This window comes from Methylosinus sp. (genome assembly GCF_036560965.1).
Classification (GTDB): Bacteria; Pseudomonadota; Alphaproteobacteria; order Rhizobiales; family Beijerinckiaceae; genus Methylosinus.
Genome location: NZ_DATBQF010000056.1, coordinates 1 through 115343, shown reverse-complemented (window position 1 = coordinate 115343; position 115343 = coordinate 1). Strand labels below are relative to the sequence as shown.

Sequence of the window (115343 nt, the reverse complement as noted above, 5' to 3'; positions counted from 1 at the left end):
GCCAATGGAACGAGCGAGGCCGCCATTATGCCGAAACCCTTGCGCGCCGCATGGTCGATCGCCGCCGGCGTCGAAGTGGCGATCCAAATGGGGATGGGCTTTTGCAGCGGCTTGGGCGCAAGCGCGAGATCATCGACCTGAAAATGCGCGCCGGAGAAGGTGACGCGATCCTCATAGAGCAGCCGCTCGATCAGCTCGAGCGCCTCCAGCGTGATGTCGCGCGTCGCGTCCTTGGCGGCGTGAAAATGCTTGTTCTGCGCCGGAAACGGCCCGCCCTTGGCGACGCCGAAATCGAAACGGCCATTGGAGAGAACATCGATCGTCGCAATGTCCTCCGCCACCTGGATCGGATTGCGGAAGGCGAGCAGCACCGCCGCCGAGCCGAGCCGCACGCGCGAGGTGACGCCGGCGAGATAAGAAAGCAACGTAAGGATCGACGGGCTGACCGCGTCATCGTCGAAATGATGCTCGGCGACCCAGGCCTCCTCGAAGCCGACCTCCTCCGCGCGGCGCACGAGGCGCGTCTGCGCGTCGAAGCAGGCTTTGTAATCGCCGAGGGGGTTTTCGTAGGTGCAAAACACGCCGATGCGCATGCCGATCGGACTCCTCGCCACGTCGTATAATGCGGCTACATAGCTTAGGCCGCGGCTCCGCCTGCCGCAAGCGGCCGACTGCGCAAATTTAGAGCGGCGCAAAGCGGCGTCACGATTGTGTCATAGAACAAGGCTGTGTGTGCGGGGCTCCTCATCTCCAGCGCTAGCGCCACAGGCCGATTCGAATGGACTTCTCCCGTCGCTTCACATTCCTCTTCTCCGCGCCGAATTTCGAGGCCGACGATCTCGAGGGGCTGCGCGTCAATCAGATCATCACGGCGATCGAGAGCATGGGCTTCCAGGTCGTGCGCGCGCGCCGCGTGGAGGACGCCGAGATCGTCGTGCAGACCGACGCCGCCATCGGCTGCCTCGTCGTCGATTGGGGCAAGAAAGGGCTCGAGGGCAAGACCGCCTCGCTCATCGATCTCATGCGCAAGCGCGGGCTCGAAATGCCGATCATGCTGCTCATTCGGCGCAAGCGTTTCGAGGATATTCCAGTCGAGGTGCTGGATTTCATCGACGGCTATGTCTTCCTCGCCGAGGAGACGCCGGAATTCATCGCCAAAAATCTCGTCTCGCGCCTCAAGCAATATGCGGAGACGTTGAAGACGCCCTTCTTCGGCGCGCTGGTCGACTACGCCGAGGAGGGCAATCAGCTCTGGACCTGCCCCGGCCACAATGGCGGCATTTTCTACAGCCGCAGCCCGATCGGCCGCATCTTCATGGAGCATTTGGGCGAGGCCGTGTTTCGCGACGATCTCGATAATTCGGTCGTGGAGCTCGGCGATCTGCTGACGCATGAGGGCCCGGCGCTCGCGGCGCAAAAGGCGGCGGCCGAAATCTTCGGCGCGGAGAAGACCTACTTCGTGCTCAACGGCACCTCGTCCTCCAACAAGGTCGTGCTCACCAATCTCGTCGCCGAGGGCGATCTCGTGCTGTTCGACCGCAACAATCACAAGGCGGCGCATCATGGCGCGCTGCTGCTCGGCGGCGGCGTGCCGGTCTATCTGCCGACGACGCGCAACGCCCATGGCCTCATCGGCCCCATCGATCACGAGGCGTTCGACGAAGAAAAATTGCGCGAGCGCATTCGCGCCAATCCGCTGGTGAAGGACAAGGACGCCTGGCGCAAGCAGCGGCCCTTCCGCGCCGCCGTCATCGAGCAATGCACCTATGACGGCACGATTCACAACGCCGAATGGATAATCGACAAGATCGGGCATCTTTGCGATTACATTCTCTTCGACGAGGCCTGGGCCGGCTTCATGAAGTTTCATCCGCTCTATGAGCGGCGCTTCGCCATGGGGCTCAAAAATCTGACCGAGGATTCGCCTGGAATCGTCGCGACGCAATCGACGCATAAGCAGCTCGCCAGCTTCTCGCAGGCGTCGCAAATCCATGTGCGCGACCGCCACATCAAGGGCCAGCGGCGGCGCGTGGAGCATCGCCGCTTCAACGAAGGCTTCATGCAGCACGCCTCCACCTCGCCCTTCTATCCGCTGTTCGCCTCGCTCGATGTCGGCGCGCAAATGATGAAGGGCCGCTCCGGCGAGCTGTTGTGGGACGACACGATCCGGCTCGGCATAGAGCTGCGCAAGAAGCTGCGCGCGGTGCGGCGCGAGTTCGAGGCCAAGGAGCAGGACCCGGCGCGACGCTGGTTCTTCGATCCTTTCGCGCCCGACTGGGTCTCCATTCCCGACGCCGCGCGCGAGACTGGCGCGCATCGCGTTCCCTGGGAGAGCGTCTCCACCGATCAGCTCGCGCGCAATCCAGAACTCTGGGCGCTCGCGCCGGATGCGCGCTGGCACGGATTTTCTAATATGGCGCCGGGCTTCGCCATCACCGATCCGGCCAAGCTCACCCTGCTGACGCCGGGCTTCGACCGCGAGACCGGCGCCTATGCCGATCACGGAATCCCGGCGCCGATCGTCGCGCAATATTTGCGCGAGAACCGCATCGTGCCGGAGAAGAACGACCTCAACTCTTTGCTGTTTCTGCTGACGCCGGGCGTCGAATCGAGCAAGGCGGGCACGCTCGTCTCGTCGCTCGTCGCCTTCAAGCGCCTGCATGACGACAATGCGCTGCTGCAAGACGTGATCCCGGAATTCGTCGCGCGGCGCTCGACGCGCTACAAGGGCGTGCGGCTGCGCGATCTCTGCGGCGACATGCATCGCTTCTTCAAGGAGGCGGACGCCAGCGCCTTGCAGCGCGCGCAATTCCGGCAGGAGCATCTCCCCGAGATGGCGATGACGCCGCGCGAGGCCTATCTGCGCCTCGTGCGCAATGATGTGGATTTTCTGCCGATCGACGAGATCGACGGCCGCATCGCCACGACGCTGTTCGTCATCTATCCGCCGGGCATCGCGACGATCGTTCCGGGCGAGCGGCTCGACGAGAAAGCGCGGCCCATGCTCGACTATCTGCGCATGTTCGAGCGCAGCGCCAATCTCTTCCCTGGCTTCGACTATGAGATTCAGGGCCTCTACAAGCAGTGGAACGGCGACGCGAAGATGCGGCTCTACACTTATGTGGTGCAGGAATGAGCATGATCGACGCGAGCGCCGAACGCGCGACGATAATCGTCCGCGCCTCGCGCGACGAGGACGTCGACGCCATGCTGGCGATCTATCTGCAGCATGTGCGCAAGGGGCTCGACCCTTCCGAGGCGCCGCTCTACGAGCCGCCGCAGAAGGAGGATTTGAAGCGCCGGCGCAAGAATATGGGCAATCATCGGCTGCCGCATCTCGTCGCCGAGCATGAGCGCGCCGTCCTCGGCTACGCCTATGTCGTGCCCTTTCGCAAGCGGCCGGCCTATCGCTATGTGGTCAAGCATTCGATCTATGTCGATCCGCTGCATCTGCATCGCGGCGTCGGCCGGCTGCTGCTGCAGGCGCTCGTCGATTCCTGCGCGGCGGCGGGGTTTCGGCAGATGATCGGCTATGTCGACGCCTCCAACGAAGCGTCGCTGAAGCTGCATGAGGCGATTGGATTCCGGCAGGCGGGCACACTCTCCGGCGTCGGATATAAATTCGGCCAATGGACCGATTCCGTCATATTGCAGCGCTCGCTCGGGCCCGGCGCCGCGACGCCGCCCGATGCGCGCAGCTGACGCCGGCCGCGAGCGAATCGCCGCGTCATGCTATGATCGCCGCATGATTCCGCTTCGCCGCCTCCTTCGCCTCGCCGTCTTCCTGCTCCTCGCCACGCCCGCGGCCGCGGCGTCGCGCAATCCTTGTCAGGATGTGGAGGAGCAAGGCGCGAGCTACACCATCTGCGTCTTCGACACGCGCAGCGATTCCATCCGCCTTTTCCTCGGCGACGACAAAGGCGAGGTCTATGGCTCCTTCTCGGCGCTCGACGCCGCGCTCGCGCAAAGAAGCGAAAAGCTGCTCTTCGCGATGAACGCCGGAATGTATGACGAGCGCCGCTGGCCTGTCGGGCTCTATGTCGAAGGCGGCCATATGGAGAAGAGCGCCAACACCCATTCGGGCGCCGGCAATTTCCACATGAAGCCCAATGGAATCTTCTGGGTGGAGGGCGCGCGCGCCGGCGTCGTCGAGACGCAACGCTTCCTCGAGAAGCGGCTGCATCCCGCCTATGCGACGCAATCGGGCCCGATGCTCGTCATCGGCGGACGCATCAATCCGCGCATTCACGACACCGGCACATCGCAGAAGATCAGGAATGGCGTCGGCGTGCGCGACGGCCATATCGTCGCTTTCGCCATCTCCAACCAGCCGGTGACCTTCCACGCCTTCGCGAGCCTGTTTCGCGAGCGGCTGAAATGTCCGGACGCGCTTTTCCTCGACGGCTCGATCTCGGCGCTCTATGCGCCGTCGATCTCGCGGCACGATCGTTTCCGCCCCATGGGGCCGATGGTCGGCGTCGTCGAGCGGGCGCGGTGACTTTACGCCGCTTCGTTGACGGTGAAGGCGCCGACGAAATCCGGATCGGCGAGAATCTCGCCCGTCTCCCAGAGCAGATAGTCGCCGGGGCCGGCGATGCGGAAGCGACCGAGGTCCGGCGGCAGGCGCACCTTGCGGCCGGCGTCCTTGCCTTCCAGCTCTATATCGACGCCCGCGCTATCGATGGCGGCGATCGTGCCGAACATCTGGCGCAGCACCTTGCCGTGCGGCGTCACGCGGGTGAGGCCGATGAGCGCGCGCTTGCCGATCATTTGCGCGCGGGCTTGGATCCATTCATTCCTGCCGAGGTCCATTGTTCTCTCCCTTCACAGTTTTTGCGCACGGCGTCTTCCTGGCCGTGATGCCATGATCGAGATCGTCATTGATGTGCGCCCGCGCACGCGCCAGGCGGAAGACGCCTCACGCCCCCATCAGCGCGCCGACATGAGCGGCGACGCAGGCGGCGAGATCGTCCGGCCGATAGCCGCCCTCGAGCATTGAGACGATGCGCCCGCTACAGCGGCGCGCGGCGATCTCTGCGAGGCGCAGCGTGAGCTCGGCGAAGTCCTGACGTTGCAGGCGCAACCCGCCGAGCGGATCGTGCAAATGCCCGTCGAAACCGGCGCAAATGAGGAGGATGTCCGGCGCAAAATCGTCGAGGCGCGGGAGAATCGCCTGCGTCCAAGCCTGCGCGAAATGCTCGCCGCCGGAGCCTTTGGCGAGCGGGACGTTGACGATGTTGTCATGCTCGCCGCGCTCGCTCGCGGCGCCGGTGAAGGGATAATGCGGCGATTGATGCGAGGAGCAATAGAGGACGTTCTTCTGCGACCAGAAGATCTCCTGCAATCCATTGCCGTGATGCACGTCGAAGTCGACGATGGCGACGCGCTCGGCGCCATGCGCGGCGATGGCGTGGCGCGCGGCGATGGCGGCGTTGTTGAAGAAGCAGAAGCCCATGGCGCTCTCGCGCGTCGCATGATGGCCGGGCGGGCGCATGGCGACGAAAGCATTGCGGGCGGCGCCGCGCATCACCGCGTCGACGGCGAAGATCGCGCCGCCGGCGGCGCGCAGCGCGGCCTCGAGCGAGCGGGGACTCATGACGATGTCCGGGCCGAGCGTCGCGAGCCCGCTTTGCGGCGCGGCTTTCTCGAGACGCTCGAGCAGAGAGGGCGCGTGAACGGCGAGGATCGCCTCGCGCGAAGACGGCGGGGCTTCCGCGCGGCGCAGCGCGGCGAAATGATCCGCATCCAAGGCGGCGGCTATGGCGCGCAGCCGCTCGGGCTGGTCGGGCCGCCCCGCGCCCACCTCATGCGCGAACCCGGATGCGTGGGTGACGAGGAGGGTCGTCGGCTCGGCGCCGCCAGCCGCAACGAAATCGGGCGAAAGCGCCAACCCCGCCGTTAACGCAAACGCCTGCCTGCGAGTGAAGGTGGATGACGCCGGCGCTCGTCCGACCATCGGCTACCCGCCCAACTGCCCCCTATGCCGCAGGAAATGATCCGCCAGCACAATGGCCATCATCGCCTCGCCCACCGGCACGGCGCGTATGCCGACGCAAGGGTCGTGGCGGCCCTTGGTGACGATCTCCGTGTCCTGGCCGTTGCGATCGATGGTGCGGCGCGGCGTCAGAATGGATGAGGTCGGCTTGACCGCGAAACGCGCGACGATCGGCTGGCCCGTGGAAATTCCGCCCAGCACGCCCCCGGCCTGATTGGAGAGAAACTCGGGCTTGCCGTCCGGCCCGGCGCGCATCTCATCGGCGTTGGCCTCGCCCGAGAGCTCGGCCGCGGCGAAGCCGGCGCCGATCTCGACGCCCTTGACCGCGTTGATCGACATGAAGGCCGAAGCGAGATCGGAGTCGAGCTTGCCATAGATGGGCGCGCCCCAGCCGGCGGGAACGCCCTCGGCCACCACTTCGATCACCGCGCCGATGGAGGAGCCCGATTTGCGCACGCCGTCGAGATAATCGGCCCAGAGCGTCGCGGTCTCGGCGTCCGGGCAGAACAGCGGGTTGTTCTCCACCTCCGCCCAGTCGAAGCGGGCGCGGTCGATTTTATGCGCGCCGATCTGCACCAGAGCGCCACGGATGGTGACGCCGGCGAGCACCTTGCGCGCCACAGCGCCGGCGGCGACGCGGGCCGCCGTCTCGCGCGCCGAGGAGCGGCCGCCGCCGCGATAGTCGCGAATTCCATATTTCGCGTCATAGACGTAGTCGGCGTGGCCGGGGCGGTATTTCTCGGCGATATCGCCGTAATCCTTGGAGCGCTGGTCGGTGTTCTCGATCAGCAGCGCGATCGGCGTCCCGGTCGTCACCTGCCGGCCGGCGGAATCGGCGAAGACGCCGGAGAGAATCTTCACCGCATCGGCCTCCTGCCGTTGCGTGGTGAAGCGCGACTGGCCGGGCTTGCGCTTGTCCAGAAAGACCTGAATCTCGGCCTCGGTCAGCTCCAGCCCCGGCGGGCAGCCGTCGACGACGACGCCGAGCGCCGGCCCATGGCTCTCGCCGAAAGTGGTGATGCGGAAGAGATGGCCAAAGCTGTTGTGGGACATGGAGGGAGCCGGTCACTTGTGCGTCGAAGCCGGTTGTAGGCGCCGGCCGCCGCCGGGTCAAACGCCAATGGCGGAGCCGTCTCGTCATGCCCTAAGCTGCAGTCGACGTCAGCGACGAAAAGGACCCCGCACATGATCGCCCCCGCCTTCGCGCAGAAAATGGCGCGCTACAACGCCTGGCAGAATGAGAGCCTCTATGCGGCGGCCGATACGCTCTCCGACCAAGCGCGGCGCGCCGATCGCGGAGCCTTCTTCAAATCGATCCACGGCACGCTGAACCATCTGCTCTGGGCCGATACGATGTGGATGAGCCGCATCGCCAGCGGGCCGAATCCGAATATTCCTTTGGCGGATTCGGTGTCTTTCCGCGCCGACTGGACGGCGTTGAAGGAGGAGCGCGCGGCGATGGACGTGCAGCTGATCGCCTGGGCGGACGCGCTCGACGAGGCGGCGCTCGACGGCGATTTCTCCTGGTATTCGGGCGCCAAGCAGACCGACATCGTCAAGCCGCGCAGGCTCGTCGTCGTCCATATCTTCAACCACCAGACCCATCATCGCGGACAGGCTCATGCGTTGCTGACGGCGGCTGGCGCGCGGCCGCAGGACACCGATCTGATCTTCATGTGAGCAAAGACGAATGCGAGCCCGAAGGCTCGCTTCGTCAGCGGCCTCACGCCGCCTTGCTGGCCACGCGCGCCGGAGCCGCGACCGTCGGCGCCGCCGCGGCCGGCTCGGCCGGCGCGCCGATCCATTCGGAATGCGCCGGAATCGTCTCGCCCTTCATCACCACGGTGAGCGGGCCGAGCCGCGCGAACTCGCCGACATGCGTGTCATAGAGCACGGTGGAGCCGGCGCCGACGGTGACGCCGCGGCCGATCTCGACGCGGCCGACCTTCATCACCCGATCCTCATAGAGATGCGTCTGCAGCGCCGCCACCTGATTGAGCGCGGCATAGTCGCCGACGCTCACGCAGTCGAACTCGGTGATGTCGGTCATGTCCATGAACACGCCCTTGCCGAATTTCGAGCCGAACAGGCGCAGCATCCAGGGCAGGAAGGGCGTGCCGCGCAAATGCTCGAGCAATATTTTGCCGGCGAGTCCCCAATAGAGCACGGCGCAAGCCTCCGTGCGCATGGCCCAGAAGGACCACATGGGCTTCACCTGCGGCTCGTAGCGGCCCATGGTCAGCCATTTCACCGCCACGACGACCAGCGTCATGCCGAGCGAGATGAGCGTCGAGGAGAGCACGAATAGCCAGAACACCGACCAATAATCGCCGTCGATGAGCTTCTGGCCGAAGCTTTCCACCGCCCATGTGCCGAAAGTGATGAACAGCATGGTCGGCAGCGAGACGTTGACCGCCTCATAGACGGCGCGCGCGGCTTTCTTCCAGAAGGGCGGCTGATAGGTCCAGGCGGCGCCGCCGCCGTCGAAGGTCTGGCGCACCGGCAGCTTCATCGGCGGCGAGCCGAACCAGGTGTCGCCCTCGGAGAGCTCGCTATTGGCCGGCGGCTTGGATTTGATGCCGATCAGCGCGCCATTAGGGATTTCGGAGCCCGGCGGCACGACGGCGTCATTGCCGACGAAGACGCGCGCACCGGTCTTCACCTTCTTCAGATACATCCAGCCGCGGCGCATATCCTCGTCGCCGAGCACGACCTCGTCGGCGATGAAGCATTTCTCGCCGATCTCGACGAGATCGTAGCGGCCGGAGAGATTGGTCGAAATCTCGGAATCCTTGCCGATCTTCGCGCCCATCAGCCGGTACCAGGTGCGCATGTAGAGCGTGGCGAAGAGCGAGGAGAGCGTCTCCAGCGTCACCTCGGTGGCGAGAGCCACCGCCCATTTGCGCAGATAAAAGCCCGACCACACCGAGTAGGTCCCCTCCGAAACGCGCGGCAGCACGGTCCAGCGGAAGACCACGATGAAGGCCACGGTGACGAGCACCAGCACGAAAGCCGTCGGCCAGGCGAAGACAGGGATGGCGGCGAGGTAGAAGGCGTGGTCGACATCCGTTAGGCCGAGCCAATTGTCGAAACGGTCGAACACCCAGAAGGCCGGGAAGATCGGCAACAGGCCGAGCGGCGGCAGAGCCAGCACGAGGAGCGTGAACAGGAACCCCATCGCGAGGCGTCGCGGCGTCGAGGCCGTCGACTGCGGATCGAGCGCGCGCGCGTCGACGTCGCCCTTATAGCGCGCCGGCGAGCCGTCCCAGATCTCATAGGCGCCGATCTGCGAGCCGGCGGGAACCGAGGTCAGATCCTCGAGCGCCCCGCCCTCGCCGATGACGACATTCTCCTCGATGACGCAGGAGGTCCCGACATAGGCGTCGGCGCCGATGTCGATCGTCCCGATGATCAGCTCGTTTCCGACGACGCGGGCGTTGGCGAGCTTCAGCTTGGAGCCGAGGCTCGCGCCATCGCCGATGCTGACGAGATCGATCGCGCCGACATCCAATTCGCCGATGATGGCGTCCTCGCCGATCTTGGCGCCGAGCGCCGCGAGATAGAGCCGCATCAAGGGCGAGCACTGGAACCATTTGGCGTGGGTGAGGCCCATGAGCCGCTGCGCCAGCCACCAGCGGTAGTAATAGACGCCCCACAGCGGATAGCGCCCCGGCTTGGTGCGGCCGATGACCAGCCATTTGCCGATGATCGACACCGCCACTGTGGCGATGTTGACGCACATATAGACGCCGAGCAGCGCCGCCACTTCCTCGAGGATGCTGGCGTCCGGCGAGGTGAGCAGCTGATAGGACACGAACACGCCGAGCCACTGCGAGGTGACGAAGGCCAGAATGAAGGGCAGCGCCGCGGCCTGGGCGAGGCCGCAGAGGAAGCGCCGCAGCAACGGCGGCGGCGTGAAGGAGAGGTCGCGCTGCGGCGCGGCGGCCGAGGCCTTGCCGTCGAGATGGGCGGCGAGGGCGCGCAGATTGCGCTGGGCGTAGAGGTCCTGCAGCGTGATCGAGGCGAGATGCGCGGTCTCGCGCACCACCGAGACGAAACGCGCGGCGAGCAGCGAATGGCCGCCGAGATCGGTGAAGAAATCGGCGTCGAAGGGGATCGCGCCGGGCGGCAGCACGCGCTTGGCCGCGTCGAGCAGCACCGCCTCGGTCGCGGTGCGCGGGTCCTCCTGCGCCTCCGTGTCGATGAGCGGGGCGGTGAGCGCCACGCGCTTCAGCGCCTTGCGGTCGACCTTGCCGGAGGAGAGGCGCGGCAGGGCGGCGACCACCTCGAAACGCGCCGGAATCATGTAGGAGGGCAGGAACTCACGCAATTTCGCCCGCAATTCGCGCGGGTCCGGCACGACCGCCGTCGCGCCCACGAGAAAGGCGACGAGCTCGTCCAGACCATTCTCGTTGCGCAGAACGACGGCCGACTGGCGGATATGGTCGAGGCGCGAGAGCGCCGATTCGATCTCGCCGAGCTCGACGCGGAAGCCGCGGATCTTCACCTGATCGTCGATGCGGCCACGGAAATGGAGGTCGCCGTTCTCGTCCAGCGCCACGGCGTCGCCGGAGCGATAGAGGATCGGGTCGGAGCCGTCCGAGGGATAGGGGTTGACGATGAATTTCTCGGCCGTCAGCTCGTCGCGGCGCAGATACCCTTTGGCGACGCCCGGCCCGCCGATGAGCAGCTCGCCCTCGACGCCCGGCGGCAGCAGCGCCAGATTTTCATCGACGACATAGCAGCTGTAATTGGGGATCGGCTTGCCGATCGTCACTTTCTCATTCGGCCAGACCTCCGAGACGGTGGCGACGACGGTCGCCTCCGTAGGGCCGTAGCTGTTGAAAATGGTGCGGCCGATGCGGGTCCAGCGCTCCGCCACCGAGGGCGGGCAGGCCTCGCCGCCGAGCACGATGGTCTTCAGCGTCGCGACGTCGCGCGGCATGGCGGAGAGCAGCGTCGGCACCGTGTCGAGCACAGTGACGCCGGCCTCCTCCAGAATATCGGGAAGCGCCTCGGTCTCGCCGATGATCTGCGGCGTGGCGACGAAGAGCGACGCGCCGGCGAGATAGGGAATCCAGATCTCCTCCATGGAGAGGTCGAAGGCGACGGAAGCGCCCTGGAACACCACATCGGAGGCGGAAATCCGATAGATCTCATTGGCCGAGCGCAGATAATGGCAAATATTGCGCGCGGTGACGACGATGCCCTTGGGCGTGCCCGTCGAGCCGGAGGTGTAGATCAGATAGGCCGGATGGTCGCCCGTTGCGCCGAGCGCGCGCGGATCGGGGCAGGAGCCGCCGACGACCGCGATCTCCGCGTCGACCAGCGTCTCGACCGAGACCGAGGAGGCCGCCTTGCCGGCGAAGGCGGCGGAGGCCAGCAGCGCCTTGGCGCCCGCATCGGCGAGGCAGACGGCGATGCGGTCCACCGGCGCGTCGGCGTCGAAAGGCAGCCAGGCGGCGCCGGTCTTGGCGATGGCGATCTGGGCGATCAGCAGCTCCGGCCCACGCGCACCCCACAGGCCGACCACGTCGCCGGGCCCTATGTCCCGCGCCGAAAGGCCGCAGGCGATGGCGGAAGCCTCGGCGTCGACCTCGCGATAGGTGAAGCGCCGCTCCAAGGTCGCCATGGCGAGCGCATGGGGGCTCGCCGCGACGCGCGCCGCGAAAATCTCGCAGAGCAATTCGTCGCGCAGCAGATGGGGCATGGCCGCGCCGCGCAGCACGGAGCGCGGCCCCGCCGCCTCGGCCCGAGCTCCGTCGGCGACAGGCGCGCTCAGGGTCGGCGCGCTCTGCTCGTTCGGCGCGCCCTGCTCGATCGGCGAGCTGTATGCGAAACTGGGGTTCAACTCGTTCATCGCGTGACATATCCGCGGGAAATCCGCGCTCATCTAGCATGAGAGCGAAGGCCGATCCTATCCCGCATTCAGGCTGAACGCGGGATGAACCCCACTATGGGAGGGAATTTGGCGCCGAAAAGACCGGCGCAAATAACGCCTGCCCTTTTTGCGTCATATTCATGACGAACTGGTTACAAACGAAGATCGCCTCCGCGATCCGCCGTTTACGATCGCGGGCCGGAAAAACGGCCCGGCGCCGCTCCGTCGCGGTGCGGCTGCGGGCGCCGCAGGCGAAGCCTCCGATTTTCGTAAATTTCGCACATTTCGTAAATTTCGCATGCAGACGGCTCTCGCAGACGGCTCTCGAACGCCGATGACGGCCTGGTCCCGGGCGAATGCGGCGGCAGGGCCGGAGCGCCCGTCCCGCAATCCTCATTCGAAAGGCGAAATAGGGGCGCCCGGCGATTCGGCCATCCGGGCGCGGCCCAGGACAGGGCCAAAACGGGCCGAGAACGGGCCGAGCCCCGATCAGGGGGCGTGGAGCCGCTCGACATGGAACAGCACCGGCCGCGACCCCGCGCGCTCGAACCGCAGCGTCCCGCGCACGGTCGCGCCCTCGGCGAGCGGCTCCCGCAGATCGACCAGCATGAGGTGATAGCCCTTCTCGCGGAAGTCGACGACCGACTCGGCCGGGAGCGCGACGCCCTCCGCGAGCGGCCGCATCCGTCCGATGCCGTCGGCGACTTTCGTCACATGCATCTCCACGCGCTGGGCCGCATCCGCCTCCACGCCGAGAAGCCGGTCCTCCGTCTTGCCGTCATTGCGCAGCGCGAGATAGCAGGCGCCGGTGGTCACGCCCTTGGGCGGCGTCGCGCACCAGGCGCGCTCCACCTCGATCGCGGCGGGCGCCGCGAGCGTGGCTGTAGCGAAAAGAAGCAATAGGACGCAGAGCGCCCGCCGCATGCAAAAAATCCCGATTCTCGTATGGAATGAAAGGTCGCGCCGCCGCGGCGAGCCTGTGATCATGTCTCGAGCCGATCGTTGAACATGCCCCTCTGCGCCCGGTCCGCAACTTCGGCGCCAGCGTGCAGAGACACATACATAGCGTAAAAACGTCGCGCGCGGCGAATTTCGGAATGAAATCTAGTCAGACGTATCGATATCGCGCGAGACGCGACGATCACGATCGAACGCATGGTCGTTCACTTTCTGCACGCGACGTCCGGTCGCATGCGCATCATGCGCCGTCGCATTGACCTATATGCGCAATTGCTGTCTTCGATAAGACATCCTTCGACAAGACATCGCAGCGCGGCGCGAGCCGCGCGATAGGGAGTTCTGCGTGCCGAAAGCGCCGATGAAGCCGCATCCCTCCGCAGAAGACTCTCACGCCCCGAAGCCCGTCGATGCGCGCGGAGCCCGGCCTTCGCTCGCGTCGCTCGTCATGCGCGCCGCGACGAATGCGGCGAATGGGCTCGCCTCCTTCTGCCGCCGCGTCGCCGGAAACGCGCCGGCGCAGCGCGGCGACATCGTCGAGCGCGTGACGGTCGAGAACGGCGTCGTCTGCGTCGCGCATTACATTCACGGCCGGCTCGTCGACCAGCGGCGCGTCAAAGCCTCGGATCTGGTCATCGAGCGGCGCCTCGATCGCGCGCGCCGATACATGCGCGTCGACCTCACGACCGCCGGGCGCACGCTCGAGATCGCGCGTCACGCGACGCCGGCCGAGAGGGAAAGCGCCGTCGAGCGCCTCGCCGCGGGCCTGCGCGGAATCGAGGTGGAGCCGCGCATTCACACGACTGTCGTCGACGCTTTGCGCCGCGCGCCACGCACCGGCGCGCGGCTCGCGGCGCGCTTTCGCCGCCTTCTTCGCCGACGCGGCCTTCATCGTTCGAGCGGAGCCTCGGTCTCCATCCCGCGCGAGAGCTCCGCTCGCTCGAGCCGCCCGGCGGGCGTTCGCGTCGCGCCGGGCGGCCAATGCCGCCTCGCCGCCGCGCTGCGCTCGCGTCGATGGTGGATCGCCGCCGCCGCCGTGATCGTTCTGTCGAGCGCCGCGTCGCCCCGCCTCGAGCCCCCGCATTCGAGCGAGACGCCGCGCGCCTTTCGCCCCTCCTTCCGCCTCACCGCGACGAATGGCGACATCATCGACGAAAAATCGATGCTCGGCCGGCCCTACGCCCTGTTCTTCGGCTTCACGCACTGTCCGGAAGTCTGCCCGACCACATTGCTCGAGGTGGCGCGCGCCTCCAATGAAGCGGACGCCTCCGGCTCGGCCTTCGACATTCTCTTCGTCACGCTCGATCCGGAACGCGACACGGCCGAGACGCTGGCCGAGTTCGTCTCCTCCTTCGGGCGCCGCATCACCGCCTTGCGCGGCGCGCCGGAGGAGATCGATCGCGCCGCGCAGGCGTTTCGCGTCTATCGACGCAAGGTCCCGCTGGAGGGCGGCGACTATACGATCGATCACACCACGCTCGTCTATCTCGTCGATCGCGAGGGCGTGATGTCCGGCGTCGCCTCCTTCGCCGACCACGGCGCCGAAGCAGCGAAAGCACTGAAGGATTTCATTCACCGCCAGAGCGCGGCGCAGCGCCGCGGCGGCGCGCGGCGCATCACAGCGCGCCGTCGAAGGCGTGAGCGCACGCTCGCGACAACATGCCGCATGTCCATGAGGGAGCGTCGCTTGACGCTTCCAGACGCCGCTCGTACGGTCGATGCCTGAAAGCGTCAGAGCACTCGACCTTGAGAATCCTGGGCCAGACACATTCGAGCGTCGAGCGAGCGGCCCTGAGCATGGTCGCGGCGCTGCTGTTCCTGGTGCAGACCGTCGTCGTCGGCGTCGCCACCGGAGCGACCGCGAATAGCGCGCAATCCTCCGGCGTCGTCTGCGCCACCTTCAAGGCCGCCCCCTCGAGCGGCGACTCCTCTCCGGTCCAGAGCCAGCATATCGGCCCCTGCTGCATTCTCCATTGCAGCTCGGCGATAGACGTCGAGGAAGACCGCGTCCTCGTCGCGATCCTTCCGCTCGAGATGTTCTCCGACACGCCGACGCCGATCTACGTGATCGACGCCGCGATCGCCGCGCCGGAGCTGCGGCCTCTATTTCCACGCGCGCCTCCAGCGCGTCTCGCCTGAACTCCCAGACTCTCATTTTTGAAGATCGACGGTAGCAAATCCGCCGTCGAGGGATTCACGCGACCTGCGCCGATCATCGATCGCGCGCATCACTGGAGGCTATTGTCATGAGCATCACATCCTTTAAGGCCGTGAGCGTCGCCGCTCTCGGCGGTCTCGCCGCATTTCTGGCGCTCGGCCCCGCGGCTCCCTATGGCGCGCAGCTCTTCGCCGCGCTCATCGGCTGGGCGGGCTATCAGCATTTCGGCGGCAAGCTCGACGGGCTGAAGAAGTCGATCGTCCATTATCTGTTCGGCGTCCTTCTCGCCGCACTGGCCCTCGTCGTCTCCACACGCCTTCCCTATGGCGAGACGATCGGCGCCCCCGCATGGACGGCGATCGCCGTGGCGATCACGCTCGGCCTCCTCGTGCTCGCCGCCAAGCTGCCGGCGCTGAGCGAATGGCCGGTCGCCCTCGCCGCCTATGCGACGCTGCTCGCGACGACGCGCGCCGACGACATCGTCGCGCTCGCGCCCACCAATCCCGCGCTGCTGGCGACGCTGTCGCTGATCGTCGGCGCGATATTCGCGCTCGCGGCGGAGCAGCTCGCGGAAGCGCTGCAGAAGCTGCCCCTGCCCGGCCAGAAAGCGCCCTCCGCAGCGCGCAGCTGAGCGCCGCCCGGAACGGACGCCACAAATCGACCGCGTCGCCCGCCGTCCTCGCGACGGCGGGCGACAGCCATCGCATGAGCCGCCCCGCGGAGGGCGCCCGCCATGCGCGACGACCCGCAACATGCGCAACGACACAACACGCCAATTCGGGAGGATCGCTCTTGAGCGATATGGCAATCAGATCCCCTATGCTCGATCGCGCCGCCGCCTCCGTCGCCGCGCTCTGCGGCGCGGAGGAGACGGGCTTCTACGGCGTCGACCGACCGGGCGTCGCCTGGGACTGGATGAAGCAGACAGGCCAAGCGCCCGCCGGCGCCGATTGGGTGCGGCCGCAGGTCGCCGAGGCCTGGGCGCGCTGCGTCGACGACCACGCCCTGCCCCCCGGCGCGGAATTCGCGCCACGCCAGCGCCGCGGCGAGAATGGCGCATTGGAGCTCGACGCCTGGCGCCGCAATTCGCTCGGCGGCGTCGCCGGCCATCTCTCGGCGCTCGTCTATGATCTGCGCGCCCTGCTCGACGAGACCAATGTCGCGCTGCTGCTCGCCGATCCGGCCGGCGCCGTCGTCCAGCTGCTCGACTCCGGCTCGCGCATAACCGCGGGCGGCGCGCAAATGGGCCGCATCGGCGCCGATTGGAGCGAGCCGAGCCTCGGCAACAATGGCGTCGGCACGGCGAGCCTGCTGCGCGAGCCGATCGCCTTCGACGGCAAGGAGCATTTCAACGGCGCGCTGCATCGCTTCGCCACCGCCGGCTGCCCCGTCTCGGCGCCCGACGGCAGCGTCTGCGCGATCCTCGGCATGGTCTCCGATCGCCGCGACGCCGCCAAGCTGGCGCTCGGCTTTCTGAAGATCGCCCGCCGGCTGCTCGAGGCGAGCCTGTTCGACCGCTTGGCCGCGGACGGCTATCTGCTGCGTCTGCGCACGCGCGGGGCCGCCGGCGAGGCGGACGCCCGCTTCGCCGACGAGGGCCGCGTCTTCGTCGCCGCCGATGGAATCATCCGCGGCGTCGACCATGCGGCCGTCGAGGCGCTGGGCTCGACCTATTCCGCGCTCGTCGGCCAGCGCGCGGCGACGGCGCTCGGCGTCGACATGCCCGCGCTGATCTCGGCGCATGAGAGCGCGCGCTTCATCGTGCTCTCCGATCCGCCCGATGCGCGTCCCATCTTCGCCGAAGCGCATCGCTGTCCCAAGCGCGAGAGCCAGCCCTCGCCGACGCGCCGAGCGCCCGGCCTCGCCGACACCGCGCTCTGCGGGCTCGATGTCGATCACGATTGGAGCGACAGCGTGCTGGAGGCGGCGCTGCGCAAGGCCGCCGGTCTGCAGGAGCGCAATATTCCGATCCTCATCACCGGCGAATCCGGCGTCGGCAAGGATTATCTGGTGCGCCGCCTCCACGCCGGCGGCCCGCGCAAGGATCGCCCGCTCGTCGCCATCAATTGCGCCGCCATTCCACGCGAGCTCATCGAGAGCGAGCTGTTCGGCTATGAGGGCGGCAGCTTCACCGGCGCGCGCGCCAAGGGCAAGGCCGGAAAATTCGTCGAGGCCGACAAGGGCATTTTGTTCCTCGACGAGATCGGCGACATGGCCGCCGATCTCCAGGCGACGCTGTTGCGCGTGCTCGATTCGAACGAGGTCGTTCCCATCGGCTCCAGCAAGCCGATCCATGTCGATGTGCGCGTCGTCGCCGCCACCAATCGCAGCCTGCAGGAGATGGTGCAGAAGGGAACCTTCCGTCGCGATCTCTACTATCGCCTCAATGGCGTGCAGCTGTGGCTGCCGCCGCTGCGCGAGCGCCCCGATCGCCTCGGCCTGCTGACGCAGCTGTTCCGTCTCGAGCGTGAAGCGCTGGGATCGACGGAGGATCTGCGCTTTTCCGATGACGTCTGGCGCATTTTCTTCAAGCATCCCTGGCCCGGCAACATACGCGAAGCGCGCAATGTGCTGCGCTCCTGCATCGCCGTCGCCAAAGGACCGGTGATAGAGGTCGACGATCTTCCGATCGACCTCATGCAAGAGCTCGACTTCGACCAGCGCGCGACAGGCCGCGAGGCGCTCGACGTCTCGATCGTCGAAGGAGCGATCGAGAGCGAAACCGGCTTCGATCTCTCCGACTGGGAAGCGCGCGCGGTCCGTCATGCGCTCGCCTCGAGCAAGGGAAATATAGCGAAAGCCGCCCGCAGCCTCGGCATCACCAGAGCGACGCTCTATCACAAGATGGCGCGCTACGGCCTGCGAAGCGACAGACGCATCGTCTCGAAGAGGTGACGCGATGGGACCGGAAGATCGCGCTTTTATCGAAGAAGCCGCGCGCGCGCTCGACGCCTCCCTGCGCGAGCTCGAGGAAGAGGCCGCGCGCCTCGAGGAACTGATCGGCGATGAGCGCGTGCAAGAGCTCGGAGCCTATCTGCGCCGTGAATTCGAGCCTGTCGACATAGAGGAAATACGTCGCACGCTCGATTTCGACGATCGCCGATTGATCACCGTGTGGATTCGCCTGGAGCGCAATCGCGCGCGCCGCGTGGCGGCGGGCCGCAGCGCCATGACGCTCAACGCGGGACGCGACGACATCGACATAACGACGTTCGACAAGCCTAAGAAACAATAGAAAACACCGAGGAAACGCGTAACGGGCCGCCGCGGCTCGTCGCATGAGTGGAGGAACAAAGTCGTGGCCAGAAATATTCGCTTCGGCGACCCCGTTCGCATGAAATTGCTCGACGGACTCAATGTTCTCGCGGACGCCGTCGGCGTGACGCTCGGACCTTGCGGCCGCAATGTCGTCATCGAGCATCGCGCTTCCGGCCTGCCGCCGGTCGCGACGAAGGACGGCGCCACCGTAGCGCAGGCCGTCGAAACCTCCGGACGCACGGAGAGCCTCGGCATAAATCTCGTGCGGCAAATGGCGACGACGGTCGCCAAAGAGGCCGGCGATGGAACGACGACCTCCGTCGTGCTGACGCGCCGCGTCGCCGCCGAGACGCGGAAAGCGCTCGCCGCCGGCATGAATCCGCGCGACATTGCCCTCGGCATGGAGCTCGCCGCACGCGCTGTCGAGGCCGATCTCTTGCGTCGCGCGCGCGCTTGCGACGATCCGCGCTCGCTCGCCCATGTCGCGACGCTCGCGGCCGGCGGCGACGACGGAATCGGCGCCCTCGTCGCGGAGGCGCTGACGATCGCGGGCGAAGGCGGCGTCGTCGATGTCGAGCTCGGCAATGGCGTGACGGACGAGATCGTGTCGGTCGAAGGAATGCGTTGGGAGCAGGGCTATCGCTCGCCGTATTTCATGACCGACAGCGCGCGCAAGGTCGCCGAGCTCGAGAACCCCTACATTCTGATCTATGATCGCGTCATCAATGATTTCGCCGAGCTGGTGCCGGCGTTGGAGCTGGTCCGCCGCCGCAATGGCAGCCTGCTCGTCGTCGCCGAGAACGTAGCGGAGGAAGCGCTTCCCGGCCTGCTGCTCAATCATATTCGCAAGAATCTCTGCTCCATCGCCGTGAAGGGGCCGGGCTATGGCGACAGCCGTTATGAATATCTGCACGATCTCGCCGCGCTCACCGGCGGCCGCGCGATCATGGAGGCCTGCGGCGAAGATATTTCCAATGTCACGATCGAGCATCTCGGCCGCGCGCGACGCGTCGTCGCGCGAGAGGACGACACGCTCGTCATCGGCGGCGAAGGCGACGCGGCCGCGATAGCGGAGCGGCTCGGAGCGGCGAAGCGTCAGGTCAATTGGATCATCGAAGGCGATGCGTCGAAAGGCTCGCCGAGCGGCAAGCGCCACGAGCTCGGAAATCTGCAAACGCGCATAAAAGCCTTGTCCGGCAGAATGGCGACGATCCGCGCCGGCGGATTGTCGGACATTCTCATCAAGGAGCGCATGCAGAGAATCGAGAATGCGCTCAACTCCGCGCGCTCGGCGCGCAGCGACGGCGTCGTCGCCGGCGGCGGCGTCGGCCTCTATCGCGCGCGCGCCGCTCTCGCCCAATTGCACGGCGAAAATTTCGACCAGGATCATGGCGTCGCAATCGTGCGCGCGGCGCTCGACGAGCCGATACGGCGCATCGCCGCCAACGCCGGAATCGACGCCGATGAATTCCTGTTCGAATTGCGTCGATCCAATGATGATTTCTGGGGAATGGACATGCGCAGCGGCGCATGCGGCGATCTCTTCGCCGCCGGCGTCATCGATCCCGTGCGCGTGACGCGGCTCGCATTGCGCAACGCGGTCGCGACGGCGTCCTCGCTGATGACGGTGGAATGCGCGGTGACGAATATTCCGCCGCGCGATCCGACCTTCGGGTTCGATGCGCGTCGCGCAGCGGAGACGCGAGAAGACCCGCGCGCCTGAGCGTGAGATCGATCGCCGCGGCCGTGACCGCGGCGATCGAAGCAAGCGATGAATATCGTGCGTATGCTTATTTGACAGCTGTATCGAGCGCTATCCGTGAATATCGCCGCGCTCACGTCGCAAGACAGTCTCGATCCTTGCGAATCCCTTGCAAACTCTACGTTTCAGCGAAACCACGATCAGTGGCACAGAGCTTGCCATAAGAATAAGTGTCGTCGCTTCCGCAATCGATCAATTGCAGACGACCTCGAAAGTTTAAATTTCGAAAGTTTGGAAAGCGGCGCCAACATTCGGATCATGCGGCCACGAACACGGTCGCGAATCCGAAAAACAAAAAGCCTGTGAGGAGGAACAAGCATGGCGATCAGTCTCGCGACAAAAGCGGCGACCGATGCTCTGAAGGTCAACCGCGCTCCGGTCGGCGTGGAGCCGCAGGAGGTCCACAAGTGGCTGCAAAGCTTCAACTGGGACTTCAACGAAAACCGCACGAAATACGCCACCAAATACCACATGGCGAACCAGACCAAGGAGCAATTCAAGGTCATCGCCAAGGAATACGCCCGCATGGAGGCCGCCAAGGACGAGCGCCAGTTCGGCACTCTGCTCGATGGCCTGACCCGTCTCGGCGCCGGCAACAAGGTCCATCCCCGCTGGGGCGAGACCATGAAGGTGATCTCGAACTTCCTCGAGGTCGGCGAGTATAACGCCATCGCCGCTTCGGCCATGCTGTGGGATAGCGCCACCGCCGCCGAGCAGAAGAACGGCTATCTCGCTCAGGTGCTCGACGAAATTCGTCACACGCATCAGTGCGCCTTCATCAATCATTATTTCTCCAAGCATTATCACGACCCGGCCGGCCACAATGACGCCCGTCGCACCCGCGCGATCGGCCCGCTGTGGAAGGGCATGAAGCGCGTCTTCGCCGATGGCTTCATCTCCGGCGACGCCGTGGAGTGCTCGGTCAATCTGCAGCTGGTGGGCGAAGCCTGCTTCACCAACCCGCTGATCGTCGCCGTCACCGAATGGGCTTCGGCCAATGGCGACGAGATCACGCCGACGGTGTTCCTGTCGGTGGAGACCGACGAGCTGCGCCATATGGCCAACGGCTATCAGACGGTGGTGTCGATCGCCAATGATCCGGCGGCGGCGAAGTTCCTCAACACCGATCTGAACAACGCCTTCTGGACGCAGCAGAAATATTTCACGCCTGCGCTCGGCTATCTGTTCGAGTATGGCTCCAAGTTCAAGGTCGAGCCCTGGGTCAAGACCTGGAACCGTTGGGTCTACGAGGATTGGGGTGGAATCTGGATCGGCCGTCTCGGCAAGTATGGCGTGGAGAGCCCCCGCTCGCTGCGCGACGCCAAGGTCGACGCCTATTGGGCCCATCACGATCTGGCGCTCGCCGCCTATGCGATGTGGCCGCTCGGCTTCGCGCGTCTCGCGCTGCCGGACGAAGAGGATCAGGCCTGGTTCGAGGCGAACTATCCTGGCTGGGCCGACCACTACGGCAAAATCTACAATGAGTGGAAGAAGCTCGGCTACGAGGATCCCAAGAGCGGGTTCATTCCCTACCAATGGCTGCTCGCCAATGGTCACGACGTCTATATCGATCGTGTCTCGCAGGTTCCGTTCATCCCGTCGCTCGCCAAGGGCTCCGGCTCGCTGCGCGTGCACGAGTTCAACGGCAAGAAGCATTCGCTCACGGATGATTGGGGCGAGCGTATGTGGCTGTCGGAGCCGGAGCGCTACGAGTGCCACAATCTCTTCGAGCAGTACGAAGGACGCGAATTGTCCGAGGTGATCGCCGAGGGCCATGGCGTTCGCTCCGACGGCAAGACGCTGATCGCCCAGCCGCATGTGCGTGGCGACAATCTGTGGACGCTCGAGGACATCAAGCGCGCGGGCTGCGTGTTCCCCGATCCGCTCGCGAAATTCAACTGATCTCTCGTCGACGGCGCAAGCTGTCGAAGTGAACGGGTTCCCGGCGCGTCGCAAGCGCGCCGGGTTCTCGACGGGCGAGTTGCGTCCGTCGACAAGCACGAAGCACGAAAAAATCCCTTAGTGGAGGACGTCTGAAATGTCACAGCCTCAGAGCTCTCAGGTTACGAAGCGAGGTCTCACCGATCCGGAACGCGCAGCGATCATCGCCGCCGCGATTCCGGATCACGCGCTCGACACGCAGCGCAAGTATCATTATTTCATCCAGCCCCGCTGGAAGCGCCTGTCGGAATATGAGCAGCTGTCCTGCTATGCGCAGCCCAATCCCGATTGGATCGCCGGCGGCCTCGATTGGGGCGACTGGACGCAGAAGTTCCATGGCGGCCGTCCGTCCTGGGGCAATGAGAGCACGGAGCTGCGCACGACCGACTGGTATCGCCATCGCGATCCGGCCCGTCGCTGGCACGCTCCTTATGTGAAGGACAAGTCGGAAGAGGCGCGCTACACGCAGCGCTTCCTCGCCGCCTATGCGTCCGAAGGCTCGATCCGCACCGTCGATCCCTATTGGCGCGACGAGATCCTCAACAAATACTTCGGCGCCCTGCTCTATAGCGAGTACGGCATGTTCAACGCGCATTCGTCGGTCGGCCGCGACTGCCTGTCGGACACCATCCGTCAGTCGGCGATCTTCGCCAGCCTCGACAAGGTCGACAATGCGCAGATGATCCAGATGGAGCGTCTGTTCATCGCCAAGCTGGTTCCCGGCTTCGACGCCTCGACCGACGTGCCGAAGAAGATCTGGACGACCGATCCGGTCTACGCCGGCGCGCGCGTCGCCATCGAGGAGATCTGGCAGGGCATTCAGGATTGGAACGAGATCCTCTGGGCGGGTCACGCCGTCTATGATGCGACCTTCGGTCAGTTCGCCCGTCGCGAGTTCTTCCAGCGTCTGGCGACCGTCTATGGCGACACGCTGACGCCCTTCTTCACGGCGCAATCGCAGACCTATTTCCAGACCACGCGCGGCGCGATCGAAGATCTCTTCGTCTACTGCCTCGCCAATGATCCGGAATTCGGCGCGCATAATCGCACCTTCCTCAATGCCTGGACCGATCATTATCTCGCCAAATCGGTCACGGCGCTGAAGGACTTCGTCGGCATCTACGCCAAGGTCGAGAAGGTCGCGGGCGCGACCGATCGCGCCGGCGTCTCCGAGGCGCTGCAGCGCGTGTTCGGCGACTGGAAGGACGATTACGCCGATAAGATCGGATACAAGATCGACGTGGACCAGAAGGTCGACGCCGTTCTCGCCGGCTTCAAGAACTAAAGGAAACGCTCAAATGTCCAGCGCGCATAACGCTTACAACGCCGGTATCATGCAGAAGACCGGCAAGGCCTTCGCCGACGAGTTCTTCGCCGAGGAGAATCAGGTCTGCCACGAGTCCAACGCCGTGGTTCTGGTCCTGATGAAGAGCGACGAGATCGACGCCATCGTCGAGGACATGGTGCTCAAGGGCGGCAAGGCGAAGAATCCGTCGATCGTCGTCGAGGACAAGGCGGGCTTCTGGTGGATCAAGGCCGACGGCGCGATCGAGATCGACGCGGCGGAAGCCGGCGAGCTGCTCGGCAAGCCGTTCTCGGTCTACGACCTTCTCATCAATGTGTCGTCGACCGTCGGCCGCGCCTACACGCTCGGCTCGACCTTCACCATCACCTCGGAGCTCATGGGCCTCGATCGCGCCCTGACCGACATTTGATCGGTCGACGACAAGGAATGCCACAATGGCCAAGAGAGAACCGATCCACGACAATTCCACTCGCACCGAGTGGGAAGGAAAGATCGCGAAGCTGAACAGCGTGGAGCAGGCGACGAAGTTCATTCAGGACTTCCGCCTCGCCAATTCCTCGCCGTTCCGCAAGAACTACGATCTCGACGTCGATTATCAATATATCGAACGCAAGATCGAGGAGCGGCTGTCGGTCATCAAGACCGAGAAGCTCCCCGTCGCGGAGCTCATCACCAAGGCGACGACCGGCGAGGACGCCGCCGCCGTCGAGGCAGCCTGGGTCGCCAAGATCAAAGCCGCCAAGACCAAATATGAGGCGGAGCGCATCCACATCGAGTTCCGTCAGCTCTACAAGCCGCCGGTGCTGCCGGTGAACGTGTTCCTGCGCGCCGATGCGGCGCTCGGCACCGTTCTGATGGAGCTGCGCAACACCGATTATTACGCCACGCCTCTCGAGGGATTGCGCAAGGAGCGCGGCGTCAAGGTTCTGCATCTGCAGGCCTGATCGCGCTCGAGCATGAATATCCAGCGTTCGGGCGGCTCGCCGCCCGAACGTCGTCTCTTCAATGGAGGGAAGGCCATGGCGCATTCCGCGGAGCAAGCGGCGGAGGAGCAGCGGATTCTGATCCACACGGATTCTCGCTACGCCGCCTATACGATAGACCTCGATTACATGTGGCGCTGGGAAATTCTGCGTGACGGCGAATTCGTCCAGGAAGGATGCTCGCTGTCGCAGAATTCGGCGCGCGAGGCGGTCGCTCACGTGCTGAACTTCTTCAGGCGTCAGGACGAATCCGCCGGAACGCCGGGCGACAATAGCGAAGAGATCAAGCGGCTCCTGCGCGCGCTCGGCACGCCGGAGCCGATCGCCGACAAGAACGACACGACGAAAAACGAACTGGCGCAGCCAGAGTAGCATAGGGCGGAAGACGTATGTACCAGATCGTCATCGAGACAGAGGACGGCGAAACCTGTTCATTCGAATGCGGGCCGAGCGAGGACGTGATTTCTGCAGGGCTTCGTCAGAGCGTGATTCTTCTCGCCTCCTGCCGAGCCGGCGGTTGCGCAACCTGCAAGGGCGATTGCACGGATGGCGACTACGAGCTCATCGACGTCAAGGTCCAGGCGCTGCCGCCGGACGAGGAGGAGGACGGCAAGGTTCTGCTGTGCCGCACCTTTCCGCGCAGCGATCTGCACATTCTCGTGCCCTACACCTATGATCGCATTTCCTTCGAGGCGATCCAGACCAATTGGCTCGCCGAGATCGTCGAATGCGATCGCGTGTCGTCGAATGTCGTGCGGCTCGTTCTGCAGCCGCTGACCGCCGACGGCGCGGCGCCCATCGCGCTGAACTTCGCCCCCGGTCAATTCGTCGACATCGAGATTCCGGGCACGCATACGCGCCGCTCCTATTCCATGGCCTCGGTCGCGGAGGATGGGCGGCTCGAATTCTTCATTCGCCTGCTTCCGGACGGCGCCTTCTCGAAATTCCTGCAGACGCAGGCGAAGGTCGGCCTGCGCGTCGCGCTGCGCGGACCTGCTGGCTCCTTCATGCTGCACAAGAGCGAGCGGCCGCGCTTCTTCGTCGCCGGCGGCACGGGCCTGTCGCCCGTTCTGTCGATGATCCGGCAATTGAAGAAGGAGAGCGATCCGCAACCGGCGACCTTGTTCTTCGGCGTCACCAATTATGAGGAGCTGTTCTATTTCGAGGAGCTGAAATCGCTGCAGACCGCGATGCCGAGCCTCGATGTGCAAGTCGCCGTCGTCAATGCGACCGAGGCGAATGGCGTCGCCAAGGGAACGGTGATCGATCTCATGCGCGCCGAGCTCGAGAAGCTGCGCGGCAAGCCGGACATCTATCTCTGCGGGCCGCCCGGCATGATCGACGCGGCCTTCGACGCCGCGGCGACGGCGGGGGTTCCCAAAGAGCAGGTCTATCTCGAGAAATTTCTGGCGAGCGGCTGAGCCCGCGCGTCGTCCCCGTCTTCGCTCGGCAGCGCTCGCCGGGCGGGGCTCCCGACTTCCCTGCCCGAGGCGACTCGGGCAGTTTTTTTTTGCGCGTCGCCTGGCGGAAACGCGCGCCGTCAGCCGCGAGCCGCCGCTAAAGTTTGAATCCGCTCGGGCGCGGGAGTAGAACAGCCGCGCCGGCCGATCCGCCGGGAACAGCGGAGCCCCTCTTGTCCCATTCCGTCACCGAGGCCATCGAGGCGATCGGACGCGGCGAGATCATCGTCGTCACCGATGACGACGACCGCGAGAACGAGGGCGACCTCATCATCGCCGCCTCGCTCTGCACGCCCGAAAAAATGGCCTTCATCATCCGCCATTGCTGCGGCATCGTCTGCGCGCCGCTGACGCTCGAGGAGGCGCGGCGCCTGCATCTCGCGCCCATGGTCGCCGCCAATGACGCGCCGCTCGGCACCGCCTTCACCGTCACGGTGGATGCGCGCGAGGGGCTCACCACCGGCATTTCCGCCGAGCAGCGCTGCAATACGGTGCGCGCGCTCGCCAATGGCAACCGCGGCCCGCATGATTTCGTGCGGCCGGGCCATGTCTTCCCGCTCATCGCCAAGGACGGCGGGGTGCTGATGCGCTCCGGCCATACGGAGGCCGCCGTCGATCTCTGCCGCCTCGCCGGCCTGCCGCCGGTCGGCGTCATCTGCGAGCTGGCCAATGACGACGGCACGGTGATGGCCGGCCAGCAGATCGTCGATTTCGCCGCCACGCATGGGCTGAAGCTGGTCTCCACCGCCGATCTCATCGCCTATCGGCAGGCGCGCGAGAAGCTGGTGGAGCGCGTCGCCAGCTTTCCGGTGAAGACCTTCGCCGGCGAGGCGACCTGCTACGCCTATGTCAGCGCCTTCGATCCGGTGCAGCATTTCGCCTTTGTCGTCGGCCAGATCGGCGACGGCAAGGGCGTGCCGGCGCGCCTCCACCGCGCCGATATCATCGCCGATGTGTTCGGCGGCGCGGACGCGATCCGGCGCACGCTGGATCGTTTCGCGGCGGAGGGACGCGGGGTGCTGGTCTATCTGCGCGATGGCGCGGCGGGCGTCCCGGTCAATCCGATCGTCTCGGACAGCCGCAATTCGGAGGAGGCGCGCACGGCGCAATGGCTGGACGTCGGCCTCGGAGCGCAGATTTTGAAAGATCTCGGCGTGAGCTCGATCCGCCTGCGCACCTCCAAGCCCAAGCCGCGCACCTATGTCGGGCTCTCGGGCTTCGGCATCGAGATAATCGCGGTGGAGCCGCTGGATTAGCGAGCCGAACGCCCTCTCCCCGCTCGCGGGGAGAGGGAGAGCGCCCCCTCAGATCACCACGACATTCGCGCCGACCTTGACGCGGGTATAGAGGTCGATCGCGTCTATATCGCGCATGCGGATGCAGCCGGAGGAGACGCTCTGGCCGATCTTCTCCGGCTCATTGGTGCCGTGAATGCGATACAGCGTGTCCTTGCCATTCTCGAAGAGATAGAGAGCGCGGGCGCCGAGCGGATTGTCCGGGCCGCCGGGCAGGCCGCCGGCGTCGGCGGTCGGCTGCAGATGCGGCCAGCGCTCCAGCATATCCTTGGGCGGAATCCAGCGCGGCCATTCCTGCATGCCGCCGATGACGGCGCGCCCGGTCCAGCCATAGGCCTCCTGGCCTGTGGCCACGCCATAGCGGATCGCCTTGCCGCCCGGCTCCACGAAATAGAGGAATTTGTTCTTCGTATCGACGATGACGGTGCCCGGCGGCTCGCTCGTCTTGAAGTCGACGAGATAGCGCTCATAGGCCGCCCCGACATCCGCCGTCGGCACCAGGGCCATGAATTGCGCATCGCGTCCGCTGAGGAGCGGATCGGCCAAGCGGGGGCCGCCGGCGGCGTTGCAGCCGGCGAGTGACACAGCGAGAACGACCGCGACGATACCAAGCCTCGAATCCATGAACGCGCCCTTTCTCGTCGTCCGAAGCAGCTATTTAGGAATTTGCTTACCATAATCTTACTGAACGGAAACATCGCTTCCAGAATAATTCCCGAGCTGTGTCCGCGACGCAACGGCGGCGGAGGACGTAAGGGGCGTTTTGAGAATTTTTCCGGCGCCCTCCCGGCGCCGCGCCGTGCTACAAGGGCCCCAATGTCTTTGTCAGGGCAACGTCTTCAGCAAGGGTTGTGAGCGTCTGGCCATGACGAGGACCCTGTTCATCACCCATGAGAGCGGCCTCGCCCATAATATGGGCGCAGGCCATCCCGAGCAGCCCGATCGGCTGCGCGCGATCGAGCGCGCGCTCGAGGCCGAGCAATTCCAGCATCTCATCCGCCTCGCCGCCCCTTCGGTTTCCCGCGAGGCGCTGCTGCGCGTCCATCCGGAGACTCATTTGCGCGCGATAGAAGCCGTCGCGCCGCGCGAGGGCCTCGTCGCGCTCGACCCCGACACGCTGATGTGCCCCGATTCGCTGGTGGCGGCGCTTCATGCCGCCGGCGGCGCGACCGCGGCGGTGGAAGAGGTGATGACGCGGGCGGCGAGCACGGCCTTCGTCTGCGTGCGCCCGCCCGGCCATCACGCCGGGCCGACGACGCCCATGGGCTTCTGCATCTTCAACAATGTCGCCATCGCCGCGCGCCACGCGATCGCCGTCCACAGCGCCGAGCGGGTCGCCATCGTCGATTTCGACGTGCATCACGGCAATGGGACGCAGGAGGTCTTCTGGGCGGATCGGCGGGTGCTGTTCTGCTCCACCCATCAGGCGCCCTATTATCCGGGCACGGGGGCGAGCGGCGAGAGCGGCGAATTCGACCAGATCGTCAACGCCCCGCTCTTCGCGGGCGCGACGGGCGACGATTTCCTCGAGGCGCTGGCCAGCCGCATCCTGCCGCGGCTAAAGGATTTCGCCCCGGACCTCGTGCTGATCTCGGCCGGCTTCGACGGCCATCGCGACGATCCGCTGGGCGGGCTGCGCTTCACCGAGCACGATTATAGCGAGGCGACGAAGCGCATCATCGACGCCTCGCTGCGCAGCGCCGACGGGCGCGTCGTCTCGCTGCTCGAGGGCGGCTATGATCTCACGGCGCTCGGCCGTTCGGCGGCGGCGCATGTGCTGGCGCTGATGGGCGTCTGACGCTCCCGGCGCTTCCCGGACGCAGAGCCGCCCTCACGAACAAAAACGCGCCGCTGCGAGGCGGCGCGCGATCATGACGAGAGGCGAAGGCTCAGCCCTGGCGGGCTTTGAAGCGCTTCTGCACTTTATTGATGACGTAGACGCGGCCCTTGCGGCGCACGATCTGGTTGTCGCGATGGCGCGAACGCAGCGACTTCAGCGAATTGCGGACTTTCATCGGTCGATCCCCGGTCAAAAGCTCAAACGGCCGGGGTGAACGCCCAGCGCCTCATGGCCGCAGCCTATGCCCGATTTCGCGTCCGCGATCAAGCCCTCCGCCTCTGCTCCTCCCGCGCCGCGCGGCGGCCGCCGCCTCGCGGAAGATTGACAGCGGCCAAGCCTCCGGCGCATACCGGCGTTATGTTATAACATCTGCTCTCGGGGCGAGATCCATGAAAAGCTCTTCTTTCCGCTTGGCGCTTTCGGGCGGAATCCTCTCTGCCGCGCTCGGCCCCGGCCCGGCGCTGGCGCAAGAAACGCTGCCCGACATCGAAATCGCGGCGCCGAGCCCGATCCAGCGGCGCGCGCCGGCGACGGCGCAGACAGCGACGCCCGAGACGCGCGGCGCCCTGCCTATCGTCGCGGATCAATTCGCCACTGTGACGGTCGTCGATTCCGATGAGATTCGCCGTTCCGCCGGCGCGACGCTCGGCGATCTCCTCTTCTCCAAGCCCGGCGTCACCGGCTCGAGCTTCGTTCCCGGCGCCGCCAGCCGGCCGATCGTGCGCGGCCTCGACGCCCATCGCGTGCGCATACAGGAGAATGGCGTCGGCTCCAGCGGCGTCTCCGAGCTCGGCGAGGATCATGGCGTTCCGCTGGACCCTCTCGGCGTCGGCCGCATCGAGGTGGTGCGCGGCCCGGCCACGCTGCGCTGGGGCTCACAGGCGATCGGCGGCGTCGTCAACGCCACCAATAATCGCATTCCCGAGGCGCTGCCCTGCCGCGGCGACGAGCAGCTCCCCGGCCCCTGCACGCGGCTGGAGACGCGCAGCGCCGTCTCCACCGTGAACGCGGGGCTCGAGCAGGCCGCGCTGGTCGACGTCGGCCAGGGCAATTTCGCGCTTCACGCCGATGCGCATGGCCGCCGCACGAGCGATTACGCCATCCCCTCCTACCCCTATCTCGCGCCGACCGATCCGGCGCCGCTGGTCTTCGGACGCCAGCCCAATTCCTATATGCGGTCCGGCGGCTGGTCCGCCGGCGGCTCCTACATCTTCGATCGCGGCTTCTTCGGCGCCTCGGTCACGCAATTCGAGAGCACCTATCGCATCCCCGGCATGGATTCGACGGAGAGCCGCACGCGCATCGATCTGCGCCAGACGAAAGTGACCGCCAAGGGCGAGTATCGGCCGCCCGCCTCCTTCATCGACGCGATTCGCGTCTGGGCCGGCGCGAGCGATTACAAGCACCATGAGGTCGGCTTCGAGGGCGGCTTCGACGGCATACAGCAGACATTCACCAATCAGGAGCAGGAGGGCCGGCTCGAGGTCCAGCTCGCGCCTTTCGATCTGCGCTTCGCCTCGCTGACCACGGCGCTCGGCGTGCAGGGCTCGCATCAGCGCCTCACGGCGCCGGGCGCCGGCGGCAATCTGTTCGATCCCAATGAATCGCGCGCGATCGCCTTCTATCTGTTCAATGAATTCAAGCTCACCGATTCGCTGCGCCTGCAACTCGCCGGCCGCATAGAGAATGTCGAAACCACGGGGCAGACGCCCGATCTCTTCCTCGATCCGACGGTCTCCTTCAAATACGACCGCCATTTCACGCCGAAGAGCATCGCCGTCGGCCTGTTGCAGGACACGCCCTTCGACACGGTCGCGAGCCTGACGGCGCAGCATGTCGAGCGCGCGCCGCGTGGCCCCGAGCTGTTCTCCCATGGCGTCCATGACGCGACCGGCACCTTCGACGTCGGCAATCCGCTGCTCGGCATCGAGGCGGCGAATACGGTCGAGGTCGGTCTGCGTCGCGCCAAAGGGCCGCTGCGCTTCGAGGCGACGTTTTTCTACACGCATTTCGACGGCTTCATCTATCGCCGCCTCTCGGGCGAGACCTGCGACGAAGATTTCGACAGCTGCTCGCCGGCCGGCGCCGGCGGCGCGCTCAATCAGGCGCTCTATTCGCAGCGCGACGCCACCTTCCGCGGCGGCGAGTTCCAGAGCCAATGGGACGTCGCGCCGCTGGCCGGCGGACTCCTCGGCGTCGAGAATCAGGTCGATGTCGTGCGCGCGACTTTCGCGGATGGCACCAATGTGCCGCGCATTCCGCCGGTGCGCGCCGGCGGCGGCCTCGTCTGGCGCGACGCCCATTGGCTGGCGCGCGTCAATCTGCTGCACGCCTTCCCGCAGAACAATATCGCCTCGATCGCCGAAACGCGGACCAAGGGCTATAATCTGCTGAAAGCCGAGATCAGCTACAGAATCACGCTGCCCAAGGGCGAATTCCCGGCGCGCGAGGTGAGCGTCGGGATCGTCGGCGACAATCTGCTCAACGCCGACATCCGCAACAGCGTCTCCTACAAGAAAGACGAGGTTCCGATGCCGGGCGCCAATGTGCGGCTGTTCGCCAATTTCGTGTTTTGAACGGTCTCCCGTCGATCGCCTCGCACGGCCAGCGCCGCCTTTCCTTCTCCCCTCTCGTCGGGGAGAAGGAGAATGCGCCGAAGCGATCGGCCCGAAGACAGTGGCGCCGGAATCGTCAGGCGACGGGGCTCTGACAAGCGCGCGCGCCGAGGCGCCGCGCCAGGCCGCCGATGAGCGCGCGCGCTTCGGCGAGATCGAAGGCCAGAGCGATGGGCGCATAGGCGGCGACTCCGGCGCCGACCAATAGCGCCAGCGCCAGCGCCGGCGGCAATGCCTCGACCATCGCCGACAGAGCATGGACCGCGGCCGCCATCGTCGCCGTCGCCGCGCCGACGAGCGCGAGCCGGCCGACCGGCAGCGGCATGGCGAAAGCGACGCGGCTCAGCGCATAGGCCTGGGCGCAGCCGAAGACCTCCGCCGCCAGACGCCCCCATACCGCGCCGGCGAGGCCGAAGCGGTAGATCAGCAGAGCCGAGACGACGAGATTGAAGACGAGGACCGAGCCCGTGTTCACCAGATAGAAACGATTGCGGTTGGACAGCAGAAAGCTCGTGTGCAGATATTGCTGGGTCAGAATTTGGAACACCACCGCCATCGCCAGAATGGGCATGGCCCAGCGCCCCGTCTCGCGAAACGCCGGGCCGAGCACGAGATCGGCGATCTGCGGCGAGACCAGCGCGAAGCCGACGCAGGCCGGCAGCACGACGGCGAGCAGCAGCTCCATCGATTTCGCGAGATGCCGTCGCGCCTCGTCCTCGCCGCGCTCGGCGAGCAGCCGCACCGCCATCGGCACGAAGGCGGTGGAGACGCTGATCGCCGGAATGATGAGCGCCTGCCGCACGAGATCGAGGCTCGCGCCATAGCGGCCGGCGTCGGCGACGCCCGCGAGCTCGGCGAGCAGAAAGCGATCGGCGACCGTCGCCAGCGCCATCAGCGACATCGAGAAGGTGAAGGGCAGCCCGGCCTTGGCGATGTCGAGGAGGCGCGCGCGGTCGAGCCGCGGCCGCGCCTCGCCCCAGGCGGCGCGCCAGAACAGCGCCGTCGCCGCGACCAGCGCCAGCGACGATGAGACGAGCAGCGCCGCGCCGCTGGCCGAAGCGAGAGCGACGGCGACGCCCAGCGCCGAGACCAGCAGCGCGCGATAGACCGTGCCGCGCAGATAATCGTGAGGTCTCTGCGCCGCGCGCAACGATTCCTGGCTCGTCTCATAGAGGGTGACGGCGAAGGCCAGCAGCACGGCGGCCGCGGAAACCGACGCGGCGAGGCCGGTCAGCCGCGCGACCACGAAGAACAATGGCGCCGCCGGCGCGAGCAGCGCCATTGCGGCGAGGATCGCGCCGCGAATATCGGCGCCGTCGCCCTTCGCCTGCTCGCGCAATATGGCGAGCTTCAACGCGCTGGCGAGGAATGTGGCGAGAAGCGTGGCGAAAGCGAAGCCGAGCAGATAATCGCCATAGGCCGCGACCGCGAAGACGCGCGTGAACACAATGGTGTTGAGGAGACCGAAGAGTGCGGAGAACACATTGGCCGCGAAATAGACGACGGTCTGCCTGGCGAGCATGGGCGCTGCTGTCCTTGTCGAAAGCTGAAGAGCCGCTGTGCCAATAGGGGACGCACGCGCGGCCGGCGCCGAAAAATCTCGAAGAATCGTGCCAGCCGTCCGAGGGCGCGCTCTGGCACGGTTTCTTCTTCGTTTGGACAGAAGGCCGTTTTTTGCTCCGATTTGAACCGAATGGAAAGCCTGAGCCGAGGAATAGATCGCAGCTCCCGGAAGAAAACCTTAAACCGAGCATGGTGTGATTATGCGTGAGCCTGAGCGAGTTGACGAAATGAATTCCACCCCGGTCGCGATCGGCGAGAGCTTCGGCTGGCTGCATCATGCCGACGGCGACCGTGGCGTCGTGATGTGCGCCTCCATCGGCTATGAAGGACTTTGCGCGCATCAGTCCTGGCGCGTGCTGGCCGATCGTCTGGCCGCCGCCGGCCTGCCCACGCTGCGTTTCGACTATCCGGGCGAGGGCGATTCGCTCGGCGACCCCGCCGATCCGGCGCTCGTCGACTCCTGGCGCGAGCAGATTCACATGGCCGTGCGCTGGATGCGCGAGGCGATCGGCGTGCGCGAGGTGACGCTCGTCGGCCTGCGTCTCGGCGCGGCGCTGGCGGCCGAGGTCGGCGGCGTCGAGCGTCTCGTCCAGATCGCGCCCGTGGTGAAGGGCTCGAGCTATTTGCGCGAGCTCAAGATGATGGCGCGCGTGCTGGCGGCCAGCGGAGCGACGCCGGAGGCGAGCATCGCCGCGGCGACCTCCGGCGACGATATTCATCTCGAAGGATTTGCGATCACGCAATCCATGGCCGCGGCGATCAAGCGCATCGATCTGACGCGCCTCGAGGCCGCGCCGGCCGAGCGCGTGCTGCTGCTGCACGATCCCGCCGCGCGGCCCGCGCCGGAATTCCTCCAGCGGCTCGAATCGCTCGGCGCGATCGTCGAGACGCTTGAGCTGCTCGATTATCGCGCGCTGACGCCGGCGCCGGTGCCGCCGCCGCCGCCGCTCGCCGATCTCGACGCAATCGTCGCCTTCGCCAGCGAGGGCGCGGGGCGCGCGCTGACGTCGCGGCCGCCGGAAGGCGCGCTCGCCACCGAGCATTTCATCGAGCGCGCGGCTCTGTTCGGCGAGCGTCGACAGCTCGCCGGCGTGCTGTGCCTGCCGCGCGGCAAGCCGAAGATGACGGTGCTGATGCTCGACACCGGCGCCAATCACCACATCGGCTGCGGCCGCTCCACGGTCTATTTCGCCCGCTCGCTGGCGCGTCACGGCTTCGCCTCGCTGCGCATGGACACGCTCGGCATAGGCGATTCCGCGGCGCTCGCGGAGGGACCGCGCGCAGCGCTCTACCAGATGGAGCGCGCCGCGGATGTCTCGGCGGCGCTCGATTTCCTGGAGATGCGCGGCCTCGAGGAGGTGACGCTGTACGGCGTGTGCAGCGGCGCGGCGCTCGCGCTCTACGCAGCCCTGGCCGACGATCGCGTGAAGGCTCTGGCGCTCGCCAACCTCCAGGTTTTCGGCCGCATCGACGGCGAGGACCGCGACAAGCTGCTGGAAATGGGCTTTGCGGCGACCCACACTTATGTCGCCAAGGCGATGAGCGCCCGCGCCTGGGGGCGCGTGGTCAATGGCGAAGTGTCGCTCGGCAAGCTCGTCGACATCGCTTCGTCGCTCGCCCGCCGCAAGGCCTCGGCTTTCGCCGGCGCTCTCGCGCAGCGTCTCGGCGTCACCCATGGCAAGGCGCGCGAGGCGCGGGCCAATTTCGCCGAGCTGTCGGCGCGCGGCGTCCGCATCCTCATGCTGCACGGCGATCATGACGTCGGCAGAGAGGAAATGGACGTCTGCTTCGGGCCCGACGCGCGATTCCTGAGGACCCTGCCCAATGTCGTGATCGACGTCGTCGACGGCGCCGATCACGCGCTCTCCTCGGCGCTCTCACGCGAGGCGCTGCTGGAGAAGATGAGTTTTTTTCTCCTGGCGGCCGACCGCTCTGCGGACCCCGGCCGCGGCAATCGCAAAACGACGGCGGGCGCTCTGACCCTGGCGACGCTCTACCCCCCCTCACTCTGACGACGAAAATGGAATGACCCAAGCTTCGCGACGTCTCCCCGAACCCGCAGCGGCGCCCATCGCCAGCGCCTCTCGCATCGACGCGTCTCGCGTCGAAGCGGTCGTCTGCATTCCGACCTTCCGTCGTCCCGACATGCTGGCGACGACCTTGGCCTCGCTCGAGGCGCAGGCGACGAAAGTCGCCTTCGCCGTCGTCGTCGTGGACAATGACGCCGCCGCGCCGGTCGGCCTCGAGGTGGCGCAATCCTTCTTCCGCGAGCGCCGTCTTTCCGGCGTGGCGACGGTGGAGACGCGCCAGGGCAATGTCCATGCGATCAACGCGGCCTTTCGGCTGGCGCGAGAGAGCTATCCGTCGGCCGATTATTTCCTGATGATCGACGATGACGAGCGCGCCGAGCCGCAATGGCTCGACGAGATGGTCGCCTGCGCGCGCCAGGGCGCGGATATCGTCGGCGGCCCGGTGACGCCGATCTTCCCGGAGGAGGCGCGCGCCGCCTATCGCGACCATCCGGTGTTCTGGCCCGCCTTCGGCGAGACCGGCCCGGTGCCGATCATCTACGGCACCGGCAATTGCCTGCTGAGGCGCGAGGTGTTCGACGGGCTGGCCGTGCCTTCGCTCGATCCGAGCTTCAATTTTCTCGGCGGCGGCGACACCGAATTCTTCACGCGCTGCCGCCGCGCCGGCTTCACCTTCTACTGGCGCCAGGAAGCGCAGATCTACGAGCAGGTGACGCCGGGCCGGCTGGCGCTCGGCTGGGTGCTGCGCCGCAGCCTCGCCACAGGCGCGATCAATTACAGCATCGATCGCCTGGCCGCGCGCAGCCTGCGCGATCGCCTGCTGCTCTTCGCCAAGAATATCGCTCTGGGGCCGATCTCGCTGCATCGCGCATGGCGCATGCTGCGGGCGTCCAAGCATCCGCTCGCCGCCACGCATCCGATCGGCATAGCCATCGGCCGTCTGCTCGCTTCGGTGGGCGCGATGCCGCAGCCCTATCGCTATTCCTCATGAGCGATGCGAGAATGTCGTCCGCTGGCGGGCTGGACGAGCTCGATGGTCGCGGGCTCGTGTTCTGCGCCATCTTGTTCGTCGGCTGGATCACCTTCTCGCCCTTCGCCGATCTCGCCTCGCCGGAGACGCTGGAGCTCGCGGAGGGCCGTGATTTTCAGGTCTACGCCGCCTTCGGCCTGATGGCTGCGGCGTCCTTCTTCTATGTCTGGCGCACCGACCGGCAGGCGCTCTCCGCGCTCGCGACGCCCACCAATATCGCGCTGGCCGCCTGGATCGGCGTGACGCTGGTCACCTCGCAGGAAATCTCCAACTCGCTGAAGCGCGTGGCGATGCTCGGCTGCGTCGGGACCTGCTGCCTGTCGCTCTTCCTGTTGCCGCGCGGCCGCGACGATCTCGCCAGGCTGTTGAGCATCGTCGCGCTCGTCATCGTCGGCCTCTCCTATTTCGGCCTGATCTTCTTGCCGCATTACACGATCCATCAGGCGACCGACATCGGCGAGCCGCAGCTCGCCGGCGATTGGCGCGGCGTGTTCGGCCATAAGAATGTCGCCAGCGCGGTCTTCTCCATGCTGACCTTCATCGGCATTTTCGTGCTGCGCGCCGGCCGCACGATCGAGGGCTGGACGATCTTCGTCCTCTCTCTGCTCTTCGTGCTCTGCTCGGGCGGCAAGAGCTCGACCGCCATTTGCCTCACGACGATCATCCTCTCCTTTCTCGCCGCGCGCACCCGCAATGTCGCGCTGTGGTCGATCATCGTCTTCTCGCCGCTCGTGCTGCTCAATTTTTTCGGCATAGGCTCGATCCTGTTTCCGCAGCTCGGGGCCATCGCCTCGGCGCTGCCGCTCGACGCCTCCTTCACCGGCCGCACCGATATTTGGACCTTCGCCATTCCCAAGGCCGGCGAGACGCCGATCTTCGGCCATGGCCTCGGCGCATTCTGGAACACGGCGGCGCTACGCTTCGGCGGCGAGGACACGACCATCTGGGCCGGCAACGCCGCCCATGCGCATAACGGCTATCTCGACACTGTGCTGGCCATGGGCCTGCCGGGGCTGGCTGTCACCTTCGCGGCGCTGATCGTGCAGCCGGCGCGCGATGTGCGACGCGTCTGCGCGCGCGGCGACGAGCCGGCGGTGTCGCTGCTTTTCCTACAGATTTGGATGTTCAGCCTCTATCTCAACTCGCTCGAGAGCTTTTTCTTCGATCGCGCCCATCCGGGCTGGATCGGATTGCTCTTCGCCCTCTTCGGCATGCGCTTTCTCGCCGAATTCAAGATTCGCGGCTGACCGGCCTCGGCCTTGCGACAGGAAACGAGAGACCGGGAACCTGTCCTATTCTGGCACGACGGCGGCCAGCTCCAACGTCATCGGGGAACGCCTATGGAACGACCGATCGCGCTCATCACGCCCACACATCGCGCCGACCGCGAGCGCTTCGCTCTGCTCTGCGAGAGCATCGATCGCCGCCTCTCGGGCCATGAGAGGCACTATGTCATCGTCAATGACGACGATATGGAGCTGTTCGCGCAATTCGCCGGCCCGCGCCGCGTGATCCTGCCCTGCTCGCGCTTTCTGCCGCGCTGGCTGCGGCTGGTCCCGCCTTTCCTGCAACGCAATGGACGGCGCGTCTGGTGGTCGTTCCGCTCACGGCCGGTGCATGGCTGGCACATTCAGCAAATGCTGAAGATCGCCGCCGTGCTGCAATTGCCGGAGCAACGCTTCTGCATCGTCGATTCCGACAATGTGATCATCCGTCGCTTCGACATCGGCGCCTATGCCGGCGGCGCGCGCTCGCCGCTCTATGTCGCGCGCGGAGCGATCTCCGCCGATGCGCCGCTGCACGCCAAATGGATCGCCAATGGCGACCGCCTGCTGGGCCTGCCGCCCAGCACTTTCCCGGCCAACGACTACATCGGCAATCTCATCGTCTGGGACAAGGACGCCGTGCGCGCCATGGCCAGGGCGATCGAGGACGCCACCGGAACCGACTGGTTCCTGGCGCTGTGCCGCACGCGCGCCTTCTCGGAATATCTGCTCTACGGCCAATTCGTGCGCCATTCGCCGCGCCATATGGCGGCGCATGAGGTCGTTCCGCAGAGCCTCGCCGTCGCCTATTGGGACGAGGCCCCGCTCGATCGCGCCGGCCTCGCCACTCTGCTCGCCGGCGCCCCGACCGCCAAGATCGCGCTCTGCGTCGAATCCTTCTCACACACGCCCGTGCAAGCGATTCGCGAAGCGGCGGGCCTCGCCGCCCCCGCGGCCTCGTCGCCCTTCGCGCCCCGCCTCGCCGACGGCGCCGCCGCCTGATAGGCGTCCGGCGGGGCGATGCGCGATGCGAGCCTTCAGGCTCGCTCTCCATCCGCGTCTATGCGCGAGGCGGAGCGCGTCTCCGGCATCAGCGCATAAACGATGAGCGAGCAGAAGATCGCCGCGCTGACATAATAATAGAACCAGCTCTCATGCCCCTCGCGCTTGAACCACAGCGCGACATATTCCGCCGTGCCGCCGAACAGCGAGACGGCGACCGCATAAGGCACGGCGACGCCCGTCACCCGCACCGAAGCGGGAAACAGCTCCGCCTTCACCAGCGCATTGATCGACGTATAGGCGCCGACGATGAGCCAGCCCGCCAGCACCAGCGCGAAGGCGGTCCAGGGATCGCGCGCGGTCTGGATCGCCGTCATCAGCGGAACGGTGAACAGAGTTCCGAGCACGCCGAAGGCGATGAGCAGCGGACGCCGGCCGATGCGATCCGACAGCGCGCCATAGACCGGTTGCAACGCCATCGCGAAAGTGAGCGAGCCGGCGCTGATCCATGTCGTCTGCGCGTCGCTGAGCCCGGCGGAGAGCTTCAGGAATTTCTGAATGTAGGTCGTATAGACATAGAAGGCGAGCGTGCCGCCCATGGTCAGACCGACGACCGTCGCCGCCTCGCGCGGATAGGATAGCAGCGCGCGCAAGGAGCTGCGCCGCCGCTTCGAAGCCTCGGCCGCAAAGGCCTGCGTCTCCTCGAGATCGCGCCGCATGATCAGCGCGAACAGCGCCAGCCCGGCGCCGATGGCGAAAGGAATGCGCCAGCCATAGGCGCGCAATTCCTCCGGCGTGAAGACGAGATTTTGCAGCACGAGCAGCACCAGCAGCGCCGTCAGCTGGCCGCCGATGAGCGTGACATATTGAAAGCTGGAATAGAATCCGCGCCGGCGCGAGGCCGCCATCTCGCAGAGATAAGTGGCCGAGGAGCCATATTCGCCGCCGAGGCTGAGGCCCTGCAACAGCCGTGCGAAGAGGAGCAGCGCCGGCGCCGCCTTCCCGATGGTCGCATAGCCGGGCGTGGCGGCGACGATGAGCGAGCCGACGCACATCAGCAGCACGGAGAGCGTCAGCGCGCGCCGGCGCCCGAAACGGTCGCCGATCTCGCCGAACAAAGCGCCGCCGATCGGCCGCATGAAGAAGCCGAGCGCGAACACGCCGGCGCTCGACAGCATTTGCGCGACCGGATCGTCGCCGGGGAAGAAGGAATTGGCGAAATAGAGCGAGAAGGCCGAATAGACGTAGAAATCATACCATTCGACCAGATTGCCGAGCGAGCCGACGACGATCGCCTTCAGCCTGCGCGCGGCCTCGGCGAGGCTCTCGTCCTCGTCGCGGATCGGCCCTTCGCTCGCCTCCGGCAAATCCGCCCTCGCCAAACCCGCCCTCGACTCGTCGCCCGCTTTCTGGACGACTATGGGCCGCCGCCGGCTCCGAGGCAAATCGGCGGGCGCCGCGCAGTCCCGCGTTTCGGCCGCTTTTCCCCATCGTCGCGCAAATTGGCGAAGGGAGGGGCCGCGTCCCAAAAATGGCGGAAAAACGCCTTGCTCGCGCCCGCCCCCGTTTCGACTTGGAAACGATCGGGACATATTCTCGGGATAGGTCTTGCTGGACGCGACGGAACGCCGCCGCGCGAAGCCCCGCGGGTGCGCTCGACGTGACGAAGACAGATGCGATCCTCCTGGTCGAGGACGACGCCGAAATCGGCGAGTTGATCTCTCGCTATCTCCTCACCCATCAGATCGACGTCGCCGTCGTCGCCGACGGCGGCGCGATGGACACGGCGCTGGCGCGGCGCGAGTTCGATCTCGTGATCCTCGATCTCAATCTGCCCGGCGAGAACGGGCTCTCCATCTGCCGCCGGCTGCGCGCCGATCGCAATCTGCCGATCGTCATCGTCACCGCGCAGGGCGAGGACGTCGATCGCATTCTCGGGCTCGAGATGGGCGCCGACGATTATCTGGTGAAGCCCTTCAATCCGCGCGAGCTGCTGGCGCGCATCCGCTCCGTGCTGCGCCGCGCGCGCGCCGCCTTCACCAGCAAGGACGAAGCCAGCTCGCGCTATTATCTCTTCGAAGGGTGGCGCGTCGACATAATGGCGCATCAGGTCACGACGCCCGGCGGCACCAAAGTGGCGCTGACCAGCGCCGAATTCGATCTTCTCTATGCGCTGTGCGAGCGGCCCAATCGCGTGCTGACGCGCGACCAGCTCATCGATCTCACGCATGGACCGACGGCCGGCCCCTTTCAGCGCAGCATAGACGTGCTCATCAGCCGGCTGCGCCAGAAGATGGAGAGCGATCCGAAAAACCCGCGCTACATTCAGACGATCCGCTCGGAGGGCTATTTGTTCACGCCGCAGGTGATGCGCGCGTGAACCGCTTCTGGCGCGGGCTGCGGCCCGATCATCTGGCCGGGCAGATCGCCATTCTGGTGCTCGCCTCCATCGTGCTGTTCCACGCCTGCGTGACGATCGCGATACAGGTCTTCCACCAGGAGCGGGCGTTTCGCGCGGAACGCGCGTTTCGGCAAGAATGGATGGTTCGCAAAGAGCGGATGGCTCGCGAAGAGTGGATGGGTCGGGAGGAACGCGCGCCGCGCGCTCGCGGATCGCTGACCGAGACGGCGGCGGCGCTCGCCTGGGCCTTCGATCTCGCGCCTCCGGGCGAGCGCGAGCAGCTTCTCGCCGCGCTCGGCGATCCGTCGCGCGGAACCCGGCCGGAGCTCGCCGCGACGCGTCCGACCGCCGCGCAGACCGCCCGCGGCGAGCCCGCGCCGGGCGCGTTGCGCGCTTATTTATGGCCGGGCGCCGAGGTCTTCGCGACCAAGCCCGATGGCCATTCCGTCACCGTCGCGCTGCGCAAGGGCGGCTATCTGACGCTCACCTCGCCGCCGCGCGAGGCGCGACACGAGGGTTTTGGCGACGGCGGCCCGCGCGGACCGCCGGGCGGCGATTTCCCCGGCGCGCAGCCTCCGCCGACAAACGCCCTGTCTCCGCTGGACGGCCCGCCGCCCCTCGATCTGCCGTCTGCGACGGGCATATGGCTGTCGTCGGCGCTGTTCTTCCTGATCTGCGCCGCCATACTGACCTTCTGGACGTCCAGCGCCGTCGTCGCGCCGCTGGTCGGGCTCGCGCGCCAGGCCGAGAAATTCCCCAGCGAATCGGGCGAATGCGAGCTGCTGGCCGAGAAAGGGCCGCAGGAGGTCCGCGACCTCACGCGCGCGCTCAACCGCATGCAGGCGCGGATCTATTCGATGATCGCGGCGCGCTCGCGCGTCTTGGCCGCGATCAGCCATGATCTGCGCACCATCATCACGCGCATGCGGCTGCGCGCCGAATTCATCGACGACGAGCCCTTGCGCGCCAAAATGCTGCTCGACGTCGAGCTCATGGATTCGATGCTCTACAAGAATCTTCTCTTCCTGCGCGAGGAGCGCTTCCGGCACACGCAGGAGATCGTCGATCTCGACAGCGTGCTGCAGACAGTGGCCGATCAATTCGCCGATCTCGGCCATGACGTGGCCTATGAGGGCGACGGACGGCGCATGGTGATCGGCTCGCTCACCGATCTGCAGCGCGTCTTCGCCAATCTCGTCGAGAACGCCGTCGCCCATGGGAGCCGCGTCGTCATCACCGTCGCGCGGGCCGCCGACGACGGCGTCCAGATCGATGTCGCCGACGATGGTCCGGGCATACCGGATGCGGAGAAAGCGCAGGTCGTCGAGCCCTTCGTGCGCGGCCGGCCGGGACGCAATCTCAACGAGCATGGCGGCTTCGGCCTCGGCCTCTCGATCGTGCGCGCCCTCGTCGAGGAGGCGGGCGGCGCGCTGCGGCTGCTCGACCGCGAGCCGCACGGACTCGTCGCCCAGGTGACGCTGCGCCCGGCCGAAAAGGCGGCGACGGAGCCCAAGGCGGCCTGAGCGCCGCCCGCGCCTGCGCTGTCTGGTCGCGGTCCCTCGGCGCGACCCCCGATTCTCGGCGGAGCGGATTCATGGTCTCATGTCGTTTCCGCGAGTCGGGGGGCGCGCCGCGCCGCTGCGCTCGCGAGACGCCGACGAGGAGCCCCGCATGAACGATCCGCGCCGCCTCTTTCAGTCGCTGGCCCTTCTCGCCGGCTTTTGCGCGCCGGCCGTCGCCGCCGACGCCGCCCATGGCAAGCGCATCGCCGAGCGCTGGTGCGCGTCCTGCCATGTGATGACGAGCGCCCAGAAGACCGCCAACGCCGACGCGCCCTCCTTCGCCGACGTCGCCCAGCGCCGCGCCGACGCCAAGGCGCTGGCCAATTTCCTGGTCGATCCGCATCCGAAAATGCCGGACATGCATCTGTCGCGGCGCGAGATCGAGGATATTGTCGCCTATATCCGCAGCCTCGACCCGCGCCCGCGGGAGCCCGAGCCGGGCACCGACCGCTACGATCGGCCGAAGAACGGGTGAGCAGCCCCGCTGGACCGCCATCGCGTGAGGCACTAATCAGTCCCGATCGCTCCACGGGACCAGAACCATGGCCTATGCGGTCAAGGAAGCCTTCAAGACGCTGCAAGGGGAGGGTCGCCATTCCGGGCGGGCCGCCGTCTTCTGCCGTTTTGCCGGCTGCAATCTGTGGAGCGGCCGCGAGGCCGACCGCGAGGCGGCGACCTGCCGCTTCTGCGACACGGATTTCATCGGCGTCGATGGCGAGAATGGCGGCAAATTCTCGGGCGCCCAGGCTCTCGCCGCGCATCTGGCCGGGCTCTGGGGTGAAAACCGCGAGCGGCGTTTCGCCGTCTTGACCGGCGGCGAGCCCATGTTGCAAATCGACGCCGCGCTGCTCGACGCGCTCCACGCCGAGGGCTTCGAGATCGCGGTGGAGACCAATGGGACGCTTCCCGTCCCGCCTGCGGTCGACTGGATCTGCGTCAGCCCCAAGGCGGGCGCGCCGCTGGTCCAGACCGCGGGCGACGAGCTCAAGCTCGTCTATCCGCAGAAAGGGGCCGAGCCGGAGCTGTTCGAGGGGCTCGCCTTCGACCATTTCCTGCTGCAGCCCATGGACGGGCCGGACGTATTGCGCAATACGAGGGCGGCGATCGACTATTGCCTGGCGCATCCGCTGTGGCGGTTCTCGCACCAGACGCACAAGGCCATCGGGGTGAAATGACGGTTCTGTTCGAAGTCTATCGGGAGTTCTGCTTCGAGGCGGCGCACGCCCTCTACGATCCAGACCACCCGACCGGCGGGAAATACCGCAATCTGCACGGGCATTCCTTCCGCGTGCGGGTGACGCTGCGCGGCCCGCGTCAGGACGGCGAGGACTGGGTCATGGACCTCGGCAAGCTCGGCGCGCGGCTGCAGGCGCTGCGCGAGCGGCTGGACCATTCCTTCCTCAACGAGCTGGAAGGCCTCGGCAAGCCGACGCTCGAAAATCTCTGCGTCTATATCTGGCGGGATCTCGAGCCGTCGCTGCCGGCGATCCACGAGGTCGGCATTTTCCGCGACACCTGCAATGAAGGCTGCGTGCTGAAGAAGCAGTGACGGCGCGATCCGCAGCGCCCCTCCGCGCGCGTTTGCAAAGTCGCGCGAAAAATTGCAGTTTCGCGCGAGATTCGGACGGCCTGCCCTCCCCGGCCGCTTCGCTGAGCCCAGAACCCCATCCGTTCCATCATCCGACCGACGCTCGCGCGTGAGCGTGCGCTCGTCGGAGCAGCGGCGCGCTTTTCGCTCTGCGAACGTGTGCAATGGACAAGAAGGAGACAATCGCGTGAGCCTCGCTTGCGGGATCGATTTCGGAACCTCCAACTCCTCCGTCGGCTTCATGGCCGGCGGCGAGCCGACGCTCGTCCCGCTCGAGGGCGCGAGCGTCACCATTCCGAGCGCGATCTTCTACCCGGCCTACAACGGCTCGCTGAGCTTCGGCCGCGCCGCCATCGGACTCTATATCGACCGCGAGAACGGTCGGCTGTTCCGCGCGATCAAGAGCATTCTGGGCGGCTCGCTGATCCATGAGACTACCGCCGCCGGCGGCAGGCGCGTCGCCTTCACCGCCATATTGGGACGCTTTCTGCATCATCTGAAGGACAAGACCGAGCTGTGCGCCGGCCGCTCCGTCGAAAGCGCCGTGCTCGGCCGCCCGGTGTTCTTCGTCGACGATAATGAGACGGCCGATCGCGTCGCGCAGGATCAGCTCGCCGCCGCCGCCCATGCGCAGGGCTTCAAAAATGTCCTCTTCCAATATGAGCCGATCGCCGCCGCGCTGGACTATGAGCGGCGCATCGAACGCGAGGAGATCGCGCTGATCGCCGACATCGGCGGCGGCACCTCGGATTTCTCCATTGTGAAGGTCTCGCCGAGGAATCGGCGCAAGATCGAGCGCAAGGACGATATTCTCGCCAATGCCGGCGTCCATGTCGGCGGCACCGATCTCGACTATCGGCTGAGCCTCAAGCAGGTGATGCCCTTGTTCGGCTATCAGACGCGGCAGAGGAAGCGCCCCGAGCTCGATCTGCCCAATGGCTATTTCCACGATCTCGCGCAATGGCATCGCATCGCCTTCCTCTACAACAACAAGACGCTCGAGGAGCTGAAGCAGCTGCGCGCGATCGCCGACGAGCCGGAGAAGGTCGATCGCTTCGTGCGAGCGATCGACGATCGCGCCGGCCATCGCGTGGCGGGCGATGTCGAATCCGCCAAGATCATCCTCTCCGACGCCGCGACCGCGATGATCGACCTCGCCTATATCGACGAGACATTGCGCATAGAGACGTCCCGCCGCCTCTTCGAGGAGACGATCGCCAATGAATGCCGCAAGCTCTCCGATTGCGTCGCCCACTGCCTGAAAACGGCCGGCGTCGCGGCGGGGGACGTCGACACGGTGTTCTTCACCGGCGGCAGCACCTCCATTCCGGCGATCGAGCGCGCCTGCCTCGCCCATACGCCGCGGGCGAAGATCGTGCGCGGCGATAAATTCGCCAGCGTCGGCGTCGGGCTGACGATCGACTCGGGGCTGAAATTCGGGCCCGGCGTCTGAACCGCGGTCAGGCCGTCGTCTGCGGCCCGGTCGCGCCCGAGAGATCGACCTCCACGCGCAGCCCGCCGAGGTCGGAGCGGGAAAAGCGCATGTCCGCTCCATAGGCGTCGAGCACGTCCTGCACGATGGCGAGGCCGAGGCCGGCGCCGCCGGTCTCGTCGAGACGGCCGCCGCGGCGGCGAATGAGCGCCTCGCTGCCTTCGGGCAGGCCGGGCCCGTCATCCTCGACGACGAAGCATCCCGCCACGGCGGAGACGCGAATGCGAGAGCGCGCGTGGCGCGAGGCGTTCTCCATGAGATTGCCGAGAATCTCCATCAGATCGACGCGGTCGACGGCGACGCGGGCGTCGCGCGCGATGCGCATCTCGAAGGTGGCCGTCGTCCCGGCCGAGGCGAGCGTGCGCGCCAGCGCGTCCACCACCTCGGCGACCGGCGTCTGCTCGCCGCCGCGCGCGAGGCCGCGGCTGCGCGCCCGCGCCAGCTCGCGCGCCACATGACGATGCATGGCGTCGCCGATGCGATCGAGCGAGCGCGCGATCTCGGTCTCGCCCTTCTCGCGCAAGAGGCGGGCGTCGGCGGCCAGCGCGGTGAGCGGCGTCTTCAACCCATGGGCGAGATCGGCGGCGCGATTGCGCGCGCGCGCGATCTCCTTGTCGCGCTCGTCGAGCAGGCCGTTGACCTCGTCGATCAGCGGCTGCACCTCCGGCAGCGCCGGCGAGTCGAGCCGGCGGCGGCGGCCCTTGGCGATCTCGCCCACCGCCACGCCGAGGCCGGCCAGCGGCGCGAGGCCGAGCCCGACCTGAATCCAAGTGGCGAAGGTCAGCCCGACCGCGATGAGAAACAGCGCCGCGACCAGCTCCGCGGCAAAGGCGTCGCGCGCGCGGGCGACGCCGGCGAGATCGAGCGCCACCAGCACGCGGACGCGCAGCGGCGCGGCGCCGCCGAGCGCGACGCAGCGCTGCCCGCCGAGCAGCGCATTGTCCCAGGGGCCTCGCAGACGATGATAGAAAATCCGATCGCCGCTCTTGCAGCCGGCGGGGAAATCCAGCGCCTCCTCGCCGAGCGAGGCGGACCGCTCGACGTCGCGGCTGTCGTCGCTCGCCGCCTGCCAATAAAAGCCCGAGCGAAACCGTGCGAAACGCGGGTCCGGCGTCGCGGTGATGATGCGCAGGCGCCCTTCGGCGTCGACGGCGAGATCGGAGACCAGCTGGCGGACATAGGTCTCGATGTCGTCGTCCATCGTGCGTTCGACGTGATGCTCGAACAACAGCACCAGCACGAAGCCCGCCAGCGCGAGCGCCGCGGCGATGGCGGCGACGCCGGCGAGGAACAGCCGCAGGCGCAGCGAGCGCGTCCTCATGCGTCGAGATCGGGGATCAGATAGCCGAAGCCGCGCCGCGTCTCGATCGCCTCGGCGCCGAGCTTTTTGCGCACGCGGCCGATCAGCACCTCGACCGCATTGGAGCTCTGCTGGTCGTGGCCATAGACATGCTCGGCGAGATCGGATTGCGGGACCACCTGCCCGCGCCGATGCAGAAGATAGGCGACCAGCCGATATTCGATCGCGGTGAGCTCGATCGGAACGCCTGCCAGCGTGATCGTCATGCTGCGCTCGTCGAGCGAGAGCGCGCCATTGCGCGTCACCGAGGAGGCGTGGCCGGCCGAGCGGCGAATGATGGAGCGCAGCCGCGCCAAAAGCTCCTCGGGCTGGAACGGCTTGGGCAGATAATCATCGGCGCCGGCGTCTATTCCGGCGACGCGCTCGCTCCAGGAGCCGCGCGCGCTGAGCGCCAGCACGGGCGTGCGGCGGCCCTGCTCGCGCCAGCGCTCCAGCACGGCGAGCCCGTCCAGCCCCGGCAGGCCGAGATCGAGAATGACGGCCGCGAAATTCTCGGTGTCGCCGAGAAACCAGGCGTCCTCGCCATTGGCGACGGTGTCGACGACATAGCCCGCCGCGCGCAGCGCCTTCGCCACGTCGCGGGAAATGCGCTCGTCGTCTTCCACCAGCAAAATTCGCATTGAACGGGGCTGCGGTGCTATGATTCGCTCGGATTTGGTCGCCGCGTCAGCGTCCCGCTCGAGCTCGTCAGCGTTTCGTCAGCTTCGATAAGCGAAATTGCGCCCCGACGCAAAGACCGGTTCCAGGCGGAATGAAAAGAAAACCGTTTCAATATCTTGTCCTCGCCCTCGGGCTCGCCGGCGCGCTTCGCGCCAGCGCGGGCCTCGCCGCCGACGACATCTCCATTCCGCTGCGCGAGCAGGATATTCAAGCGGCGGGAATAGAGACGAAGCCCGTGGAAAAAGGCTCCGGCTCGGACGAGCTCGTCGTTCCGGGAACGGTGACGGTTCCGCCGCAGCAATTGCGCATGGTCGCCGCCCCCGCCGCCGGCCTCGTCGAGACTTTGCTCGTCTCCCCGGACGAGGAGGTGAAGGCGGGCGACCCCATCGCCACGTTGAAATCCTCCGAGCTGATCGAGGCGCAGCGGGCTTTTCTGCAGGCCGCCGCCGACGCCGCTCTGGCCAATGAGAAGCTGCGCCGCGACGAGCAGCTGTACAAAGAGCGGATCATCGCCGAGCGCCGCCTGCTGGTGACGCGCGCCGAGGCCGCCCAGGCGCGCTCGCTGCTCGACGAGCGCGGCCAGCTGCTGGCGCTCGACGGCATGACCGAGCCGGCGATCGAGTCGTTGCGCAAGGAGCGCAAGCTCGCCGCCGCGCTCGTCGTGCGCGCGCCGATGGCAGGCGTCATTCTCGCGCGCCACGCCACGGTCGGCGACCGCGTGATGGCCTCGGCGCCGCTCGTCACCATCGCGCGGCTGAACCCGATCTGGGTCAATCTGCAAATCCCCATCGGCCGCGCCGCCGGGCTCGACCGCGCGGACAAGGTCGTGCTGCCGAGCCTCGGCGTCGAGGGCAGGCTGATCCGCATCGGCCGCACCGCCGATCCGGCGACGCAATCGGTCACCGCGGTCGCGGAATTTGCGCCCGGCAAATCCCCGATTCGACCGGGACAGGCGGTCCAGGCCATTCTGCGCCTCAAAGGCTCGGGGGGCTCGCTCTGGCGCGTGCCGGCCGACGCCGTCGTCCATTTTCGCGAAAAGGACTGGGTGTTTCTGCGTTCCGCCGACGGGTTCCGCGCCATGCCGATCGCCCTCGTCTCGGAGACGCCGCAATATGCGTCGATTCAAGGACCGCTCTCCACCGCCGATCAGGTGGCGACGCGCGGAATGCTGACCTTGCTCGCCGAGCTGGCGGCCAAGGACCCGAGCGCTAAGTGAGCGAAACGCGACATGCTCGATAAACTCATCCAAGCCGCGCTCGGCCAGAGGCTCCTCGTCTTTCTCGCGGCGATCGCTCTCGCCGCATGGGGCGCGCACGCCTATTCCAAGCTGCCGATCGACGCCTTTCCCGATGTCGCGCCGGTCCAGGTTCTGGTCTCCATGCGCGCGCCGGGCCTGACGCCAGAGGAGCTCGAGAACCGCGTCACCGCGCCGATCGAGATCGCCGCGCGCGGCATTCCCAATCTCGTGCGCATGCGCTCGACGACGCGCTATTCGGTGGCGCTGCTCACATTCGAGTTCGCCGAAGGCACGGATATTTTCTGGGCCCGCACGCAGGTGAACGAGCGCCTCGCCTCGGTCGCGGATCAGCTTCCGGCGGGGGCCTCGGGCGGGCTCGCGCCCATCGTCACGCCGCTCGCTGAAATGCTGATGTTCACGCTCGTCGGCGGCGGCCTCACGCCCACCGAGCAGCGCAGCCTCGTCGATTGGACGATTCGCCCCGCCCTGCGCGGCCTGCCCGGCGTCGCCGACCTCAATGTGCTCGGCGGCTTCGTGCGCACTTTCGAGGTCGCGCCCTCGCCGCCGGCCATGGCGGCGCGCGGCATCACGGTGAAAATGCTGAAGGATGCGCTCGAGGAGAACAATCGCAACGACGGCGCCGGCCGCGTGCGCGACGGCGAGGAGGCGCTTCTGGTGCGCGCGGAGGGACGGCTGCGCACGCTCGAGGACATACGCTCCGTCGTCGTCGCCGCGCGGCCGACCGGCGTCGTGCGCATCGCCGATGTGGCCGAGGTGCGCAATGGCGCGCTGGCCCGCAATGGCGTCACCACGCGCAATGGCGAGGACGAGGCCGTCTGGGCCCTGGTGCTCGGCCTGCGCGGCGCCGACGCCAGCACCGTCGTCTCCGGCGTCAAGGCCAAGCTCGAGGAGCTGAAGCCACGCCTGCCGGAGGGCGTCAAAATCGAGATTTTCTACGATCGCAGCGAGCTCATCTCCAAAGCCGTGTGGACGGTGCAGAAAGTCTTGATCGAGGCCATCGTCCTCGTCGTCATTCTGCTGTTCCTCTTCCTCGGCAATCTGCGCGCGGCGCTCGTCGTCTCGCTGATCCTGCCGCTCGCCGCGCTCTCCACCTTCGCCATCATGCGGCTCTACGGACTCTCGGCGAACATCATGTCGCTCGGCGGCCTCGCCATCGCCATCGGCATATTGGTCGATTGCGCCGTCGTCGTCGTCGAGAATGTCGAGCATCGACTCGCCGGCATGGAAAAGGCCGACCTGCAGGACCGCGTTCGCATCACCTATGAGTCGACGCGCGAGGTCGCCGGCCCGCTCGTCTCCGGCGCCGTCATCATCATCACCGTCTTTCTGCCGCTGCTCTCGCTCGAAGGGCTCGAGGGCCGCCTGTTCGCGCCGGTCGCGCTCACCATCGCCTTCGCCATGGGCTCGGCGCTCATTCTCTCGCTCACCGTGGTGCCGGCGCTGGCCGCCACTCTGCTGCGCGCCGGCGGCAGCGACGAGCCCTGGCTGGTGCGTAAAATCTCCGCCTTCTATGATCCGCTGCTCGAGCGCGCATTGCGGCGGCCGATGGTCGTCGGCGCCGCGGTGACGGTCGGCCTCGCTCTGGCGCTGCTCGCCTCCAATCACATCGGCCAGACCTTCATGCCGGTGATGGACGAAGGCACGCCGGTCATCACCGTGCGCAAGCATCCGACGATCAGCGTCGACATGACCGCCGAGACCGACCTGCGCATCGAGCGCGCGCTGATGGCGCGCGTGCCGGAGATCAAGGGCGTGATGGCGCGCGCCGGCGCCGACGAGCTCGGCATCGATCCTGTCGGCCTCAATGAGACCGATATGTTCCTGACGCTCGCGCCGATGGACAAATGGCGCGAGCCGAACATGGCCTGGCTGCTCGGCGAGCTGCGCCAGGTGCTCGACACTTTCCCCGGCATTTCCTACGCCTTCTCGCAGCCGATCGACATGCGCGTGCAGGAGATGATCATCGGCGCGCGCGGCGATGTGGTGGTGAAGGTGTTCGGCGACGATATCGACGAGCTGAACCGCCTCGCCCGCGAGATCGCCGGGACCTTGCGCAAGATCGACGGCTCGCGCGACGTGTTCGCGCTGCAGAATGACGGGATGCGCTATCTGACCGCGCGCATCGACCGGCTCGCCGCCGGGCGCTTCGGCCTCAACGCCAGCGAGATACAGGACGGCTTGCGCATATGGGTGGACGGCACGCAGGTCGGCCTCGTGCTCGAGGGCCCGGTGCGCACGCCGCTGGTCATTCGCGGCGATCCGGTGTCGCGCCGCTCGCCGGTGGATTTCGCGCGCGTGCCGGTGGTCTCCGCCGACGGCAAGGTGGTGGAGCTGTCGCAGCTCGCCGACATACGCACCGAGAACGGCCCGATTCAGGTGATCCGCGAGGAGGCGCGCCGCTACGCCACGGTGCTCTCCAATGTCACCGGCCGCGATCTCGTCGGCTTCGTCGCCGACGCCAAGGCGGCCGTCGCCAAGGAGGTGCATGCGCCGCCGGGCTATGAGCTCGTCTGGGGCGGGCAGTTCGAGAATCAGCAGCGCGCCTCGGCAAGGCTCGCCATCGTCGTGCCGCTGGCGCTGGGGCTCATCTTTTTGCTGCTCTATCTCACCTTCGGCTCGGCGTCGCAGGCCCTGCTCGTCTTCTGCAACGTGCCTTTCGCGGCGATCGGCGGCGTCATCGGCCTGTGGCTCTCCGGCGAGTTCCTCTCGGTGCCGGCCTCGGTCGGCTTCATCGCGCTGATCGGCATCGCCGTGCTCAATGGAGTCGTGCTCATCTCCTACATCAACAAGCTCGTCGCCGACGGCCGCAGCGTGCATGACGCGGTGCGCGAAGGCGCCCGACGCCGCATGCGGCCGGTGCTGCTCACCGCGACCATCGCCGCGCTCGGCCTCGCGCCCTTCCTCTTCGCCAAGGGCCCCGGCGCGGAAATCCAGCGGCCGCTCGCCATTGTCGTCATCGGCGGCCTCGTCACCGCGACGGCGCTCACCCTGCTGCTGTTGCCCATTCTCTACGATCGCTTCGACTTCAAGCGCCTGCTGCGCGTGCGTGCGGCGACGCGAACGCCCACCTCGGCGACGCCGGACTCTCGTTGGCGGATCATGCGCCGATGACACAGCGTCACGGCGGCGCTCGTCCGCTCCTCTCCCTTCTGCTCGTCCTGCTCCACGCCTCGAGCGCGGCCAGCGAGACCAGGCCCAAGCTCTCGATCTCGCCTCTTCCTCCGGAGACGCGAGCGAAGCCGAAAGCGAAGCCGCCGGGAAAACCTTACGGCCTCGTGCTGGCGCGCCATCTCGATCAGGCGATCGGCATCGATGCGCAGAGCGCCTCGCTCGACGCGCAGCGCCGCGCGGTGGCGGCGCGCTATGCGCAAGCCAATTCCTTCACGCCGGGCTCGCCTTTTTTCGGCGGCTCGCGCGAGGAGCGAGTGAAGGGCAATGTGAAGGGCTATCGCGAATCGGAGCTCGAGATCGGCATGCCGATCTGGCTGCCCGGCGAGCGCGACGCCTATGAGAACAATGTCACCGCCGGCGTCGTCGAGCTCGACGAGCGCTTGGCGCTGCGGCGCCTCGACCTCGCCGCGCTGGTCCGCGACGCCTGGTGGACGGCGCAGCGCACGGCCAAGGACGCGGCGGTCGCCCGCGATCGGCTGGCGACGGCGCGCGACATCGGCAACGACATGACGCGGCGCGTCGCGCTCGGCGAGAACGCCGCGCAGGACGAATTGCTCGCCCGCAACGAGACGCTCGCCGCCGAGACCGAGGTGGCGCAGACCGACGCCGCCGCCAAGGCCGCGCGCGCCGCCTATGCGGTGCTGACCGGCGGCGCGACGCCGGACGGAACGCTGGAGGCGCCGCTGCCGGCGCGCCCGCCGGACGATCATCCGGCGCTGCGCACGCCGCTCGCCGCTCTCGCCAAGGCGCAGACGCAGATGCGGCTCATCGAGGCCGGCTTCATCGACAATCCGGAGATCACCGTTTTCGGCCGCAACGAGCAGGGCACCGAGCCCGCCGTCGAGGACCCGATCCGCTCCAACAATAATACGGTGGGCGTGCGCTTCCGCATTCCGCTGCCGACGCCCGGCCGCAATATTCCGCGCGTCGCCGAGGCGCAGGCGGAGGTCGATCGCGCCACGGCCGAATTCGCGCGGGCGCAGCGGCTCGTCGCCGCGGAGATCAACGCCGCCCGCGCCGCCGTCGCCGCGACGCGCCGCGCCGACGGCCTCTCCGCCAAGCGGCTTTCGGTCGCGACCGAGCAGTTCGATCTGGCGCGGCGCTCCTTCCGGCTCGGCGAGATCAACGCCTTCGATCTCTATCGCGTGCGCCAATTGCAGCTCGACGCGCAACGCGCGCGGGCGAGCGCGGCGATCGATCTCGGCGTCGCGCTGTCGCGGCTCAATCAAGCCTTCGGCTACGCGCCGACTCTGTGACGCCTCGCGGCGAGCGTCACGCGAAATGCCGATGAAGCGCGGAGCCTGCTCCCTCTCCCGCAAAGCGGGGGAGGGTCGGAGGGGCGCGAGCGCCTTCCGTTTTCTCGCCGACCGCTATCCTTCGAGCCCCAGCGCCTGACGCACTTTGGCGGAATAGCCATAGAGATCGCCGCGCAATTGCAGCCGTCCATTCTCGTCGACGAAAGCCGTGAAATATTCGATGTGGATCGGCAGCGGCCGCGCGAGATTGATGTAGCGCTCGCTCGCGCCGACGAGCTTGCGCACGCGCTCCTCCGGCCAGCCGCTGCCCGGCCCCAGCACCGCCTCGGCGAGGCGGAAGGGCTGATCGACGCGCACGCAGCCATGGCTCAGCGCGCGATGCGCCGAAGAGAACAGCGCATGATTGGGCGTGTCGTGCAGATAGACCGAGAAATCATTCGGGAACATGAATTTGATGCGCCCGAGCGCATTGGATTCGCCCGGCTTCTGCCGCACGAAGGTCTGTCCCTTGCGGGTGAGCACCTCATAGCCGCTGGCGGCGATCGCGCCGAGATTGCCGCCGTATTTCGGCAGCATCTCCTTCGTCAGGATCGACGGCGGCACATTCCAATAGGGATTGACGATGATGAATTGCATCTTGTCGGAGAACACCGGCGTCGGCGTGCCCTCCTTGCCGACGATGACGCGAGCGCGATGCGTGACGCGGCCCTCGCGCACCACGGCGAGCTCGAAGTCGGGAATGTTCACCTCTATGCGGCTCTCGCCGAGATCGCGCGGCAGCCAGCGCCAGCGCTCCATATTGGCGATGATCTCGGCTTCCACCAGCGCATTGGAGCGGCGCGCCGGCGCGCTCGGCGCCTCCCGGCCCGGCGCCGCGTCATGCGCGACGGAATGCGAGGCCTCGGCGAAGCGCCTGTCGAGCTCCGGCAGGCCGGCGCTGCGCAGCTCCACCAGCTTTGCGCGCAAGGCGCGATAGCCCTCATGCGGCGGATTATAGTCTTGCAGCATATCGCCGGCGCGCGGCCCGGCGGCGGCGATCGCTCCGAGCGCGGCGCCCGGCTCCGGCAGCGCGGGATGCGCGCCGATGAGCCGCGACAGACGCCGCGGATCGAGCCGCCCGCCGGACGCCTGCGTCGCATAGGCGACGACCGCCTCCGACAAAGCCAGCTCATCCGCATCGCCGCCGAGCCTGGTCTCCGAAGGATAGGCGACGCCGCGCAGATCGAGGCCGTCGTCGCGCGCGCGGCTGAGCCGCTCTATCGCGGCGGGCGCCGAGGCGCGCCAAACGCCGCCGTCGCGCCATAGCGGCGCATAGGCGCGCTGCGCGTAAAAGGCGGCGACCGCCTTGCGCCGCGCGCGCTGCTCCACCCCGCGCGCCGCGCCGGTCCATTGGTCGAGCGCCGCGGCGAAAGCGCGCTGCTCCTCGCCGATCAGCGCCTCGGCGATGTCGAAACCGCCGGACGCGGGAGGAACCGCGATCGAAACGGAATTGGCGACGGGAAGCAGAGCCGACACATCCGCCAGCGCGAACAGCTCCGACTGCGGCTCGCCGACATGCAGCCAGGAGACCTCGAGCTGCTGGACCAGCGGCGGCGGCGCGACGGCGAGCGGCGTGCGGATCGGCGCATAGGGCGCCGGCGCCGCGCTGGATGCGGCGACGAAGGACGAACCCAGCCCGACTGCGAGCGCCAAGCCCGACGCACGCGCGAAATGTCCGGACTGACGCGCGAAACTGCCGCGGAATACCATGCTCTCCTGCCTCACGCTACTTCGGCGCCGCCGCACTGGGCGCGCTCGCGTCTCGAAACATGCACGCGCGAAACCCGCCGCCCGACTCGCGCCCTAGGGATATTAACGTAAACGGGTTAATGCTTGGAATAAGCTTCCTTCGCCCGGCCGCCATAAAGATTGCGTTTCCATTAACGGCGCGCGCGCCGCGGAGTCGAGTTGCGGCTATCGCGCGCCCGTCTCGCGATTAGCTGGGCGCGACCTTTTGTAGCGAAGCCGCATCGCCGCGCTTTCCGCCGCAAATTCAACTCGCTCGCGAAATTCCGCGCCATTCTGCCGCAGCGGCGCGCGATTGTCGGCGGCGGCGCGGCGGCGCAGTTTTATCGGCGACGATGCGCTGCGTCGTCATTGCAAAAAAAATTACACGTAAGGGAGAATCGTCATGCACAGCAATGCGGAGCTCGTCAAAGCGGTCGCCGGCATCATCGGCGCGCTCGCCTTCTTCATCATCGTCCTTCACCAGCTCACCCGGCTGATCGGCTGAGAGCCTTCTCCTCGCGCGACTTCCCGGGGCGTCCTCGTGGCGTCTCCGGGATTTTTCTCGAGCGACGACGTATATTTCAGATCACATAGATTCTGTCCGGCAGCTCCTCATGGCCGCCGGGCGGCACATGTTTCGACAAGAGCCGCGCGCATTCGGCGATCGCATCGACGAAACCATCGGCGACGCGCCCCTCCCGCATGCGCGCCAGCAGCAGATCGAGCGCCGCGCGCCAATCCTCCTCCGGAATTTTCCTCGCTATCCCCTCATCCGCGACGATGCGCGCATAGCGCTCGCCCAGCGAGACGAAGATGAGCACGCCGGTGCGCTCTTTCGTCGCCGAGACGCCGCGCGTGAAAAACTGCTCGATCGCGGCGCGATGGGCGCGCTCGCGTTTCACGAAGCGCGGCGTCAACGCCAGCCGCAGCGGCGGCAGCGAGAACAGCAGCGCCGCGCCGATGAAGACGAGAATCTGAATGGCGAGGATGAGCCGGACGCCGAGCTCGGTGAAGAACACCAGCGGCCAGGGCGCGATGAGCGCGACGAGCGCCGCCAGCAGCGGCGGCACATAGGCGTAATCGGAGGAGCGGCGCGCCAGCACGCAGACGATCTCCCCCGCCGTGCGCCGTTCGGCGGCGGCGATCGCCTCCGCTATGCGCGCCTGATCCGCGTCCGAAATGGGCATCACCAATCCCCCGAGGCTCCGCCGCCGCCCGACGAGCCGCCGCCGCCTGAAAATCCGCCGCCGCCATCGCCGCCGAAAGAGCCGCCGCCGCCCCAGGAGGAGCCGCCGGACCAGCTGTCGTTGGACGGCGGAAAATAGATGATCGGCCCGCGGCCGCCGCGATACATGCGCCGCCCGCCGCCGCGAGCGTTGGTCAGCATGGAGAAGAAGACGAACAGAAACAGCGCGAAGACGATGAAGGGCACGATCTGATCGAAGCCCGGCTCCTGATGCTCGGCGCGCACTTTGATGCGCTTTTCCCATTCGGCCGAATCGCCGCTCAGCACTTCGATGATTCCATCGACGCCGCGCTCGACGCCGGCGCCGAAATCGCCGGTCTTGAACTTCGGCGTCACCGCCGTGGCGATGATGATCTTCGAAAGCGCGTCGGTGAGCGTGCCCTCGAGCCCATAGCCGACCTCTATGCGCATCTTGCGCTCATTGGGCGCGATGAGGAACAGAACGCCATTGTTCACCTTCGCCTCGCCGAGCTTCCAGAAGCGGAACAGGCCATTGGCGAAAGTCTCTATGTCGGTTTCCTGCAACGAGGGCACGGTGGCGACGACGAGCTGAATGCCGGATTTCTCCTCCAGCTCCTTGGCTTTCGTCTCGATGTCGAGACGCGCCGCCGGCGGAAGAATATGGGCGTCGTCGACGACGCGGCCGGTGAGCGCCGGAAAATCGAGCGCCGCGAAGGCGAGCGCCGGCAGCAGCACGAAGATCAGCAGAGCGAGGCTTCGTGTCCTTCGTGTCTTCGTGGCCTGTCCACCACGAAGACCCGAAGGCCACGAAGGAAGGAGCTGCATGGGCGTCGGTCTCCGGAGAGGTCAGAATTTGACCGTGGGCGCCTGCTCCGCGCCGGCGCTGGCGGTGAATTCGGCGAGCGGCTTGGTTCCGGCGAAGACGGTCTTGGCCCAGAGCAGCGTCGGGAAGGTGCGCAGCGAGGTGTTGAACTCCCGCGCCGCCTGGATGTAGTCGCGCCGCGCCACAGTGATGCGGTTTTCCGTGCCCTCGAGCTGCGATTGCAAGGCCAGGAAATTGGTGTTGGCTTTCAAATCCGGATAGGCCTCGCTCACGGCGATGAGACGCCCCAGCGCGCCGGAGAGCTGCGCCTGCGCCTCCTGGAACTGCTTCAGCTTCTCTGGATCGGTGAGCTGCGAGACATCGACCTTGGCCTGCGTGGCGTGGGCGCGCGCCTCGGTGACGGCCGTGAGCACGTCCTTCTCATGCTTGGCGTAGCCTTGCACGGTGGCGACGAGATTGGGGATGAGATCGGCGCGGCGCTGATATTGCGCCTCGACCTCCGACCATTTGGCCTTGGCCTCCTCCTCCTGGGTCGGGATGGTGTTGTAGCCACAGCCCGAGAGGGAGAGCGCGAGGAAGAGAGCGGCCAGCAGAGACGGCCGGCGGAGCGAAAAATTCATCCGAAAGTCTCCTCATGACGTCATCCGCCCCACCGAACGGAGCGCGCCCATTACTTAGGCTGCACATGAGGCCTTGGGAAGTGCGGGCGACGCCGGAAAGGGGACGAGTGGTGGGTCGGTTTGGGTTTCTGACCCTTATGGGACCTTCTCTAGCGCTCGAACGGAGCCATGGGAATTCAGGGCCTTCGCTATGAAGCCTTGCATGAAAATTCACATAGTCTATCGTGACCCTCGTCGCTCTGTAGTCCTTTTCGCACGAGCGCATCTGTGTAGATCTTGGGCTGACCGAGACCACCCGGCCCTCAAACCGGGCGCTCGCCGTTGTGCGCTTCCGGAGCATAGTTGAAGCCAATATTGCGGCCGAATAATCCCCTCGGCTGAGGACGGAAGCATGTCATCACCGAACCTCCATTTCCTTGACGCCCGCGGCGCACTTACAAACCTTCGCAGTTGGCTTACGGCTTCTCTAAAAGAGAGCCACGATAGGGCTGCTGCCCTTATGCCGATTGGCCCCATCGATGTTATTGTGCAGACGGGAAAGCAGGTCATTCCCGAGAAAGGAATTCTCGGGTATTCGCCGGGGCCGGGAGTGATCTTCATCACTGTTGATCCTGATAATCCTGCCCTTTCTGCGAACTCAGAAAGATCATTTGAGCGAATGTTCGCCCATGAGCTTCATCATGCGGCTCGCTGGGAGGGACCAGGTTACGGGTCATCATTGGGGGAAGCATTGGTATCAGAGGGTCTGGCGGGCCATTTCGCTCGAGAAGTCTGGTCTGGCGCGCCTGAACCATGGGAACAACTCGATATCCGAGAAATCCGCCGTCATGTTCCCGTTGCGGCGCGAGATTGGGATCGCAAAGATTATAGCCACAGTGGCTGGTTTTTCGGTGTTGGCGAATTGCCTCGGTGGCTTGGATATTCACTGGGCTTTCAACTCGTCTCCCAGTTCATGAGGGAGCGGGCGGACCGCAAAGCTTCAAATTTGGCCAAAGCGGAGGCGCGAGCGTTTTTCGACAGCCTGACGAAAATCTGACAGGAATCGGGAAGCGTCAGAGTCGGGCTCGCATGTCGATCCGACGCAGCGACCGGCTCTTCCCGACGAAAGTCCACACACGGCGCGTCGCGGGAATTTCGATCCGAGCCGTCGCCTTCGAAAGCGATGAATCCAGCCGAACAGCCGCCGCTCTTTTCATGACGCTCCATTCGCACTAGCTTCGAGGCCAGCTTGCAGTTTTCATCGCGACTCGCGTTGCGCAGCGCAGCGCGACCCGTAGCGGAGCCTCTTTCATGTCGACGGAAACCGTTCTTCAATCGCTGGACGCCGATCTGCCCGCGGCCACGGATCGCCTCTTCGATTTTCTGCGCATCAAATCGGTCTCCACCGATCCGGCATTCGCCGGCGAATGCCGCCGCGCCGCCGATTGGCTCGCCGGCCAGCTGCGCGAGCTGGGCTTTACGGCGAGCGTGCGCGACACGCCCGGGCATCCGATCGTCGTCGGCCACGCCAAGGCCAAGCGGCCGGATGCGCCGCATGTGCTGTTCTATGGCCATTATGACGTGCAGCCGCCGGACCCGCTCGATCTGTGGGTCAGCGATCCTTTCGATCCGCGGCTCGTGGCGGGGGAAAAGGGCGAGGAGATCGTCGCCCGCGGCGCCTCGGACGACAAGGGCCAGCTGATGACCTTCCTCGAGGCCTGCCGCGCCTTTCAGCGCAATGGCGGCCTGCCCTGCCACATCACCTTCCTCTTCGAGGGCGAGGAGGAGACCGGCTCCCCCTCGCTGCCGGATTTCTTCGCCGACAATCGCGAGGAGCTGTCCGAGCCGGCGCTGGCGCTCGTCTGCGACACCGGCATGTGGAACGCCAAGACGCCGGCCATCACCACCATGCTGCGCGGCCTCGCGCAGGAGGAGGTGATCCTCACCGCCTCCGACCGCGACCTGCATTCGGGCATTTTCGGCGGGCCGGTGGTCAATCCGATCCATGTGCTGGCCAAGATCATCGGCGACCTCCACGACGCCGAAGGCCGCGTGACCTTGCCCGGCTTCTACGACGGCGTCGCCGAGCTGCCCGAGGAGATCGCGGCGCAATGGCGTGGGCTCGAATTCGACGAGACGGCGTTTCTGAAGAGCGTCGGCGTCTTGCGCCCGGCGGGCGAGCGCGGCCGCAGCGTCATCGAGCAAGTGTGGTCGCGCCCGACCTGCGACGTGAACGGCGTCATCGGCGGCTATGTCGGCCCCGGCGCCAAGACGGTGCTGCCGGCCAAGGCCAGCGCTAAAATCTCCTTCCGCCTCGTCGGCGCTCAGGACCCGGAGAAGGTGCTCGACAGCTTCCGCGCTTTCGTGCGCGAGCGCCTGCCGGTCGATGTGCGCGCCGAATTCGCGCCGCATGGCGCCTCCCGCGCGCTGCAATTGCCCTTCGGCTCGGAGGCGCTGACGCGGGCGCGGCGGGCGTTGCAGGAGGAATGGGACAAGGAGGCGGCCCTCGTCGGCTGCGGCGGCTCCATCCCGATCGTCGGAGCCTTCAAGCGCGATCTCGGCATGGACACGCTGATGATCGGCTTCGCGCTCGAGGACGACCGCATTCATTCTCCGAATGAAAAATACGCCTACAGCTCGTTCAAGAAGGGCTCGCGCTCCTGGGTCCGCGTGCTCGCCGCTCTGGCGGCGTGAGCGGCGTCCTCGCCCTGCCCCGGGGACGGGGCGGGGGAAGGGCCGCAAGCCAGAGGAACATCGAATGGGGCTCCGCGCAAAACGACCCGAGCCCCGGCCGGCCGGCGATTTCGCGCCGCTCGGCGAGCGCGAGGCGGCGGCGCGACTCGCCCGTTTCGGCCCCAATGAGCTGGAGCAGCCGCGGCGCCCCTCCTGGCTGCTGATCGCATTCGCGGCGCTGCGCGAGCCGATGTTCGCGCTGCTCATCGTCGCGGCGCTGCTCTATCTGGCGCTCGGCGATCGTCACGAAGGCCTGCTGCTCACCGCCGGCGCCTTTCTCTCCATCGGCCTCGTCGTGGCGCAGGAGACGCGCAACGAGAATGCGCTCGCCGCTCTGCGCAGCCTCGCCGCGCCCAGCGCCCGCGTGCTGCGCGCCGAGGGCGAGCGGCGCATTCCGGCGCGCGAGATCGTCCCCGGCGACATTGTGCTCGTCGGCGAGGGCGAGCGCACGCCGGCCGATGGCGCGCTGCTGCGCGGCGACGTTCTCTCGGTGGACGAATCGGCGCTGACCGGCGAATCGGCGCCGGTCTGGAAAGCCCCGGCGAACATGGTGGACCCGCTGCTCGATCCCGAGCCCGGCGAGGCGGCGCCGTTTCTCTTCGCCGGCACGCTGGTGACGCTCGGCCAGGGCGCGATGCTGGCGACGCGCACCGGACGCGCGACGCGGCTCGGCCGCATCGGCCGCTCGCTCGAGGAGATCGCGCCGGAGGAGACGCCGCTGCAAAAGAGCACGGGCCGCGTCGTCGCGATATTCGGCGCGCTCGGCATCGGCTTCTGCCTTCTCGTGGCGCTCGCCTACGGCCTCGCCTTCGGCGATTGGATCACGGCGGGGCTGACCGGCATCACCCTCGCGATATCGCTGACGCCGGAAGAATTCCCCATGGTGCTGGCGGTGTTTCTGGCGCTCGGCTCCTATCGCCTCGCGCGGCGCAATGTGCTGGCGCGCCGCTCCGCCGTCATCGAGACTTTGGGCGCGACCGACGTGCTCTGCGTCGACAAGACCGGCACGCTGACGCAAAACCGCATGGAGGCGGCGTTTTTCCTGCGCGGCGCCGACATGTGGCGGCCGGGCGAGGGCGCGATGCCGGAGGCGATCGCGCCTTTGCTGGACGCCGCTCTGCGCGCCAGCGCCGCCGATCCCTCCGATCCGATGGATCGCGCGCTGCACCGCCTGACCCGCGACCCGCCCGCGAGCGCGGCGATCATGCGCAGCTTTCCGCTGCGGCCGGAGACGCTCGCCTTCGTGCAGACATGGCGCGCGGCCAATGAGAGCCTCGCTTCCTTCGCCAAAGGCGCGCCGGAGGCGATCGCCGGCCTCTGCCGTCTGGAGGCGGATGCGCTGCGCCTTCTGACCGCCGAGGTCGCGACCATGGCGGCGCATGGGCTGCGCGTGCTCGCCGTCGCCACGCATGAGGGAGCGCTGCCGCGCGAGGACGATCCCGGCTCCGGCGCCTTTACGCTCGAGGGCCTCGTCGGCTTTCTCGATCCTCTGCGCGAGGATGTTCCAGAAGCGGTCGCGCTGGCGGCGCGCGCCGGCATTCATGTGGTCATGATCACCGGCGATTATCCGGCGACGGCGCTCGCGATCGCGCGCCAGGCCGGCATAGAGGCGCGAGACGGCGCGCTGAGCGGCGCCGAGATCGCCGCTCTGAACGAGGCCGCGCTGGACGAAGCCGTCGAGACCAAGCGCGTTTTCGCGCGCATCCGCCCGGAGCAGAAGCTCGCGCTGGTCGAGGCGTTCAAGCGCAACGGTCATATCGTCGCCATGACCGGCGACGGCGTCAACGACGGGCCGGCGCTGCGCGCCGCGCATGTCGGCGTCGCCATGGGCCAGCGCGGAACCGATGTCGCGCGCGAGGCGGCGTCGATCGTGCTGCTCGACGATCGCTTCGCCTCCATCGTGGCGGGCGTGCGCAGCGGACGGCGCATTTTCGCCAATCTGCGCAAGGCGCTGATCTTCGTGACCGCCATCCATGTGCCGATCGCCGGCCTCGCGCTGACGCCCATTCTCTTCCTGCTGCCGCCGGTGTTCTTTCCCGTGCATGTGGTGGCGCTGGAGCTCGTCATCGATCCGATCTGCGCGCTGGTCTTCGAGGGCGAGCCGGCCGAGCGCCACATGATGGAGGAGCCGCCGCGCTCGCCCGCCGAGCCATTGTTCGGCCTGCGCCAGATCGGCGCCGGCTTTTTCGAAGGCGCAGTGCTGCTCGCGGCTCTGCTCGGCGTCTATTTCGTCGCGCTTCACATCGGCATGGGCGAAGGCGAGACGCGGGCGCTGGTCTTCGTCGGCCTCGTCATCGGCGATCTCGCCATGGCCTTCGCCTCCGCCGCAGAGCCGGGAACCGCCTTCTTCGACAAGCGGCGCGTCGCCTTCTGGATCATAGCCGCCGTCACGACGCTGGCGCTCGCGGTCATCGTCTATGTTCCGGCGGCGGCGGAGCTGTTCCGCTTCACGACGCCGAAACCAGAGGCGCTCGCCTATGTCATTGCGACGGCGCTGGTCGCCGGCGGCTGGTCGGGGGTATACAAGGCCGTTCGCAGACGCCGAGGATGACATCACCGGAATCGCAATGCCCTCACCCGACACGCCGCACGCCGCCGATTTCCGTCCCTCGCCCAATCACGGCGAGCGGCTGCGGCCGATCTCCTCGCTGATCCTGCATTACACCGGCATGCCGACGGCGGCGGCCGCGCTGGCGCTGCTGACGAGCGCCGAATCGCAGGTCTCCTCGCATTATTTCGTCGATGAGGACGGGACCATTCTCCAGCTCGTGCCGGAGGCGCGCCGCGCCTGGCACGCCGGCCGCAGCTTCTGGGCCGACGAGGAGGATATGAACTCCGCCTCCATCGGCATTGAGATCGTCCATCCCGGCCATGACGATCCGCGCCCTTTCCCGGATCGGCAGATCGAGGCCGTCGCCGCGCTCGGCCGGGACATTTGCGCCCGCTGCGCCATCGTCCCGCAACGCGTGCTCGCCCATTCCGACATCGCCATCGGCCGCAAGGTCGATCCTGGCGAGTTCTTCCCCTGGAAGACGCTGGCGGAGCTGGGCGTCGGCCATTATGTCGCCCCTGCGCCGATCGCGGGGAGCGCGGCGCTGGAGCCGGGCGCGAGCGGCGAGCCGGTGAGGGAATTGCAGCGAGCGCTGGCCGATTACGGCTATAGGAGCGACGTCTCCGGCGCATATGACGCGGCCTCGGCCGGCGCGGTGGCGGCCTTCCAGCGGCATTTCCGCCCCGGGCTCATCGACGGCCGCGCCGATTCCTCGACCATCGCGACGCTGCGCGCGCTCGCGGCCGGGATAGGCGCATGACCGACAAGCGATCCGTCGTCGTCACCGGCGTCTCCACCGGCATCGGCTACGCCCTCGTCGAGGGGCTGACCGCTCGCGGCTTCCATGTCTTCGGCAGCGTCCGCACGCCGGCCGACAGCGCGCGGCTGCAAGCGCGCTTCGGCGCGGAGAGCTTCACCCCGCTCCTCTTCGACGTGACCGACGCCGCAGCAGTGGCGGAGGCGGCGCGCGAGACCGAGCGGCGGCTCGACGGCGCGACGCTCGCCGGCCTCGTCAACAACGCCGGCGTGGCTTTTCCGGCGCCGCTGCTCTATCAGCCGCTCGAGGAGGTCCGCCTTCAGCTCGAGGTCAATGTGATCGGCCAGATCGCCGTCACCCAGGCTTTCGCTCCCCTGCTCGGCGCGAGCCCGGCAAAGCGCAACGGGCCGCCCGGCCGCATCGTGAATATGAGCTCGGTGGCGGGCAGCCTCGCGTCGCCCTTTCTCGGCGCCTACGCCGCCTCCAAGCATGCGCTCGAGGGCTTGTCCGACGCGCTGCGGCGCGAGCTGATGGTTTTCGGCGTCGATGTGGTCGTCATAGAGCCCGGCGTGATCGCCACGCCCATATGGGACAAGGCCGAGAACGCCGATTTGGGCCGCTATGACTCCACCGTCTACGGCCCCTCCGCCCGCAGGCTGCAGAAATGGGCGGTGGAGAAGGGCCGCCTGGGCCCGCCGCCGGAGCGCGTCTCGGACGCCGTCCTGCGCGCGCTGACCGAGCCGCGGCCCCCGGCGCGCATTCGCGTCGTGCCGAGCTATCTATTGGACTGGCTGCTGCCGCGGCTCTTGCCGACGCGGCTGCTGGACCGCCTCCTCGCCAAGCGGATGGGCCTGCTGCCGCCGGCTTGACGCGGGGCGCGTTCCGGCCCACCAAGAGCGAAAATCCCATCGAGGGGACAAGACCGACGATGACCGACGAAATCGAGACCCGCCTGCCCGACCCGATCATCGCCGCACCCTCGCCGCGCCATAAAACCTGCGTGGTGACGATCGGCCAGGGTCCCCGCGCGGTGACGGTGGGCGGCGGCGGCGCCATCGTCGTGCAGTCCATGACCAACACCGACACCGCCGACATCGAGTCCACGGTCGCGCAGATCGAAGCGCTGGCCCGCGCCGGCTCCGAGCTGGTGCGCATCACCGTCGATCGCGACGAGGCCGCCGCCGCCGTGCCGCATATTCGCGACCGGCTGGCGCAAAAGGGCGTCGAGGTCCCGCTGATCGGCGATTTCCACTACATCGGCCACAAGCTGCTCGCCGATCATCCGGCCTGCGGCGAGGCGCTCGACAAATATCGCATCAATCCCGGCAATGTCGGCTTCAAGGAGAAGAAGGACCGGCAATTCGGCGCGATCGTCGAGCTCGCCATCAAGCATGGCAAGGCCGTGCGCATCGGCGCCAATTGGGGCTCGCTCGACCAGGAGCTGCTGACCCATCTGATGGACATCAACGCCAATTCCCCTGCGCCGCTCGACATGCGCGCGGTGACGCGCGAGGCGCTGGCCCGCTCGGCGCTGATCTCCGCCGAGCGCGCCGAGGAGATCGGCCTGTCGCGCGATAAAATCATCATCTCGGCCAAGGTCTCCGCGGTGCAGGACCTCATCGCCGTCTATCGGATGCTGGCGCTGCGCAGCGATTATGCGCTGCATCTCGGCCTCACCGAGGCCGGCATGGGGTCGAAGGGCGTCGTCGCCTCGGCGGCCGCGCTCGGCGTGCTGCTGCAGGACGGCATCGGCGACACGATCCGCGTCTCGCTGACGCCGGAGCCCGGCGGCGACCGCGCCAATGAGGTGCGCGTCGCTCAGGAAATTCTCCAGACGATGGGATTTCGCACCTTCGTGCCGCTGGTCGCCGCCTGCCCCGGCTGCGGCCGCACCACCTCCACCGTCTTCCAGGAGCTGGCGCGCGACATCCAATCCCACATTCGCGACCGCATGGCCGTCTGGCGGCAGGATTATCCGGGCGTCGAGACGCTGAATGTCGCGGTGATGGGCTGCATCGTCAACGGCCCGGGCGAGTCCAAGCACGCCGACATCGGCATATCGCTGCCCGGCACGGGCGAGGCGCCGACGGCCCCCGTCTTCATCGACGGCAAGAAGGCGATGACCTTGCGCGGCGAGGGCATAGCGGAAGAATTCACCCGCATCGTCGAGGATTATGTCGCCGGCCGTTTCGGCTCTGCGACGGATGGACGCGCGGCGGAGTGAGACTGCGATCAGGCTCGCTTTCCTCCACTCCGAAAAAGCGCTGTTTTCACTCCGGCCCCGCCACTGTGCGCAGATCGCGCCAGGCGCGGCGCTTCAGGGCCGGCGTCCTGAGCAGGCTGGCGAGCGACGGCGCGAGCAGCGCGCGCACGGTCCCGGCGCCGCAATCATAATCGAACCAGGCCCCGCGACACCGCGCGACATCCGGCGCGCCCAAGGCCGCGCGGGCGGCGAAATCGCCGAGGATCAGCAGCGCGCGCGGCGCGGCGAGCGCCACATGGCGGCGCAGAAACGGCAGCAGCGTCGCGACCTCCGTCGCATTGAGCTCGCGCGCGCCGGGCGGGCGCCAGGGCGTCGCATAGGCGAGATAGGCGCTGGAGCGATCGCGTCGAATCGCGCGCAGCATATTGTCGAGCAGGCGCGCCTCCGGCCCGACGAAGGCCGCGCCGCCGCGCTCCTCCTCCTCGCCCGGCGCGAAATCCAGCGCCATCAGAGGCGCGCCGGGCGCGCCGGCCGAAAACAGAAAATGGCCGGCGGTGGCCTTCAGCGCGCAGCCGTCGAAACTCTCGAGCCGCTCCCGCAATTCGTCGATCGTCGTCGCTCCGGCCGCGGCCTCGCGCGCGGCGCGGGCGGCCTCCTCCGGAAACACCGGAGCGCTGCGGAGCGAACGCGCCACGGGCGGAGCCGCGCGCGGGGCTGGCGCGGGCGGGGCTGGCGCGGGCGGCGGCGCTGCGGCGGCGCGGACGGGCGGCGCCGCGCTCTCGGCGAATCGATCATGCGGGGTCTCATCCACGGCCAGATCGACGCCGATCGACAAATACCAGTCGACGAGCGCGGCGAGGCCCGGCTCCGGAGCGAGATCGGCGTCAGTGGACATGGCGGGAAGATTAGAGCAGCCGTCACAAAAGGTGAAGGCTCCGCAGCGCGATGAGGGCACGGCGAGGCGACGGTCCCTCCCCATGAGCGCGACTGCGTAGATTATCGAACTTCGCAGCGCCCTGCTCCGCCAATAAAGTAACCATTCATTAAACAGCGTCGAGGGTGGAAACAGGCGTAATCAAAATCATCTCTTACAACAGAGAGTTACCTATGATCGACCTGATCGAAAACGTCGCTAGAGCGTTGTTCGGGAGATTCGGGTCCGAGCCGGTGCATTGGGACGCGGCGTCGCTCGCCGAGCGCGAGGCCTATCGCCAGGCGGCGGAAGACGTGATGCACGAATTCGCCTCCCTGGCGCCCTTCGAGACCGAGGACCTCGTCGAAAAGATCCGCGAGACGCGGCAAACGCGCCTCGGTTTTCTCTATATGGCCTATTCGCTGAACACATCGGAAGCCGCCGCGCTGCTCGCCTTTCGGGCGCTCGGCCGGGCCGAGTGCTGAGCGGCCGCTCAACAGCAGCGCATCGCGCGCCGTCCGCCCTCGCCGAAGCGGCTCGCCTGACGCTCGAGGAAGAATGCCTCGCGCGTCATCAGCGGCTCGTCGGGATGGTCGGCGCCGCGATGCGCGACATAGGCGTCGTAATCGCCCTGGCCGATCATCAGCCGCGCGCCCGCGCGCAGCTTCGATCCGAGCTTGGCGAGATCAAGCGCGGGCAATCCGCAGATCGTGCAGCTCATCGCTGGTCTCCCTGGTGGTGACGGTGGTCGCGCGGCGCGCCTCGCCGATCGCCTTCAGGCCGAAGACCAGCATCGACAGCACGAGCGCGAGGAAGACGGCGCAGAGCGTCGTGTTCACATAATCGTTGAAGACGATGCGGCTCATCTCGGCGGCGGTCTTGGCCGGTGCGAGCAGCCTGCCCTCCGCCGCGGCGGCGGAATAGCGCGACGCATGGGCGAGGAAGCCGATCTTGGCGTCGGGATGGAAGATTTTCTCGAGGCCCGCGGTCACCGTGCAGATGTAGAGCCATGCCGCCGGCGCCGCGACGACGAAGGCGTAGCGCTCGCGCTTCATGCGGAACAGCACGACGGTGCAGAGGGTGAGCGCTATCGCCGCCAGCATTTGATTGGCGATGCCGAACAGCGGCCAGAGCGTATTGATGCCGCCAAGGGGATCGATGACGCCCTGATACAGAAACCAGCCCCAGCCGGAGACCGCGAGCGCCGTGGCGGCGAGGTTCGGAGCCCAGGCGCGCGTGTGCTTGAAGCGCGGCCAGAAGGTCCCGACGAGATCCTGGATCATGAAGCGCGCGACGCGCGTGCCGGCGTCGACCGTGGTGAGGATGAACAGCGCCTCGAAGAGAATGGCGAAATGATACCAGAAGGCGGTCATCGAGGCCCCGCCGATCGCCCCCGACAGGATTTTCGCCATGCCGACGGCGAGCGTCGGCGCGCCGCCGGACCGCGAGAGCACGGTCTTCTCGCCGACCTCGGCGGCGGCCTGGGTCAACGCCTCCGGCGTGACGGCGAAGCCCCAGGCGGAAATCGTCTGCGCCGCGCTATCGGCGGTCGCGCCGATGACGGCGGGCGCGCTGTTCATCGCGAAATAGACGCCGGGCTCCAGCACGCTGGCGGCGACCAGCGCCATTATGGCGACGAAGGATTCCATCAGCATCGCGCCATAGCCGATGAAGCGGATCTGCGTCTCGTCGCCGATCATCTTCGGCGTGGTGCCGGAGGAGACCAGCGCGTGAAAGCCGGAGATCGCGCCGCAGGCGAGGGTGATGAACAGGAAGGGAAAGACCGAGCCCGCGAAGACCGGGCCGGTTCCGTCGACGAAACGGCTGATCGCCGGCATTTTGAGCTCCGGCATGACGATGAAAATGCCGAGCGCCAGCGAGGCGATGGTGCCGATCTTCAAGAAGGTGGAAAGATAGTCGCGCGGCGCGAGCAGAAACCACACCGGCAGCACGGAGGCGACGAAGCCATAGCCGATGAGCATGAAGGCGAGCGTCTCGCCCTTGAAGGAAAACAGCGCCGCGAGCGCCGGCGTCTCGGCGACAGTGCGGCCGAGCGCTATGGAGCCGATCAGCAGCACGAAGCCGATCGCCGACATTTCGAAGATGCGGCCTGGACGAACATAGCGGCCATAGACGCCCATCAGCACGGCGATGGGCAGTGTGGCGAAGACGGTGAAGAAGCCCCAGGGGCTGTCGGCCAGCGCCTTGACGACGATGAGCGCCAGAACCGCGAGCAAAATAACCATGATGGTCAGAATGCCGACCATCGCCACGAGGCCGGCGGTCTGGCCGAGCTCGGTCTTGATGAGATCCCCGAGCGAGCGCCCGTCGCGCCGAGTCGAGATGAACAGCACGACGAAATCCTGCACCGCGCCGGCGAAGACGACGCCGGTCAGCAGCCAGAGCGTGCCCGGCAGATAGCCCATCTGCGCCGCGAGCACGGGGCCGATCAGCGGCCCGGCCCCGGCGATGGCCGCGAAATGATGGCCGAACAGCACATATTTGTCGGTCGGGACGTAATCGAGCCCGTCATTGCGGCGATGCGCGGGCGTCTTGCGCTCCGGGTCGAGGCCGAGCGCGCGGTCCGCGATGAACAGCGAGTAGAAGCGATAGGCGAGGAAATAGACGCAGAGCGCCGCAGTCACCAGCCACATGGCGTTGACGCTCTCGCCGCGCGCCGTCGCCAGAGTGAACAGCGCGACGACGCCCAGCGCCGTGACCGCGGTCCAGAGGATGATCGAGCCGAGCTTGCGGCCGGGCGAGGCGAGAGTGAGGGACATTGCGCGAGCCTTGGCGTTTCCGGGATGGGGCCAGAGGACGTCATTCGTCTCCCGGCGTTTTCCCCGAGAAATAGGCCGAAGACGCCCGCCGCGTCCAGCCGCGAGGGCGCATGCCCATGGCGCCGACGCTCGGCGGCGCTGGGGCGGCTAGTTTGGAACCTTTTGAAGGGCCGCAGATTGAACAGCTCGGGCGACGAGTTCTGACAGGAGACGCTCATGCACTGCGGAGATTGTCGTTTTTGGCGCCAGCCGGACAACCAATGCCGCCGAAACGCCCCCCTGCCCATGCGCGGCCAGCAAGGAACCATGGATACGGCCTGGCCTCTCGTGGCCTCCGAAGATTGGTGCGGCGAATATCAGCCGGGCTACATCGACAGGACCAGCCTGCCCGTGGAAGCCCAGGCTCGCGCCCGGGCCGGCCACAAGGAACGCGCCCAGCACTGACGGCGAGCTCGGAACAGCGCGACGACGCCGAGCAGCGAGGAGGCTTCGCCATTGCGGCGCAGTCTCCTCGGCGCGATCTCCCTCGGTTCACTTCACGGAGGTCTGCGCAGGCTCTGTGATCTGCGCAGGCTTTGCGGCGCCGGCGTAGGACACGCGCCAGATCGTCCCATTGCCATCCTCGCTCACCAGCAGCGAGCCGTCGCGCGCCACTGCGACATCGACCGGACGCCCCCAGACGCGCGTGTCGTCGATGACGAAGCCGGTCAGAAAATCCTGATACTCCCCGGTCGGGACCCCGTCCTTGAAGGAAAGGCGCACCACCTTGTAGCCGGTGCGCTTGGCGCGGTTCCAGGAGCCGTGCAACGCGACGAAGGCGTCGCCCTGATATTCCGCCGGGAACTGCCCGCCCTCGTAGAAAGCGACGCCGAGCGGCGCGGAATGGGGCTGGAACAGCACATCCGGCGTCGTGACCCTGCTCGCGAGATCGGGCCGCTCGCCGGCGTGGCGCGGGTCCTCATGCGCGCCGATGTAACGCCAGGGCCAGCCGTAGAAGGCGCCCTCCTTCACATGGGTCGCATAATCCGGCGGCAGATCGTCGCCGAGCATGTCGCGCTCATTGACGACGCACCAGAGCTCGTCGGTCTTCGGCCGCAATTGCAGGCTGGAGCAATTGCGCAGCCCATTGGCGACATTGCGCCGGCTCCCGCCCTCGGGATCGATGGCCAGCACGGTCGCGCGCTCGAATTCGACGCCCGCGCCCGCGCCGCTTCCATGCGCCGCCTCGAGCTGCGCGATCTCCTGCGTCGTGGCGCGCGGATGGCCTTCGGCGACATTGGTCTTGGAGCCGACGGAGACATAGAGCGTCTTGCCGTCGCGCGAGAAAACGAGATCGCGCGTCCAATGGCCGCCGTCGGCGCCGGGCAGAGACGCGATCGTCTCGGCGGGGCCGGAGGCTTTCAGATCGCCATTCCTATAAGGAAAACGCAGCACTTTCGTCGGCGTGCCGATATAGACGAAGCGCGGCTCCGGCCCCGGCGGATAGAAAGCTATCCCATAAGGGCGCTCGAGTTCGGCGGCGAAGACATGCGAAGCCGCGGGGATGATCTTCCCCTCCTCGAGGCGGAAAACGCGCACCCGTCCGCCGACGCTCTCACTGACGAAAATATCGCCATTGGGCGCGAGGCGGATGACGCGCGGCCCCTCCAATCCAGAGGCGAAAACCTCGGCCGAAAAACCGTCCGCCGTCTTTAGCGCGGCGCCGTCCGGCCGCGGGACCACCTGCGAACGCGAGGCCGTCGGCTCGCTGGCGAGCGGCGCGGGCAGGTCCGCCGGAGCGATCTTGCGCCAGGTTCCGGGCGCATCCTGGCGCCAATCGCTGAATGCGGCGGAGCCGACGAGACGGCGCGCCGGCTCCGATTGCGCAAAAGCGAGACTTGCAAAAGCGAGACTCGCGCAAGCGAGACTCGCGAAGGAGCCGGCGAGGAGACGTGTCGATGCGGAAGTCTTCATTGGCGGCCTCTTTCGAAACATGGCCGCACTCTAGCTCGGTCAAATCACATTTAGAAGATAGAATTAACGGCGTTGCCGCGCCGGCGATTCCGCCCTCGCGCCGCGCCTCTTCCTGCGGCCTTCGCCCGGTGCTATTCGACCGCCTCCGACGAATGGAAGGAAAAGCGATATGAGCGAGATCTGGCTGGCGACGGGCGAAGCGACGGTTCTGGCGGCGGATGGGCAATATACCGACGCCATGCCGGAAGTGCTGATCGGCAATGTGAAAGGCCCGGTGGGGACGGCTTTCGCCTCGATGACGGGCCAGGTCGCGGGTCATCCGCGCATGTTCGTCATTCGCGATCTCAATCAGCAGGTGCGCCCCGCCACCATGATGACGACCAAGATGACGGTGCGCTCCAACGATTATGTGGAGCTGCTCGGCGGCGTCGTGCAGGCGGCGACGGGCGACGCCATCGTCGATGCGGTTTCGGAAGGAATCATTCCGAAGGATCAGGTGAACGATCTGGTCATGATCATCATGATCTGGCTCGATCCGCGCTGCGCCACCGATCCGAACCTCGACAGGCGCGACCTCTATCGCACCAATTACGAGGCGACGAAGCTGGCGATTTCCCGCGCTTTGAAGGGCGAGCCGACGATCGACGAGCTCATCGCCAACCGCAAGACGGTGACGCATTATGCGCTGGAAGGCGTGTTCGACGAGTGATTTTGCGCAGCCGGCATTGCAAAAATCGAGCGTTGCGCCGATTGCGAATCACTTCTCGAAGCGTTAGCAAACGAATACTCACGTGGCGCGCCCGATGTGACGCGTCTCTTTATCGATTCGAGGGAGATTTGCGATGGCCAAGGCGAAGAGCGACAAGCCTGCGGCGGTGGCCAAGAAGGCCAAGAAGCCCGAAGCCGCTACGGTTCGTCCGGTGAAGGAAAGCTTGACCAAGGCCGCCCTCATCAATCTTCTCGCCGAGCAGAACGAGCTGCCGCGCAAGACCGCAGCGGCGGTCTACGCCACGCTCGAGGAAGTCTTCCTCGGCTCCGTGCATCCGCGCGGCGTCGGCGAGTTCACGCTTCCCGGCCTGCTGAAAGTGTCGCTGCGCAAGGTTCCGGCGCGCAAGGCCGGCACTCTGGTGCGCAATCCCGCCACCGGCGAGATGGTCAAGGCCGCCGCCAAGCCGGCGAGCGTGCGCGTCAAGATCCGCGCGCTCTCCAAGCTGAAGACGGCCGCCACGCCCTGATTTCCGGCAGGTCGAAAGCGAGCCTGAAGGCTGGCGGCTCGAAGGCTCGCGATTATCGGCGGGCCTTGGACCGCGAGCCTTCGGGCTCGAATCGACTCCGGCGATCAGGGGCTCTCGCGAAACGGTCTCCGATCGCCAAACAGTCTCCGATCGTCACGCGGCTTGCGCCTTTCCGGCCCGGCTCTTGGTGAGCCAAGGGCTCCAGGGTTGCGGCGCGATCAATCCCTCCCCGACCCAGACCGGCGATATGCGTCCGCGCGCGACGCGGCCGACGAAGGCCGGCTTGTGCAAATGCTGGGTCTCCGTGTCCAGCCGCAGCGTAAAGCCGCTCGGCGCGCGGATCATATTCAGGCCGAGCGCGCGGCGCACCGCCGCGACATCGACGCTGCCGGCCGCGGCGACGGCCGCGCGCCAGAGCCCGAAGCCGAGATAGGTCGCCTCCATCGCGTCATTGGTCGTCGCTTCCGGCGAATTCTTGTAGCGGCGCCATTGTTCCACGAAGCTCCAATTCTCCGCGCTATCGATCGCATGGAGATAGTTCCAGGCGACATAGAGGCCGTCGATCGCGCAATGCGCGAGCGCCGGCAGCTCGGCCTCGCCGATCGACAGCGACATGATCGGCGCGTCGCAAGCCAGACCCGCCAGCGCGCCGAAGAAGCGCAGATTGGCGTCGCCGCTCACCGTCGAGACGATCGCAGCGCCGGGGCGCGCGGCGAAACGGCGAATATCCCTGGCGATCGCGCTCCAATCCTCGAGGCCGGGCGGCGCGTAGATTTCGACGATATCCTCCCCGCCGACGCCTTTTGCGGCGAGATAGGCCTTCACGATGGCGTTGGTGACGCGCGGATAGACGTCGTCATTGCCGATCAGCAGAAAACGCCGCGCGCCGAGACCGCCGAGAAAATCGACGGCCGGAATCGCCGTCTGGCTCGGCGTGCCGCCGGAATAGACGATATTGGGCGAGCGCTCCTCGCCCTCATATTGGCTCGGATAGAAGAGAAGGCCCTTCGCGCCCTCGACGACCGGAAGCGCGGCCTTGCGCGAGGCGGAGGTCCAGCAGCCGAAGACCGCCGCGACGCCGCGCTCCTCCAGAAGGAGTCGCGCCTGCTCCGCATAGACTTTCGGATCGGAGCGCGGATCCATGATCACCGCCTCGAGCGGGCGGCCGAGCAGGCCGCCTTGGCGATTGCAGCGCTCGACGAGCATCACCAGCAGCTCCTGCAGCGGTCGCTCGCTGCTCGTCATCGTGCCTGAGAGGGAGTGCAATATTCCGATGCGGATCGCGCCATTCTCGAGATCGGCGAAATAGCGGCCGACCGCGCCGACGAGCGCGCGCGAACGGCCGAGCAGCGCATCGGCGGTCGAGAGCGCGGAGCGGCTGGCCGTCTCCACCTGCACGACGACGCCGCCGACATCGGGCAGCGCCTCGCCGACGCCGCGAGCGACGACCGCCGCACGCGCGCCGATACGGTCGAGCTCGGCCGCCTCCCGGCCCAGAGTGTCGGCGAGATCGCGATTGACGCCGGCGACCGCCTCGACGCTCGACGACACTTCGGCGATCGCGCCGACCGTCTCCTCGACCGCGACGTGAATGGCGTCGATCTGCGTCTCGATTTCGGCCGCCGCGCTCGACGTCCGATTGGCGAGCGTCTTCACCTCGCTCGCCACAATGGCGAAGCCGCGCCCGCTCTCGCCGGCGCGCGCGGCCTCGATCGTCGCATTGAGCGCGAGCAGCGAGGTCTGGCCGGCGATCGCCTGAATGAGCTTGCTCACCGCGTCGATGCGCCCCGCCGCGGCGGCGAGGCCCCGCACGATCTCCTCCGCGCGCGCGAGATCGATCACTGTGCGGTCGGCCGCCCCGCGCGCCGCCGCGACCTGAAGCGAGGAGCGCGCGACGAGATCGGCAATGGCGTTGCGCGCCGCCAGAGCGAGGCCGTCGACATCCTGCGCAGCCGTGGCCGCCGCCGATGTCGCCTCGGACACGCGGCGCAGCATGTCGCCATTGCAGGCGGAAAGATCGCCGGCGGCGGTCCGCGCCTGCGCGCTCGCCGTGTCCAGCGCGCCATCCGCCTCGGCGGCGCAATCGCGCAGCCGCTGCGTGAAAAAGGCGCGGCCGGCCTCGCGTATGGTCAGCTCCGCCTCGCGGCTGCGCTCGGCGACAGAGAGCGCGTCGGCGGCGACGAGCGCGCGGCGCATCTCTTCGGCGACGCGCTCGAGCCGCGCCGAAAGCGAGCCGCCCTTGCGCGGAACGCAGGCATAGCGGTCGCCCGCCGCGATCCTCTCCAGCGCCGCGATCTGCGGCGAAAGCCGGCGCTCGACATGGAAGGCCATGGCGATCGCCGTGATCGCCGCGGCTGCGCAGGCGCCGAGCCGATCGCCGCCCGCCCAGCCGACGATGACAGGCGCGAAAGCCGTCGCGACGCTCGCCGCAAGGAGAGAAAAATCGGGAAGTATCACGGCCGAATTGTCCGCCATGGGTCGCACACCCTGCTATCGGTCTGAATTTACCGGAGTAATTTCCCTATATAACGTTACCAACGCCTTTCGGCGCGACGGCTTCCGCGCCTCGATTGTCGGCAATCGGCGCCGAGATTATCGGCGCCGCCGGACGCCGGATGCGGGAAGCGCGTGACTCGCATCCGCCGGCGGTTTATTCGAGGATCGGGAGCTTTGCCGAATGAGCGATGTGTCGAGGCGATTGCGTCTACCTATTCTCGCCCTGTGCCTCGCCCTCGCGGCGAGCGGCTGCGGCGGGCGTCCGCATGGGGTGCTGACCCCGCAGCCGCGGATGGCCGGGACGCCGAGCGTCGAATTGCTCGTCGCCACGACACGCAGCCCCGAGGGCGCGCAGCCGGGCGATCTCTTCACCGGCGAGCGCGGAAAAGGCCTCGCCTTCGCCGATATCGCGATCTCCATTCCGCCGGATGGCGCGCGCCAGATCGGCGAGGTGCAATGGCCGGCCGCCCTGCCCGGCGATCCCGCCCATGAATTCGTCACGCTGCGCGCCGATCCGCTCGATCAGCAGGAGGCGGTGCGCCGCTTCGACGCGCGCATCGCCAAGACGCCGAAGCGTCAGGCGCTGGTCTTCGTCCATGGCTTCAACACGCTGTTCGCCGAGGCGGTCTTTCGGCTCGCGCAGATCGTCCATGATTCGGGCACGAACGCGCTGCCGGTGCTGTTCACCTGGCCTTCGCGCGGCAAGCTGCTCGACTATGGCTACGACCATGAGAGCGCGAGCTATTCGCGCGACGCGCTGGAGCATTTGCTGCGCACGCTGGCCAAGGACCCTGCGGTCGGCGAGATCTCGATCCTCGCCCATTCCATGGGCAATTGGGTGACGCTGGAAGCGCTGCGCCAGATGGCGATCCGCGACCATGGCCTCGCGCCCAAGATCAAAAATGTGATGCTCGCCGCGCCCGACGTCGATTACGACGTGTTCTCGCGGCAGATCGCCGAGATCGACGAGCATCGCGCCATCTTCACCCTCTTCGTCTCGCGCGAGGACGAGGCGCTGGCCGCCTCCCGCCGCGTGTGGGGCGACAAGGTGCGTCTCGGCGGGATCGATCCGCAACGCGAGCCCTTCAAGGACACTCTGGCGGAACGCCGTTTCAAGGTCATCGATCTGACCGATGTGAAATCATCCGATCCGCTCGGCCATGGCACTTTCGCGCAATCGCCCGAGGTGGTGCGCTCGATCGGCGCGCGGCTCGCCGAAGGCCAGACGCTCGCCGACAATCAGAACGGCGTGGGCGAGCGGCTCGGCCAGGTGGCGACGGGCGCGGCCTCGGCGGTGGGCACGGCGGCGAGCGTCGCCGTCTCGACGCCCTTCGCCGTCGTCGATCCGCGCACGCGCGAAAATCTCGGCGATCAGCTGCAACGCCTCGGCGAGCAGATGGGCGATACGGCGACGGCCGGCGCCGATGTCGTCGCGCGGCCGCTGCGGTGAGGCTCGCCGCGGCGGAGGCTCCGAGGCGGAGATTCACCGCGGCCGAGATTCACCAAGCGACATCACGGCCGCGATAATCGATGAAGCGGCCCGTATCGGCGAGCGTCAGCGCGTCGATCGCCTCTATGAGGCCGTGGGCGCTCTCCTCGATCGAAAGATCGGCGTTCTTGCCGCCCATATCGGTGCGCACCCAGCCGGGATTGAGCGCGACCACGGTGACGCGCTCGCGCTTCAGATCATGGGCGAGACCCTGGGCGATCTTGTTCAGAGCCGCCTTGGCGGCGCGATAGGCGATATTGGTCGAGCCCTCCGTCGCCATGGAGCCGAGCCCGCTCGACATCAGCGCGATGCGCGGATTGTCGGCGCGCAGCATGGCCGGCAGAAAGGCCTGGACGAGGCGCAAAGGCCCCAGCGTGTTGACGTCGAAGAGATCGAGAGCGCCGGGAAAATCCATGTCCAGCGTCGATTGGCTCTGCGGCCCATAGGCGCCGGCGTTGCAGACGAGCACGTCGAGCGGCTCCGCCAGCTCGCGCGCAGCGGCGCGGATTCCCGCCTCGTCCCGCGTGTCGAAAAGCAGGATCGAGAAGCGCGCGCGATGACGCGCGACATCGTCTTGCAGACGCGCGCGCGCCTCCTCGCTGCGCACGGAAGCGGTGACGTCGTCGCCGCGGGCCGCGAGCAGGCTGGCAAGCCCGTGGCCTATGCCCTTATTGGCGCCGGAAATGAACCAGTGCTCCGCCATTGGCCGCTCCCGAATTCGATGGGAGAGAATATAGCGCGTCTTTCCCCGCCGTCAGGCGCGCCCTCGGCGTAAGGGACGCCCAGGCGCCATAAAATTATCTCATTTCCAAAATTAATTATCGTAATATAATAATTTCAATCCAAGGTCTGACAATGGCGAATATTCTATTTTTCGACACTCCGGCGCCTGCTCGGCTCGAATCGCCGCTGCGCCGGAGGCTGCGCCGCAATAGCGAACTCCTCTGCGCGCTGTTTTCGGCTCTCCTGGCGTCGGCGACGCTATTCGCGATCATGCTCGTCGTGATCGCGCTGTTCTATCGGGGCGAGTTCATCACCTTCGCTCCCGGCGGACTCTGGTTCGGGCGCGGGCCCGACGTCGCGGCCGGGCGCGTCGCGCTTTCCTGCTTCAGCACGCCGCAGCGGCTCGCCGGCGCATTCGCGCTGACGCTGCTCGTCGCGCCGGCTGCCTATATCTTCCTGCGTCTGCGCATGCTGTTTCGGCTCTATGCGCGAGGAAGCGTCTTCTCGCCGCGCAATGCGCATTGCCTGAAACATGTCGGGCTCGGCCTTCTTGCCTATGCGCTCGCGCCTTTCTGCGCCAATCGCATCGCCCTCCTCGCCGACGTCGGAAATGATCCGAGCTGGTTTCACCTCTATGAGATTCAGGCCGCGGTTCTCGGTGCGCTCGTCTTCGTCATCGCCGATGTGATGCTATGCGCGCATGAGATCGAGGCCGAGCGGGACGGATTCGTCTGACATGCCCATAATCATGCGTCTCGACGTCATGCTTGCCAAACGCCGCATGCGCTCCAAGGCTCTCGCGCGCGCCATAGGCGTCACTGAGGCCAATCTCTCGCTGCTGAAATCCGGCAAGGTGAATGGCGTGCGCTTTTCGACGCTCGCCGCAATTTGTCGCGCTCTCGACTGCCAGCCCGGCGATCTCATGGAATATGAGCCGGACGACGCAGCAGCCGAAGAGCTGGAGAAAACGGGATGAGCGCCATGTCGGAGAACGCGGGATGGCCGCTCAGCGTCGCGGCCGCGACCCTTCTCGCCTTGTCGCTCACCGCCTGCGCGATGGTGGCGAACGTCGTCGATATGGAGGGACGCATCGCGGCCGATGGCTCCGCCAATGTCCCCATGATCCTCGACGGCGATCAGATACTCTTTGAGCTCGAAGCGCAGAGACCGGACGGGAGCTGGCGGAGCGGCCTCGCTCTGCTCAATATGGGCCAATCGCCGCCAGTCCTGAAACAGAGCCTCTATGACGAACTCGCCATAGGCGTGGGCCGCCCGCTGCGTTTGCGCATCGGCGAGCGGAGCATAGCCATCGCCGCGGGCGTCGTGCGCAGCGAGCCGGACCGGCCGAAAGGCGAAAGGCAATTCGCTTCGTTTTTTCCGTCCCGCCGCGTCGATATGGTCCTGCAATCAGGCGCTCTCGCGCGAGGAGAACTCGTCATCGACTATACGGCGCGTCGGCTCGCCTTCACAGCGCCGGGCGCGGCGCCTCACGAGGGCGTCCCCGTCCCACTCCGCATCGACCGCCATACGGGCCTCGCCCTCGTCGACGCCATGATCGACGGCAAATCCCACGCCTTCGTGATCGACGCCGGCAGCCCCTATAGCTGGATGCGCGGCGCGCTGGCTTCGCAATGGCTGGAACGCCATCCCGATTGGCTGCGCGGCCATGGCGCGTTCGGGCCGGCCAATTACAACATGCTGGACCTGCCGTTCGAAAAGGACGGCGATGTGCTGCGCATTCCGCAGATCGCGCTCGGGCCTCTCGTGATGAAGGACGTCGGCCTAATGGGCTCCGGCCCCTCGCTCGGCCCAGCGGACGGGCTCATCGGCGAAGCCTTCTGGAACGTCTGGCAGGAGCAGGCCGGCGAGAGGGTCGCCGGCTGGCTCGGCAACAATGTGCTGAGACGTTATCGGCTGACGATCGACTACCCCAACGCTATGTCCTATTGGCGAAAGGACGCGGAGCCCGACGTGCGGGAATTCGATCGCGTCGGCGTGACGCTCGTCTATGAGCGCGGCGATTATTTCATTGGCGGAATCGTCGCGAGAGCGAGCGGGGCGAGCGTCGACGGCCTCGAGATCGGTGACCTTCTCATCGCCATCGACGGAGACCCGACGCATGGCGCGCCGCGCGAGCGCGTGCTGACGGCTCTGCGCGGCGCTCCAGGCGAGCGAAAAATCCTGCGCGTGGCGCGCGGATCGGCCGAATTGAACGTCGCCGCGGAGGTCTCCGCCTTCTGAGCGCGATTCGAATTACGATTCGAATCGGCTTGCCGCCGCTGGCGGCGTTACTTACTGTGTGAGCCGGTTACATAACAAAGTCATTGCGAAAGGCGGTTCGCATGAGTGACATTTCCGTCGCGGACGACAGCGTCATCAGGCAGCGTTCTCCTGTTCCCGCATCTGCGCCTGCGCGAGTCGTCTTCACTGACGGCCGCTCGCCTCGCCGCTTTCGCCGCCGCGGACAAGGGCGAGCGCGGGCCGCCGCTGTTCGACGCCGAAAATTGGGCGGCGCTGAAGGCGATCTGCCAGTGACGCCGCTCACCGCGCCTTGCGGCTCACCAGGCGGTGATAGGCGGACTTCGCCACCTCGCGCAGGCGACGCCGCCAGACCTCCTTCGCATGGGCCTCGGCGAATTGCGTGACGCCATCGGCCTTCGCCTGCACCATCAGATCGCAGACGACGAGGCGATCCGGCCAGCAGCGCTCGATCATATAATGGCCGGGGATGGCGCAGGAGTCGGTCAGCCCGATGTCCTCGCGCTCCGACTGCGTCTCGGTGATGGCGTAGACGAGCTGCACGCCGGGCGCCTGCGCGCGCAGGCTCTCGTCATAAGCGATCTTCCAGAAATAGGAGCGGCCGACGCTCTCGATGACGACGCCCATGGCGATCGGCTTGCCCGCCAGCTCGAGGCTGTGAATGCGGATCTTGCCCTCGCGCGCCAGCAGACGCGTCGCGCTGCGCACGAAAGTGGCGAGCGAGGGATGGCCGAGCAGCGCGCCGCGCTCGGCCTTCCAGCCGCTCGCCTCCAGCGCCAAAAAATCCTCGGTGGCGCGGGGAATCTCGGCGGGCGTCGAATAGATGACGCGCCGCAATTCGCCGGCCTCCTCCAGACGACGGCGACGGCGGCGCATCTCGCTCAGCGCCTTGCGCGAGGATGTGCGGGTCCAGACCTCCTCTGGATCGCCGCCCGAGAGCAGCGCCGCGCGCTCATGGCTGTCGAGCACGCGCCAGACGCGCCCCGTGGCCCGCGCGGCGCGGGTGAAGGCGGCGAAGACCGCCCCGCTCATCGGCGTCTTGGGAATGAGCACGGCGCCCGCGCCGGAGCGATCGCCGGCGAACCAGTCGAGCAGCGCGGCGGCCGCCTCCTCCGCGCAATCGCGGTCGAGCAGCGGGGTCGCCAGCGCGGCCTGCTTGTGCAGCCAGCCGCGCGCCGTCGCCGCGCCGAGCGAGAAGCCGGGCGCGACGATCGGAAACAGCGCGATCAGCCGACGCGCGCCCTGCGCGGCGCTGCGCTTCCAGACGACGACGAAGATCGGACGCGATTTAGCGGGGAAATGCCGCGCCGCCGGAAGCGCGAAACCGGGCTCGAGGAAACCATTGGCCTCGACCGCGCGCTGAACGAGATCGGCCCAGTCGCGGACGTGCTCGCTCATCCGCTCGACGCAGAGCGCCTCGGTCTCCAGCCCTCCCTTCGTCATGACGCCTTCGCGGCCTGCCGCGCTCCGTTCGGAGGCTCTCGAAGGGCCCGGAAGGCTTCCCAGAAACGCCGTCCTATTGATCCAAAATGGCGCGGTGGCCATGATTCGCCCCTCGTCGCTTGTCAGTTTCGCGCAGGTCCCACGCCATTGCGAGACGAATCGCGGCGACCTGCGGCGAGCGTTTCAAGAGCGAGGCCAGGGCCGACGCCCTTTCGCGCCGAATGTCGTTGTGGGAAATTTGTCACAGAGTAGATAAATATTTGGGGATCAAGGGGATCGGAAGAGAGCCCGTGCTCGTCCCCGGTTGCGCGCGCGCTTCCTCCCGTGCCAGAGTGACACTGCCGAGGTCCGGCATTTGCCGGATGTGGCGGACCCACTATATGAGTTCACCTGCGGTCGAGTCCCTTTCGGCCCGTCCAGACCAGAGTAGGCGCTTTGACGACTTCGAAGACCCCCCTTCTCGACCGGATCGAAACGCCGCAGGAGCTGCGCAAGCTGCAGCCGAGCCAGCTCCGCCAGCTCGCCGACGAATTGCGCCGCGAGACCATAGACGCCGTCTCCGTCACCGGCGGGCATCTGGGGGCCGGGCTCGGCGTCGTCGAGCTCACTGTCGCCCTGCATTATGTCTTCGATACGCCGAACGACAAAATCGTCTGGGACGTCGGCCATCAGACCTATCCGCACAAGATTCTGACCGGCCGCCGCGACCGCATTCGCACGCTGCGCCAGGGCAAGGGGCTCGCCGGCTTCACCAAGCGCGCCGAGAGCGACTATGACGCCTTCGGCGCCGGCCATTCCTCGACCTCGATCTCGGCCGGCCTCGGCATGGCGGTGGCGCGCGATCTCTCCGGCGGCTCCAATCATGTCGTCGCCGTCATCGGCGACAGCGCCATTTCCGCCGGCATGGCCTATGAGGCGATGAACAACGCCGGCGCGCTCGATTCGCGCCTCATCGTCATCCTCAACGACAATGACATGTCGATCGCGCCGCCGACCGGCGCCATGTCGGCCTATCTCGCCCGGCTCGTCTCCGGCGGCGCCTTCCGCACGCTGCGCGAGACGGCCAAGCAGCTCGCCCGCCATCTGCCGCATTTCCTCTACGACAAAGCCCGCAAGGCGGAGGAGTTCTCCCGCAGCTTCATCACCGGCGGCACTTTGTTCGAGGAGCTCGGCTTTTATTATGTGGGGCCGATCGACGGGCATAATCTCGAGCATCTGCTGCCCGTGCTGACCAATGTGCGCGACAAGGACGACGGCCCGGTGCTGGTCCATGTGGTGACGCAAAAGGGCAAGGGCTACGGCCCGGCCGAGGCCGCCGCGGATCGCTATCACGGCGTCAATCGTTTCGACGTGCTGACCGGCGCGCAGGACAAGCCCAAGGCCAACGCTCCCTCCTACACCAGCGTCTTCGCCAAGAGCCTGGTGGCGGAGGCCGAGCGCGACGACAAGGTCGTCGCCATCACGGCGGCGATGCCGGCCGGCACCGGTCTCGATCTGTTCGAGAAGACCTTCCCGGAGCGCATGTTCGACGTCGCCATCGCCGAGCAGCACGCGGTGACCTTCGCCGCCGGCCTCGCCTGCGAGGGCTACAAGCCCTTTTGCGCGCTCTACTCCACCTTCCTGCAGCGTGGCTATGACCAGCTGGTCCATGATGTCGCGATCCAGCATCTGCCGGTGCGCTTCGCCATCGACCGCGCCGGCCTCGTCGGCGCCGACGGTCCGACGCATGCGGGCGCTTTCGACCTCGCCTATCTCGGCTGTCTGCCCGGCATGGTGATGATGGCGCCGGCGGACGAGGCCGAGCTCGTCCATATGGTCGCGACCTCGGTCGCCTTCGACGAAGGGCCGATCGCCTTCCGCTTTCCGCGTGGCGAGGGCGTCGGCGTCGAGCTGCCGGAGCGCGGCGAGGTTCTGGAGATCGGCCGCGGCCGCATCATTCGCGAAGGCTCGAAAGTGGCGATCCTGTCGCTGGGCACGCGGCTCGCCGATGCGCTCACGGCGGCCAAGGAGCTCACCGGCCGCGGCATTTCGACGACGGTCGCCGACGCCCGCTTCGCCAAGCCGGTCGACCGCGACCTGCTGCTGCGCCTCGCCGCCAATCACGAGGTGCTGATCACGATCGAGGAAGGCTCGATCGGCGGCTTCGGCTCGCAGGCGTTCCAGATTCTGTCGGAGCATGGCGCGCTCGACGGCGCGCGCGGCGCGTTCAAATTCCGCGCGATGGCGCTGCCGGACGTCTATATCGACCATGACAAGCCGGACATCATGCTCGCCCGCGCCGGCCTCGACGCCCGCGCCATCGTGGCCAAGGCTCTGGAGGCGCTCGGCGACGAGCGCGGCGCCGCGCGGGCGATGATCGCCTGACGCGTGCTCTCCTTCTCCCACTTGTGGGAGAAGGCGGCCCTTGCGCAGCAAGAGTCGGATGAGGGTCCTTCAGGACGCTCGAAATCTCGCTGCGAAAAAAGCGACCGATATGATGAGTTGCCCGCCCTTTCTGGACGCGCCCTCATCCGACCCCGCCATCAGCCCGGCGCTTGCGACGGGCGTCCTTTCGGACGCCCTTTGGCGGGGCCACCTTCTCCCGTAAACGGGAGAAGGATTTACCCTGCTTTTCGACTTATTTGTAGACGTTGCCGTCGGGGCCCTTCCAGCCGTCGCCGTCCGCGTAGAAGCGATATTCCTCGTCGAAAGCAACCGTCTCGCCCGGCGCCACGAATTGCTTGCCCTTAGGATCGCTGTTGCGCGGCGCGGTCACATAATGCTTGCTCGACGAGCAGCCATCGGGAGATTTGCCGGCGTCATCCGGCTTGCATTCGAGATTGGCGCCCTCCGGAAAGGCGACCGAGGCGTTGAAGAAGAGCTCGAAGCCCTTCTCGCCGGTCGCGTGCATCTCCAGCCGCTCGGTCATCGTCTGCTTGAAGGAGAGCACTTTGGCGGGCTTGTCGAAGCGCTGCTTCAGGAGATTATCGAAAATCTGGCGCGCATGGGCCTCGGTCGGATCGGGGCAGCCGAACCAGCAGATGGCGGCGGCGCGATCGATGGTCAGTGGCGCGACGGCGAGCGTCAGCGCGAGCAATCTTCTGAGCATGGGGTTCCTCTTTTTTGTCTTGTGTCGGCCGTTTTCGGGGCCGGGCGCCTCGCCGCCCGTCTCGAAGCGGGCTTGGGCCATAAATTAGCCGATCTCCGCGGCGAAATGAACCGAAACGGACGAATGCGGAAACCCTGCGCTAACCATCCGTGCATAGCATCCGGTCATGACGATCAACCATAAGCTCCCGGCAATACTCGCCCTCATGCTCTGCGCTGCGCCGGCGCGGGCCGATTTCTCTTCCTGCCTCTCCGGCCTGCGTCATGCCGCCGCAGGCGCCGGCGTCTCGCAGCGCGTCATCGACAGCGCGACCAATGGGCTCGAGCCCAATGACGCCGTCGGCTTCATGGACAAGCAGCCGGAGTTCAAGACGCCGATCTGGGATTATCTCGCCGGCCTCGTCGACGAGGAGCGCGTCGAGGAGGGCCGCGCCATGATGCGGCAGCACGCATCGGCGCTCCATGCGGCCGAGCAGCGCTTCGGCGTCGATCCGGCCACAGTCGTCGCGGTGTGGGGCGTCGAATCGGATTTCGGCAAGAATTTCGGCAAGCGCAGCGTGGTGCAGTCGCTGGCGACGCTCGCCTGCGAGGCCCCGCGCCGCAATGATTACTTCAAGGGCGAGTTCATCGCCGCGCTGAAGATTTTGCAGAGCGGCGACATAGCGCCCGAGGAGTTCATGGGCTCCTGGGCCGGCGCCTTCGGCCACACGCAATTCATGCCCTCGACCTTTCTGGGCACGGCCGTCGATCTCGATGGCGACGGACGGCGCAATATCGCCAGCTCGGCCGCCGATTCGCTCGGCAGCACGGCGAATTTCCTGCGCAAGGCCGGCTGGCGGCCGGGGCAGCGCTGGGGCTTCGAGGTGAACGCGCCCGCCGGCTACAGCGGCCCCTCCGGGCGGACGAGCCGGCAGCCCATGTCCGCTTGGGCGGCGCGCGGGATCACGCGGCTCGACGGCGGCGGGCTCGGCGATGGGCAGGCGGCGCTGCTGCTGCCGGCTGGGCGCAACGGCCCGGCCTTCCTGGTGACGCGCAACTTCGACGCCATTTATTCCTACAACGCCGCCGAATCCTATGCGCTGGCGATCGCCGTGCTGTCGGACCGGCTGCGCGGGCGCCCCGGCATACAGACGGCCTGGCCGACCGACGATCCCGGCCTCTCCCGCGCCGAACGCCGCGAGATGCAGGCGCTGCTCTCCCGCCACGGCTATGAGGTCGGCGAGCCGGACGGCGTGATCGGAACCAAGACGAAGGAGGCCCTCGCCGATTTCCAGGGTCGCGCCGGGCTGAAGCCCGACGGCAGGGCGGGCAAGAAGACGCTGGAGGCGCTGCGGGCGCGCTGAGGCGTCACGCCTTCGGGTCGAGCGCCGCTATCGCCTTCGCCATTCGCTCGGCCGCCTCGCCGCCCTCGGCCTTCAGACCATCGACGACGCCCGCGCGGTCGGCGGCGTTGCGATTCTGACTGAGCTTGCGCTTGGCCTCGATCCGGGTGATCGACAGCTCGATCCCGACGACCGCTTTCAGCTGCGCATCGATGAAATCGGCCGGCGCATCCGCCAACGCCCAGGGCGCGGGACGCGCCGCCTCGCGACGCGCCGTCAAATCGCGTAGCAGGGCGCGAATCCAATTCGCGTCCTCGATCGCGCGCAGGCGGCCATAGACATGGACAGCCTCGTAATTCCAGGTGGGGACGACCTTTCCGGTCTCGCGCTTCGTCGCGTACCAGGAGGGCGTCACATAATGGTCGAGGCCGGCGAAGATCGCCAGCGCCTCGCTCGTGGAATCGAAATCCCGCCACAGCGGATTGGCGCGCGCGACATGCGCTCTCAGCGCATTGGCCTCGGCGTCGAAAAGAAAGGGAATGTGATCGGCGACGATCGCGCCGTTCACGAGCCGCGTGAGCGCGGCGAGCGGACGCGCCTCGATCAGCGCGGCGATCGTCTCGAAATCCTGCTCGTGGAAACGATCGGGAAGATACATTGTCGCGAGCCTATGCGGCGCGGCGGCGCGAATCAATCCTCGAAGCCGAGCGAGGCGACGGCGAAACGCAGTCTCTCTCGCAGCCAGCGATGCGCCGGATCGGCGTGCTGGCGCGGATGCCAACTCGCCGCGACCGTCAGCTCGGGCGTCGTGACCGGCAGATCGAACAGCCGCAGCTCCATCCCGCGCGCGACGGCGGCTCGCGCCACGAGACGCGGAACGGAGGCGATGAGATCGCTCGACCGCGCCGCCGCGAGAGCCGCGCCCGAGCTCGCGACGATGAGCCTGACGCGCCTCTCCAGTCCGAGCGAGGAAAGCGCGCGGTCGATGGGTCCGCGCGCGAGGCCGCGACGCGAAGCGGAGACATGCTCGGCCGCAGCGTAGCGCGCGGCGTCGATCGGCCCGGCGAAGATCGCCGCCTCGGCGCGCCCCGCGCCGACGAAGCGATCGCGCAGCAATGTCTGCGTCAGCGCCTCCGGGCCGAGAACGCCCGGCGCGCCTATGTCGACGTCGACGCGGCCGTCGCGCAGATCGGCGACGCTCTCCTCGCCCTCCGGCGCCAGCACGATCGAAACGCCTGGCGCCTCCCCGAGACTGCGCGACAAAAGAGGCCCCAGCGCGCTGGCGAGATCGTCGCCGCAGCGAATGACGAAACGGCGCTCGAGACGCAACGGATCGAAAGCCTCCGGCCTCAGCATCGCTTCGGCTTCGGCGATGAGCGAGCCGAGCCTCGGCCGCAACGCGAGGGCGCGAGTCGTGGGCACGAAGTCGCGGCCCGCCCGCACGAACAGCGGATCGTCCAGCGCCTTGCGCAGCCGATCCAATGTGCGGCTCATGGCCGGAACGCTCTTGTTGAGGCGCGCTGCGGCGCCGGTCACGCCGCCTTCGGCGAGCAAGGCCTCGAGGGCGACGAGAAGATTGAGATCCATCGGTTGCATGGATTGCAAAACTAGCAGGCTTTGGATTGCGTGGGACGCAAGAATGACCGAACGACTCCGCAACGCCGACCGGCCCTGCCCCCGCCTATGCTGCCGTCATCGTAATTCCAAACGAGGATCGATCGATGATTACCCTGCATTCGACCACGGTGGCCGCGACGCTCGACCGCTTGTATCGCGAGGCGGAACGTCGCGACGGCGACGTGCTGCCGCTGGTGCGCGCCCAATTCGAGAAAAGCGGAACGCCATACGACGATCGCATCGTCGCCGGCCTGCTCGACGACGCCTATATCGGCGTCGCGCCGGAAGTCGGACGGCTGCTCTATCAGCTCGTGCGACTGCGCCGACCGAAGCTGGTCGTGGAGTTCGGGACATCGTTCGGATTGTCGGCGATCCATATCGCCGCCGCTCTCGCGGACAATGGCCAGGGACGGCTGATCGCCACCGAGCTGAACGCGGAAAAGGCCTCGCGCGCCGTCGAGCATTTGCGCGAAGCGGGTCTCGCCGAATGGGTCGAGCTGCGCCAGGGCGACGCTTTCGCGACATTGGTCGGCGTTGAAGGCATCGACGTCCTGCTGCTCGATGGATGGAAGGCGCTCTATCTGCCCATGCTGCGCGGACTCGAACCGGCGCTTTCGTCCGGAGCGCTCGTCGTCGCCGACGATCTGAACATCATGCCGGAGATGCTCGAGCCCTATGTCGCCTATGTGCGCGACCCCGCCAACGGCTATTCCTCCAGCGAAATTCCGCTCGACGACGGACTGGAGCTGTCGATCCGAGGTTGAGACGCGCCCGTCACAGCGCCTGCTGAAACCGGATCGGCGCGCCTCGCGAGGGCGCCAGCAGCTCGCCCTCCCACATCACCCGGGCGCCGCGAATGATCGTGCCGATGGGCCAGCCCGTCACCTCCACGCCGTCATAGGGCGTCCAGCCGCAGCGCGAGGCGATCCATGAATTGCGGATCGTCTCGCGACGCTTCAGATCGACGACGGTCAGATCGGCGTCATAGCCCACGGCGACGCGGCCTTTGCCGGCGAGGCCGAACAGCCGCGCCGGACCGGCGCTGGTGAGATCGACGAAGCGCTGCAAAGTCAGCCGGCCCGCGCTCACATGGTCCAGCATCAGCGGAACCAGAGTCTGCACGCCGGTCATGCCCGACGGGCTCTCCGGATAGGGCTTGGCCTTTTCCTCGAGCGTGTGCGGCGCATGGTCGGAGCCGAGCACATCGACGATCCCCTGCGCGACGCCCCGCCATATCCCCTCGCGATGACGCGCGTCGCGCACCGGCGGGTTCATCTGCACGAGCGCGCCGAGCCGCAGATAATCCTCCGACGTCAGAGTGAGATGATGCGGCGTCGCCTCGACGCTCGCTATATCCTTGTGATGGGCGAGAAGCTCGATCTCCTCCATCGTCGATATATGCAGCACATGGACCAGCGCGCCCTTCTCACGGGCGATGCGCAGCAGCCGCTCGGTGGAGCGCAGAGCGGTGATCTCGTCGCGCCACACCGGATGCGAGGACGGATCGCCGCGAACGCGCAAGGATTTGCGCTCCTCGAGCCGATATTCGTCCTCGCTATGGAAGGCGGCGCGGCGGCGCGTCTTGGAGAGAATCGCGCCGACGCCGGCGTCGTCGGCGACCAGCAGCGAGCCGGTGGACGAGCCCATGAACACTTTTATGCCCGCCGCGCCGGGCAGGCGCTCGAGCTCGGGTATGTCCTCGGCGTTCTCATGCGTGCCGCCGACCCAGAAGGCGAAATCGCAATGGGCGCGGCCCGAGGCGCGCGCCATTTTGTCGGCGAGCTCGGCGGGGCCGGTGGTCAGCGGCTTGGTGTTGGGCATTTCGAACACCGCCACGACGCCGCCGAGCACGGCGGCGCGGGTCCCGCTCTCCAAATCTTCCTTATGCGTCGGGCCGGGCTCGCGAAAATGCACCTGCGTGTCGATGACGCCCGGCAATATATGAAGGCCAGAGCAATCGATCCGCTCGCCGGCCGCGGCCTGCGAGAGATCGCCGATCTCGGCGATTCTGCCGTCGCGGAGCCCGATGTCGCGCGGAGCGACGCCATCCTGATTGACGAGCGTCCCGCCGGCGAGAATCATGTCATATGTCTTGGGCATGGCTGGCGCCTCGCTTGCAAGTGTCACCGGGACTGTGAAAGTTTCGACGCGAACAGGGCGTCGCCCTCTCGAGACGATCTAGCGCACATTGGAGCGGGCCGGAACCCGCTCGCGCGACGGCGAGAGACGCCTGTCGGTTCGCCGACCTCATTGGAGCACATCGGACAATGACCAGCGCCACACTTCTCTCGGACCGGGGCGTCGTCGAGGTCGCGGGTACCGACGCCGCCAAATTCCTGCACGGCATCCTCACCCAGGATGTGAAGTCGATCGCCGCCGGCGATCTGCGCTTTGCCGCGCTGCTCACGCCGCAAGGCAAGATCAACGTCGATTTCTTCATCTTCGCGAAAGCCGGAGAGGACGGATTGGTCCTGCTGCTGGACTGCGCCTCCGCCATGATCGAGACGCTGCTCGACCGGCTGAAATTCTACAAGCTGCGCGCCGCGGTGACGCTGACCGACCGCAGCGCCGATTATGCGAGCGTCGTCTTCGCGGAGGCGACCGCCAAGCCCGCGCTCGACGCCATCGCTCTGGCCGTAGACCCCCGCGCGGAGAGCCTCGGCTGGCGCGGCCTGGTCACGCGGGAAATCGCCGCGACCCTCGCCACAGCGCCGCGCGCCGCCTATGACGCCAAGCGCATCGCGGCAGCCGCGCCCGAGGGCGGCGTCGATTTCGTCTATGGCGACGCCTTCCCGCATGAGGCCAATATGGACCGTCTCGCCGGGGTCGATTTCAAAAAGGGCTGCTTCCTCGGCCAGGAGGTGGTCTCGCGCATGAAGCATCGCGGCCCGGTGAGGAAGCGCGTCGCCACTTTCCACGCGGAAGGCGCGGCTCCGGCGCCGGGCACGACGATCAGGGCCGGCGAGGTGGAGATCGGCGTCACCGGCTCGGCCGTGGGCGGCGACGGTCTGGCGCTGATTCGTCTCGACAGGCTGGCCGACGCCAAGGCCGGCGGGGCGACCCCGCTCGCCGGCGGCGTGCCGTTGGAATTCACTGTCGTCGAGGGGTGAGCGCTGTCGTCGAGGGGTGAGCGGCGCCCCCTATCGGGAATCGACGATTCCCGATAGGGCGACGGCGGATATCAGGCCGCCTGCCGCTTTTTGAGCGCGACATAGCCGAAGCGCCCGCCGACGCCTGCGACCAGCAGGCCGAAGAAGACGTAAGCGTAGAGCTCGGTATTGTCGATGAGCCCCACGGTGAAATGGTGGCGGCCGACGAGCTCCTTCGCGCCATCGTCGCTCGACAGCCGGGCGTAGAGCGCATATTTGCCGGCCGTCTGAATATTGACGTCGAAATTCACCATGCCGTTGCGAAACTTCTGCAACGGCAAGCGTAAAATCGTGTCGGCCTCCGCCGGCTCGCCGGCGCCCTCGATATCGCGGACGACGCGAATATCCCAGTTCATCTCGCGCAGATCCGCGTCCGGCGCGTCGAGCGCAATGACGGTCGCGCCCGTGTCCGCGAGCACGTCGCAGACCCGATCGATGTTTTTCTTGGGCTGCATGGCGACGAATTTCATCGCCTTGTCAGAGCCGAGCGCGACGGGGCACTCGGGATCATAATAATGCCAGCCGGCCGCCCGCGCGGCCGGGGCGGAAAGAGCAGCGCCGACAAGGGCGAGCGTGGCGACGAGACAAAGGCGAGACGCGACCAATTTCTCCATACTCCCCGAGGCTTCCGATCTACGGCGAAACTGCAATTTTTTATGCGACTTTGCAATTCGAACCATAGAGCCGCCGCGCCTGCTCGGGCGAAGCGGGCGCCGGCCGATTCCCTCCGGACGCGAAACAGGCTAATGTCGCGCCCGTCGCGCCCTTTGCCCTCCCCCGTCGAGCCCGAGTCCCGGCATGTCGCTCCCCAATGAATATTTGATCGACCGTCGCCGCCTTCGCCGCAAGCTCGGCTATTGGCGCATTCTGGCCGTCATCGCGGTCGGTCTCGCCGGCCTGGCCGCATTTGCGCGATTCGGCGAGGGCGGGCCCGGCCCGGCGGCCAAGCTCTCCCCCCATATCGCCCGCCTCTCGATCGGCGGCATCATCACCGGCGACAAGGCCACGCTCGACCTCATCAAATCGATCGGCGAATCACATGCGAGCGCCGTGCTGCTGACGATCGACAGCCCCGGCGGCACCACGACCGGCTCCGAGAAGCTGCATGACGAGCTGCGCCGCCTCGCCGAGAAGAAGCCCATGGTCGCCGTCGTCGGCACGATCGCGGCCTCCGGCGCCTATATCGCCGCCATCGCCTCCGACGAGATTTTCGCTCAGGGCAATTCGCTCGTCGGCTCGATCGGCGTGCTGTTTCAGTTTCCCAATGTCTCCCGGCTTCTCGACACGGTGGGCGTGAAGGTGGAGGAGGTGAAATCCTCCCCGCTGAAGGCCGCGCCCAATGGCCTCGAGCCGACGAGCGACGCCGCGCGCGAGGCGATCGCCGCGCTGGTCGCCGACTCCTACGACTGGTTCAAGAAGCTGGTGAAGGATCGCCGCAAGCTGGACGACGAGGAGCTCGCCAAAGTGGTCGACGGCCGCGTCTTCACCGGACGCCAGGGCGTGCCGCTGAAGCTCGTCGACCAGCTCGGCGGCGAGCGCGAGGCGATCGAATGGCTGGAGACCAATAAGGGCGTCGCCAAAAAGCTGCCGGTGCGCGACTGGAAAGAGAAGAGCACGCTGGAGAAGCTCGGCCTGCTCGATTCGATCGCCTCCATGGCGCGAACGCTGGGTCTTTCGGCGCTCGCCGACGCGTTGGAGCGCGCCGGCGTCGTCGCTCAGCAGGGGCTGCTTGACGGTATGGTCGCGATTTGGCACGCTCCCACGCCCGATTAGGCTCCGATCGATGCGGTCACGTCGGCAGAACTGGAACGTCGCATGATCAAATCCGAACTCATTCAAAGAATAGCCGCCCGCAACGGGCATCTCTATCAGCGCGACGTCGAGACGATCGTCAGCACGATCCTCGACGAGATCACGCTCGCGCTCGCGCGCGGCGACCGGGTCGAGCTGCGCGGCTTCGGCGCCTTCTCCGTGAAGCGTCGAGAGGCGCGCACGGGCCGCAATCCGCGCACCGGCGAGCAAGTGTCGGTCGACGAGAAATCCGTGCCCTTCTTCAAGACGGGCAAGGAAATGCGCGAGCGGCTGAACGACGCCGGCGGCTGACCCGGCGTGAGGCCGCGGACCAGGTGGGGCGGAATTGGGAAGGTGACATGAGATCGGTTCTGCGCATCCTCGTCTTTGTTCCGCTGGGGCTCGCGTTCCTATATTTCGCCGTGGCCAATCGAGGGCCGGTGAAGATTTTTCTCGACCCGTTTCCGGGGGCCGGCGAAAGCGGTCCGTCATTCGAGACGCCGCTCTATCTGGTGGTGCTGGCGGCGATCGCGCTGGGCGTGGTCGCGGGCGGCTTGTCGTCCTGGGTGGCGCATGGCCGCTATCGCCGGGCCGCCAAGGTCGCGCGCGCCGACGCCAAGAAGGCGCGCTCCGAGGCCGACCAGTTGCGCAGCCAGGCGCTGGCGAGCCTTTCGCCGGCTCCGGGATCGTCGAGCCGCTCTTTGCGCAACGACATGGGATGAAACAGGTCCATCGCGCTTGAAAAACCCTTTCGGCGCCGCTAAGAGGAACGCCTCGACGCCGGCCCTCGAGCCTGCGTCCTCGCCGCCAGCTCGGCCGGTGGAGCGTATCGTCGCAATCGGCGGTTTCAGCCGCTGAAAGCGACGCTGCACCGAAAGGCTGGCGCAGGCGAGCGAGGGATTGGTGGGGCGCGAGCCCGAAAGAGCATGCCGCTTTAGCTCAGCTGGTAGAGCACCTCATTCGTAATGAGGGGGTCGGGGGTTCGAATCCCTCAAGCGGCACCACACCTTCTCTTGTCCGGACCGCGGACATAGGTGACAGTCCGTTCCTAAGACATGGGTGACAACCTCGGGCCGAACGGGTTGTCGAGGGGCTGCAAAGTCTTCTGCTCCAGATCGATGAAGCCGAGATCGTAGCTCATGAAGCTGACGAGCCAAATTCCTTCGTCGACCTCCTTGATTCCGAGACGCTGACCGGCGAGCACGGTCGAGATGTTGATGCGCTTTCGATACATGCAGATGCGTCCGCAGGCGGTGACCAGCACGTCGCGGTCGTGGAGCGGATAGACGAGTTCCGGCAATCTCCCGTCATAGGGCTTGGCGGAAGGTCGATAGACATCGGCCGGGCGCTTCATGGCGAGCGCCTCATGTGGTCTTTCCTCGTTGAATTCTTTGATGAACTCGTCGAAGCGGGCTTGCTGTTGCAAGCTATTCGATCCGGGCGGACGGGTCGCCTCCTTCTTCAAGGTGAGGTGCACGCGCTCATGGCGGCCGTTCTGCTGGGGATGGCCGGGCTTGATGCGCTCGATCTCGACGCCGAGCCGCAGCCACCAGACGGAGAGCTTGGAGAGGCCGAAGAGACCATTGGGACTGGCGAAAGGAACGCCATTGTCGGAGCGGATGGCGCCAGGCAAGCCGCGCTCGCGGAACAGCCTGCCGAAGGCGGTGATCGCCGGGTCCTCTCTGGTCGATTCGAGCGCCTCGCAGAGCAGCAGGAAGCGCGAGGCGTGATCGGTGACGGTGAGCGGATAACAGTAGCGTCCGGAGCCGAGCTTGAACTCGCCCTTGAAATCCACGCACCACAGATCATTCGGAGCAAGACCTTGCGAGAGCTGCGTGCCCTGCGCGCGCGGGCGACGGCGTCCGAGCGCCTTGACGAGGCCGTGCCGGCACAAGACCGCATGGATCGTGCTGTTGGCGGGGACGCGGAAATCGCCGTCGAGCTTGCGCAGCAGCAGCTCGCGGATTTTGCGCGCGCCCCAATGGGGCTTTTCGTGCTTGCAGCGCAGGATGAGGCCTTCGATCTGCTCGGGCAGCTGGTTGGCGTAGCGCACCGGCCGCCGCGAGCGGTCGGACAGCGCCTCGAGGCCATGCTCCTTGTAGCGATCGAAGATTTTATATCCCGTTTTGCGCGAGATGCCGAACTCCCGGCACACGTCGCTCATCGCCTCGCCGTCGAGCAGACGCGCGACGAACCGAAGACGCTCTTCCATAACCGAACACTCCTTCCAGGGCATTCGACATCTCCCGCCAGGCTAGCCTGGCGGGAGATGTCACCCATGTGTCCGGAACAAACTGTCACCCATGTCTCAGGTCGCTCACTCTTGTCCGGACCGCGGACATAGGAGACAGGGCCGAGCCACTGCGCAGATCGCGCGTGGGCGATCAGCCGAACAGCAAAATCGCGAATTGCAGAGCCAAATGCTCCGAGCCACGCACGCTCGCTTGGCCGCTCTCATAGATTTCGCCGACCGAAACGCTCCTCTCGACCAATTCACAAAACGCCGCATGAGCGATGGCGATCGTGCAATCGGCCGACAAGCCACTTTTCTCTTTGCGGATCACGCTGTCGACGCCCGACAAATCGATCGTCCAAGCGCCGCCCCGCTCCCCTTCCACGACGATATGACAGACGCCGCGTAGATTGCCGACCTTGGGCCGTCGCTCCGAAATGATGTTCGGCGCCTGCGACCGAAAAAACGCGTCGAGATCCAGCCCCTCCGACCGCGTCGTCGCCGATCGATCGCCATGCGGATTTTTGTAGAACGTCTCGAGCGAGTCGAAGCCCAGACAATCGTTCATGACATTGATGCGGGCCTGCAAGTGCTTGGGAATCGCCTTCGACGGAATAGAACGGCCTTTGCCGACCGAATCGCGACTGATCTCCTTCGAAAAATGGACTTTGAGATCGCCCTCGCCGCGATCATGCTCGGCGGAAAATATCGTCTCCAAAATGCCGTCGTCCCAGGAAACGCCCAAAAACCGGAAAATGGCCGGAATGGTCGTCTGCGGATCGAGCGTCAGATTTTGATAGGAGACCCGCAAGCAGCGGCCTGGATGCCGCGTTTCGAAATCCAATATTTTCGTGTTTTTATCCAACCAGCTTTCGGCCATCGCCGCCGCCAGATTTCTCGGATCGTCGCGCACATAGGGCGCGAGCTCCTCCATGAAGCCGAGCGCGCTGAATTTGAGACATGATTGAACGACATCCATGCAATTGCGGTAGAGGCATAAATATCGGGCGTTCGGGAACACGTCCGACAATATTTTGAGGTAATCCACGTTCAGCGTGGTTTTTTCGCACCATATCCGCTTGTCGCGGCTGGACGCATAGCGCGACATCAAAGTTCCGACGATGTCCCGCACCTCTCGCAAGACGCGAGCGATCCGCTCGCTCTCCGAGACAGACAATCGTTGTCCGATCGAATAATAGATCGCATTATACAAATTCGCGCATGTCGGACCGAGGGACAATTGCGCCGGACACGCAATGTCCGGATGCGTATCGACAATGACGCGAAGCAGCGTCGAGCCGGATCGCTCACAAGACAAAATGAATATCGGCTCGCTTTTGTCATCGTGCAGAGGCATCGTCTCGGTGTCCCAATCAATGGTGCCGATGGTTCCGGCGCAAAATGGATGAGTGGCAGAAGAGCGTGACGGTCGAGCGGGCGTTCGTCGCTACCCGGACCAACGCCTTCGAGCCTGTCTCACCTTTGCGCCGACACGGGAGCGTGGTCCGGCAGCAGCGTCAATTTGCGCACGCTTTCCCCCGCGAGAAACGCCGCTGGAAGACCGGCGACCCAGCTCGCCTCTTGATCGCCGTAATAGGGCGAGCCGACCTGGCCCGATTGGCCGGCCGGCAATTCCAGAATCCCGTCCTTTTCATGATCCGGCGCGACCACCATGCGCGCGCTGGCGCCGGAACGCGACGCGGCGTATCGCACACATTCCACACAGCCCCGCTGCGGCTCGACAGGCATGTTGAAGAATTGCCCGATGACCGGAAGCCCACCGAGCAATGGATGAGCCACTCTGACCTTGCTCAGCTTGCCCCAGGTCAAGCCGTCGATCGACGCTGCTCCCGCCTTTTTGGCGAGACGCTGCGCGCTCGTTTCCAATATTGCGGTGATGAAGGACGGCCAATCCCGATAGGCGCGATCGGGTAGGAGATCGTCGCGATCAGAGTCTATGATGCGCTGCAAGGGCACATCGACGCCGCTCCATCCATAACGAAACGAAGAATCCAATTCCCGGCATCGTGTCATGATCGGCGAGATCACCGCGTCGACCAGCTCCCTGCGAAACTCGACGAGCAGAGGAAGGCCGACGGACTCGCTTTCCGCCTTCCCATCCCAGCCCTCCATGGAACGCCGAATATCCGCCAGGCGAGGATTATCGCCCGATCGCGACGCCAAAACGCGCAGGGCCAGCGCTTGGTAATAGCGGTAGAACTCCGTCACCGTATCGAGCTGCAACGCGAGCATGTCGCTCTCTGCGACGCGCGTTCGCTCGCGCAATAATTCGCTCACTCTCCATGCCCGGTAGCCCCCGTAATAGTCATGTCCGATGTCCGGCGCGAACGCAGCGACGCCCGGCATTCTGTTGTTGGCGTTGACGAGAAAGCCGCTCGGCGGATCGACGATGCTCGGAACCTCCTCCGCGGCAAAAAAACCGCGCCATCCCTTATCGCTTTCGGCCCAACTCTCGCTGTATCGACCATCGAATCCGAAACGCTTCGGCAGCTTGCCCATCATCGTCCAGGCGATGCTTCCAGCGCGATCGGCGAGCAGCACGTTCAGCGGCGGGCCGCCGGCGCGATGAAACAATGACGTCGCCTCGCGCACGTCGCCGACCCGATCAATGTTCATGAGCTCGAAATTCGTCGCGGCAGGATCGAGGATCGTCCAACGGATCGCGACCTCGTCATCGAGAAGCTTCTCGGATGACACCGGGCCCCAGATCGTTTCTCGAATGGCGAGCTCACGCGCCTTGCCGCCGCGAATCTCGATCGTCTCGTTCCGCGTGACAAAGGGCAATGCGCCTTCGGGACCGCGATATTTGTCGGGATCCGCCGTGGGCTCGATGCGAACGAGATCGATGAAATCTCCCGCGACGCTCGTGAACCCCCAAGCCACCGAGCCATTGCTACCCGTCACGACAAGAGGCGCGCCGGGAACCGTGAGGCCGCCGAGACGCACGCCGCCGTAATTCAGCTCCGCCCGATAAAAAATCCCCGGCGCCGATAGGCCGAGATGCATGTCATTGGCCATGATCGCGCGCCCGTCGCCGGTCTTACGTCCGCCCACGACCCAGGCGTTGGAGCCCTGCAGCAATTCCGGCTCGGCGACGAGACCCGAAGTCTTCTTCTTGTCCACGAGCCGAAGCAGCTCCGCGATCTCGTCGAATGGCGCGGGCGCATCCATCGCGCAATGCAACGGACCGCGTGGCGCGAGCCTCTCATTGTAGCAATTGCCGCTCGGGCTGAGAAACGCGAGCACCGTCTCCGGCAATGCGCGTCGCATGACGCTCGCCATTCGCTCCTGCATCGCGCTATCCGACGTCTTCGCCGACAATCCCAGCAAAACGAGAGCGCTGTCTTCCGGACGCCATGGCTCGGGCCGATAGCCGAAATAGATGAACTCGACCGGAAGCATTCGCATCTCGCTCACGGCTTTGTTCACGCCCGCGCTATAGGCGACGAGCACGTCGCGCTGCTCGAGAGACATTGCTTCGACAACCCTGGAAGCCACACGATCGAAACCCGACGTTCGCGCGCGCATATCCATCGTCACGGCCTCTCGGCCGAAGACTTCCGCCAGCCGACCGGACGCCGCTCTACGGCTCAGATCCATCTGAAACAGTCGATCTCGCGCTGTCGCATAGCCCAGCGCTTCATAAGCGTCTCTTCGGTTCTCGGCCCGAATCTTCGGAATATGATGCGCGTCGAATTCGATCTCGACGCTCGCCGAGAGGCCTGGAAGAACACGCGAGCCATCCTCTTCCGGCAAGGACAATCGAACGATCCCGGCGACGATGATTCCTGCCGTCACGCCGAGCGTGACGACGCCGATCGCCGTCCAACGCAGAAATCCAGACTTCGACATAGCGACATTCTCCTCGCCCGACAGATCGCTTCCACACATTTTCGATCCGCTGAATTTGCGGCGATCAGGAAAACAAATTTCGGCGCTCGACTCGACCCAGCCGCGCATGTCGAGCCGCGAGCTGTTCCGAACGGATCGCATCCTGGATCGCTCTGTCTCTGGTCGCGACGATATCGAGCAGCTCGCCGAGAGCGATCTGCGGTCGCTGCAACGCCGTCTGCAGCACAGCGCGGAACAGCTCGGCAAAGCGATCGATCGTCGCCGCAGCGAAGAGGCCCGACCGATATTCGAATACGACGCCCAATCCCTCTCGCCTCTGATAGACGTGAAGAACGAGATCGAGCTCCGCGTGACTGGACTCCAGCGACATCGGCTCGACCTCGAGCTCGCCGATATCGAGCTCCAAAGTCGGAACATTGTGGAACGCCACCTTGGTCTGAAAAATCGGCGGATAGCCGGCGTCGCGATCCGGCCTCAGCGCCTCGACGAGCCTGTCGAAGGGGAAGCTCTGATGATCATAGGCCGAAAGAGCGAGCACACGAACGCGCTCCACCAATTCTTCGAAAGTCGGATCGCCATCGAGCCGCACGCGCAGAGCGACGAGATTCACGAAAAAGCCGATCACCGATTCCAGCTCGATTCGCGGACGATTTGCGACGTCTGTTCCGATCACCAGGTCCGACGCGCCGCTCAAATAGCGGAGCAGCGTCGCGAAAGCCGACAATAGGGTCATGAAAGGCGTGACGGCGCGCGCGCGATCGAAACCATCGAGCGATTGCTGCAGCTCGGCCAGCTCGAGCCCATGCGACGCCGCATCATGACCGACCGCAGCATTCCTCGGTCGATCGGTCGGCAGATCGAGACGCGGAGGCGCGCCACGAAGATGCTCACGCCAATAAGCCAAATGCTCGGCGGCGGCGCTCCCCTGCAGCTGCTCGGCATGCCACGCCGAATAGTCCGCATATTGAATCGCGAGCGGAGGAAGCGCGGCGTCCCGCCCTGCGCGCAGCGCCGAATAGATCGCCGCGAACTCGCGTAGAAACACCGTGAACGACCAACCGTCGAATATGATGTGATGAAAGCAAAGCAGCACGGCGGCGGCAGGCCCCTCCACGCCGACGACGCTCGATCGATAGAGCGCGCAACGCACGAGTGGGCCGCGCTCGAGATCGAAAGGCGCGCCGGCTAATTCGCTCATAACGTGACCGGTCTCGCCCTTCGTGTCGATGGCGGCCTCGACGACTTGCCGATGAATGCGCAGAGTGAGATCGGCGAGAATTTTCTGCCTCGCGCCGCCATTCTCCGTCACGAAAACCGTCCGCAACGATTCGTGACGCTGCACGACGACATTCAACGCAGCCTCCAATAGATCGCCGTCCAACGCGCCCGCGACGCGAACCGCCACCGTAAAATGATAGGCCGAGCTGGACGGATCGCGCTGCTGCATGAACCATAGCCGCTGCTGCGCATTGGAGAGCGGCGTCGGCGCGGATCGCGACGCGCGGATGATCGGCGTCGACACACGCGTCGACGCGCGACCGCGCGCCGCGTCGACGCGCGCCGCCAAATCCGCGAGATCGGGCGATTCGAGCAACGCGCGCAACGGCAATTCGATCGCGAAAATCGAGCGGATGCGCGACACGATACGCGCCGCGAGCAGAGAATGCCCGCCGAGCTCGAAAAAATTGTCATTGACCCCGACATGCGGCGCATCCAGCAGCTCCGTCCAGATCTGCGCGATCGTCTCCTCTATGAAATTTCTCGGCGCTATGTGTCGCGAGAGCACATCGGCCGCCGGCGCCGGCAACGCCTTACGATCGATCTTGCCATTCGGCGACAAAGGAAGCGCGTCCAGGCGAACAAAAGCTTCCGGAATCATATAAGCGGGAAGCGTCGCGCGAATATGCAGACGCAATTCATCCGATGAGAATTTGTCAGCGGCGCACTCGACATAGGCAATCAGCCTATGGACGCCTTTCGCCATCTCGCGAATGACGACGCACGACGCCCTGACGGCCGGATGGCTCGCCAATCGCGCCTCCACCTCGCCCGGCTCGACGCGATTGCCTCTGATTTTCACCTGGTGATCGATGCGTCCGAGAAATTCGATGACGCCGTCCGGACGACGACGACCGAGATCACCCGTGTGATAGAGCCGCCCGCCGATCTCGCTGAAAGGATCGGGTAGAAAGCACGCCGCGGTCAGATCCGGACGATGCAAATAGCCGCGCCCCACCTGAAGTCCAGCCACGCATATTTCGCCGGCGGCGCCGACCGGCGCGAGCTCGAGCCATCGATCGACGAGATAGAGCCGCGTATTGTCCACAGCGCGGCCGATCGGAACGCTCAGATCGTTTCCTTCTGGCGGAACGTCGATCGGATAATAGGACACATCGTCCGAACATTCCGCCGGACCATAGGCATTGAGTAGGCGCACATGCGGAAAGCGCTCCATGAAGAGCCGGCAGAGCTCTGGACCGAAGGCCTCGCCGCAGGGCAGCAGCCATCGTAGATGGCGAAGGCTCGGCCGATCGTCGGTCACATCTAGCAGCGCGCGGATCATCGACGGCACGGTTTCGAAAATCGTGACGCGCTTTGCGTCCAATCCGTCCAGAAGGCGTTCCGGATCACGCGAAATGTCGTCGGGAAAAATCTCCACCCGCGCACCGATCGTCAACGCAGTGAGAAATTGCCACACCGATATGTCGAAGCATTGCGACGCAGTCTGCGCGACGACATCGTCGCGCGTGAGATCGAGCGCTGGCGCTTTGGTGATGAGATTGTTGAACATTCCGCGATGCTCGACCATCGCGCCCTTCGGCTTTCCCGTGGAGCCGGATGTGTAGATGACGAAGGCCAGACCGCCATCGCAATGGCGGCGACGGGGGTTGCTCATTCGACTTTCCGCCGCTTCGAGCGCCGCGAGATCGAGCACGCGTGGCGCAGCGACGAAAGGCCCGACGACGAGTCGGCCCGCACGCCCGAGATAGTTTGCTCCGACGCCGAGCAGCGGCGCCGCGCTTTCGGCTAGCACCTGTGCGACGCGTGCATCCGGATGCGCTGGATCGAGCGGCAAATAGGCGCCGCCAGACTTGAAGATCGCAACAATGGCGACGAGAAAATCGATCCCGCGATCGTCCAGCACTCCGACGACGACATCCGGGCCGACGCCGCGATCGATCAAAGCGTGCGCGAGTCGATTGGCGCGCCCATTCAATTCCGCGAACCGAATCGACGCTGTGCCACAAGAGGCCGCCACACGATCGCCATTGGCGGCGGCCCTCGCCTCGAAGCGCGCGACGAAATCGAGCGGCTCGCCATAGTCGCGCTCCGTCTCATTCCACGCGAAAGTGAGCATCTCGCGCTCCGCCGGCTCCAGAAGATCGAGATCACAGAGCCGTCGATCGCATTTGACGATCAATTGCTCGAGCGCGCGCCGGAACGCTTGCGCCAATCGGCGCGCTGCATCGTCGTCGACGCGCTCGCGATCATAGGTGACGCGCAGACAGAGCCTCTCGCCGGGCACAGCGACGAAAGTGAGCGGATAATTGGTGTGCACGCGCAATTGCAGAAGATCGATATCGAGCACATCCTTCTCGCCGCGCACGGAAGGGTCGAGCGGCGCATTCTCGAAGGTCAGCAAATGCTGAAAGAGGAGACCGCTCGATCGGGAGATCGCGCTCCATTGCTGAATTTTCGTCTGCGAGACGAATTCATATTGGCGAATGTCGAGATTGTCCGACAATATCTCGCGTAGCCAATCGACGACGCGCGCCAGAGGATCGATCCGCACGCGCAGAGGCAGGCTGTTGATGAAAAGTCCGAGCGTCGACTCCGCGCCTTCGAGATCGGTCGGACGACCGGAAACCGTGACGCCGAAAACGACATCGTCCACGCCCGCGGCCCGACCGAGCGTAAGAGCGAGCGCCCCCTGGACAAAAGTGTTCATGGTGAGCCGATTGCGCAGGGCGAGCGCTTTCGCTAGATCATAGATGTCGTCGGGAAGATCGACGATCACATCCTCGACCAGCGTGGCCGCATCAGCCTGTGGCCGCCGCCCGCCGACGAGCGGCGTCGGCTCGACAAAGCCGTCCAGATAGCCGCGCCAGAATTTCTCCGCCGCATCCAGGCTCTTCGCCTCGATCCATTCGATATAGCGCCTGAATTGCGGTGGCCTCGGCGGCTCGATCCGCTCGCCTCTCGAGGCTGCGGCATAGTGCCGGCGAACGTCGAGGATCAGCGGCGACGTGCACCAATCGTCAAGGATGATGTGATGAAAGCTCCGCACACAAATATGTCGCGCCGCGGCGAGACGATAAACGCGAATGCGCATCAGCGGCGCGGCCGATAGATCGAAGCCGCGCGCGCGCTCTGCGGCGAGATCGCGATCGATCTCCTCGATCTGCTTTTCCTCCGATAAAGCGCTCAGATCATTCGTCTCGAAGGGCAATATCGCCGAATGATGCACGATCTGGCACGGACGTCCTTCCCCCGACCAGTCGAAAGAGCTGCGCAATATATCGTGTCGCGTCACCACGCTGCGCCATGCGTCGGCAAAGGCGTCGACATCGAGCCTGCCTTTGATCTCATAGCGATCCTGCATCAGATACAGGCCCGTTCCACTCTGCGAGATCGCATGGAACAGCAGTCCTTCCTGCATCGGAGTGAGTGGATAGACGTCGACGACATCGTCATGGAGACGTGTCACGCGCTCGACGTCGCACGGGTCCAGCGCGAAGGGCGCCGCTTGCCGATCTCCCGTCGCAGCTATCTCTAGCTCCGTCGTCGGCCGAAGACGCATCGCCAGCGACACGGCAGTCGGATGCTGGAAGATGTCGCGCGGCGCGACTCGATAGCCTTTCGACCGAAATCCACTCGCCGCCTGAATAGCGCGAATTGAGTCTCCGCCAAGATCGAAGAAATCATCTTCCGCGCCGACGCGCGCGAGCCCCAGCGTTTCGGCGAAGACGACGCAGACCAGCGTCTCCGCCTCCCCCACGGGCGCGACGAAGCGATCGTCGATAAGCGCGTCGAGATCCGGCGTGGGCAGCGATCTGCGATCGATCTTTCCATTCTCGAGCCGCGGCAAGCGACCCACAGGAACGATGAATTGCGGCGTCAGATAGTCGGGCGCCGCGCGGCGAACCGCATCCTTCACCTCTCTCGAATCAATATCGCCGACCCCCACGACATAGGCGATGAGCCGCATGTCACCTGCCGCGTCGGCTCTGGCGACGACCGCCGCTTCCCGAACGTCCGGCAGATGCGACAGCGCCTCTTCGACTTCCGAGATCTCGACGCGATGACCCCGTATCTTCACCTGGTCGTCGTCACGCCCCAGAAATTCCAGCACCCCATCGCCGCGATATCGCGCGCGATCGCCGCTTCGATACAGCCGCTCGCCAGCAGCGCCGAACGGATCGGGCACGAACTTTTCCGCTGTGAGATCGGGTCGATTGAAATAGCCACGGACAACGCCCGCGCCGCCGACATAGAGCTCGCCCGCCACTGCGAGCGGCGTCAGCCCGCCTCTATCGTCGACGATGACGACCCTTGTCCCTGCAACCGCGCGTCCGATGCCGACACTCGTCGATCGCGCGTCGGCGGCCCGGATTTCGCCGGCGGCGCACCACACCGAACATTCCGTTGGACCATATTCATTGTAGAGCGCCGCCTGCGGGACGATCACAAGGTGACGCTCGACGACATCGCGCCGGCAGGCTTCGCCCGCCACTATGCAACACTGTAGCGTCGCGCCCCGTCCATCCGCCATGACGCCCAGCAGCTCCCGATAGAGCGACGGAAGACAGAGCAGATGCGAAATTTTCCTGCCGTCGATGAGCTCCACGAGCGCATAAGGATCGCGACGCCTCGACTCCGACACGAGATGAAGCCGTCCGCCACGGGCGAGCGTCCAGAACAGGCCTGCGAACGAGCTGTCGAAGGAAAGCGACGACAGAAGCAGAAAGTCCGTCGGCGGCGCAAGGTAGAATTGACAGCGCGCGAGCAGCGAGGCCGCCGCATTTCGATGGGTCGCCATCACGCCCTTGGCGTGCCCGGTGGAGCCGGAGGTATAGACGATATAGGCGAGTTGATCGGGATGTATGGCGACATCGACGGGGTCGGCGACGATATCTGCGAGCGCATCGCGCTCGATAAGGACGATCGGAACCGCGCCGGCCGGAGACTCGCGGCCTCGTGTCGAAATCAAAGCTCGTGCTTTCGAGTCGCGGAGCATGTAGGCGAGCCGCTCGTCCGGATAGGCCGGATCGAGCGGAACGAAAGCGCCGCCCGCCTTCAGAACGCCGACGACGGCCGCCACATAGTCGGGTCCAGGATCGAGCAGCACGCCGACAGGCGCATCCGGCCCAACGCCATGCCGCAGCAGCAGTCTCGCGATTTGATTGGAGCGCCGATCCAATTCGCGATAAGTAAGTGTAGCGTCATCGGCGACGACCGCGAGATCATCTGGTCGCGCGCTTCTACCGATGATGTTGTGGAGAAGCGCAGCGCCGCTCCATTGCAGATGGTCACCCGTCGACGCCGCCATGATCGCTCGCCTCTCCGAGTCGGCGAGCATGCTCACATCCCCGACAGATGCATTCGGCGATCCGAGAAAGGCGTCGACGAGCCTCGCGAAACGCTCCGCCATAGAGGTGATCGCAAATCGAGAAAACGCCTGCTTGCGATATTGGAAGGACAGAACGAGCTGCTCGTCATGCTCCGCCGCCATCACCTTCAAATCGAACATTTCCACGCGGTCGGTCAATGCGACAGGCTCCGCGGATGTGCCGAGCAGATCGATCGTGCCCGTCTCCTCGCCGAGCGCGAGAATGGGCGCCGCGCTATGCGTTGCGCCTTGCGCCTGCTGCAGGACGAACCATGTCTGAAAGATTGGCCATTGGTCCTCCATGCGCGCCGGCTTGATGCGCTCGACGATGAGCTGAAACGGGAGCCGCTGATGAACGATCGCGCCTTTCACGCGATCATTCACACGCCGCAGCAGCTCGACGAAGCGCTCGCCCGGATCGACCTTCGACCGAAGGGCGACCGCATTGACGCAATTGCCGATGATCGCCGCCGACGATCGTTCGAGACGTCCGCTCGTCGCGCCGCCGACGATGATGTCCCTCTGACCGCCGAGCCGCTGCAGCAGAACGAAATAGATGGTCAGCAATACGGAATAGAGGCTGACGCCATTGCGCTTTGCGAGCGCCTTCAAATCACCGGTCACATGGCGATCGAGCAGGAGAGGAGCGGAACCGCCTCGATAGTCCCGTTCGCCGTCCCGACGGCCATCGCGAGGGAGCGCGAGAATTGGGAGAGGACCAGCGAGCTGCTCGCGCCAATAGGCCCAATCGTCCTCCGCCGCCGCGGATACGAAATAGTCCGCTTCACGGACGACGAGCGAGTCGTAGCTGGCGCCGGATCGCTCGGCAGCGTCGGCGGAATCGGTCTGCGTCCGATAGTGCCGGTCGAGATCGTCCAGCAGCAGCACCAACGACCATTGATCGAGCGCGATATGATGCGCGACGAACAATAGCGCGCATCGCTCATTCGCCAGCCGATAGAGCATGACGCGCAGCGGCGCCTCGCTCTCTATGTCGAATGGCCGATGCGCCTCGGCGGACATTTCCGCGCGCAGCTCCGCCTCGCTCCAATGCGAGGCGATCTGAATTCGCATAATGTCGGGAGCGCGGTCCAGCACGATCGGCTCCGCCGCTCCATCGTCGACACGCGTCCGATAGATCGTCCTGAGCTGCGTGTGTCGCTCCACCAACCGCTCGATTGCAGCGCATAAGCGCGCTGCGTCGATCGGCGTCTCGAACCGCATCGCGAGATGAAGATTGTATACTTGGCTCGCGCCATCGAGCCGATGTATCGTCCACATCGCCCTCTGGCTGAAGGACAGCCTAGACGAATCCCGTTCGCGCTTCATGCTATCGCGACGCTCGCCGGCCTCTCCCTCGGAGATTCTCAACAGCGTATCTGCAGCGCCGGCCGCGGTCACGTCCGAGAGCAGAAGCTCGATCGGCGTATCGATGTCGAGCGCGGCGTCGATACGGTGCTTGAGCTCCACAATGCGCATGGAGCTCAGCCCCGTCTGAGCGAGCGAGGTCGCATCCGAAAGCTCGCTCGCTGGAATGGCGAGCAGCTCCGCGACGCTCGCGAGCAGAAAGCTGCGGATCATCTCGGCGCGCTGTCGCGCACCGATGAAGCTCATCGCACGCCACAAAAATGCTTGCGATTTCGATCCGGCGTCGCGATCGCCCGGCGCCGCGTCCAGCGTCGCCGGGCGGTCCCATCGCGCAACGATCGCCAATTCCTCGTTCAAAAATCGACGACGACAATCGGCCCGACGCAGCTTGCCGCTCGATGTCTTTGGAACCGAGCCGGGACGAACAAGCGCGACATGCGCCGGCTCGATCCCTACGTCTTCCGCGACAGCGCGACGAATGCGGCTCAGAACGTGGCCATAGGCGGTGTCATCCGCTCCCGCGACCGCGCGATCCGGCTCGGCGACGACGACGAGATGCTCATCATCGTCCTCGGTGACGGCAAAGGCGGCGGAACAACCGGGACGGACGCCCGCCACGCTCTGCTCGATCGCGGATTCGACATCGTGAGCATGAAAGTTCCGTCCCGCGACAATGATCAGGTCCTTCAACCGACCCGCGACGAATAGATCGCCTTTGTCGAAGAATCCGAGATCGCCGGTCCGCAGATAATTGCGATCGTCCTCGCCGAGGATTCGCGCTTCGAACACGCGCGCCGTATCCTCGGGCTTGCCACGATAGCCGCGCGCGACGCCGGGGCCCGCGACCCAGATTTCACCAACGACGCCGGGCTCGCTCCGCGTTCGGCGATCCGGATCGACGATCGCCACATCATAGCCCGGCCACACCTGTCCGCAGCCGACGAAAGACTGCGTCTTCCCGCCCGTCGCGCGCAGCGCGCGGCCATTTTCCAGGGCGGCTCTGTCGAGCTCGATCACAGGCGGCGAATGTCCCTGCGCCGGCGCCGTCACGACGAGCGTGGCTTCCGCCAGCCCATAGCATGGCGTGAACGCCTCCCGCCGAAATCCGCAATCGGCAAAAGCGTGCGCGAAGCGCTCCAACGTATTTGAACGCACCGGCTCGGCGCCGCTGAATGCGATGCGCCACGCGCCGAGATCGAGATCGCGCTTGTCCTCTTCTGTGATCTTGCGCACGCAGAGATCATAGGCGAAGTTCGGACCACCACTCGTCCGCGCTGCATAGTTCGATATCGCCTTCAGCCAACGCAGCGGCTTGGCGAGAAAAGCCATAGGCGACATCAGATAGGCGGTGGAGCCGACATAGAGCGGTTGCAGCACATTCCCGATCAGCCCCATGTCGTGATAGAGCGGGAGCCAGCCGACGAGATCCGAAGCGGCGTCATGTCCGAAGCTCGCCTCGATCAGCGCCTGATTGCTCAACAGATTGGCGTGGGTGATCATCACGCCGCGCGGCTCGGCGGTCGAGCCGGACGTGTATTGGAGAAAGGCGACGTCCTGCGCGGCCGGCGAGAAGGACCGCCAGTCGAGCGCTCCGCCGCATTCAATGTCGTCGGTGGCGATCCAGCGGGCCGAGGCGCCGGGAAATCCTTTTTCGTCACTCGCCGCGAAGCGTAAGCGCATTTCCTCCGTCGTCAGCATCACCGACGGTTGGGAGTCGCGATAGATCGCGCTGAGCCTCTCGAAATGGCGTCCCGACGGAGGATAAGCGGGAACCGCGACGACGCCGGCATATAGGCAGCCCATGAAGGCTTCGATATAGGCGAGGCCCGGCGGATAGAGCAGCAGAGCGCGCTCGCCTCTCGCGCCTTCTGCGATGAGCCGAGCGGCGATCGCGCGCGCGCGGCGATCGAGATCCTCGAAGCTATAGCGTGCGCCTTCGCGCTCGCCGTCATCCAAAAAGACATAGGCGGTCTTCGTCGGCTGCGCCTCTGCGCGAGAGCGCAGGAGATCCACGAGATTGTCGACATGCGCGCCGGGACGCGCGCCTCTTATTTCCGTCGAATGCAAGGTCATGCCGCCAACCTCGATGCTCGCCGCCGCGTCCGAGCTCGTTAGAAATCAGGAAATGTAGCTGAGATATGATTTGTAGTATGGCAGGATATGGCGCGCCGGGACGCCGCCCCAGAGTCCTAGCGCGATGAGAAGATTGTAGTAGACATTCTCGAGCGGCATGCCTTCGAGCAAGGCGAGCGCTCCGCTCGCGACGCTGCGACGCGTATGCCAATCGACATTGAAGGACAGCGACCGATCGAGGCTTCGCACTTGATGCAGCGTTCCCGGCGGCAAATAAAGAAGATCCATCGGGCCGACGACAACTTCGCCGCGCCGCGCTTCATTGAACAGCGGAAAGCGGTCGATGTCCGGCTTTTCCGCATCGACACGGCACCAGCGCCAGTCACGCGGATAGCATTTTGCGCGCTCCTCCTGCGGAAGCAAGATGAAGCGCTTGCGACCACAGACCTGGAAGAAGAGGTTGTGAGTGAGAAGACAATCGAAATGCAGCGGCGTGACGCTTCCCGTCGGGCCGAGGAACATTTGAGCGAATGTCGTCCAATCGGCGCCATACCATTTCGGAAAAAACTGCTTCGGGAATGGAGCCAGATCGACGGCGGCGTCGCAAATCACGCTGGTCAGCGGAATATCGTGGAGATAGGCCGGCGCAGCAGCCGCGACGCCGGCGTCGAGCGCGCGGTCATATTCGTCGAGCGCGTCGATATACGAGTCCAAGCGAGATTTCGTCACGCATATGCCCGACGCATTCCATGCCTTCAAGGTGATGAAGCGGCTCCCTGCTCTTTCGCGTAAGCTCGAGAGCGTCCAATCCGATAGCGCATCGCAATGCTTCAGCGCCCCGCGCAAGACGACGGGCTGTCGCATCGCCACATAGTCGCGCATGAATTCATTTGGCGAAAGTTGATCGCGCTCGTCGACGCGATAGCTGTCCGACCTAGTCACGTCTCGCTTCTCCGCCATTAGACGTCTGACGTCGCCAGCGACGCAAAGGTTTCTGCGCGCGGCGGCGTCAAACACCGTCTATGAGATCGGCTCGCTCGGGATGAGCCGCGGAAGACGCGGCGACGGAGCCACGTTGTCCGCCGATCAGACCTTGGGGGCCGCCTCACCGTCCATCTGCTTGCGAAGGCTGAGGGGCCGCATGTCGGTCCAGACCTCTTTGATATAAGCGAGGCAATCGGCTTTGAGACCGGTTTTGCCGACTGTGCGCCAGCCGTTCGGAACTTGCTTGTATTCGGGCCAGATCGAATACTGCTCCTCGTGGTTCACCACCACATTGTAGATCAAGCTCTCGTCTTCTTCCCATGCCATGATCGATACCTCCTCGTTATATTCGACGCATCCTTCTCGACCCGCGCATTCGAAGCGATGCGTGATGCGGAACGGGTCAGGCGCTCGCCGCGCCTCTGGCGGCGGCTCTCACCGCGTCGCGAAAGCGATCGACGATTGCTTCGACGTCGCTTAGTGCGAGAATAAGCGGCGGCAGCATTCGCACCACCGCGCTGTTTCTTCCACCAAGCTCGACGAGCAAGCCACGACGCAAGCATTCATGCTGAATTGCGCGGGACAATTTCCCGGATGAGGATGGACGAGCAGCGATCGCGCCGTCGCGACTTTCCTCGACGACCTCGACGCCGATCATCAAGCCGCGCCCGCGCACATCGGCGATACAGGATTCTTCCCTGGCGATCGCTTCGAGCTCCGCGCGCAGCACGCCCCCCATCTCCGCCGCATTGACGTCGAGGCCTTGCTCGCGCACGTAGCGTATCGTCGCCGCGCCCGCGACAAAGGCGAGTTGATTGCCACGAAACGTTCCTGCATGGGCGCCGGGCCGCCAGAGATCGAGATCGCGTCGATAGAGAACCACCGAGAGCGGCAGACCACCGCCGATGGCCTTCGACAAGACGAGAACGTCCGGCGTTACGCCCGCATGTTGAAACGCATAGAGGCGACCTGTTCGCCCGAGTCCGGTCTGAACCTCGTCGATGATCAGGGGAATTCCGTAGCGCTCGGTCAAGCAGCGAATGTCGCGTAGCCAGGCGTCGGGAACGCAATTGACGCCGCCCTCGCCCTGGATCACTTCCAAGAGCATTCCTGCCGGAAGAAGAACGCCGCTATTGGGATCATCGAGAATCGTTTCGATATAGCGCAGACCGATATCTGCGCCGGCTTGACCGCCAATGCCGAACGGGCAGCGATAATCCGACGGAAAGGGGAGAAACTGCACTTCCGCCGACAGACCGCCAATCGCCGCCTTTGGAACGCTTTCTCCGCTCACGCTCATCGTGCCGAGCGTCATGCCGTGATAGGCGCCGTGAAAAGCGAGCAACCCACGGCGGCCGGTCGCGGTCTTCACGAGCTTCAGAGCCGCCTCGATGGCGTCCGCGCCCGATGGCCCGCAAAACTGAATTTTGAATTGCTTTTCGAAAGGCGGTGGCAAGCTCTCATAGAGCTCGCGGATGAAACGATCTTTGAGTGGAGTCGGCAAATCGAGCGTCTGAAAAGGCACTTCTTCGCTCAATGCATTCTGAATCGCCTCGACGACGACAGGATGATTGTGGCCGAGCGCGAGAGCGCCGGCTCCTGCCAGACAATCGATATATTCTCGTCCCTCGACGTCCCACACGCGAATTCCACGGCCGGATTTCAAGGCCAGGGGAAGACGACGCGGATAGGTTCGCGCATTCGATTCGATCGCCTCTTGTCGGTCGAGATATTCATTGCCGAAGATAGGATAGGACGGTCGCCAACGAACTTCGGACGACGCGGCCGCTGCGCTATCCGCCTCGGCGGAAAATTGCTCTACCGCCGGCAAAGCATCTTCTACCGGCGCGCCAGCCATGACTGCGCCTTGTGTGACATTCTTGTCGGAATGCAAGGAGTGCGACGCCATGACCTTGAGTCCATATTTCGTTTCGAACAATTCGATAGGCTGACCGATCAGCGCCCCATGCCGAGGCGAAGCCCATTATCGATTGGGTCGACCGCGATTCGCCTTCGATCTGTCTCGAGGAGTAGACGCATGAGGACAGCGAAACGCGCCTAAAAAACTCGAGTCGCGCTCGATTAGTCTTCGAGAGACGATCATGCGTTCTCTCGCCATTCGATCGCCCAGTCATGCGGCCGAAAGGCCTTGCCCATCGCCACGAGCACACGTCGCAGCCCGGAAAAAGGCGTCCTCGCATGCACTGCGAGGATATTGTCCAGAACGAGCACGTCGTTCGCGCGCCAGGTGAACATGCGCATCGCCCCACGATAGACGCCGCGAAGATGCTCCAACGACTCCGGTTCGATCGGCGCCCCGTCGCCATAGTAGGTCTGAGTGGGAAGATCTTGTTCTGCGAACTCCGCCTGCAGCGATTTTCTCACGACAGGCGGGAGAGTCGTGACATGAAAAAAGGTCGCGTGATTGAACCAGATTTCGTCGCCTGTCCGAGGATGGCGAATCATCGCGGGTCCCGCCTGGCGAGTGCGCAATCGGCCTTCAGACACCCATTCGGCTTCGACGCCGATGCTGGCGCAATAGCGTTCGACATCTGTTGGATCATTGGTCTGAAAAACGGTTTGCCACGGCAGACCAAATCCTGCTCCATAGTTGCGGACATAGAGGACGCCTCGTCGCAAGAACTCGGACTTCACCGCTGGGTCGATGGCGCTGGTGATCCATCGATTGTCGCCGATCGGCGTTTCGCCTCCTTGGAGCGGCGGCGTCTGGCAAAAGAAAACGAGATAATTCGGACACATTGGCGAATAGGCATGCTCATTGTGAGGAAATATACTCTGGTCCGCCGGATAATCTGTCGCCGTATAGACGTTGTGGCCGATCTCCGTTCGCGGCGAGGCGCGAAAGCGATATTCGAGCGCCGCTCCGCATGTATTCTCGACGCATTTTTCGAAATCCTGCACATCGGTCAAGGAAAAGCCTCGCAACAAAACGGCGCCGTGGCGTGTCGCCAGTTCCATGAGCTCCTCAGTCCGTCCGGCAGTCCAATCGGCAAGCCGAAGTCCCGGCGCCTCGGCCTCGATGACACACAGGGATTCCCCGAACTCCGGCCAGATTTCGCGTCTCGACAAGTCTTCGGCGCGAAGGGGGACAGGCTTCCTGCGTATTGTGGCGATCCACGGCGGGGCGATTCGTCCAGGCTTCATCGACAGCCTCCTTCCACAGCGCCATTCGGTTCGTTCGGACTCTCCGTCAGCGGGTAAGACGTTCGAGCCGGGTCGAAAACGCCATGAAAAATGTCGACCCGACATCCGTGCATGAAACGCTCCGCGCTGCTGGCTCGCCAGGAAAACGGCTCCGATCATTCGATCGGCGAACGAAAATCGCTGTTCGAGATCCATTTTTTGGCGCGCGTCTCTACCCTCGCACGTCTTAGCGATATGGGATGCGACGTTTGGCGCGTTGGTGGATCGGTCGCCGACGCGTTCTTCGGGTCGCGCATCTCGATCGGACGAAATTTGAAGGAAAGATCAGCGCGCCGTCCTTCTCGGACAAAGACTGGTCGATACGACGCTCGTCATCGAGAGACATGCCATGCACGATAAAATTTTGATCATGGGCTTGCCGGGAGCCGGAAAAACCACCTTGACCAGAATGCTCGCGCCGCTTCTGAAGGCGGTGGTCTTCAATGCCGACGACGTTCGCGCGAATATTTCGAAAGATTTGGGGTTTTCCGTCGCGGATCGGATCGAGCACGCGCGCCGCATGGGTTGGCTATGCGATCGTGTCGTCGATGCGGGCGGCGTGGCGATCGCCGATTTCGTCTGCCCTACGCCTCAGACTCGTTCGGCGTTCGGAGCGGATTTCGTCATATGGGTGGATCGCATTCGAGAAGGGCGCTTCGCTGACACGAATCGCCTTTTCGTTCCGCCGGACAGCTATGATCTCCGTGTCGATCCGGAAGGCGATTCGCGCTTCTGGGCCGAGCGCATTCTGTCGATGCTACGTTCGACGCACGAGCCGTCGACGCCGATGCATTCTGATGATCGAGCACGAGCGCTCCCCTCGCAGGGCGGACGCGACGAGATCGATCGCACCACATAGAAGATGTTGCGCGGCGACGATCGGGGCCCCGCACGGCGCTGATGTGCTGGAAGGCTTCCAAACATCTTCTCTGCAAGCCTTCCAATGAATCTCCTTCGAGATTGACCAGCGCCGACGCTTTTCAATGCTTCGTCTTCGAGAAGGGGCAAGGACGACAAAAAACAGCCGTCTGATCGATCGTGCCCCAGAGCGTGGTGTAACTGGATCGAGGCGGACACTGGGATTTCCGGCTTTGGCCGGCAGGATCAGGCGGTCACAGCGGACAGCCTGACGATGGGATCATCGCTCAAAGACGCGATGGTTTCCAGCGTCATGTAGCGACCGCGCTGCACGGCCCATTCATCGTTCGTCTCGAGCAGGATCGCGCCGACGAGACGGGTGATGGCGTCCTCGTTGGGAAAGATGCCGACGACCTCTGTGCGGCGTTTGATCTCGCCATTCACCCGCTCGAGACCATTGGTCGAATAGATCTTCTGCCAATGGTCCTTGGGAAAGGTCATGTAGGCGAGCACGTCCTGTTCCGCCTCGCCCATGAGAACGGCGAGCTTTGGCAAGGTGGGGCGGAGCTGATCGGCGACCTTGCGCCACTGCATTTTGGCGGCGTCGGCGTCGTCCTGCGCGAAAGCCGTGGCGATGAAGGCGGAAACGACCCGGCGGCCGCTCTTGCCGGCATGGGCGAGCGCGTTGCGCATGAAGTGCACCCGGCAACGCTGCCAGCCGGCGTGCATCACCTTGGCGACAGCGGCTTTTATGCCCTCGTGGGCGTCGGAGACGACGAGCTTGACGCCGCGCAGGCCGCGCCGCCGGAGCTTGCGCAGAAAATCGGTCCAGAAGGTTTCGGCTTCCGAAGGGCCGATGTCCATGCCGAGCACCTCGCGCCGCCCGTCATTGTTGACGCCGATAGCGACGATGACGGCCACCGAGACGATGCGGCCGTTCTGGCGGACTTTGACGTAAGTCGCGTCGATCCAGACATAGGGCCAATCGCCTTCGATCGGGCGATCGAGAAAGGCTTTGACCTTTTCGTCGATCTCCTCGCAGAGCCGGCTGACCTGGCTCTTGGAGACGCCGGAGCCGCCCATGGCTTTCACCAGATCGTCGACGGAGCGGGTCGAGACGCCCTGGACATAGGCCTCCTGGATCACCGCGGTCAGCGCCCTCTCGGCCACGCGCCGCGGCTCGAGGAAGCAGGGAAAATAGGTTCCCTTGCGGAGCTTGGGGATGCGCAGCTCCACCGTTCCGGCGCGGGTCTCCCAGTCGCGATCGCGATAGCCGTTGCGCTGGGCCAGCCGATCGGACGAGCGCTCGCCGCGCGCGGCGCCGGTCTTCGCGCCGACCTCCAGCTCCATCAGCCGCTCGGCGGCGAAGCCGATCATCTCGCGAAGGAAATCGGCGTCGGGGGACTTTTCCAGAAGCGCCCGCAGGTGTTATTCGGCGTGCAAGTTTGACCCCCATACGAGGGGAATCGGCGTTGAAAATTGACCCCCTCTGGTGAAGTCCGGACAGTCTGCCCGTTTTGGTTGAAACGGCGGGCGGTGGGGGATGTTGATTGTGGAGACGATCGGACGAATCCGTCGCGAGCATTTCGTCAAGGGCAAGACGATCAAGGAGATCGCTCGCGATCTGGGCATTTCACGGAACACGGTCCGCAAGGCGCTGCGGTCGGAGGCGACGTCCTTCGCTTACGAGCGCGACAATCAGCCGTTTCCAAAGCTCGGGCCTTGGTCGGACAAGCTCGATGAGGTTCTCGCGGAAAACGAGAAGAAGGCGCCGCGCGAGCGGCTGACCCTGATCCGTATTTTCGAAGATCTGAGCGGTCTCGGCTATGCGGGCGGCTATGACGCCGTGCGTCGCTGCGCGCGCAAATGGCGCAGCGAGCAAGGCGCGCTGACAGCCGCCGCCTATGTGCCGCTGAGCTTCGAGCCGGGCGAAGCCTACCAGTTCGACTGGAGCCACGAGATCGTTGTGCTCGACGGCGTGACGACGACCGTGAAGGTGGCGCACATGCGTCTGTGCCACAGCCGCATGCCTTTCGTTCGCGCCTATCCGCGTGAGACGCAGGAGATGGTTTTCGACGCGCATGATCGCGCCTTTACCTTCTTCAGGGGCGCCTGCACGCGCGGCATCTACGACAATATGAAGACGGCGGTGGA

General features: G+C 65.9%; 93 protein-coding genes and 1 tRNA gene (1 of these 94 running past the window's edge). 56 read left to right on the top strand and 38 right to left on the bottom strand.

The features are described 5' to 3' along the window. Window positions 1-593, bottom strand: partial view of an LLM class flavin-dependent oxidoreductase gene (locus VIF40_RS14640; protein ID WP_331938246.1) — the 5' portion only. 388 nt of this gene lie to the left of the window's left edge; only the first 593 of its 981 coding nucleotides appear in the window; its start codon is at window positions 591-593; its stop codon lies beyond the left edge, outside the window. Between the two features lie 185 nt (window positions 594-778). On the opposite strand from VIF40_RS14640, the gene VIF40_RS14635 reads away from it, so the two are divergent. From VIF40_RS14635 to VIF40_RS14625, 3 genes are read left to right on the top strand one after another with little or no spacing between them, the layout of a single operon-like run. Then, window positions 779-3136, top strand: a complete 2358-nt coding sequence (locus tag VIF40_RS14635; protein WP_331938245.1) for an Orn/Lys/Arg decarboxylase N-terminal domain-containing protein — start codon at window positions 779-781, stop codon at window positions 3134-3136. Next, the gene (locus VIF40_RS14630; RefSeq protein WP_331938244.1) at window positions 3133-3702 is read left to right on the top strand and encodes an N-acetyltransferase family protein; all 570 of its coding nucleotides are present in this window, start codon (window positions 3133-3135) and stop codon (window positions 3700-3702) included. The genes VIF40_RS14635 and VIF40_RS14630 overlap by 4 nt, the downstream gene beginning before the upstream one ends. A 43-nt stretch (window positions 3703-3745) precedes the next feature. Further along, on the top strand, window positions 3746-4498 hold the full coding sequence (locus VIF40_RS14625; protein ID WP_331938243.1) for a phosphodiester glycosidase family protein: 753 nt from the start codon (window positions 3746-3748) through the stop codon (window positions 4496-4498). Between the two features lie 2 nt (window positions 4499-4500). On the opposite strand, the gene VIF40_RS14620 is transcribed toward VIF40_RS14625, so the two are convergent. From VIF40_RS14620 to aroC, 3 genes are all read right to left on the bottom strand, one after another. After that, window positions 4501-4812, bottom strand: a complete 312-nt coding sequence (locus VIF40_RS14620) for a hypothetical protein (RefSeq protein WP_331938242.1) — start codon at window positions 4810-4812, stop codon at window positions 4501-4503. A 106-nt stretch (window positions 4813-4918) separates the two neighbouring features. Continuing rightward, window positions 4919-5890: a histone deacetylase family protein gene (locus tag VIF40_RS14615; protein WP_331938241.1), complete on the bottom strand. Its 972-nt coding sequence runs from the start codon at window positions 5888-5890 to the stop codon at window positions 4919-4921. 69 nt (window positions 5891-5959) lie between these two features. Continuing rightward, window positions 5960-7048, bottom strand: coding sequence for a chorismate synthase (gene aroC / locus VIF40_RS14610; protein ID WP_331938240.1), 1089 nt, complete (start codon window positions 7046-7048; stop codon window positions 5960-5962). A 132-nt stretch (window positions 7049-7180) separates the two neighbouring features. Here aroC and VIF40_RS14605 point away from each other — a divergent pair, with 132 nt between their 5' ends. Then, window positions 7181-7675, top strand: a complete 495-nt coding sequence (locus tag VIF40_RS14605) for a DinB family protein (protein WP_331938239.1) — start codon at window positions 7181-7183, stop codon at window positions 7673-7675. A gap of 43 nt (window positions 7676-7718) precedes the next feature. On the opposite strand, the gene VIF40_RS14600 is transcribed toward VIF40_RS14605, so the two are convergent. Continuing rightward, window positions 7719-11855: a Pls/PosA family non-ribosomal peptide synthetase gene (locus tag VIF40_RS14600; RefSeq protein WP_331938238.1), complete on the bottom strand. Its 4137-nt coding sequence runs from the start codon at window positions 11853-11855 to the stop codon at window positions 7719-7721. A 510-nt stretch (window positions 11856-12365) separates the two neighbouring features. Then, window positions 12366-12800: a copper chaperone PCu(A)C gene (locus VIF40_RS14595; RefSeq protein ID WP_331938237.1), complete on the bottom strand. Its 435-nt coding sequence runs from the start codon at window positions 12798-12800 to the stop codon at window positions 12366-12368. Window positions 12801-13179: 379 nt separating this feature from the next. Between VIF40_RS14595 and VIF40_RS14590 the strand changes: the two genes are divergently transcribed. From VIF40_RS14590 to ribB, 13 genes are all read left to right on the top strand, one after another. Continuing rightward, complete coding sequence (locus VIF40_RS14590; RefSeq protein ID WP_331938236.1) at window positions 13180-14559, top strand: SCO family protein; 1380 nt, start codon at window positions 13180-13182, stop codon at window positions 14557-14559. Window positions 14560-14579: 20 nt separating this feature from the next. Further along, window positions 14580-14972, top strand: coding sequence for a hypothetical protein (locus VIF40_RS14585; protein WP_331938235.1), 393 nt, complete (start codon window positions 14580-14582; stop codon window positions 14970-14972). 107 nt (window positions 14973-15079) lie between these two features. After that, window positions 15080-15622 (top strand): DUF1097 domain-containing protein, encoded by a 543-nt coding sequence (locus VIF40_RS14580; RefSeq protein WP_331938234.1) that lies wholly within the window; start codon window positions 15080-15082, stop codon window positions 15620-15622. Window positions 15623-15792: 170 nt separating this feature from the next. Next, window positions 15793-17886 (top strand): sigma-54-dependent Fis family transcriptional regulator, encoded by a 2094-nt coding sequence (locus VIF40_RS14575; protein WP_331938268.1) that lies wholly within the window; start codon window positions 15793-15795, stop codon window positions 17884-17886. A 4-nt stretch (window positions 17887-17890) separates the two neighbouring features. Continuing rightward, window positions 17891-18226 carry a hypothetical protein gene (locus VIF40_RS14570; RefSeq protein WP_331938233.1) on the top strand — a complete coding sequence of 112 codons (336 nt, stop codon included), beginning with the start codon at window positions 17891-17893 and terminating at the stop codon, window positions 18224-18226. A gap of 63 nt (window positions 18227-18289) precedes the next feature. After that, a complete protein-coding gene (locus VIF40_RS14565) occupies window positions 18290-19972 on the top strand; it encodes a molecular chaperone GroEL (protein ID WP_331938232.1) in 1683 nt (560 codons plus the stop codon). A 357-nt stretch (window positions 19973-20329) separates the two neighbouring features. Further along, window positions 20330-21913, top strand: coding sequence for an aromatic/alkene monooxygenase hydroxylase subunit alpha (gene mmoX / locus VIF40_RS14560; RefSeq protein WP_331938231.1), 1584 nt, complete (start codon window positions 20330-20332; stop codon window positions 21911-21913). A gap of 136 nt (window positions 21914-22049) precedes the next feature. Continuing rightward, window positions 22050-23237: an aromatic/alkene monooxygenase hydroxylase subunit beta gene (mmoY, locus tag VIF40_RS14555; protein WP_331938230.1), complete on the top strand. Its 1188-nt coding sequence runs from the start codon at window positions 22050-22052 to the stop codon at window positions 23235-23237. A 13-nt stretch (window positions 23238-23250) separates the two neighbouring features. Next, window positions 23251-23667, top strand: a complete 417-nt coding sequence (gene mmoB, locus VIF40_RS14550; protein ID WP_331938229.1) for a methane monooxygenase regulator MmoB — start codon at window positions 23251-23253, stop codon at window positions 23665-23667. A gap of 25 nt (window positions 23668-23692) precedes the next feature. Beyond that, window positions 23693-24202: an aromatic/alkene monooxygenase hydroxylase subunit gamma gene (gene mmoZ / locus VIF40_RS14545; protein WP_331938228.1), complete on the top strand. Its 510-nt coding sequence runs from the start codon at window positions 23693-23695 to the stop codon at window positions 24200-24202. 75 nt (window positions 24203-24277) lie between these two features. Beyond that, entirely contained in the window at window positions 24278-24613 is a 336-nt protein-coding gene (gene mmoD / locus VIF40_RS14540; RefSeq protein ID WP_331938227.1) for a soluble methane monooxygenase-binding protein MmoD, read from the top strand. Window positions 24614-24630: 17 nt separating this feature from the next. Then, window positions 24631-25662, top strand: a complete 1032-nt coding sequence (gene mmoC / locus VIF40_RS14535; protein ID WP_331938226.1) for an aromatic/alkene monooxygenase hydroxylase FAD-binding subunit MmoC — start codon at window positions 24631-24633, stop codon at window positions 25660-25662. A 212-nt stretch (window positions 25663-25874) separates the two neighbouring features. Beyond that, the gene (ribB, locus tag VIF40_RS14530; protein ID WP_331938225.1) at window positions 25875-26957 is read left to right on the top strand and encodes a 3,4-dihydroxy-2-butanone-4-phosphate synthase; all 1083 of its coding nucleotides are present in this window, start codon (window positions 25875-25877) and stop codon (window positions 26955-26957) included. A 48-nt stretch (window positions 26958-27005) separates the two neighbouring features. Here the strand turns inward: ribB and VIF40_RS14525 are convergent, their stop codons facing one another. Further along, window positions 27006-27620 carry a L,D-transpeptidase gene (locus VIF40_RS14525; protein WP_331938224.1) on the bottom strand — a complete coding sequence of 205 codons (615 nt, stop codon included), beginning with the start codon at window positions 27618-27620 and terminating at the stop codon, window positions 27006-27008. A gap of 241 nt (window positions 27621-27861) precedes the next feature. On the opposite strand from VIF40_RS14525, the gene VIF40_RS14520 reads away from it, so the two are divergent. Next, window positions 27862-28794 (top strand): histone deacetylase family protein, encoded by a 933-nt coding sequence (locus tag VIF40_RS14520; RefSeq protein ID WP_331938223.1) that lies wholly within the window; start codon window positions 27862-27864, stop codon window positions 28792-28794. 91 nt (window positions 28795-28885) lie between these two features. Here the strand turns inward: VIF40_RS14520 and ykgO are convergent, their stop codons facing one another. Then, complete coding sequence (gene ykgO / locus VIF40_RS14515; protein ID WP_331938222.1) at window positions 28886-29011, bottom strand: type B 50S ribosomal protein L36; 126 nt, start codon at window positions 29009-29011, stop codon at window positions 28886-28888. A 214-nt stretch (window positions 29012-29225) separates the two neighbouring features. On the opposite strand from ykgO, the gene VIF40_RS14510 reads away from it, so the two are divergent. Further along, window positions 29226-31412, top strand: coding sequence for a TonB-dependent receptor (locus VIF40_RS14510; RefSeq protein ID WP_331938221.1), 2187 nt, complete (start codon window positions 29226-29228; stop codon window positions 31410-31412). 115 nt (window positions 31413-31527) lie between these two features. Here VIF40_RS14510 and VIF40_RS14505 read toward each other — a convergent pair whose 3' ends face one another. Next, window positions 31528-32973, bottom strand: a complete 1446-nt coding sequence (locus tag VIF40_RS14505; protein WP_331938220.1) for a lipopolysaccharide biosynthesis protein — start codon at window positions 32971-32973, stop codon at window positions 31528-31530. A gap of 268 nt (window positions 32974-33241) precedes the next feature. Between VIF40_RS14505 and VIF40_RS14500 the strand changes: the two genes are divergently transcribed. The 4 genes from VIF40_RS14500 (at window position 33242) to VIF40_RS14485 (ending at window position 38341) form a co-directional block, all read left to right on the top strand. Beyond that, the gene (locus VIF40_RS14500) at window positions 33242-35026 is read left to right on the top strand and encodes an alpha/beta fold hydrolase (RefSeq protein WP_331938219.1); all 1785 of its coding nucleotides are present in this window, start codon (window positions 33242-33244) and stop codon (window positions 35024-35026) included. Between the two features lie 13 nt (window positions 35027-35039). After that, on the top strand, window positions 35040-36035 hold the full coding sequence (locus VIF40_RS14495) for a glycosyltransferase family A protein (protein ID WP_331938218.1): 996 nt from the start codon (window positions 35040-35042) through the stop codon (window positions 36033-36035). A gap of 11 nt (window positions 36036-36046) precedes the next feature. After that, window positions 36047-37321, top strand: coding sequence for an O-antigen ligase (locus tag VIF40_RS14490; protein ID WP_331938217.1), 1275 nt, complete (start codon window positions 36047-36049; stop codon window positions 37319-37321). A 93-nt stretch (window positions 37322-37414) separates the two neighbouring features. Next, window positions 37415-38341, top strand: a complete 927-nt coding sequence (locus VIF40_RS14485) for a DUF6492 family protein (protein WP_331938216.1) — start codon at window positions 37415-37417, stop codon at window positions 38339-38341. A 35-nt stretch (window positions 38342-38376) separates the two neighbouring features. Here VIF40_RS14485 and VIF40_RS14480 read toward each other — a convergent pair whose 3' ends face one another. Beyond that, the gene (locus VIF40_RS14480; RefSeq protein WP_331938267.1) at window positions 38377-39684 is read right to left on the bottom strand and encodes an MFS transporter; all 1308 of its coding nucleotides are present in this window, start codon (window positions 39682-39684) and stop codon (window positions 38377-38379) included. Window positions 39685-40001: 317 nt separating this feature from the next. On the opposite strand from VIF40_RS14480, the gene VIF40_RS14475 reads away from it, so the two are divergent. The 6 genes from VIF40_RS14475 to VIF40_RS14450 all read left to right on the top strand — a co-directional run bounded on the left by VIF40_RS14475 (window position 40002) and on the right by VIF40_RS14450 (window position 45345). After that, a complete protein-coding gene (locus VIF40_RS14475; protein WP_331938215.1) occupies window positions 40002-40721 on the top strand; it encodes a response regulator in 720 nt (239 codons plus the stop codon). Beyond that, on the top strand, window positions 40718-42265 hold the full coding sequence (locus VIF40_RS14470) for a HAMP domain-containing sensor histidine kinase (RefSeq protein WP_331938214.1): 1548 nt from the start codon (window positions 40718-40720) through the stop codon (window positions 42263-42265). Before VIF40_RS14475 ends, VIF40_RS14470 begins: the two co-directional genes overlap by 4 nt. A gap of 148 nt (window positions 42266-42413) precedes the next feature. Next, on the top strand, window positions 42414-42779 hold the full coding sequence (locus VIF40_RS14465; RefSeq protein ID WP_331938213.1) for a cytochrome c: 366 nt from the start codon (window positions 42414-42416) through the stop codon (window positions 42777-42779). Between the two features lie 67 nt (window positions 42780-42846). After that, window positions 42847-43479, top strand: a complete 633-nt coding sequence (queE, locus tag VIF40_RS14460) for a 7-carboxy-7-deazaguanine synthase (protein WP_331938212.1) — start codon at window positions 42847-42849, stop codon at window positions 43477-43479. Beyond that, on the top strand, window positions 43476-43853 hold the full coding sequence (locus VIF40_RS14455; RefSeq protein ID WP_331938211.1) for a 6-carboxytetrahydropterin synthase: 378 nt from the start codon (window positions 43476-43478) through the stop codon (window positions 43851-43853). The genes queE and VIF40_RS14455 overlap by 4 nt, the downstream gene beginning before the upstream one ends. A gap of 226 nt (window positions 43854-44079) precedes the next feature. Then, a complete protein-coding gene (locus VIF40_RS14450) occupies window positions 44080-45345 on the top strand; it encodes an Hsp70 family protein (RefSeq protein WP_331938210.1) in 1266 nt (421 codons plus the stop codon). 7 nt (window positions 45346-45352) lie between these two features. Here the strand turns inward: VIF40_RS14450 and VIF40_RS14445 are convergent, their stop codons facing one another. Both VIF40_RS14445 and VIF40_RS14440 read right to left on the bottom strand, forming a co-directional pair. Continuing rightward, window positions 45353-46705 (bottom strand): ATP-binding protein, encoded by a 1353-nt coding sequence (locus tag VIF40_RS14445; protein ID WP_331938209.1) that lies wholly within the window; start codon window positions 46703-46705, stop codon window positions 45353-45355. After that, window positions 46702-47364 carry a response regulator transcription factor gene (locus tag VIF40_RS14440; RefSeq protein ID WP_331938208.1) on the bottom strand — a complete coding sequence of 221 codons (663 nt, stop codon included), beginning with the start codon at window positions 47362-47364 and terminating at the stop codon, window positions 46702-46704. The genes VIF40_RS14445 and VIF40_RS14440 overlap by 4 nt, the downstream gene beginning before the upstream one ends. Before the next feature lie 131 nt (window positions 47365-47495). On the opposite strand from VIF40_RS14440, the gene VIF40_RS14435 reads away from it, so the two are divergent. Genes VIF40_RS14435 through VIF40_RS14425 form a run of 3 tightly spaced genes read left to right on the top strand, consistent with a single transcriptional unit; the run spans window position 47496 to window position 53089 of the window. Beyond that, entirely contained in the window at window positions 47496-48620 is a 1125-nt protein-coding gene (locus VIF40_RS14435; RefSeq protein ID WP_331938207.1) for an efflux RND transporter periplasmic adaptor subunit, read from the top strand. Window positions 48621-48632: 12 nt separating this feature from the next. After that, complete coding sequence (locus tag VIF40_RS14430; protein WP_331938206.1) at window positions 48633-51773, top strand: CusA/CzcA family heavy metal efflux RND transporter; 3141 nt, start codon at window positions 48633-48635, stop codon at window positions 51771-51773. Continuing rightward, window positions 51770-53089 (top strand): TolC family protein, encoded by a 1320-nt coding sequence (locus tag VIF40_RS14425; RefSeq protein ID WP_331938205.1) that lies wholly within the window; start codon window positions 51770-51772, stop codon window positions 53087-53089. The genes VIF40_RS14430 and VIF40_RS14425 overlap by 4 nt, the downstream gene beginning before the upstream one ends. Window positions 53090-53203: 114 nt before the next feature. Here VIF40_RS14425 and VIF40_RS14420 read toward each other — a convergent pair whose 3' ends face one another. From VIF40_RS14420 to VIF40_RS14405, 4 genes are all read right to left on the bottom strand, one after another. Continuing rightward, window positions 53204-54781 (bottom strand): L,D-transpeptidase family protein, encoded by a 1578-nt coding sequence (locus VIF40_RS14420; protein WP_331938204.1) that lies wholly within the window; start codon window positions 54779-54781, stop codon window positions 53204-53206. Window positions 54782-55437: 656 nt separating this feature from the next. After that, entirely contained in the window at window positions 55438-56043 is a 606-nt protein-coding gene (locus VIF40_RS14415; protein ID WP_331938203.1) for a TPM domain-containing protein, read from the bottom strand. Next, window positions 56043-56888, bottom strand: coding sequence for a TPM domain-containing protein (locus tag VIF40_RS14410; protein WP_331938202.1), 846 nt, complete (start codon window positions 56886-56888; stop codon window positions 56043-56045). Before VIF40_RS14410 ends, VIF40_RS14415 begins: the two co-directional genes overlap by 1 nt. A 21-nt stretch (window positions 56889-56909) precedes the next feature. Beyond that, entirely contained in the window at window positions 56910-57506 is a 597-nt protein-coding gene (locus tag VIF40_RS14405; protein ID WP_331938201.1) for a LemA family protein, read from the bottom strand. 391 nt (window positions 57507-57897) lie between these two features. On the opposite strand from VIF40_RS14405, the gene VIF40_RS14400 reads away from it, so the two are divergent. The 6 genes from VIF40_RS14400 to ispG all read left to right on the top strand — a co-directional run bounded on the left by VIF40_RS14400 (window position 57898) and on the right by ispG (window position 65750). Further along, window positions 57898-58542, top strand: a complete 645-nt coding sequence (locus tag VIF40_RS14400) for a DUF2268 domain-containing putative Zn-dependent protease (RefSeq protein WP_331938200.1) — start codon at window positions 57898-57900, stop codon at window positions 58540-58542. 254 nt (window positions 58543-58796) lie between these two features. Beyond that, window positions 58797-60179, top strand: a complete 1383-nt coding sequence (locus VIF40_RS14395; protein WP_331938199.1) for a M20/M25/M40 family metallo-hydrolase — start codon at window positions 58797-58799, stop codon at window positions 60177-60179. A 64-nt stretch (window positions 60180-60243) separates the two neighbouring features. Further along, window positions 60244-62769: a cation-translocating P-type ATPase gene (locus tag VIF40_RS14390; protein ID WP_331938198.1), complete on the top strand. Its 2526-nt coding sequence runs from the start codon at window positions 60244-60246 to the stop codon at window positions 62767-62769. 16 nt (window positions 62770-62785) lie between these two features. Beyond that, window positions 62786-63529, top strand: a complete 744-nt coding sequence (locus VIF40_RS14385; protein WP_331938197.1) for an N-acetylmuramoyl-L-alanine amidase — start codon at window positions 62786-62788, stop codon at window positions 63527-63529. After that, the gene (locus tag VIF40_RS14380; RefSeq protein WP_331938196.1) at window positions 63526-64395 is read left to right on the top strand and encodes an SDR family oxidoreductase; all 870 of its coding nucleotides are present in this window, start codon (window positions 63526-63528) and stop codon (window positions 64393-64395) included. The genes VIF40_RS14385 and VIF40_RS14380 overlap by 4 nt, the downstream gene beginning before the upstream one ends. Before the next feature lie 59 nt (window positions 64396-64454). Then, window positions 64455-65750, top strand: coding sequence for a flavodoxin-dependent (E)-4-hydroxy-3-methylbut-2-enyl-diphosphate synthase (gene ispG / locus VIF40_RS14375; RefSeq protein ID WP_331938195.1), 1296 nt, complete (start codon window positions 64455-64457; stop codon window positions 65748-65750). Between the two features lie 46 nt (window positions 65751-65796). Here ispG and VIF40_RS14370 read toward each other — a convergent pair whose 3' ends face one another. After that, entirely contained in the window at window positions 65797-66624 is an 828-nt protein-coding gene (locus tag VIF40_RS14370) for a uracil-DNA glycosylase (protein WP_331938194.1), read from the bottom strand. 212 nt (window positions 66625-66836) lie between these two features. Between VIF40_RS14370 and VIF40_RS14365 the strand changes: the two genes are divergently transcribed. Continuing rightward, window positions 66837-67127, top strand: a complete 291-nt coding sequence (locus VIF40_RS14365; RefSeq protein ID WP_331938193.1) for a hypothetical protein — start codon at window positions 66837-66839, stop codon at window positions 67125-67127. A gap of 8 nt (window positions 67128-67135) precedes the next feature. Here VIF40_RS14365 and VIF40_RS14360 read toward each other — a convergent pair whose 3' ends face one another. The 3 genes from VIF40_RS14360 to VIF40_RS14350 form a co-directional block, all read right to left on the bottom strand. Further along, window positions 67136-67363 carry a YbdD/YjiX family protein gene (locus VIF40_RS14360; protein ID WP_331938192.1) on the bottom strand — a complete coding sequence of 76 codons (228 nt, stop codon included), beginning with the start codon at window positions 67361-67363 and terminating at the stop codon, window positions 67136-67138. Then, window positions 67329-69422: a carbon starvation CstA family protein gene (locus VIF40_RS14355; RefSeq protein WP_331938191.1), complete on the bottom strand. Its 2094-nt coding sequence runs from the start codon at window positions 69420-69422 to the stop codon at window positions 67329-67331. Before VIF40_RS14355 ends, VIF40_RS14360 begins: the two co-directional genes overlap by 35 nt. A gap of 531 nt (window positions 69423-69953) precedes the next feature. Then, on the bottom strand, window positions 69954-71375 hold the full coding sequence (locus VIF40_RS14350; protein ID WP_331938190.1) for a sorbosone dehydrogenase family protein: 1422 nt from the start codon (window positions 71373-71375) through the stop codon (window positions 69954-69956). A 169-nt stretch (window positions 71376-71544) separates the two neighbouring features. Here VIF40_RS14350 and fae point away from each other — a divergent pair, with 169 nt between their 5' ends. Beyond that, a complete protein-coding gene (fae, locus tag VIF40_RS14345) occupies window positions 71545-72084 on the top strand; it encodes a formaldehyde-activating enzyme (RefSeq protein WP_196408758.1) in 540 nt (179 codons plus the stop codon). A gap of 133 nt (window positions 72085-72217) precedes the next feature. Continuing rightward, window positions 72218-72610 (top strand): HU family DNA-binding protein, encoded by a 393-nt coding sequence (locus tag VIF40_RS14340; RefSeq protein WP_331938189.1) that lies wholly within the window; start codon window positions 72218-72220, stop codon window positions 72608-72610. A 153-nt stretch (window positions 72611-72763) separates the two neighbouring features. Here VIF40_RS14340 and VIF40_RS14335 read toward each other — a convergent pair whose 3' ends face one another. Then, window positions 72764-75085 carry a transporter substrate-binding protein gene (locus tag VIF40_RS14335; protein WP_331938188.1) on the bottom strand — a complete coding sequence of 774 codons (2322 nt, stop codon included), beginning with the start codon at window positions 75083-75085 and terminating at the stop codon, window positions 72764-72766. A 202-nt stretch (window positions 75086-75287) separates the two neighbouring features. On the opposite strand from VIF40_RS14335, the gene VIF40_RS14330 reads away from it, so the two are divergent. Next, complete coding sequence (locus VIF40_RS14330) at window positions 75288-76556, top strand: alpha/beta hydrolase (protein ID WP_331938187.1); 1269 nt, start codon at window positions 75288-75290, stop codon at window positions 76554-76556. 49 nt (window positions 76557-76605) lie between these two features. On the opposite strand, the gene VIF40_RS14325 is transcribed toward VIF40_RS14330, so the two are convergent. After that, window positions 76606-77298: an SDR family oxidoreductase gene (locus VIF40_RS14325; RefSeq protein ID WP_331938186.1), complete on the bottom strand. Its 693-nt coding sequence runs from the start codon at window positions 77296-77298 to the stop codon at window positions 76606-76608. A 152-nt stretch (window positions 77299-77450) separates the two neighbouring features. Between VIF40_RS14325 and VIF40_RS14320 the strand changes: the two genes are divergently transcribed. The 4 genes from VIF40_RS14320 to VIF40_RS14305 all read left to right on the top strand — a co-directional run bounded on the left by VIF40_RS14320 (window position 77451) and on the right by VIF40_RS14305 (window position 79853). After that, window positions 77451-78053: a DUF2975 domain-containing protein gene (locus VIF40_RS14320; RefSeq protein ID WP_331938185.1), complete on the top strand. Its 603-nt coding sequence runs from the start codon at window positions 77451-77453 to the stop codon at window positions 78051-78053. Between the two features lies 1 nt (window position 78054). After that, complete coding sequence (locus tag VIF40_RS14315) at window positions 78055-78294, top strand: helix-turn-helix transcriptional regulator (protein WP_331938184.1); 240 nt, start codon at window positions 78055-78057, stop codon at window positions 78292-78294. Beyond that, window positions 78291-79559 (top strand): peptide-binding protein, encoded by a 1269-nt coding sequence (locus VIF40_RS14310; RefSeq protein WP_331938183.1) that lies wholly within the window; start codon window positions 78291-78293, stop codon window positions 79557-79559. The genes VIF40_RS14315 and VIF40_RS14310 overlap by 4 nt, the downstream gene beginning before the upstream one ends. Window positions 79560-79664: 105 nt before the next feature. Next, entirely contained in the window at window positions 79665-79853 is a 189-nt protein-coding gene (locus tag VIF40_RS14305; protein ID WP_331938182.1) for a hypothetical protein, read from the top strand. A gap of 6 nt (window positions 79854-79859) precedes the next feature. On the opposite strand, the gene VIF40_RS14300 is transcribed toward VIF40_RS14305, so the two are convergent. After that, window positions 79860-81020: a GNAT family N-acetyltransferase gene (locus VIF40_RS14300; protein WP_331938181.1), complete on the bottom strand. Its 1161-nt coding sequence runs from the start codon at window positions 81018-81020 to the stop codon at window positions 79860-79862. A 435-nt stretch (window positions 81021-81455) separates the two neighbouring features. Between VIF40_RS14300 and dxs the strand changes: the two genes are divergently transcribed. After that, a complete protein-coding gene (dxs, locus tag VIF40_RS14295) occupies window positions 81456-83384 on the top strand; it encodes a 1-deoxy-D-xylulose-5-phosphate synthase (protein ID WP_331938180.1) in 1929 nt (642 codons plus the stop codon). A 253-nt stretch (window positions 83385-83637) separates the two neighbouring features. Here dxs and VIF40_RS14290 read toward each other — a convergent pair whose 3' ends face one another. Continuing rightward, complete coding sequence (locus VIF40_RS14290) at window positions 83638-84108, bottom strand: hypothetical protein (RefSeq protein ID WP_331938179.1); 471 nt, start codon at window positions 84106-84108, stop codon at window positions 83638-83640. Between the two features lie 166 nt (window positions 84109-84274). Between VIF40_RS14290 and VIF40_RS14285 the strand changes: the two genes are divergently transcribed. Further along, window positions 84275-85450, top strand: coding sequence for a lytic murein transglycosylase (locus VIF40_RS14285; RefSeq protein ID WP_331938178.1), 1176 nt, complete (start codon window positions 84275-84277; stop codon window positions 85448-85450). Window positions 85451-85454: 4 nt separating this feature from the next. On the opposite strand, the gene VIF40_RS14280 is transcribed toward VIF40_RS14285, so the two are convergent. Then, window positions 85455-86087 (bottom strand): FMN-binding negative transcriptional regulator, encoded by a 633-nt coding sequence (locus VIF40_RS14280; protein ID WP_331938177.1) that lies wholly within the window; start codon window positions 86085-86087, stop codon window positions 85455-85457. 32 nt (window positions 86088-86119) lie between these two features. After that, window positions 86120-87025, bottom strand: a complete 906-nt coding sequence (locus tag VIF40_RS14275; protein ID WP_331938176.1) for a LysR family transcriptional regulator — start codon at window positions 87023-87025, stop codon at window positions 86120-86122. A gap of 125 nt (window positions 87026-87150) precedes the next feature. On the opposite strand from VIF40_RS14275, the gene VIF40_RS14270 reads away from it, so the two are divergent. After that, on the top strand, window positions 87151-87810 hold the full coding sequence (locus tag VIF40_RS14270) for an O-methyltransferase (RefSeq protein ID WP_331938175.1): 660 nt from the start codon (window positions 87151-87153) through the stop codon (window positions 87808-87810). Between the two features lie 10 nt (window positions 87811-87820). On the opposite strand, the gene VIF40_RS14265 is transcribed toward VIF40_RS14270, so the two are convergent. Continuing rightward, window positions 87821-89146 carry a dihydroorotase gene (locus VIF40_RS14265; RefSeq protein WP_331938174.1) on the bottom strand — a complete coding sequence of 442 codons (1326 nt, stop codon included), beginning with the start codon at window positions 89144-89146 and terminating at the stop codon, window positions 87821-87823. Between the two features lie 167 nt (window positions 89147-89313). Between VIF40_RS14265 and VIF40_RS14260 the strand changes: the two genes are divergently transcribed. After that, window positions 89314-90156 (top strand): folate-binding protein, encoded by an 843-nt coding sequence (locus VIF40_RS14260; RefSeq protein WP_331938173.1) that lies wholly within the window; start codon window positions 89314-89316, stop codon window positions 90154-90156. A gap of 71 nt (window positions 90157-90227) precedes the next feature. Here the strand turns inward: VIF40_RS14260 and VIF40_RS14255 are convergent, their stop codons facing one another. Continuing rightward, entirely contained in the window at window positions 90228-90809 is a 582-nt protein-coding gene (locus VIF40_RS14255) for a hypothetical protein (RefSeq protein ID WP_331938172.1), read from the bottom strand. Window positions 90810-90993: 184 nt separating this feature from the next. Between VIF40_RS14255 and sppA the strand changes: the two genes are divergently transcribed. The 4 genes from sppA to VIF40_RS14235 all read left to right on the top strand — a co-directional run bounded on the left by sppA (window position 90994) and on the right by VIF40_RS14235 (window position 92990). Further along, window positions 90994-91968: a signal peptide peptidase SppA gene (sppA, locus tag VIF40_RS14250; protein WP_331938171.1), complete on the top strand. Its 975-nt coding sequence runs from the start codon at window positions 90994-90996 to the stop codon at window positions 91966-91968. A 42-nt stretch (window positions 91969-92010) separates the two neighbouring features. Next, window positions 92011-92298: an integration host factor subunit beta gene (gene ihfB, locus VIF40_RS14245; RefSeq protein WP_331938170.1), complete on the top strand. Its 288-nt coding sequence runs from the start codon at window positions 92011-92013 to the stop codon at window positions 92296-92298. Between the two features lie 47 nt (window positions 92299-92345). Continuing rightward, on the top strand, window positions 92346-92708 hold the full coding sequence (locus VIF40_RS14240) for a LapA family protein (RefSeq protein ID WP_331938169.1): 363 nt from the start codon (window positions 92346-92348) through the stop codon (window positions 92706-92708). Between the two features lie 206 nt (window positions 92709-92914). After that, window positions 92915-92990, top strand: a tRNA-Thr gene (locus VIF40_RS14235). A gap of 44 nt (window positions 92991-93034) precedes the next feature. Here the strand turns inward: VIF40_RS14235 and VIF40_RS14230 are convergent. The 9 genes from VIF40_RS14230 to VIF40_RS14190 form a co-directional block, all read right to left on the bottom strand. Further along, window positions 93035-94222: an IS481 family transposase gene (locus VIF40_RS14230; protein ID WP_331938168.1), complete on the bottom strand. Its 1188-nt coding sequence runs from the start codon at window positions 94220-94222 to the stop codon at window positions 93035-93037. 148 nt (window positions 94223-94370) lie between these two features. Then, on the bottom strand, window positions 94371-95576 hold the full coding sequence (locus VIF40_RS14225) for a sulfotransferase (RefSeq protein WP_331938167.1): 1206 nt from the start codon (window positions 95574-95576) through the stop codon (window positions 94371-94373). A 119-nt stretch (window positions 95577-95695) separates the two neighbouring features. Continuing rightward, the gene (locus VIF40_RS14220) at window positions 95696-98131 is read right to left on the bottom strand and encodes a penicillin acylase family protein (protein WP_331938166.1); all 2436 of its coding nucleotides are present in this window, start codon (window positions 98129-98131) and stop codon (window positions 95696-95698) included. A gap of 25 nt (window positions 98132-98156) precedes the next feature. After that, window positions 98157-108143 (bottom strand): amino acid adenylation domain-containing protein, encoded by a 9987-nt coding sequence (locus VIF40_RS14215; protein ID WP_331938165.1) that lies wholly within the window; start codon window positions 108141-108143, stop codon window positions 98157-98159. A 45-nt stretch (window positions 108144-108188) separates the two neighbouring features. Continuing rightward, on the bottom strand, window positions 108189-109025 hold the full coding sequence (locus VIF40_RS14210) for a cupin-like domain-containing protein (RefSeq protein ID WP_331938266.1): 837 nt from the start codon (window positions 109023-109025) through the stop codon (window positions 108189-108191). Between the two features lie 204 nt (window positions 109026-109229). Next, a complete protein-coding gene (locus VIF40_RS14205) occupies window positions 109230-109454 on the bottom strand; it encodes an MbtH family protein (RefSeq protein ID WP_331938164.1) in 225 nt (74 codons plus the stop codon). Between the two features lie 76 nt (window positions 109455-109530). Beyond that, the gene (locus VIF40_RS14200) at window positions 109531-110958 is read right to left on the bottom strand and encodes a diaminobutyrate--2-oxoglutarate transaminase (protein ID WP_414684812.1); all 1428 of its coding nucleotides are present in this window, start codon (window positions 110956-110958) and stop codon (window positions 109531-109533) included. 269 nt (window positions 110959-111227) lie between these two features. Beyond that, window positions 111228-112487 (bottom strand): TauD/TfdA family dioxygenase, encoded by a 1260-nt coding sequence (locus VIF40_RS14195; RefSeq protein WP_331938162.1) that lies wholly within the window; start codon window positions 112485-112487, stop codon window positions 111228-111230. Window positions 112488-112518: 31 nt separating this feature from the next. Then, a complete protein-coding gene (locus tag VIF40_RS14190) occupies window positions 112519-112842 on the bottom strand; it encodes a hypothetical protein (protein WP_331938269.1) in 324 nt (107 codons plus the stop codon). Here VIF40_RS14190 and VIF40_RS14185 point away from each other — a divergent pair. Beyond that, the gene (locus VIF40_RS14185) at window positions 112741-113190 is read left to right on the top strand and encodes an adenylyl-sulfate kinase (RefSeq protein ID WP_331938265.1); all 450 of its coding nucleotides are present in this window, start codon (window positions 112741-112743) and stop codon (window positions 113188-113190) included. The two genes, VIF40_RS14190 and VIF40_RS14185, sit on opposite strands and share 102 nt — an antisense overlap. Window positions 113191-113435: 245 nt before the next feature. Here VIF40_RS14185 and VIF40_RS14180 read toward each other — a convergent pair whose 3' ends face one another. Beyond that, on the bottom strand, window positions 113436-114614 hold the full coding sequence (locus VIF40_RS14180; protein WP_331938264.1) for an IS256 family transposase: 1179 nt from the start codon (window positions 114612-114614) through the stop codon (window positions 113436-113438). 118 nt (window positions 114615-114732) lie between these two features. Here VIF40_RS14180 and istA point away from each other — a divergent pair. Further along, window positions 114733-115343 (top strand): IS21 family transposase (istA, locus tag VIF40_RS14175; protein WP_331938161.1); only part of this gene is annotated, 611 nt, incomplete at its 3' end.

Coding starts and splice junctions, on each gene's coding strand:
- VIF40_RS14520 (WP_331938223.1), top strand. CDS start 27,862: ATGACGAGGACCCTGTTCATCACCCATGAGAGCGGCCTCGCCCATAAT.
- VIF40_RS14195 (WP_331938162.1), bottom strand. CDS start 112,487: ATGGATCTCGAACAGCGATTTTCGTTCGCCGATCGAATGATCGGAGCC.
- VIF40_RS14210 (WP_331938266.1), bottom strand. CDS start 109,025: ATGCGCGACTATGTGGCGATGCGACAGCCCGTCGTCTTGCGCGGGGCG.
- VIF40_RS14240 (WP_331938169.1), top strand. CDS start 92,346: ATGAGATCGGTTCTGCGCATCCTCGTCTTTGTTCCGCTGGGGCTCGCG.
- VIF40_RS14580 (WP_331938234.1), top strand. CDS start 15,080: ATGAGCATCACATCCTTTAAGGCCGTGAGCGTCGCCGCTCTCGGCGGT.
- VIF40_RS14185 (WP_331938265.1), top strand. CDS start 112,741: ATGCTCGCGCCGCTTCTGAAGGCGGTGGTCTTCAATGCCGACGACGTT.
- VIF40_RS14405 (WP_331938201.1), bottom strand. CDS start 57,506: ATGAATTTTTCGCTCCGCCGGCCGTCTCTGCTGGCCGCTCTCTTCCTC.
- VIF40_RS14275 (WP_331938176.1), bottom strand. CDS start 87,025: ATGCAACCGATGGATCTCAATCTTCTCGTCGCCCTCGAGGCCTTGCTC.
- VIF40_RS14485 (WP_331938216.1), top strand. CDS start 37,415: ATGGAACGACCGATCGCGCTCATCACGCCCACACATCGCGCCGACCGC.
- VIF40_RS14380 (WP_331938196.1), top strand. CDS start 63,526: ATGACCGACAAGCGATCCGTCGTCGTCACCGGCGTCTCCACCGGCATC.
- VIF40_RS14630 (WP_331938244.1), top strand. CDS start 3,133: ATGAGCATGATCGACGCGAGCGCCGAACGCGCGACGATAATCGTCCGC.
- VIF40_RS14400 (WP_331938200.1), top strand. CDS start 57,898: ATGTCATCACCGAACCTCCATTTCCTTGACGCCCGCGGCGCACTTACA.
- VIF40_RS14445 (WP_331938209.1), bottom strand. CDS start 46,705: ATGAGGACGCGCTCGCTGCGCCTGCGGCTGTTCCTCGCCGGCGTCGCC.
- VIF40_RS14495 (WP_331938218.1), top strand. CDS start 35,040: ATGACCCAAGCTTCGCGACGTCTCCCCGAACCCGCAGCGGCGCCCATC.
- sppA (WP_331938171.1), top strand. CDS start 90,994: ATGTCGCTCCCCAATGAATATTTGATCGACCGTCGCCGCCTTCGCCGC.
- VIF40_RS14395 (WP_331938199.1), top strand. CDS start 58,797: ATGTCGACGGAAACCGTTCTTCAATCGCTGGACGCCGATCTGCCCGCG.
- VIF40_RS14300 (WP_331938181.1), bottom strand. CDS start 81,020: ATGACGAAGGGAGGGCTGGAGACCGAGGCGCTCTGCGTCGAGCGGATG.
- VIF40_RS14440 (WP_331938208.1), bottom strand. CDS start 47,364: ATGCGAATTTTGCTGGTGGAAGACGACGAGCGCATTTCCCGCGACGTG.
- VIF40_RS14330 (WP_331938187.1), top strand. CDS start 75,288: ATGAGCGATGTGTCGAGGCGATTGCGTCTACCTATTCTCGCCCTGTGC.
- VIF40_RS14390 (WP_331938198.1), top strand. CDS start 60,244: ATGGGGCTCCGCGCAAAACGACCCGAGCCCCGGCCGGCCGGCGATTTC.
- mmoC (WP_331938226.1), top strand. CDS start 24,631: ATGTACCAGATCGTCATCGAGACAGAGGACGGCGAAACCTGTTCATTC.
- VIF40_RS14280 (WP_331938177.1), bottom strand. CDS start 86,087: ATGTATCTTCCCGATCGTTTCCACGAGCAGGATTTCGAGACGATCGCC.
- ihfB (WP_331938170.1), top strand. CDS start 92,011: ATGATCAAATCCGAACTCATTCAAAGAATAGCCGCCCGCAACGGGCAT.
- mmoD (WP_331938227.1), top strand. CDS start 24,278: ATGGCGCATTCCGCGGAGCAAGCGGCGGAGGAGCAGCGGATTCTGATC.
- VIF40_RS14325 (WP_331938186.1), bottom strand. CDS start 77,298: ATGGCGGAGCACTGGTTCATTTCCGGCGCCAATAAGGGCATAGGCCAC.
- VIF40_RS14205 (WP_331938164.1), bottom strand. CDS start 109,454: ATGGCATGGGAAGAAGACGAGAGCTTGATCTACAATGTGGTGGTGAAC.
- VIF40_RS14570 (WP_331938233.1), top strand. CDS start 17,891: ATGGGACCGGAAGATCGCGCTTTTATCGAAGAAGCCGCGCGCGCGCTC.
- VIF40_RS14635 (WP_331938245.1), top strand. CDS start 779: ATGGACTTCTCCCGTCGCTTCACATTCCTCTTCTCCGCGCCGAATTTC.
- VIF40_RS14340 (WP_331938189.1), top strand. CDS start 72,218: ATGGCCAAGGCGAAGAGCGACAAGCCTGCGGCGGTGGCCAAGAAGGCC.
- VIF40_RS14290 (WP_331938179.1), bottom strand. CDS start 84,108: ATGCTCAGAAGATTGCTCGCGCTGACGCTCGCCGTCGCGCCACTGACC.
- fae (WP_196408758.1), top strand. CDS start 71,545: ATGAGCGAGATCTGGCTGGCGACGGGCGAAGCGACGGTTCTGGCGGCG.
- VIF40_RS14260 (WP_331938173.1), top strand. CDS start 89,314: ATGACCAGCGCCACACTTCTCTCGGACCGGGGCGTCGTCGAGGTCGCG.
- VIF40_RS14505 (WP_331938220.1), bottom strand. CDS start 32,973: ATGCTCGCCAGGCAGACCGTCGTCTATTTCGCGGCCAATGTGTTCTCC.
- VIF40_RS14335 (WP_331938188.1), bottom strand. CDS start 75,085: ATGGCGGACAATTCGGCCGTGATACTTCCCGATTTTTCTCTCCTTGCG.
- VIF40_RS14620 (WP_331938242.1), bottom strand. CDS start 4,812: ATGGACCTCGGCAGGAATGAATGGATCCAAGCCCGCGCGCAAATGATC.
- mmoY (WP_331938230.1), top strand. CDS start 22,050: ATGTCACAGCCTCAGAGCTCTCAGGTTACGAAGCGAGGTCTCACCGAT.
- VIF40_RS14320 (WP_331938185.1), top strand. CDS start 77,451: ATGGCGAATATTCTATTTTTCGACACTCCGGCGCCTGCTCGGCTCGAA.
- mmoZ (WP_331938228.1), top strand. CDS start 23,693: ATGGCCAAGAGAGAACCGATCCACGACAATTCCACTCGCACCGAGTGG.
- VIF40_RS14410 (WP_331938202.1), bottom strand. CDS start 56,888: ATGCAGCTCCTTCCTTCGTGGCCTTCGGGTCTTCGTGGTGGACAGGCC.
- VIF40_RS14315 (WP_331938184.1), top strand. CDS start 78,055: ATGCCCATAATCATGCGTCTCGACGTCATGCTTGCCAAACGCCGCATG.
- VIF40_RS14605 (WP_331938239.1), top strand. CDS start 7,181: ATGATCGCCCCCGCCTTCGCGCAGAAAATGGCGCGCTACAACGCCTGG.
- VIF40_RS14270 (WP_331938175.1), top strand. CDS start 87,151: ATGATTACCCTGCATTCGACCACGGTGGCCGCGACGCTCGACCGCTTG.
- VIF40_RS14490 (WP_331938217.1), top strand. CDS start 36,047: ATGTCGTCCGCTGGCGGGCTGGACGAGCTCGATGGTCGCGGGCTCGTG.
- VIF40_RS14525 (WP_331938224.1), bottom strand. CDS start 27,620: ATGGATTCGAGGCTTGGTATCGTCGCGGTCGTTCTCGCTGTGTCACTC.
- VIF40_RS14435 (WP_331938207.1), top strand. CDS start 47,496: ATGAAAAGAAAACCGTTTCAATATCTTGTCCTCGCCCTCGGGCTCGCC.
- VIF40_RS14575 (WP_331938268.1), top strand. CDS start 15,793: ATGGCAATCAGATCCCCTATGCTCGATCGCGCCGCCGCCTCCGTCGCC.
- VIF40_RS14425 (WP_331938205.1), top strand. CDS start 51,770: ATGACACAGCGTCACGGCGGCGCTCGTCCGCTCCTCTCCCTTCTGCTC.
- VIF40_RS14215 (WP_331938165.1), bottom strand. CDS start 108,143: ATGACCTTGCATTCGACGGAAATAAGAGGCGCGCGTCCCGGCGCGCAT.
- VIF40_RS14265 (WP_331938174.1), bottom strand. CDS start 89,146: ATGCCCAAGACATATGACATGATTCTCGCCGGCGGGACGCTCGTCAAT.
- VIF40_RS14625 (WP_331938243.1), top strand. CDS start 3,746: ATGATTCCGCTTCGCCGCCTCCTTCGCCTCGCCGTCTTCCTGCTCCTC.
- VIF40_RS14500 (WP_331938219.1), top strand. CDS start 33,242: ATGAATTCCACCCCGGTCGCGATCGGCGAGAGCTTCGGCTGGCTGCAT.
- ykgO (WP_331938222.1), bottom strand. CDS start 29,011: ATGAAAGTCCGCAATTCGCTGAAGTCGCTGCGTTCGCGCCATCGCGAC.
- VIF40_RS14465 (WP_331938213.1), top strand. CDS start 42,414: ATGAACGATCCGCGCCGCCTCTTTCAGTCGCTGGCCCTTCTCGCCGGC.
- queE (WP_331938212.1), top strand. CDS start 42,847: ATGGCCTATGCGGTCAAGGAAGCCTTCAAGACGCTGCAAGGGGAGGGT.
- VIF40_RS14385 (WP_331938197.1), top strand. CDS start 62,786: ATGCCCTCACCCGACACGCCGCACGCCGCCGATTTCCGTCCCTCGCCC.
- VIF40_RS14430 (WP_331938206.1), top strand. CDS start 48,633: ATGCTCGATAAACTCATCCAAGCCGCGCTCGGCCAGAGGCTCCTCGTC.
- VIF40_RS14370 (WP_331938194.1), bottom strand. CDS start 66,624: ATGTCCACTGACGCCGATCTCGCTCCGGAGCCGGGCCTCGCCGCGCTC.
- VIF40_RS14600 (WP_331938238.1), bottom strand. CDS start 11,855: ATGAACGAGTTGAACCCCAGTTTCGCATACAGCTCGCCGATCGAGCAG.
- VIF40_RS14350 (WP_331938190.1), bottom strand. CDS start 71,375: ATGAAGACTTCCGCATCGACACGTCTCCTCGCCGGCTCCTTCGCGAGT.
- VIF40_RS14455 (WP_331938211.1), top strand. CDS start 43,476: ATGACGGTTCTGTTCGAAGTCTATCGGGAGTTCTGCTTCGAGGCGGCG.
- VIF40_RS14415 (WP_331938203.1), bottom strand. CDS start 56,043: ATGCCCATTTCGGACGCGGATCAGGCGCGCATAGCGGAGGCGATCGCC.
- VIF40_RS14285 (WP_331938178.1), top strand. CDS start 84,275: ATGACGATCAACCATAAGCTCCCGGCAATACTCGCCCTCATGCTCTGC.
- VIF40_RS14220 (WP_331938166.1), bottom strand. CDS start 98,131: ATGTGTGGAAGCGATCTGTCGGGCGAGGAGAATGTCGCTATGTCGAAG.
- VIF40_RS14255 (WP_331938172.1), bottom strand. CDS start 90,809: ATGGAGAAATTGGTCGCGTCTCGCCTTTGTCTCGTCGCCACGCTCGCC.
- VIF40_RS14595 (WP_331938237.1), bottom strand. CDS start 12,800: ATGCGGCGGGCGCTCTGCGTCCTATTGCTTCTTTTCGCTACAGCCACG.
- VIF40_RS14365 (WP_331938193.1), top strand. CDS start 66,837: ATGATCGACCTGATCGAAAACGTCGCTAGAGCGTTGTTCGGGAGATTC.
- VIF40_RS14310 (WP_331938183.1), top strand. CDS start 78,291: ATGAGCGCCATGTCGGAGAACGCGGGATGGCCGCTCAGCGTCGCGGCC.
- mmoX (WP_331938231.1), top strand. CDS start 20,330: ATGGCGATCAGTCTCGCGACAAAAGCGGCGACCGATGCTCTGAAGGTC.
- VIF40_RS14230 (WP_331938168.1), bottom strand. CDS start 94,222: ATGCCCTGGAAGGAGTGTTCGGTTATGGAAGAGCGTCTTCGGTTCGTC.
- VIF40_RS14360 (WP_331938192.1), bottom strand. CDS start 67,363: ATGAGCTGCACGATCTGCGGATTGCCCGCGCTTGATCTCGCCAAGCTC.
- VIF40_RS14225 (WP_331938167.1), bottom strand. CDS start 95,576: ATGCCTCTGCACGATGACAAAAGCGAGCCGATATTCATTTTGTCTTGT.
- VIF40_RS14355 (WP_331938191.1), bottom strand. CDS start 69,422: ATGTCCCTCACTCTCGCCTCGCCCGGCCGCAAGCTCGGCTCGATCATC.
- aroC (WP_331938240.1), bottom strand. CDS start 7,048: ATGTCCCACAACAGCTTTGGCCATCTCTTCCGCATCACCACTTTCGGC.
- mmoB (WP_331938229.1), top strand. CDS start 23,251: ATGTCCAGCGCGCATAACGCTTACAACGCCGGTATCATGCAGAAGACC.
- VIF40_RS14510 (WP_331938221.1), top strand. CDS start 29,226: ATGAAAAGCTCTTCTTTCCGCTTGGCGCTTTCGGGCGGAATCCTCTCT.
- ispG (WP_331938195.1), top strand. CDS start 64,455: ATGACCGACGAAATCGAGACCCGCCTGCCCGACCCGATCATCGCCGCA.